The sequence below is a fragment of the Frigoribacterium sp. CFBP 8759 genome (assembly GCF_014841655.1).
Classification (GTDB): Bacteria; Actinomycetota; Actinomycetes; order Actinomycetales; family Microbacteriaceae; genus Frigoribacterium.
This window is the reverse complement of sequence record NZ_JACYUH010000001.1, coordinates 1-113,040: the sequence shown is the minus strand read 5'-3', so window position 1 is coordinate 113,040 and position 113,040 is coordinate 1. Positions and strand designations below refer to the sequence as shown.

The following is a 113,040-nucleotide window of genomic DNA, read 5'->3' as shown; positions in this document are numbered from 1 at the left end:
CGGAACGCGTGGTCGGCGACGGCGAGCAGCGTGTTGGCGTCGGGGGCCAGGTAGATGCGCACGAGGTGCGCCTGCTTGTTGACGACGACGTCGAGGAACCCGGGATCCTGGTGCGAGAAGCCGTTGTGGTCCTGCCGCCAGACGTGCGACGACAACAGGTAGGTGAACGACGAGATCGGCGCGCGCCAGTCGATCTCGTCGGCACTCTCGAGCCACTTCGCATGCTGGTTGAACATCGAGTCCACGATGTGCACGAAGGCCTCGTAGGTGTTGAGCAGCCCGTGGCGCCCGGTCAGCAGGTAGCCCTCCATGAGTCCCTGCAGCAGGTGCTCGCTCAGCACCTCCATCACGCGGCCGCTTCGGGCCACGTGCTCGTCGTCGGGCCAGATGTCGGCCGCCCACACCCGCTCGGTCACGTCGAACACCGGGTCGAGTCGGTTGGACACCGTCTCGTCGGGCCCGAAGAGACGGAAGGTCGACGGGTTGTCGCGCACGATCTCGGCGAGCCACCGGCCGAGGACGCGTGTGGCCTCGGCCTGGGTGCGGCGATCGTCGGAGGTCTCGACCGCGTGCGCACGGTAGTCCGTGAGGTGCAGGTCACGACGCACGAGACCACCGTTGGACGCCGGGATCGCGCTCATGCGCTTCGCTCCCCGCGGGCGGAGTCCGTCGAGCCAGGCCACCGGCCGACCCGTCTCGTCGAAGAGCTCGTCGGCGCCGTACGACCGCATCCAGTCGTCGAGCTGCGCCCGGTTACCGTCGTCCTCGCGCACGCCGCTGAGCGGCACCTGGTGTGCGCGCCAGGTGCCCTCGACGCGCTCGCCGTCGACGACCTTCGGGCCCGTCCACCCCTTGGGGGTCCGCAGCACGATCATGGGCCACCGCGGGCGTGCGGTGCCGTCGCCGTCGCGGGCCTCCCGCTGCAGCTCGTCGATGCGGAGGAAGGCGTGGTCGAGGGCGGCGGCCATGCGCTCGTGCACCCGCATCGGGTCCTCGCCGTCGAAACCGCCCGCGACGACGAGCGGCTCGTATCCGTAGCCCCGCATCAGCTCGAGCAGTTCGCCCTCGGGGATGCGCGAGAGCACCGTCGGGTTGGCGATCTTGTAGCCGTTGAGGTTCAGGATGGGCAGCACGGCCCCGTCGTGACGGGCGTCGAGCAGCTTGTTCGCGTGCCAACTCGCCGCCAGCGGCCCGGTCTCGGCTTCTCCGTCGCCGATCACGCAGACGGCGACGAGGTCGGGATCGTCGAGCACCGCCCCGTAGGCGTGGCTCAACGAGTACCCGAGTTCACCGCCCTCGTTGATCGACCCCGGGGTCTCGGGTGCCGCGTGCGACGGGATGCCGCCCGGGAACGAGAACTGCGTGAAGAGCTTCTGCAGTCCCGCCGCGCCTTGCGTCACCTCGGGGAACAGCTCGCTGTAGGTGCCCTCGAGGTACGTGTTGGCGACCATGGCCGGCCCGCCGTGCCCCGGGCCGCAGACGTACAAGAGGTCGCGGTCGTCGCGCCGGATCACGCGGTTGAGGTGCGCGTAGACGAAGCTCAGCGCGGGCGACGTGCCCCAGTGGCCGAGGAGGCGCGGTTTGATGTCGTCGCGCGCGATCGGCCGCGTGAGCAGCGCGTTGTCCATCAGGTAGATCTGCCCGACGGTCAGGTAGTTGGCGGCCCGCCACCACGCGTCGACGAGAGCGAGGTCGTCGGGGGTCGCCGGTGGCATCGGCGTCGAGTGGTCGTTCGTCACTGGCCCTCCATGTCGTCGGTGGTGCCCTCACGGCTCATCTCGTCGATGGTGATCGCCGCGTTGACGAGGGCGAGGTGGCTGAGGCCCTGCGGCACGTTGCCGAGGAACTGCCCGTCGTCGGCGCTGATCATCTCGGTCAGCAGGCCCACGTCGTTCGGCTGCTGCACGAGCTGGTCCATCAGCTCGACCGCTTCCTCCTGACGGCCCACGCACGCCAGGGCGCTGGCGAGCCAGAAGGCACAGGCCACGAACGTGCCTTCCTCCTGATCGACCTCGCTGTAGCGGAACAGCAGGGGGCCGGCCGAGAGCCCGCGCTGCATCGCGTCGATGGTGCGGGACATGCGCTCGCCGCGGTCGAAACCGCTGGGGGCGTGCAGCAGCACCGACGCGTCGAGCTTCTCGCTGCCCGGGTACATGACGTACGAGCCGATCTTCTCGTTCCAGCCGTGCTCGGCGACCCAGTCCTCGATCAGGTCGCGGTTCTTCCGCCAGAAGACGACGTCCTCGGGGTCGGGGTGCATCTGGCCGACCTCGGTGAGGTGCAGGGCGGCGTCGATGGCCTGCCAGCAGCCCATCTTGCTGCTCACGTAGTGCTGCTCGTCCGGCAGCTCCCACATGCCCGAGTCCTTCTCCTGCCAGCGGCGGCAGGCGTCGTCGGCGAAACCGGCGAGCAGGTCGCCGGTGGACTCGTCGAGGATGTTGCCGTCGGCCGCGTACTGGCTCATGATCGCCAGGATGTCGGCGTAGGTGCCGAGCTGCAGCTGCTCGCCCGCCGGATTGCCCTTGTAGACCGGGCCGATGCCGCGCCAGCCCTCGGACCCCGTCTCGTGGGTGCCGTCCGGCACCGAGCCGTCGAGGTTGAGGAAGATGTGCATCGTGCGGCCGTTGGCCTTGAGCGCCGAGAGCAACCACGAGACGGCTGCCTGGGTCTCTTCTCGCAGGCCGAAGCGGACGAGCGCGTTCACCGTGTAGGCCAGGTCGCGTACCCAGGCGAAGCGGTAGTCCCAGTTCTTGTCCCCGGTGAAGTTCTCGGGCAGGGCCGCCGTGGCGGCTGCCGCGATCGCGCCGGTGGGGCTGAAGATCAGCAGCTTGAGCGCGAGGGCGCTGCGCTGCACGGCGTCGGACCACGGGCCGTCCCAGTTGAACTCGTCCGACCAGGTCTGCCAGTTGCGGACCGTGCGGTCGATGCCCTGGTCGACCACGTGCGGGTCGGGCAGGTGCAGGGGTTCGTCCTCGACGCCGCAGAGACAGATCAACGAGCGCGACCCCTCGTGGGTGGTGAACTCGCCCCAGAACCGGTGCGGCCCGCCGTGGGCCTCGCCGTCGCCGGGTTCGACCGAGTCGAGGCGGCCGTGCTCGAAGCCGACGAGCGCCAGGTTGATGTCGGCGGCGCGCAGGACCGGCCCGTGCAACGTGTCGACCCGGCGGATCGGGTGCGTGCCGAACGTGTTGCCCGGGATCACCGCCCAGCGCATGGCGACCGACCCCGTCACGCCCTCGATGCGGCGGGCGAGCTCGGCCCAGGGCAGGCGCCCCGCGATGCCGGTGACCAGCGCGTCGGTGATCTGGACGACACCCGTGGAGGTGCGGAAGCGGGTCACGAGGACGTTCGTGTTCTCGACGTACTCGCGCTGCACCTCGAAGTCGTCGTCGACGGGACGCAGCTCGATGCGTCCGCCCTTGCCGGCGTCGACGATGCCGGAGAACACCGGGTCGCTGTCCATGTCGGGCATCGGCAGCCAGTCGATCTGGCCGTCGCGGGCGATGAGGGCGACGGTCCGGCCGTCGCCGATGGCGCCGTAGGAGCGCAGCGGCACGTAGCCGTCGTCCCGGGGGTCGGGGCGGTGCCATTCGCCGGCGGCGGCCGTCGTCGCGCCGAAGTGGTCGGCCTGGATGTCGTCGGTGGTCTCGAGGGTGTCCGTCACGCCTCCTACGGTGGCCCAGCGCGCCTCCTCGTGCCCGTCCCTCGCAGTGTTCTGTGTGCCAACAACGGCCTCCGTACCCCTGGGGGCGAGAAAAGGAGCCGGTGGACATGTCGGGCGGGTAGACCGGTCGGATGCCTCTTCCGACCGGAACCACGTCCGAGCCCCGCCTCTTCTTCGACGCGAAGGCCACGCTCGGCGAGAGTCCCGTCTGGGACGTCGACGCCCACGAGCTGGTCTGGACCGACATCACGAACGGCCTCCTGCACCGCACGTCGGCCGACGGCACGAGGGACACGACCGTCGTCGTCGACCCGCCCCTGCCGAGCTTCCAGCGTCGGCGCGGCGGTGGCCTGATCGCGGCCCTCGACGACACCGTCGTCGTCATGCGGGACGACGGGACCGAGCAGCGGACGATCGCGACCGTCGACCACGCCGACGAGCGCCTGCGCCTCAACGAGGGCAAGTGCGACCCGTTCGGCGCCTTCGTCGTCGGTGCGACCGACCCCGAGGGCAGCCCCGTGGCCGGTCTCTACCGCGTGGCCCCGGACGGCACGCTCACGCAGCTCCGCGACGACTTCGCCACGACCAACGGGTTCGAGTGGAACGACGACGGCAGCGAGATCTACCTCACCGACACCGGCGACGACACGATCTACCGAGCCTCGTGGGATGCCGACGGCACCCTGGGCGAGCTCGTCCCGTTCTCGTCCCAGGGCGCCCACGACGGCCTGGCCCGCGACGAGCGGGGAGAGTTCTGGGGTGCCATCTACGGCGAGGGCAAGGTGGTGCACCTGGACGTCGACGGTGGTCTCGTCGACGAGATCACCCTCCCGGTGCCGAACGTCACCGGCATCGGCTTCGGTGGTGACGACCTGCGGACGTTGTTCGTGCTGTCGGCCCGCGAGGGGCTGAGCGACGAACAGCTCGAGGAGTTCCCGCTGAGCGGCGGCATCTTCGCGCTGGACCTCGACCGGGCGGCTCGCCCGCCGTTCCTGTTCGGCTGAGACCGCCGCCCGTGCGGGCGGGCCCCCCGGGGACGCCCGGCCCGTCGCCCCTGCGACGACCCTCCGACGCGACGACGCCCGCCCGGTCAGCCGATCGGGCGGGCGTCGTCGTGCCGACGGCGCGTCCTCAGATGCGCCCCACGAGCTCGTCGCGCGGCACGACGCCCGCCGCGATGACGGCCCGGGCCGCGTCACGCGCCTCCTCGACGTTCCAGAGCAGCACGCCCTCGACCGCGCCGTCGTCGCCCAGGTAGTACGCCACGGCCTCGCCCTCGCCCTTGTCGTCGACGATCGTCTCGAGCGACGCGTCGAGCGTGCCGACGGCCTCGTACGAGAGGTCGAAGACCTTCGAGTAGTAGTACGGCGTGTGGTCGTAGACCTCGTCGGCGCCGGTCATGTTGCGACCGACGACGGGGCCCTGCGACTTCGCGTTGTCGACGTGCTCGACGCGGCGGCGCCCGAGGATCGCGTCCGGGTACGAGGCCACGTCGCCGGCGGCGAACACGTTCGGGTCGCTCGTCCGCAGGTGCTCGTCGACCACGATGCCGTCGTCCACGGCCAGACCCGCGTCGGCCGCGAGCTGGTCGTCGACCGAGATGCCGAGCCCCACGACGACCGCGTCGGCGTCGAGGGTCGAGCCGTCGTCGAGCCGGAGGTGGACGCCGGCGTCGTCGGCCGTGCCGCTGTCGACGCGACGTCCGCGCGCCAGCTCGACCCGCGCCTCCTCGAATCTCTTCTCGAACGACGAGGCGAGGGACGCGGGGAACACCGATCCACCGAGCACGTCGTCGGGGAAGACCAGCGTCACGCGGGTGTCGTTCTGCACGAGGGCCGCGGCGAGCTCGGTGCCGATGTAGCTGCCGCCCACGACGACGACGTGCCGGCCGCCGCCCGAGAGCGAGCGGAGTCGGCGGTAGTCCTCGGCGGTCCGGAAGTACACGACGCGGTCGTCGTCCGGCAGGTCGAGGGCGACGGGGCTGCCTCCGGTGGCGAGCAACAGGGCCCCGTAGCCGATCACGTCGCCGCGGTCGGTGGTCACGGTGCGGGCCTCGCGGTCGATCGACTCGACGAGCGTGCGCAGCCGGATCTCGGCACCCGAGTCGGCGACGGTGCCGAGAGCGTTGTCGGCCTCGGTGTAGTCGGGGTCGGTCCAGAGCTTCTTCGACAGCGCCGGGCGCGTGTACGGCGCGTCGACGTCGGCGCTGACGATCAGCACCGACGCGTCCGGGGTGGTGTCGTGGATGGCCTTCGCGGCGGCGTCGGCGGTCATGCCGCCGCCCACGATGACGTGGTCGAACGATTCGGTCATGGGGTCGTCCTCTCGACGAGAGAGGGCACCGCCCGGGAGGCGCGGGTGGCGCGCTCCCGGACGGTGCCCTCGTGAGGTGGTCGGGTCAGTTGGCGACGGCGCCGACGCGGTCGAGGCCCTCGGCCGCGGCGTCCTCGTCACGCTGACGCGTGTCGTCCTGGCGGGCGTCCTTCTCGGGGTGGCGGTTCTCGGCGCCGGTCATCCAGGCGAGCTGCTCGAGGCGCTCGAGGATGCTGTGCAGCACGTCGGCCGTCGTGGGGTCCTCGTCGTCGACGTCGTCGTGGACCGTGCGCATCGTGCCGGTGACGGCGTACATGCGGTCGACGATGAGGTCGACCACCGCGGTGGTCTCGACGGGGCCCGCGGGGAACTCGGGCAGGCTCGTGCCCCGGGTGACGGTCGAGGTGCGGCCGTCGGGGATCAGGTAGACGGCGCGCATGCGCTCGGCCACCTCGTCGCTGAACTCGCGGGCCGCGTCGACGATCTCGTCGAGCTGCAGGTGGAGGTCGCGGAAGTTCGAGCCGAGCAGGTTCCAGTGCGCCTGCTTGCCCTGGACGTGCAGCTCGATGAGGTCGACGAGGACCTTCTGCATGTTGTCGCGGAGTTGGTCGGATCCCTGGAACATGATGTCTCCCGTTCGTCGTGGGTTCGTGCGGAGTCGTCGCACCGGTGGGTGCGACGTGGACGGTAGACCGTGGGCCCGGGCGATGGCTCAGCCTTCGGGGGACAGCTCGACCGGCGGCGGGTGGGGACGCCGGGGCGCGTCGGCCCGAGGGGTCGCCGGTGCATGCCGTCCCGAGCCGGTCCAAGGGGTCGCTCGCCGCCGTGATCGACTCGTGATCGAGGGTGCTGGAGCCCGGACCGTACTGGATGGTATGTTCGCCTGCATCGGCACCGAAGCCGACGCCCGGCCGTGGGTACCCGATCCGTGGCCATGCTCTGAGGGGGGCTGACATGGCACGAGCGGTACCCGGACGCGCCGACCGTCACGGTTTCGACGCGGTCGAGATCACGAGGCTGCGACGAGAGATCGAGAGCGCCTGGGGGGCGTTCGACGACATCGAGCAGATGGACTTCGCCCACCGGGTGAGGGTCGTCCACGGGCTGACCGACTCCCTGCCGGACGCGGCGAGCGCGGCGGCCCGCGCAGGGCTCGGGCGACTCGCCCTGGCGCTGCTCGACGACGCGTCGGAGTTCCCGCCGCCGTGGGCGTCGATCTGCGGCCGCTGGGACGTCACGCTCGAGATGGCCCGGGCCGCGGTCGAGTCGATCGCCTGGCCGGAGGGCGAGCCCTGGGGCGAGCTGCCCCTGGTGGGCACCGCCGCCTGACGACGCCTACCGTGGCGGCATGAGCTCCACACCGTCGCGTGGCCACGGACGTCGCCGGGTCGGCCTCTGGCGCTTCGTCCGCACGGTCGTGCTCGACTACCGGTACGTCTGGTGGGTGCACCTCGTCCCGCGGTCGGGCCGGGTGGTGCCGCGTCGCTACCGGGACGGCGACCGTGAGCCCGTCCTGCTGCTGCCCGGCGTCTACGAGACCTGGCGCTTCCTCCGACCCGTGGCCGACCGGCTGAACGATCGGGGTCACCCGATCGTCGTGGTGCCCGGCATGGGCCACAACCGTCGTCCGATCGCGGCCACCGCCGAGGTGGCCCAACGCATCCTCGACGCCCACGACCTGCGGGACGTCGTCGTGCTGGCCCACAGCAAGGGCGGGCTCGTCGGCAAGACCATGATGGTCTCGACCGACGCCGAGCGACGCATCACCCGCATGGTGACGGTCAACAGTCCCTTCTCGGGGTCGCGCTGGGCGAGGGTGCTGCCGGTCAGGGCGCTGAGGCCCTTCTCGCCCCGGGACGCCGACCTGTTGCGGCTCGCGGGACAGCGTGAGGCGAACGGGACCATCACGTCGATGGCGTCGCGGTTCGACGCCCACGTCACCGAGGGCAGCGTCCTGCCGGGGGCCGTCAACCTCGAGTTCCCGGTCGACGGCCACTTCCGGCCGCTGGGCCACGCGCGGTGCGTCGCGATGATCGTGCGCGAGGTCGAGGCCGGGGCGGGCTCGGCGGCGTCGGCCGAGGCGTCCTAGCCCTCGACCCAGCCGAGGGCCCGCAAGGTCTCGTGGGGCCGTTCGACGTGGGCGAAGTGCCCGCAGTCGGCGAGGAGGGTCGTCCGGGCGTGCCGCACGACGTCGGCCAGGCGGTCGAGGTCGGACGACCGGGCGAAGACGTCGTCGGCTCCGCTGACGGCGGCGACGTCGCACTCGATGCCTCGCCACCGGGTCGCGTCGTACCCCTGCCCCGACCTCGAGGCCGCCAGGAAGCCCCGGGGCCTGAGCTCGGCCACGAACGCCTCGAGCACCGAGCGTGGGACGCGGTCGACGTGGCGGAAGACGGGTGACGACAGTGTTCGCAGCAGTCCGATGCGGGCCGCGCCGCGCAGCAGGGACGCGGAGGCGCGGGGCAGCACCCCGAACGCCGCGCGCAGCAGCGTGAAGGCCGGCAGCCGCACGAGGCCCCGCACCGGGTGCGTCACGGCGTCGATCGCCGAGAAGGACGTGGCCGACACGACCGAGACGCTGAGCACCAGGTCGGGTCGGACGGCCGCCAGGTGCAGGGCGACGAACGCGCCCATCGAGTGACCGACGAGGTCGAACTCGGTGACGCCCAGCGCCTCGGCGACCTCGACCACCACGGCGGCGGCCGACTCGACGTCGAGGCCCGGGTCCGGCTCGGGCGAGGCGCCCCACCCCGGCAGGTCGATGAGCACCGGGCGGGAGACGACCGCGTCCACCTCGCGGGCGGCCTGCAGCAGGGGGGTCCACGTCGTCCACGAACCGGCCGCCCCGTGCAGCAGGACGGTCGCCCGGCGGCGCGAGGACCGGTCGGCCGACGCCGTCGCGTGGTGCACGACCGTCCGGCCGTGTGCCGTCTCGATCGTCGAGCGGGTGAGCCCGAGGGCACCGGGCTCGGTCACCAGCGCGAACGGGGCGTAGCGGTCGAGGGTCGGGTCGGCCACCCCTGTCGCCCGGCCCCGTCGCATCGTCGGATGCTACCCGATGATCTCCTCGCGCACGCGGCGCAGGTCCTCGAGCAGCGACCCGACCAGCACCCAGTTGTCCGGGTCGGGGCGCAGCACGCTCACCGGCGACGTGAGCGCCGGGCCGTCGTCGTGCCCGGTGCCCGTCGCGGGACCGCCGGTGGCGTCGGGGAGGCGGGAGGCGCGCCCGGCCGGCAGCGCCTCCTCGGTGGTCCGCGCCAGCAGGCGCACGTCGTGGGCGGCTCGTCGGAGGTCTTCGGCGATGCTCTGCACCACGGGGTCGTCGGACAGCCCGGGGTCGTAGTTGTCGTGGACCGACCGCACCATGCCGACCACCCGGTTGACGAGCACGGTGAGGCGCCGCAGCAGCGCCGCGTCGGCCTCGAGGACGCTGCGGTTGCGGCTCGCACGGGGGTTGAGCTGGAGGCTCTCCTCGCCCGTGGTGACCGCGTCGACCGCCCGGGCCTGGGCCACCCTGAGCTCGCGGGCCCTGGTCAGGCCCGTGGCGAGCCGCGACCCGTCGACCGGTTCGTCGAGCACGGCGGCGGTCTCGTCGAGCACGGACGCGATGTCGCGCGCGAGCCGTCCGACGGCGAGGTGCGCGGGGGCGAGGGCGACGGGAGGCACGATCAACGCGTTGATCGCGAGCGCGATGGCCGCACCGATGATCGTCTCGAGCACCCGGTCGAGCGCGTAGTCGGGGGTCTGGGCGCCGATCGCCAACACGAGCATCGCCGAGATCGGCACCTGGTTCGCCGAGCTCGGCGTGAGCCGGAAGGCCCAGGCCACGAGCAGGCTCACCACGACGATCGCCAGCACGATCCAGGTCGCGTCGCCGAACAGCTGGCCGGCCGCGAAGGCGATGAGCACGCCGGCGATGACGCCGACGCTGCGCTCGAGGCCGCGCACGAACGACTGGTTGACGCTCGGCAGCACCACGAGCAGGGCCGCGATCGCGGCGAAGATCGGCAGGGGCTGCTGCAACAGGGCCACCGAGGCGAACCAGGCCGCCATCACCGCGACGCTCGTCTTCACCACCTGGAGCAGGGGCGTGCGCTTCGTCTGCCGGATGCGCGAGACGACCTTCACGCCCTCCAGGGTAGACGGGGAGGCGCCGCCCTCGTCGCGACGTCGCGACAGGTCACGAAACGGTCACCCCGCCCGCGCCTCCCCACCGATCGGTCCGGCTGCTGGTTGACTGCCTCCTCGTGTGGCCCAACTCCGCCGAGGTGCTCCCCGCCGCGTTCGCGAACTCGGGGCTGACCGTCGTCGCCTTCCGACCCCACTCGGTCGAGCCCTCGGGCGCCGGGTTCCTCTACGGCTACGAGGTCGACACGGTCGACCCGGTCGGCGCGACCTCGACCGTGCTGACGTTCATCGACACCGACACCCGGGCCGCCGACGAGTCCTCGGTGCTCACCCGCGACCCGACCACCGGTCAGCCGCTCGCCGTCTGGGCCTACCCGGCCGACCCGATGCTGCCGGCGCTCGCCGGGGCCACGTATCCCGACCGGGTGGCCGACGCGCTCGCGGCGCTCGGCGTCGTCGTCACCGAACCGCGGCTGAGCGTCGCGGCGTACCGACCCGGCAAGCGCGCCGTCATCCGACTCGACGCCGCCGAGACCACCGTCTTCCTCAAGGTGGTCCGCCCCGACCGGGTGGCACCGATCGTCGCCCTGCACGAGGCGTTCCGGGCGCAGGGGCTGCCGGTGCCCGCCGTGCTCGCCTCGCGGGCGGACGGCCTGCTCGTCCTCGAACGCGTCCCGGGGGTGCCGGCCGGGCAGCGCGTCGTCGAGCTCGTCGACGACCCGCGGTTCGTCGAGCAGATGGTCGACCTCGGCACGCGCATCGCCCGCGTCGACGTGGTGGCGCGGGCGCAGTCCGACGCCCTCGACCACGGAGCCTGGCACCGCTCGACGCTGCGCGCCGCGCTGCCCGACCGGGCGACCGAGATCGACGGCCTCTACGACGAGATCGACCGGCGCCGCGCCTCATCCGCCTCGGACGCCCTCGCCGTGATCCACGGCGACCTGCACCTCGAGCAGCTCTTCGTGCACCCGTCCGAGCCGTGGCGGGTCACCGGTCTGCTCGACGTCGACACCGCGGGGCTCGGGCACCCGGCGCGCGACGCGGCGGCCCTCGTCGCCCATCTGGTCGTGACGGGACAGTGGCACCGGGGCAACGGCGACGAGGCCGAGGCCCGGGCCTGCGAACGCCTCGCCGACGACGTGACGCGCGCCTGGGTCGAACGCCTGCCCGGCCTGGCCGACCGGCTCGCGCCGGGCGTCGCGTCGCAGCTGCTCGCCCACGCCGGCGGACAGGCCACGCTCGGCACCGACACGGGCCGCCGCAAGGCCGTCCAGCTGATCGGTGCCGCCGCGGGCACCCTCGCCCGCCCCGCCTGACCGCCGGTCCCTCCGCCGCCCACCCACGGACGGGCGGACGGGCCTACCGTGGCGCGCAGCACCCACCCGCGCACCCGGAGGCCCCCATGCCGTCACCCTGGCTCGACGCCGCTCCCGACGTCACCACCGACAGGATCGACCCCGAGACCGTCTACGACGACGTGATCGTCGGCGGGGGCCTGACCGGACTCGTCACCGCCTTGCTGTTCGCGCGTCGCGGTCACCGGGTCGCCGTCCTGGAGGCGCGCACGGTCGGCAGCGTCGCGAGCGGCAGCGGGTCCGCGTCGATGTCGCTGCTGCAGGGCAGGCAGCTCCAGCGCATCCGCACGAACACCTACCAGAGCGTCGTCGACGCCTACGTCGCGGCCAACCGCGCGGGCTTCGACTGGATGGTCGACTACCTCGACGAGGCCGGCGTCGAGGTCGAGCGCCGGGACGCCTTCAGCTACGCGACGACCCGGGCCGGGATCGCCACGGTCGACGACGAGTACCTCGTCGCGAGGAAGGCCGGCCTCCCCGTCGTCAAGGAGTTCGGCCTCGACCTCCCGTTCGGCACGACCGGCGGACTCCGGTTGCCCGACCAGGCGCAGTTCGACCCCGTGCAGGCGATCGTCGCGCTCGTGGCGGACGTCCGGGCGCTCGGTGGCGTCGTCGTCGAGGGGGTGCGCGTCACCGGCGTCGACGCGACGAACCCGACGGTGACCCACAGCGACGGTCCCGACGTCCGCGGCCGCCGCGTGCACGTCACGACGGGCAGCCCCGTGCTCGACCGCGGCCTCTACTTCGCCAAGCTCCGCAGCGAGCGCTCCTACGGCCTGGCCTTCGAGGGCGTCGACGACCTGCCGGACGGCATGTACCAGGCGGTCGACGGTCCCACCCGGTCGTTCTCCGCGGTGGGCGACCGCCTCGTGACCGGCGGCAACCGGCACCCGGTGGGTCGCGCCTCCTCGACGATCGCGATGGTCGACGACCTCGCCGAGTGGACGACGCGCCACTGGCCGGGTGCGCGGCCGACCCACTCGTGGAGCGGTCAGGACTACGGCACGCCGCACCACGTGCCGTTCGTCGGCTGGCTGCCGCGGGGTCGAGGCCGCATCTACCTGGCGACCGGCTACGAGCACTGGGGGCTGACGAACGCGGTCCAGGCCGCGATGACCCTCGTGTCGGACGTGCTCGGCGACCCGCAGCCCTGGATGACCACGCTGCACGGGCGGGTCACGACGCCGATCGCCATCGCGTCGGGGATCGGCATCAACGCGGCCGACGCGTGGTGGGCGGCCAAGGGCTGGGCCGGGGCGATGACCCGCCGTCTGGTCGCCGTCGCACCCGCCGAGGGCCAGGGGGAGGTGGGCCGGTCGGGCGGCTTCGCCCCCGTCGCGCGCTCGACCGTCGACGGCGAGGTCTGCACCGTCTCGGCGATCTGCCCGCACCTCGTCGGGATCGTCACCTGGAACGACTCCGAACGGTCGTGGGACTGCCCGCTGCACGGGTCGCGGTTCGCCGCCGACGGCAGCGTGCTCGAGGGGCCGGCGACCCGCGGCCTGCGTCGTCGCGGCTGATGCGTCGCCGGCCCGTTGCCACCTGGGCCCGGGACACGAGGAGGCGCTGGTGGCGTACCGGCGCGTCGTACGCGTAAACTGTCCCCAGCTTCACCGCCCGGGTGTTCTCCGGTCCGCGCCTCCTCCGGTGCGAGTCGACACCTCGGCGTGACGGGGCTTCGGGGCACGTGCCGTCGTCGGACTGCCCGCCACGAAGGTCGCCCGTCGCGAAGCCGGTACAGCTGTCCATCGCGCGGCACCCCGCCCCGCACGCATCCGGCGCGACCCTCTCGGTCGTCGTCCGTCCGGGTCGCCGAGCCTCTCGGCGTCCCGCGCAGCACCCTCCGCCGACACGGCGGCACAGCACCGTCGACGTCCCGCGTCGACCACGAGGAGGAGCCTTGGCTCGACCAGGCCAGCGTCAATCGGGTGGTACCCGCACCGCCCAGCGTCCGAACCGTCGCCGCGAGGTCGACAACGACGGGCTGATCCCCGTCCTCGCCCGTGCGGTGCGCGAGGTCGAGGCCGCCGCGCAACGCGGTCAGGTGAAGCCCTCGAGCCGCACCAAGTTCCAGGTCATCGCCCTGCTCATGCGCGAGGAACGCGCCCGGGTCAAGGTCGACAAGGCCATCAGCGAGTCCGAGCGCGCCGAGCAGATGAAGCGCCTCGACGGCGTCGCCCAGATCCTGGCCAAGACCGCCGCCCGCGACACGTCGCTGATCACCCTGTTGGGCGACGCGGCCACGGTCAGCGAGGCCGCCAAGACGCTCAAGCGCGACATGCAGATGTCGGCCGGGCTCGAGCTCGAGCCCGAGCAGCAGATCATCGTCACCGAGGCGGCGCCGGTCGCGCCGACCTCCGAGCGACAGGTCGTCCCGCAGTCGGTCATCTCGCGGCAGCTGGCGAACCCGTTCCTGCCGCCCGACTTCGCGCTCGCCGAGGTCGCCCGCGAGGCGCACCCGCGCCGGCTCGCGAACTGGGAGCTCTTCGGCCCCCTGTTCAAGTCCTTCGAGTACGGCGCCGGGGGAGGCTCGGCCTGCATGCCGCTGCCCGAGCCCACCACGGTCGACGCCCCCGCGGGCGCCACCCTGATGCACCACCAGGCACAGCTCGTCGAGTCCGCCCGCCAGGGCCACCGCACCTACCTGCTCGCCGACGAGCCCGGCCTCGGCAAGACCGCCCAGGCCCTGCTCGCCGCCCAGGCGGCCGCGGCGTACCCGCTGCTCGTGGTCGTGCCCAACGTCGTCAAGACGAACTGGGCCCGCGAGGTCCAGCTGTGGACGCCGACGCGCACGGCGACCGTCATCCACGGCGACGGCGAGAAGCTCGACGCCTTCGCCGACGTGGTCATCGTCAACTACGAGGTGCTCGACCGTCACGTCGGCTGGCTCGGCGAGCTCGGCTTCAAGGGCATGATCGTCGACGAGGCCCACTTCATCAAGAACAAAGAATCGCAGCGGTCGCGGCACGTGCTGCAGCTCGCCCAGCGCATCCGGTCGCGCACCGCCCACCCGCTGCTCATGGCGCTGACCGGCACCCCGTTGATCAACGACATCGAGGACTTCCGCGCCATCTGGGAGTTCCTCGGCTGGATCGGCGACAAGAAGCCCGCCGCCGAGTTGATGGAGCGCCTCGAAGAGGTCGGCCTGACCCCCGCCGATCCCGGGTTCTTCTCGTCGGCGCGCGAGATCGTGATCGACCTCGGCATCGTCCGTCGCAAGAAGGTCGACGTCGCCTCCGACATCCCCGCCCGCCGCATCGCCGACCTTCCGGTCGAGCTCGACGACGAGGTGGGCCGGTCCATCCGCGACGCCGAACGCGAGCTGGCCCGCCGCATGGTGCAGAAGTACCGCACCGCGCTCACCACCCGCACGTCCGGCGTCCGCGTCGAGGGCATCGACCACGACCTCGTCCGCCAGGTCGCCAAGTGGGAGCTCGAGGACGCCAGCGCGTCGAGCACGGGTGAGAACGTCTTCAGCATGGTGCGCCGCATCGGTCAGGCCAAGGCCGGCCTGGCCGCGGACTACACCGCCCAGCTCGCCCGCAACGTCGGCAAGGTGGTGTTCTTCGCCAAGCACATCGACGTCATGGACGTCGCCGAGGCCACCTTCGCCAAGCGGGGCATCAAGTACTCTTCGATCCGCGGCGACCAGACCCCGGCCGTCCGTCAGCGCCAGATCGACGCCTTCGTGAACGACCCCGAGGTCGAGGTCGTCGTCTGTTCGCTGACCGCGGCCGGCGTGGGGCTCAACCTGCAGGTCGCCTCGAACGTCGTGCTGGCCGAGTTGTCGTGGACGGACGCCGAGCAGACGCAGGCCATCGACCGCGTGCACCGCATCGGCCAGGCCGAGCCGGTCACGGCGTGGCGCGTCATCGCGGCGCAGACGATCGACACGAAGATCGCCGAGCTGATCGACAGCAAGGCCGGCCTCGCCGCCCGGGCACTCGACGGCGACGACTCCGAGGTCGTCGACTCCGTCGACGTGCAGCTCTCGGCCCTCGTCGCCTTGCTCACCGAGGCCCTCGAAGCCTGACCCGCCCTCACCCCGCCGCACCGCGCCGCGCCGCGCCGCACCTCGACGCACCGCGTTTCGTGCACGGCACCGCGACACACCGCCGCACCTCGACGCACCGCGTTTCGTGCACGGCACCCCGACTAGTCACGGTGCCGTCCACGATTCGCGGTGTGGACGCGCGGGAGGCCGGCTCGCTCGAGCCGTGTGACGATCCGCTGCGGACGCGCGAGATCGCGCCAGACGGTTCGTGTCACCCGGTTCACGTAGGGCAGCCCCCTCAGCCGGTCTTCACGGACCTTTTCGAGGACCACGATCTCCTCCGCCGTCAGCCCGTGCCGCATCTCGCGGTCGAGGTACTTCACGAAGCCGTCGAACTCGTCGTACACGCCGTAGGCCTCCCACCCGAAATCGGTGAACCCGATGAGCCCTTCGTCGTCGACGTGGCGTTCCTGGAGACGGGGTGCCGGGAATCCGAGACCGTCCAGGGCGACCCGGTAGACCGATTCACCGGCGGAACCGGCCAGGGGGCTGGCGAACTCGGCGACCCAGGAGGCGCGGGTCGAGCCCCGGACACGGTCTCGTCCCAGCAGGCACGCCTGGTACTCGGCCCGCGTGCACAACCGACGCCGCAGGCAGTGGTCGAGGACGGCCACGGCCTGGCTGCGTGTCCCGCTCAGAGCGACGTCCACGGCCGTCCGGGCCGGCGTGGTCACGAGGAGACCCCGATGGGGGGTGATCTCGTCCGAGAGCAGCGGTGCCGCATGCCTCGTCACGTGCGCACCCGTGTGGGTCCGGGCGCGCGCCGGGTCGGTCGTCGAGACGCGGGCGAGCGGCGGGCCGAGCACAGGCATGCCCCACACCGCGGCCGCCGAGGTGTGGGAGACGACGACCGCGTCACGCATCCGGCCGACCGCGGCCGCCGTTCGGACGGCGTGGCGTTCCTCGCGGCGCAGGCCCCGCCAGGCCGCCGACTCGACGTAGCGTCCGGGCGCGACGCGCACGAGTTCGCCACGCGCGTGGGCTCGGCGTTCCGACGGATCGTCGAACCGCGAGCGGATGAGGAGGGAACGAAGGTCTCGTTCGTGGGTGGTCACGCGTCGATCGTCTCGGGCTCGAGCGGACTCCGGGATCGGATCTCGCCACCCTGTGGAGGGATGCGGGGGACGGCGGAGCGCGGGACGAGAGGCCGTTCTCAGTCGAGGCGAGTTCGGTGGGTCGGAGAACACCCGACCACCGAAGGAGCACCCCATGCCCGAACTCTCCGGCTACGCCCACGTCGCCATCACCGTCTCCGACCTCGACACGAGCCTCGCCTTCTACGAGAAGCTGCTCGGCGCCGGCCCCGTCGGCCGCATCGAACTCGACGGCCTCGATCGCCGCATCTTCTCCGTCGGCAACGGGCAGATCCTCGGGGTGACGGCCTACACCGGGGGATCGAGCGCGGCCTTCGACCCGACCGTCCCCGGGCTCGACCACATCGGCCTGGCCGTGACCGATCGTGACGGCGTCGTCGCCTGGCAGGAGCACGCCACGTCGGTCGGCATCGAGTCCGACCTGCAGGACGCGGACTTCGGCCACGCCCTCATGATCAAGGACCCCGATGGCAACCAGATCGAGTTCTTCGCCCCGCCCGCACAGAGCTGACACGGGCCGCCTGCCGCGACGGCACCGCGTTTCGTGCACTGCACCGCGACTAGACGGTGTGTGGCGCACGAAACGGGGTGCGGAGGCGCGGGGGCCTTTTACCCAGGACGCGCCGGACCGGGCCGCCTGCCGGCATCGCACCGCGATTCGTTCACCGCACCGCGACTAGAGCGAGCGTGCTGCACGAATCGCGGTGCACTGCATGGCGGGTGCGGCGGGCGGTGCGCGAGGCGCGGGGCGCGGCTTGCAGAGACCGGCAAAGAGTGGCGGAGCGCGGGTCGGTCTCAGCGGTCGCGGGCGGCGGTGAGCAGCTCGCGTTCGTCGGCGGGCTCGAGCCCCGCGCCGTGGGGGCCCGCCGGGCCGGGACGCGAGAGTTCCCACGCGAGGACGTCGCGCAGCGTCTCGTCCACGGGGCGCGGCACGAGCCCGGCGGCCCGGCCCGCGCCTCCTGACCGGGCGCCGAAGCTCGCGTGCGTGGCGAGGGGCACCCAGAGGGGCATCGACCGGGGCCCGGCCCACGGCCCGACCCCGTGTGCGTCGAGCCAGGGCTCGTCGACCGGTACGACCTCGCCCGTGTGGCCGGCGACCCGGCGCGCCACCGCGAGGTGGTCGGCCAGCGACTGCCGATCACCCACCGCGTCGAACGTCCCCGAGAGACCTCGCTCGACGGACGCGACGATCCAGCTCGCCAGGTCCCGGACGTCGACCGGCTGCACGTCGAGACCGGGCACGTCGGGCACGAGCACGGGATCGGGCTCCGTGGACGCGGCGGCCAGGGCGAAGCGCAGCGGCCACCAGCCCGTGCGGCCCGTGTGGTCGCCCGGTCCGCCGATGAGGCCCGCCCGGACGAGCAGCGACCGGTCGGCGCCGAACGCCTCGACGACGGCGCGCTCGCCCGCGACCTTCGACCCGCCGTAGTCCGACTCGTCGGCGTCGACGAGGGCCGCCGTCTCGTCCGCCCCGGTGGTCGCGGTGTCGGCGTAGACGCTGACGCTCGAGACGAAGACGAAGGAGGCGCTGGCGGGTTCGAGCACCGACACGGCGTCACGCACGTGCGACGCGTCGCGGCTCAGGTCGACGATCGCGTCCCAGCGTCGTCCGCCCTCGAGCACGGCGTCGTACGCCCCGGGCGTGCGACGGTCGGCCCGGACGAACGCCGCGCCCTCGGGGACGTCGCCGGACGACCCGCGGGCGAGACACGTGACGTCGTGGCCGCCGGCGAGGGCGGCCTCGACGATCGTCCGACCGAGCCAGGCGGTGCCGCCGAGGATCAGCAGCCGCAGGGGGCGAGGTGCCGAGCAAGTCGTGCCGGTCGGACCCACGACGGCGTCAGAGACCGAGCTTGGCCTGGACGTCGGCGAGCGAGGGGTTCGTGGCCGTCGAGCCGTCGGGGTAGACGATCGTCGGCACGGTCTGGTTGCCGCCGTTGGCCTTCTCGACGATCTCGGCCGTGCCGGGGATCTCTTCGATGTTGACCTCGGTGAAGGCGATGCCCTGCTTGCCGAGTTGCTGCTTGAGGCGGGCGCAGTAGCCGCACCACGAGGTGCTGAACATGGTGATGCTGCCGGACTCGGGGACGTACGTGCTCGCGATGTCGCTCATGACCCCAGGTTAAGCCCGGTCGGCGGTGAGCGCCGGGGGAGTTGTCTGGGAGGCGTACCGGCACGCACCACGAAGGGAACACCATGGCAGACACGGTCGCCGACCAGATCATCGCCCAGCTCGTCACCGCCGGCGTCCGCCGGATCTACGGCATCGTCGGCGACAGCCTGAACCCGATCGTCGACGCCGTGCGTCGCACGGGCGGCTCGGCGAAGGGCGGGATCGACTGGATCCACGTCCGCAACGAGGAGGCCGCGGCGTTCATGGCCTCGGGCGACGCCCAGATGAGCGGCGAGCTCGCCGTCTGCGCCGGGTCGTGCGGCCCGGGCAACCTGCACCTCATCAACGGGCTCTACGACGCCAACCGCAGCCGCGCCAGGGTCCTGGCCATCGCCAGTCACATCCCGAGCACGATGATCGGCTCGGACTACTTCCAGGAGACCCACCCCGACCGCCTCTTCGTCGAGTGCTCGGGCTACAGCGAGATGATCTCGACGGCCGAGCAGTCGCCGATGGTCGTCGCCAGCGCGATCCGGCACACCCTGGCGGGCGAGGGCGTCAGCGTGATCACGCTGCCGGGCGACATCGCCGAACTCGACGCGGGTGGCAAGGTGCCCGCCTACGTCAGCGTCCGCCCGCCCGAGCTCGTGCCCGACCGGCACGACGTGCAGGCCCTGGCCGATGCCGTGAACCAGGCCGACACCGTCGCGTTCTTCGTCGGCGAGGGCGGTCGTGGGTCGCACGACGAGATCATCGCCCTGGCCGACCTCGTCGGTGCCCCGATCGGGCACAGCCTGCGGGGCAAGGACGTCATCCAGTACGACAACCCGTTCGACGTCGGCATGACCGGCCTGCTCGGCTACGGTGCCGCCCACGCCGGCATCCACGACGCCGACCTGCTCGTGCTGCTCGGCACCGACTTCCCGTACCCGCAGTTCCTGCCGGACGCCTCGACGGTCACCATCGCCCAGGTCGACGTCGACGCCGCCGTGATCGGTCGTCGCGCCGACGTGCAGGTGCCCGTCCACGGGGCGATCGCCCCGACCCTCCGGGCGCTCATGCCGCTCGTGACACGCAAGAAGAACCGCAGGTTCCTCGAGAAGACCCTCAAGAAGCACGAGAAGCTGATGACCGGTGCGGTCGGGGCCTACACGAAGAACGTCGAGAAGATGCGGCCGATCCACCCCGAGTACGCGGCCTCGCTGCTCGACGAGGTCGCGGCCGACAACGCCATCTTCACGGCCGACACGGGCATGGGAAACGTCTGGGCCGCTCGCTACGTCACCCCGACCCCGCGGCGGCGCATCTTCGGCTCGTACCTGCACGGCTCGATGGCCAACGCCCTGCCGCACGCCCTCGGCGCGCAGATGGCCTACCCCGATCGCCAGGTCGTCTCGATCTCGGGCGACGGCGGGCTGTCCATGTTGATGGGCGAACTCGTCACGGCGCAGATGTACCAGCTGCCGGTGAAGATCGTCGTGTTCAACAACTCGACGCTCGGCCTCGTCAAGCTCGAGATGCTCGTCGACGGGTTCCCCGACTTCGGCGTCGACGTGCCCTACACGGACTACGCCGCGGTGGCGCGCGCCATCGGCATCCACGCCGTCCACGTCGACGACCCCCGCGACCTCCGGGCGGCCTACGAGGCAGCCTTCGAACACGATGGTCCGGCGCTCGTCGACATCGCGACCGACCCGAAGGCGCTCTCGCTGCCCCCGACGATCACGGGCGCCCAGGTGAAGGGCTTCTCGCTCGCCATGTCGAAGATCGTCATGAACGGCGGCGCAGGCGAGGCCGTGGCCATGGCGCGGTCGAACCTGCGCAACGTGCCGCGTCCCTGAGGTCGGCGCCGCGCCTCCTGCCCCCTCACCGTCGAGGGGTCAGGAGGCGCGGCCCGTCACGCGGAGGGCGCCTCGCGACCCTGCCCGTCACGCGGAGGGCGCCTCGCGACCCTGCCCGTCACGCGGAGGACGCCTCGCGACCCTGCCCGCCCGGCTCAGTCGGCGGCGGGGGCGCTGCGTGCGGCGAGCCGGGCGACGGCCGCGAGCGGGATGTCGATCCAATCCGGCCGGTTGCGGCTCTCGTAGATCGCCTCGTACACGGCCTTGTCGATCTCGAACGCGTCGAGCAGGGCCCGGGCGGCCCGGACGTCGACGCCGGACGAGGCGACGTACCCGTCGACGAACGCGCGGCGGGCATCGTGCGCCCAGGCCGCGGCGTCCACCGGGACGGCCTCCTGCGCCAGCGAACCGGCCACGTAGTCGAACGACCGCAGCATGCCCGCGATGTCGCGGATCGGCAGGTCGGGGCGCGAGCGCTCGGGCATCGGCCGCAGGGGCTCGCCCTCGAAGTCGATGAGCATCCAGCCGCGCTCGGGCGAGAGCAGGGCCTGACCGAGGTGGAGGTCGCCGTGGATGCGCTGCAGGTCGGGCCAGTGCAGGTGCTCGGCCGCGTCGTAGACGGCTCCGATCGCGGCGGCGTGCTCGGCGATCTGCGGCACCTCGCGCGACGCGGTCGTGATGCGTCGACGCATGCTCGTCAGGGCCCCGGCGATCTCGTCGTCGCCCGCGGGGACCGTGCCCAGGTCGGCGGCGAGGGTCGCGTGCACCTCGGCGACGGCCACGCCGAGCGCGTGGGCCTCGGACGTGAAGTCGGTGCCGTCGGCCGCCGCCGTCAGGGCCACGCGCCAGGCGTCCTCGAGGCCGGGGAGGAACTCCTGCGAGAAGGCGAGGTGGCCGGTGGCCGTCCCGCCCTCGCGCCCGACGTCGGGCCAGGTCGCGCGCAACGAGCCGAACGACGAGGGGACGTGCGTCGACCCGCCACGGGTCAGGGCGGCCTGGGTGGTGACGTCCGGGTTGTCGCCGTGGTGCAGCACCCGGAAGACCTTCGCGATGACCTGGTCGACGGGGCCGCCCTCGACGTCGTAGACGATCGAGGTGTTCGACTGTTCGCCCGAGAGCACGCGCGAGCGACGCACCTGCCCGGGGTCGACGATGCGCGTGCCGTCGACCGTGACGTCGGCACCCACCACGTGCGCCTCGGCGGACATGGTGCGCAGCAACTCCCGGGCGTAGGCCGGGTCGTGGGGACCGTCGTAGAGGTAGCGTCCGTCGGCCGAGCCGATGAAGGCCGCGTCGCCGCCGGGCAGGGGGGTCGCGCGGCTGACGAGGGGCACCTGGTAGAGGACGGGGACGTCCGCCGCCTCGTCGATGATCAGCAGCGTCATGGTGAGGGCGTCGTCCACCTCGGCCTCGAACGATCCGATCACCCGCAGGGCGGGCGTTCGTCCCTTGGTCGCGTACCAGCGCTGACGCGCCATCCATCCGGCAAGAATCGGTGCCACATCGCTCATGCGACGACCCTACGCCGGGCCGCCCCGCGGGGTCCGGGAGGCCGGTCACCAGGCCTCCCGACTAGAACGGAGGCATGAGCACCGCATCACCGCGCCGCACCGAACAGACCGAGATCGAACGCAAGTACGACGTCCACGAGGGCGCCGGGGTGCCCGACCTGGTCGGGGTGGGGGGAGGCGCCGCCGAGGCGCTCGTCGTCGACGGCGTGGGGCACGACGACCCCGTCGAGCTCGCCGCGACCTACTGGGACACCGTCGACCACACGCTGCTCGGGGCCCGGACCACCCTGAGGAGGCGCGAGGGCGGTGGCGACGCCGGATGGCACCTCAAGCTGCCGCCGTCGGCCGGCACGACCGGGCGCCGCGAGGTCCACTGGCCGCTCGGCGACCCCGGCGAGCCCGTGCCGGACGCGCTGCGCCGGCTGGTCGAGGCGCGGCTGCGGGGCCGGCCGGTGCACCCCGTGCTCCGACTCGAGACGACGCGCACCGTGACCCGCCTGCTCGACGGCTCGGACCGCGAGCTGGCCGAACTCGCCGACGACGTGGTGCGGGCGTCGAACCCCGACACGGGCGTGCTGCGCACCTGGCGCGAGTGGGAGGTCGAGCTCGCGCCGGGCGTCGACGGCGACGAGGGCGAGCGGCTGCTCGACGCGGTCGCGGAGCGGCTGGAGGCGGCCGGTGCGTCGCTCTCGTCGTCGAAGTCGAAGCTGGCCAGAGGGCTGGGTTCGGAACTCGCGGTGCCGGCGGCGTCGGGCGACGGCGCCGGCGGGGCCGCCTCGACGGTCGTGCCTGCCCCGGCCACCCCGGCCCCGAAGAAGAAGTCGGCGGCGGCCTTCGTCGCGACCGCCGCCACGGGTCTCCGTGACGACCTGCTCGCGGTGGACGCCGCCGTGCGCGACGGCCGGCCCGATGCGGTCCATCGGCTGCGGACCACGACCCGGCGGCTGCGCGCCCTGCTGACCGTGTGGGACGGCGTCCTCGACCCCGGGCTCGCCGCCGCCGTCGTGGCGGGTGCCCGCCACGTCGGCCACGTCTCGGGTGCCGCTCGGGACGTCGAGGTGGCGCGAGGCCGGGTGGCGACCCGCGCCTCCTCGGCTCCGGAGGGCTTCGTGGCCGCCCAGGTCACGGGGCGGATCGACGCCCGGCTCGGCGAACGACTCGACGAGGCCGTCGGTGACGTGCGTCGCCTGCTCGACTCGGGCGCCTGGTTCGACCTGCTGGACGCGGTCGACGCGCTCGTGGCGGCCCCGGCGACGGGGGACCACGCCACCGACCCGGCCGCCGACCTCTCGGCCGCGCGGCTGCGGGCTGAGCGGAAGCGGACGAGGCGGGCGGTCCGGGCAGGGCTGGCGGCCGTGGACGCGACGGACCGCGCAGGCGCCGTGGACGCGCTCCCGGTCCTGCACGACGCGCGGAAGGCCGCCCGACGACTGCGGTACGCCCTCGAGGCCGACCGGGCCCGCAGCGGATCGGGCCGCGGCCGGGCCCGCCGGGCCGAGGCCGTCCAGGACGCCCTCGGCGAGCACCGCGACGCCCTCGCGGCGGTGCGGACGATGCGCGAGGTCGCGACGCTCGCGAACCGGTCGGGCGAGGACGCCTTCGGCTACGGCGTGCTGGCCACCCTCGAGTCCGCCCGTGCCGACGACGCCCTCCGCCGCTTCCGCCGCGCCGCCGCCGACCTCTGACGTCGGGTCGCCGACCTCTGACGTGGGACCTCGGGCGCGGAAGGGGTCAGGCGGAGCGGCGGGCGAGCAGCGCCTCGAGCTTGCGCACGGTCGCGTCGTTCCGGGCCGTGACCGGAGTCGGCAGCCCCCGCCACCAGGCGTCCGGCACCCGCGAGGCGAGCACGCCTGCCGGCAGCCACTGGTGGACGGCGTCGGGCGAGACCACGATCTCTTCGTCGCCCAGGTCGACGTCGGGAGGCGCCACCCCGTCGAGTGCGCCCGGCACCTCGGCGAACGCGACCGACAGCAGCTTCGGCTCGCGCTCCTCGCGTCGGAGGGGGTTCGCCACGGCCAGCCGCGTGAAGCGCTCGGCGTCGAGCAGCACCAGGTCGGCGTCGACGCCGGTGGCCCGGGCGATCGCCGCCCGGAGCCCGGCGGCGTCGTCGGCACCGAGCCGCGACGACGCCCCGAACACCAGGTTGCCGCTGTTGAGCAGCGTCTCGGGGCGCTCGAAGCCGAGGTCGGCGGCCACGCGCCGCAGGTCGGTCATGGTCACCCGTTTGGCCGTGCCGACGTTGACGCCCCGCAGCAGCGCGACGTGGTCCACGCTCGTCAGGCCCGCCCGAGGACGTCGAGGATCCACGCGATCTCGAACGCCCGCTCGCGCCAGGACTCGTACCGTCCGCTGACGCCGCCGTGCCCGGCCGACATCTCGGTCTTGAGCAGCACCGGGGCGTCGACCTCGCGCAGCCGCGCCACCCACTTGGCGGGTTCGACGTAGAGCACCCGGGTGTCGTTGATCGAGGTCACGGCGAGGATGCGCGGGTAGGTCACGTCGTCGCGCACGTTCTCGTACGGGCTGTAACCGCGCATGTACTCGTAGACCTCGGCGTCGTGCAGGGGGTCGCCCCACTCGTCCCACTCGATCACGGTGAGCGGCAGGTCGGGGTCGAGGATGCTCGTCAGGGCGTCGACGAACGGGACGGCCGCGACGATGCCGGCGAACCGGTCGGGGGCGATGTTCGCCACCGCGCCCATCAGCAGGCCGCCCGCGCTGCCGCCCTCGGCGACCATCAGCTCGGGGGTCGTGCGGCCCTCGGCGATCAGGTGGTCGGCGACGGCGACGAAGTCGGTGAAGGTGTTCTTCTTGGTGAGCGTCTTGCCGTCCTCGTACCAGGAGCGTCCCAGCTCGCCGCCGCCGCGGACGTGGGCGACCGCGAACACGACGCCGCGGTCGAGCAGCGACAGGCGGGCGACGCTGAAGCCCGGGTCGATGCTGTGCTCGTACGAGCCGTAGCCGTAGAGGTGCACGGGCGAGGGCCCTTCGGCGGGGAGGGCGTCACGGCGCCAGACGAGCGAGACGGGCACGCGGGTGCCGTCGGCCGCCGTGGCCCACTCGCGGGCCTGGTCGTAGTCGGCCGGGTCGTAGCCGCCGAGCACGTTCTGACGCTTGAGCAGGTGACGCTCGCCCGTGCGGACGTCGAGGTCGTAGACCGTCGACGGCGTGACGAACGAGGTGTACCCGAAGCGGACGGTCGGCTGCTGGAACTCCGGGTTGCCGCCCGCGCCGGCGGCGAACAGCGGCTCGTCGAAGCCGACCTCGGAGACCTCGCCGTACCCGTCGGGACCGAGCGGCACGACCGCGAAGCGCGGCAGCGCGTCGCGACGGTACTCGACCACGAGGTGGCCGGAGAACGCGTCGACGGACTCGAGCCGGACGGAGGCGCGGTGCTCGACGATGACGCGGCGGTCGGTCGTCGACGTGGGGTCGTCGGCCGGCACGTCGACGAGCTCGAAGTTCTCGGCGCCGTCGTTGTGGACGATGAGCAGGCGGTCGCTGCCCGCGACGATCGCGTGCTCGACGTCGTACTCGACGCCCTCGCGCCGCGGCCAGACGACCCGGAACTCGCCGGTCGGGTCGGCCGCGTCGAGCAGCCAGGTCTCGCTCGTGATCTTCGACCCGACGTCGACGACGAGGTACTGGCGGCTGCGCGTGAGGCCCACCCCGATCCAGTAGCGGTCGTCGGTCTCGGTGAACACCGTGACGTCGTCGCCGGGCTGCCCGACCTCGTGACGCCAGATGGTGTCGGGCCGCCAGGACTCGTCGACGGTGGGGTAGAAGACGTACCGGCCGGTGGCGTCGAACAGGGCGCCGGCGGCCGTGCCGGTGACCACGTCGTCGAGGTCGCGGCCGGTCGCCAGGTCGCGGATGCGCAGCGTGTAGCGCTCGTCGCCCTCGACGTCGACCGCGTAGGCGAGCAGGGAGCCGTCGGGCGAGACGTCGAAGCTGCCGATCGAGAAGAAGTCGTGCCCCTCGGCCTCGGCGTTGCCGTCGAGCAGCACCTGCTCGCCCTCGGCGGCCTCGCCCGCCTCGATCGACGGGGGAGTCCAGTCGTCGGGCCCGGTGATCGGTGCGCGGCAGTGGATGCCGTACTGCTGCCCCTCGGCCGTGCGCGAGTAGTACCACCACGAGCCCTCACGGACCGGGACGCCCAGGTCGGTCTCTTGCACCCGGCCCTTGATCTCGTCGAAGACCGTCTGCCGCAGACCGGCGAGGTGGGCCGTCTCGGCCTCGGTGTGCGCGTTCTCGGCCTCGAGGTGCGCGACGACCTCGGGGTCGTCCTTGGCACGGAGCCACTCGTAGTCGTCGACGAAGTCGTGGCCGTGGTGCGACCGGGTGACGGGCTTGTGGGGGGCACGGGGAGCGGGAACGGAGGCCATCACCCGAGCCTAACGGCGGCTCAGACGGAGCGGTCGCTGGCCGTGATGCCGTTGAAGGCCGGCACCTCGGGGTACTCGTCCGAGGCGACGTGGACGTCGGCCGGGTCGGGCGCCTCGCCCTCGCGGGCCTCGTCGATCGCCTGCTCGGGGGTGCCGGCCTTCTCGGCGGCCGACTCGGAGTGCGTCCCGGGGACGGTGTACGTCGCGTCGACGTCGTGCCCGGTCGGGTCGACCGTCTCGCTCGCGCCGGACGCGTCGTCGCGGGGGGTGGTGTCGGGGGCCGGGGTCTGGTCGCGGTCGCTCATGCCGGGGACGGTACCCGCGCCTCCTCGGTGACGTCCGGCCAGGCCGTCGGTCGTCGGCCGGCCCTGACGCGGGTCGGCGCCCGACCCGGCGGCGGTCAGTCGTCGACGGGCAGGGCCGTGGTCGGCGCGGCCAACCCCTGGACGGTGGCGCCGAGGTGCGCCTCGCCGGGTTCGAGGTCGGAGATGGACCGGCGGTCGGACCTCAGTCGTCGGACCGAGGCGTTGAGCCGGGCGTGCAGCTGCATGAGGTGCAGGCGGTAGCGCTCGGGGGCGTCGTCGCTGTCGTCGAGGAAGGTGTTGCACGCCAGCGTCATCTCGTTGAGCACGGGCAGGGCCGACGAACGGGGACGGAGCGCCCGTCGCGCCCGCCGGATCTCGCCACGCAGGGCCGAGATCGAATGGCGCGCCTGCTCGTAGACGGGGTCGAGGGCGCGGGGGTTGGGGCTGAGCCTCGGTGCCACCCGGCGCAGCACGCGCCGGAAGTGGATCTCGGTGATCAGCTCGTTGAGGGCCGACGCCTCGCGCCGGCGCGACTCGATCAGCCGCACGAGCAGGTTCGACGCGAACGCCGCCCCGGCACCCACGAAGGCACCCACGGTCACGGTCACGACGTCCCACCAGCTCATGGGGCCACGCTACGGCGGACCACCGACAGCCGGGTCGGGGGAGTCGCGGTCAGCGAGAGGCGTCGTCGAGTCGCCCCATGAGCGACCAGACGGCCCGTGACAGCTCGGGGTGCCACAACGCGATGGTGCGCAGGTAGCCGAGCTCGTCGGCGAGACCGAGCCCCGTCGCGGTCGGCACGCCGTCGGTGCCCAGGGCGTCGGCCCGCAGCGAGATGACGACCTGTTCGTCGACGGTGGGGAGCCCGGGGATGACGTCCCAGGGGTCCTCGCCGTTGCGGCAACGCAGTTCGATCAGGGCGGAGAGCTCGTCGTGGGCCTCGGCGCGCAGCACCTCGAGGCTCCGGCCGGCGCCGCGGAACTCGGGCCCGGGGCGTCGCCTCCCGCTCGATCGTGCTTCGGACATGCCGACGAGCCTACGCGCGAGGCGTCGTGCGGTTCCCGGGGACGCGGCCCGCGCCTCCTGCCGTCCGCCCTCCTGCCGTCCGCCCTGTGGGCGGGACGACAGCCGGTAGCCTTCCGGCATGCCGGTCTACCGCGTCTGCGTCGCCTACCTGTTGCGGGAGCACGAGGGGCGTCGGCAGGTCCTGCTGGGACGCAAGAAGCGCGGACTCGGCACGGGGCACTGGGTGGGCCTCGGGGGCAAGCTCGAGCCGGGAGAGGGCGTGCAGGAGGCGGTGGTCCGCGAGATCGCGGAAGAGAGCGGCGTCGAGGTGCTCGCGTCGGACCTCGACCGGAGGGGCGACCTGCTCTACCTCTTCCCGCACCGTGAGAGCTGGAGCCAGCGGTCGACGGTCTTCGTCGTCACCGCGTGGTGCGGCGACCCCGCCGAGAGCGACGAGCTGGTGCCCCGGTGGTTCGACCTCGACGAGCTGCCCCTGGACGAGATGTGGGACGACGCGTCGCACTGGCTGCCCGGTGTGCTCGCCGGGGGACGGGTCACCCGGACGTTCGTCTTCGCGGCCGACCTCGCGACGGTGGCCTCGGACGCTCCGCTGCCGGCGGAACACGCCGGCCCCTGAGGCGTTCCGGCCCGGACGCCTGGCCCTCGCAGAGGGGGGCGCGGTGGCGCCGTGCTCCGCTTAGGGTCGGTTCCGAGACGGATCACGGGGAGATCCCCGCCGTCGGACGGATCTCACGGGGAGCGACATGACCAGCTACGACGGCCTGACCACGACCACGCTCCGGAGCCCGGCCCGCACCGCCGTGGCGCCCCGCCAGCTGTCGTTGCCGCTCTGGCTGCCCGCGGTGGCCTGGGCCCTCGGCCTCGTCGTCGTCGTGGTGGGGGCCGCCTTCGGCGGCGTCCTGCTGGCGCTCTCGAGCCTCGGCGTGGTCGCCCTCGTCGCGGGCATGGCAGCCACGGCCGCGCGGTGGCAGCGCATCGAACGCCTCGCGGCGATCGAGCTGGCCGAGCGACGTGCCTCGACCGCCGAGGCACGACTCGTCTGAGCCCGACACCCCGTCCGGGCGGGGTCAGCGTCCGCGTCGGGTCCCGGTGCGCGACAGACCCGCGCGTACGAAGAAGTCGACGACGCCGGTGAGCACGGCACCGACGACCGCGAACCAGGCGTAGCCGACGAAGCGCGCCGCCACGTCGGGACCGCCCTGTGGTGCCAGCGTCACCGAGAGGACGTAGAGGGCCCCGGCCGCGACGAGCAGCAGGACGGCGAGGGCGACGAGCAGGCGGTGCAGGGTGGTCGTGGTCACGAGCGTCGAGGGTACCGCCTCAGCGCGCGACGCCGTCCTCGCGCCCGGGGTGCCCCGACCCGATCCGGTCGCTCGGGACGACGCGCACGGGTCGCGTCGCGAGCTCGTCGTTCTCGAGCCCGCCGGGTGCACCGAGGAACATGTCGCCCCGCTCGCCGGGGTCACCGAGGTCGTCGCGTTCGTCCGCCGGGATCGTGTTGATCGTGCCCGTGTCCGTCGCCACGAGGCCGTGTCGGGCGAGCACCTCGTCGCGCTCGGCGACGAGGAACTCGCGGTTCGCGTTCTGGGCGTCGGCGAACATCGTCGTGCGGCCGGACACGATGCGGGCGATGCGGCGGCTCTCCCACCAGCGCTTGCCGACGAGCATCAGCACGATGCCGAGAGCGGCGTAGCAGAGCATCATCGTCACGCCGCGGCCGTAGCCGGGGCCCACGCCGTAGAGCACGCGCTTGAGCATCTCGGTGATGCCGCTCCCGACGACGACGGCGTTGAGCCACGCGAACGGTTGGGGCATGAACCATGCGGGGTAGGCGGCACCCGAGGACGGCATGGACAGGAAGACGAACACGATCATCGCGGGCAGGGCGACGAACCGTCCGACGAAGTAGCTGATGCCGTTGACCGCGAGGCCGATCGCGATGATCCAGGCCCAGGCGATGAAGAAGAGCGGCACGAAGTGCCCGTCGACGGCCCCGATCACCGGCCCGGCGAGGACGTTCGTCACGAGCGAGATCACGCCGCCGCCGACGCCGATCACCGTCATCCGGGTGCGGTGGCGGAGCGGGGCGCCCATCAGCCCGATGAACATCGCCACCATGTAGCCGCCGATGCACCACGAGAGCATGAGGTACATCGACACGGTGCCGTACTCGTCGTTCGCGGGCAGCGGTGCCAGGTCCGTGACGGTGGGCGTGACCCCCTGGGCCTCGAGCACGGGGGTGATCGTCGCCGGGATGAGGGCGGCGACCTGGTACTGGTGGGCGCTCGCGGTGTAGATCGTGGTCTCGGCCGGGTCGTAGGCGACGGCGACGCGTCCGGCGAGCACCGCCTCCTCGGCCTCGTCGGCGGAGCCGTAGGCGCGCACGTCGATCACGCCGGGGCGGGCGTCGTCGAGGCCCGTCTGCAGGTCGGCGGCGGCCGACGAGGACCCGACGACCGCGACGGGCACGTCGTGCGGGTGGGGGGCGTGGAAGGCCGCGATGTAGCAGAGGCAGAAGCCGACGATGAAGAACAGCGGCAGCCAGAGCTGCAGGCCGATCAGCTGCAGCGACGGGTGGAGGGTCGAGTACCAGCGACGGTACCGTCCGAGTTCGGGCTTGGGCGGCCCGCCCGCGTCGTCCGTGGTCGTCTGGTTCGTCGTGGTCGCCACGGTGCCGCGCCCTCCTGCCCTCGGTCGTGTTCCCGTCTCGTCGCCGGTGCCGCTCACGATACGCCGCGGCGGCGTCACGACCTCGTGCTCGTGAAGGCCGAGGTGTCCATGGCGAGCTCCTCGGCGTCGAGCCCGAGCAGCACGCGCCTCATGACCTCCTCGTCGAGGGCCCCGGCGTCGCGCTCGCGCAGCACCACCTCGCGGCGTTTGGCGAGCAGCTCGCGTCGGATCGAGCCGAGCGCCTGGGGCGCCGCTCGACGGCGGGCGCGCTGGGCGGCCGTCGCCCCCGAGACGTCCCGTTCGTCGGCGTCGTCGACGGCCGTGCGCTGCAGCGCCTCGTTCTGCCGCAGCAGCCGAGTCGTCGCGAGCAGGACAGCGCGTTCGGTGAGCTCGGGCCCCCAGCGCTTCTCCCAGTCGGCACGCCGTTCCGCGACGTAGGCCATGGTCTCGTCCGTGCTCGTCGCGAAGACCGCCAGCTCGGCGGCGAGGTCACGGTCGCGCTGCGTGTCGTCCCGGACGCCGAGCACCCTGATGACGACCGGCAGCGTGAGCCCCTGCAGCAGCAGGGTGCCGACCGTGACGATGAACGCGATGAGGAACATGGTGTCGCGCGCCGGCACGGGGATGCTCGACTCGGTGACGGCCGGGATCGACACGGCGGCGGCGAGGGTCACCACGCCCCGCATGCCGGTCCACGAGATGACGCTCAGCTGTCGCCAGTCCATGCGGGGTTGCGGGTGGTAGCGCAGCGTCCGCAGAGCCGGCGCCCGCCGCAGCCGGCGGAGCGCGGGCACCCGGCGGAGCTTCCGCAGCACCGTCGAGAGGAAGAGGTACCGGCCGGCACGGGCCGCGTGGTAGGTGCCGAACACGAAGACCGGGCGCACGAGGACGACCACGGCGAGGACGGCGAGGGCGACGCCGACGCTCTGTCCGAGGCCGCGCTCGCTCTCGCTGACGTCGAGCACGACGGCACGCAGCTGGAGGCCGATCAGGGCGAACACGAACCCCTCGAGCAGGACGTCGGCGGCGGACCAGAACGGGCGCTCCTGCAGCCGGGTCGCGTAGCCCGTGCGGGGTGAGTTGAATCCGACGTAGAGGCCCGCGGCCACGACCGCCAGCACGCCGGAGCCGCTCAGCTCCTCGGCGGCGATGTACGCGATGAACGGCAGCAGCAGGCCGATGACGTTCTCGACCACGGGGTCGTCGATCCGCATGCGCACGCGGTGGGCGACGAAGCCGAGGACCAGACCGACCGCGACGCCGACGCCGATCGCGAGGCCGAAGATGCCGAGGTCGTCCCAGAGCGTGAGGCTGGCACCGCCCACGATCGCCAGGAACACCTTGACCAGGGTGAGCGACGCGGCGTCGTTGATCAGGCTCTCGCCCGACAGCACGGTCATCACCTTGCGCGGCAGGCCGAGCTTCCGGCCGATGGCGGCCGCCGACACGGCGTCGGGAGGCGCGACCACCGCCCCGACGAGGAGGGCGGCCGGAAGGGTCATGTCGGGGATCATCACGTAGGCGACGCCCCCGACGGCGAAGGCCGTCACGATCACGGCACCGACCCCCAGCCGGGCGATCTGCACGCGGCTCTCCCGGAAGTTCAGCAGCGAGACGTCGAGGGCGGCCGAGTAGAGCAGCGGCGGCAGGACCACGGTCAGGATGACCTCGGAGTCGATCTCGATGTCGGGCACGCCGGGGATCAACGACACGAGCAGGGCGACGCCCACCGTCAGCAGGGGGGCGGGCAGGCCGCGCCAGCGGGCGAAGGCGGTCACGACGAGCGACCCGGTCAAGATGATCAGCAGCTCGCCGAGTTCCATGTGAGCCGGGCTCCGTCCAGTCGTCGGGGCAGCCGTGCGATGTGCATCGACTGCAAAGTCCCGACCATCCTCCCAGGCACCCCCTAGGAGAACGTCGGGTGAACGGCCCCGGTCGACCGTCCGACCACCCGTAGCATCGCTCCGTGACCGCACAGCCCCGGGCGACCGTCCCGGCCCCCGACCTCGTCCGCACCACCCGCTCGGGCGAGGTCCGCGGCGTGCGGGAGCGCGGCGTGCTCGCCTGGCGCGGCATCCCCTTCGCCGCACCACCCGTGGGGCGCCTCCGTTTCCGGGCCCCCGAGGCGCCGGCGGCGTGGACGGGCGTCCGCGACGCCGGCCGGTTCGGACCCGCAGCCCCGCAGGACCGCGTGCAGTTCGTGGGCGTCGACGCCACCACCCCGCTCAGCGAGGACTGCCTGACGGTCAACGTGGTCGCACCGGAGGGCACGGCACCGGGCGACGGGCTGCCCGTCCTCGTGTTCGTCCACGGAGGCGCGTACAGCGTGGGGTCGTCGCGAGAGTTCCCGAGACAGGGCGAGACGCTCGTCCGTGAGGGCGGCATCGTCTACGTGAGCCTGAACTACCGGCTGGGCGCCTTCGGCTACCTGGACTTCAGCCACTGGGCGACCGAGGACCGCCCGTTCGACTCGAACCTCGGGCTGCGCGACCAGGTCGCCGCCCTCGAGTGGGTCCGCGACAACGTCGCCGCGTTCGGCGGCGACCCCGGCCGGGTCACCGTGTCGGGCGAGAGCTCCGGCGGCAACGCCGTGACGACCCTCATGACGGTGCCGCGCGCTCGCGGCCTCTTCCGGGGGGTCGTCGCCCAGAGCGCACCGCCGAACGCCATCTACCCCCCGGACGTGACGCGGCGCTGGGCGGGCGAGTTCCTCGAGCTGCTCGCCCACGACCTGCGCGACGACGACCTCGAGGCCACGAGCGTCGACGACGCGGCGACGATGCTCGCCGAGGCACCGACGACGGCGATCGTCCGGGCCGCCAGCCGGTTGCAGTTGCGCACCCCGGACGAGGATCCGGGGACGATCTGCTTCAGCCCCGTCATCGACGGCGACTTCCTGCCCGAACGCCCGCTCGACGCCTTCAAGGCGGGCCGGGCCCACCCGGTGCCTCTGATCATCGGCACGAACGACCGCGAGGGGTCGGTGTTCACCGGCCGCCGCGACATCCTCGCCACGACGAAGCCCCGCATCCGGGCCATCTTCGCCGCGACCGAGAAGAAGGCCCGGAAGGCGATCAAGAAGCACTACCCGGGGCTGCCCGCCCGCCCGGCCGCCCTCGACTTCGGCGGTGACTACGCGTTCTGGTTCCCGAGCGTCAAGGTGGCCGAGCGGCACGCGGTCCACCAGCCGGTCCGGTTCTACCGTTTCGACGCCACGACGCGCATCCTCCGCACGGTCGGGGTGGACGCGTTCCACGGTCTCGAGCTCTGGGCGATCTACGACCGGATGGGCTCCGCGTTCGGGTGGGCGATGAGCCTCCTGGGCGGCCGTCGGGCGTTCCTGCGCACGGCGGCGCGGACGCGTTCCCGCTGGCTCGAGTTCGTCCGAACCGGGGCGGTCGCCGACTGGCCGACCTACGACCCGCACCGCCGACGCACCCTCATCATCGACGCCCGCGACCGCGTAGAGCACGATCCGCGGGGCGAACGGCGACGGGCCTGGCAGGACTTCGTCCCGCACGTGTGAGGCGCGCCCCGGCCGCGCGACGGTCCGCGTCACCCGCCGTTCACCGGGATGTACCCCGCAGGTCACCACCGAGTTGACCCGCGTCCACCCACCTGTGACACTCAGGCCGGTGGACATCACACTCATCGTCGTCCTGGTCATCGCGCTGGCTCTCTTCTTCGACTTCACGAACGGGTTCCACGACACGGCCAACGCCATGGCGACCCCGATCGCGACCGGCGCGATGAAGCCCAAGGTCGCCGTCACGGTGGCCGCGATCCTCAACCTCGTCGGCGCCTTCCTCAGCACCGAGGTCGCGAAGACCGTCTCCGGCGGCATCATCCGCGAGGGGGACGGCGGGGTGCAGATCACCCCCGAGATGATCTTCGCGGGCCTCATCGGCGCCGTCGTCTGGAACATGTTCACGTGGCTGCGAGGGTTGCCCTCGAGTTCCTCGCACGCCTTGTTCGGCGGGTTGATCGGTGCGGCGATCGTCGGTGCCGGCATGGGGTCGGTGGACTTCGGCGTCGTGCTGTCGAAGGTCGTCCTGCCCGCCCTGCTCGCGCCGTTGATCGCCGGCGTCGTGGGGTACACCGCCACGCGGCTCGCCTACACGATCACCCGACGCCGCGACGACAAGAGCGAGCGCGGCGGGTTCCGCTACGGCCAGATCTTCACGTCGTCGCTGGTCGCCCTCGCGCACGGCACGAACGACGCGCAGAAGACCATGGGCGTCATCACGCTCACGCTGATCGCGGGCGGGTTGCTCACGCCCGACTCCGGCCCGCCGTTCTGGGTGGTCGTCGTCTGCGCGTTCGCCATCGCCCTGGGCACCTACACCGGCGGCTGGCGCATCATCCAGACCATGGGCGGCGGTCTGACCGAGGTCAAGCCCACCCAGGGCTTCTCCGCCGAGGCGTCGACGACCGCGACCGTGCTGGCCTCCAGCCACCTGGGCTTCGCGCTGTCGACGACGCAGGTCGCGAGCGGCTCGATCATCGGTGCCGGCCTCGGACGCCGCGGCTCGAAGATCCAATGGGGCACCGCCGGCAAGATCGTCGTCGCCTGGTTCATCACGTTGCCCGCCTCGGCGGCGGTCGGCGCCGTCGCGGCCCTGATCGCCACGCTCGGCGTCGCGGGGCTCGTGATCGACGCCGCCGTCGGTGCCGTCGTCATCGCGGGGATCTTCGTCATCTCCCGCCGCCGGCCGCACGACCAGGGCTCGGCCATCGAGGTCGACGTCGCCGCCACCTCGGTGCTCTCGCGCCGCCGTGCCCGACGCGCCGTCCGCAAGGGCCGCGTCGACACGCCCGCGTCCGGGGTCGAGGCCCCGTTCGTCCGCATGGACGACCCACCCGAGCCCGTCCCCGCCCCCCGGGGTCCGGTCCCGACCGACGACGAGGTGCGCTGATGATCGACTGGTCCGCCTTCCTCGTGGTCGCGCTCGTGGCGCTCTTCTCCGCGGCCGCCCTCGTCTCGCTCTACTCGCTGGGCCTGCGCCTCCTGACCGTCGAGGGCCGCACGCCCGTCCGCACCGCCGCGGGGTACGCCTGCTTCGTCGTCTGCGCCCTCGGCGTGCTGTACGGCATCTACCTCATCGTCCCGGGTTTCCACCGCTGACCCTCGGCCACCCCGGCTCGTCTCGTCCCCAGGGCGGGACCCCTCTCGGACGGCCGCCCCGCGCCTCCGCGGGAACGGCCCGTCGGCGGTCCCGCCGGTAGGCTCGACGGAAGCGTCCGGTCGACGACGACCGGGCCCCGACTGACGACGGAGGCTCACCACACGTGACGACCGAGACAGCAGCACCGACCCGCACCGAGACCGATTCGTTGGGCAGCCGCGAGGTGCCCGCCGACGTCTACTGGGGCATCCACACCGCCCGGGCGCTCGAGAACTTCCCGATCTCGCAGCGGCCGATCTCGGTCTATCCCGACCTCGTCACGGCCCTCGCCCTCGTGAAGCAGGCGGCGGCCCGCGCCAACGTCGAGATCGGCGTGCTCGACCCGGTCAAGGCCGAGGCCATCGAACGCGCCTGCGAAGAGATCCGCGGGGGCGCGCTGCACGATCAGTTCGCCGTCGGGGTCATCCAGGGCGGCGCCGGCACGTCGACCAACATGAACAGCAACGAGGTCATCGCCAACCGCGCCCTCGAGCTGCTCGGCCACGCCAAGGGCGAGTACCGCCACCTGCACCCGATCGACGACGTCAACCGCAGCCAGAGCACCAACGACACCTACCCCACCTCGATCAAGATCGCGATGGTGCTCACCCTGCGGCGCCTCCTGGTCGAGCTCGACCTGCTCGCCGACTCGTTCGCCGCCAAGGGCGCCGAGTTCCACGACGTGCTCAAGGTCGGCCGCACCCAGTTGCAGGACGCCGTGCCCATGACCCTCGGGCAGGAGTTCACGGGCTTCGCGCACACCCTGGCCGAGGACGTCCAGCGTCTGCGCGACGTCGTGCCGCTGCTCGGTGAGATCAACCTCGGCGCCACGGCCATCGGCACGGGCATCACGGCGGACCCGCTCTACGCCGACGCCGTCCGGCGACACCTCAGCACGCTCTCGGGCATGGACCTCGTCACGGCCCCCGACCTCATCGAGGCGACGAGCGACACCGGCGTCTTCATGACGCTGAGCGGCGCCCTCAAGCGCAGCGCGATCAAGCTGTCGAAGATCTGCAACGACCTGCGGCTGCTCTCGTCCGGTCCGCAGGCCGGCATCAGCGAGATCACGTTGCCGCCGCGCCAGGCGGGGTCCTCGATCATGCCGGGCAAGGTGAACCCGGTGATCCCCGAGGTGGTCAACCAGGTCGCGTTCTCGGTGGCCGGGGCCGACGTGACGGTCACGATGGCCGCCGAGGCCGGGCAGCTCCAGCTCAACGCGTTCGAGCCCGTGATCACCCACTCGGTCATGCAGAGCCTGCAGTGGATGACCTACGCCTGCCAGACCCTGCGGATCAACTGCGTCGACGGGATCGAGGCGAACCGCGCCCGCCTGACCCAGCAGGTCGAGACGAACGTCGGCAGCGTCACGGCGCTCACGCCCTACATCGGCTACACGGCGGCGGCGGCCATCGCCCACACGGCGCTGACGACCAACGCGGCGATCGCGCCGCTCGTCGTCGCAGCGGGCCTCATGACTGACGAGCAGGTGCGCAAGGTGCTGTCGCCCGCCCGACTCTCGGGGCTCGCGCCGATCACGAGCGCCATCACCGTCATCGACGTCGAGGACCCCGCCGCGGCGGTGGCCCGGGCGGCCAACACGACGGGCGCCCGCAACCCGGGCGACGAGACCGCCGGCTGACGCGACCACGTCGAGGAGGCGCGGTGTCGGACGACCGGCACCGCGCCTCCTCGAGTCGCGGCCTCTACGACGTCGAGGGGGCGTGGGTGGTCGGGTCGACCTGGTCGGCGCGCTGGGCGGCCTGCGGCCGTTCGTCGGCCGGCCGGTCTCGATCACCGCGGAGGTGGACGCGCCGGAGTTCGTCGGGTTCGAGCACGCCGCCGTTCTCGCGCAGGGCACGCTCGCGGATCGCCCGGCCCACCCGGACGTCCCAGGCGAGGTTGCGAGCCAGGATGTGGTTGCGCGCCGTGTCGCGGAGCGGCAGGGGGATGACCTCTTCGGCCTGCACCCCGCGACGGAGCTGGCGCATCCGCAGGATCTCGCTGTCGAGCTCACCGCCGATGACGAGCACGAAGTTGCTGATGTACGCGTAGAGCAACACGACCACGACGCCGCCCACCCAGCCGTAGAAGCGGTCGTAGTTCGACACCGTCGCGACGTAGACCGCGAAGCCGACCGTGGCGAGCGCCCAGCCGCCGAGGGCGACCATGGCCCCGTACGACACCCAGCGCAGGCGCGGAGGCCGGACGTTGGGCGTGAAGAAGTAGAGCATCGCGACCGACAGCACGGCCAGGGCGACGAGCACCGGCCACTTGACGACGTCGTAGAGGTCGGTCCAGGGGCGGCCGATGCCGAACCGTGCGGCCACCGCGTCGCTCAACGTGGGCGTCACCAGCAGGATGACGGCGATGACGGCGAACGACACCATCAGGACGAGCGTGACGATCATCATGTGGCCGCGGAACTTCCAGATGCGGCGCCCCTCCTCGACCTCGTAAGCCGTGTTCATGGCCCGGCCGAACGCCGTCGTGTAGGCCGACAGCGACCACAGCGTGAGCCAGAGGCCGATGCCGAACGCGACGCCGGGGTTCGACAGGCTGAGCATCTGTTCGAGCGGCCAGCGCAGGGTGTCGATCGCGTCGGGGGTGAGGACGTACCGGGCCACCGAGAGGATCTCGTCCACGGCGTCACCGTCGTCGACGAACAGGGCGACCCCCGAGACGAGGGCGAGCGCGCCGGGCACCAGGGCGAGCATCGAGAAGAAGGTGAGCGACCCGGCCGCGTCGATGGTGCGATGGCGCAGGAAATCGTGCCAGACCCGCATCACCACGTACCGGACCAGCGACGGGTCCTCGGGCAGGGAACGCGTCGAGGCCATCCTGCGAGATTACCGGGCCGTCCGGCTCGTCGCGGCCCGCCCGCAGGCTGCGCCGACCCCGGCGTCAGGCTGCGCCCGCAGGCTGCGCCGATCCCGGCGTCAGGCTGCGCCCGCAGGCTGCGCCGACCCCGGCGTCAGCCCGTAGGGTCGGGGGATGACCTGGTCCGATCCCCGCGGCGTCGGACACGACGCGTACGGCCGCCCGCTGACGCCGTACGCCGACCCCTCCTCCGTCACCCCGGCGGGCGCTCCCGGATGGTCGGCGCATGCTCCCGCGGCCAACCCCGAGCCGGTCTGGTACCCCGTGCAGCCGGTCTTCGCCCAGCCGACGCCTCGCCGCCGGGTGGCCAGTGCCGTGGCGCTCGCCGTCGGGTTCACCGTGATCGGCACCTTCGCCCTGGCCGTCGGCCTGTACTTCCTGATCTTCGTCCAGCCCGCCGTCCTGCTGGCCGGGAGCCTGCTCGCCTTCGTCCCGTTGGCCATCGTCCTGGTCGGCATCTGGTTGGTCGACCGCTGGGAGCCCGAGCCGCGCGTGGCGCTGCTCTTCGCCTTCCTCTGGGGTGCGGCGGTCGCGGTCGGCACCGCACTGATCGTCGACATCGCCCTCACGACGGCGCGGTCGGTGCTCGGGGTCCGCTCGAGCGGGCTCGAGGACGTGCTCGGGGCGGTGGTCCAGGCGCCCCTCGTCGAAGAGGGGGCCAAGGGGCTCGGCGTGCTGCTGGTCCTGTGGATCTTCCGACGCCACTTCGACGGCCCGGTCGACGGCATCGTCTACGCGGCGACGGTCGCGGCGGGCTTCGCCTTCGTCGAGAACATCCAGTACTTCGCCCTGCAGGTCGGGGAGGACCTGGCCACGGGAAGCCAGGGCCTCGCCTACGTCTTCTTCGTGCGGGCCCTGATGTCGCCGTTCGCCCACGTGATGTACACGGCCTGCACGGGCTTCGCCCTCGGTCTCGCGGCACGGCGGACGGGCCCGTACGGCGCGATCGGCTGGTTCTTCGTCGGCCTCGTACCCGCGGCGGGACTGCACGCGCTCTGGAACGGTGCCCTCTTCGTGGTCGGCGACGGCTTCTTCATCTACTACCTGCTCGTGCAGGTGCCGATCTTCGTGGCCATGGTGTTGCTCGTGGTGTTCCTGCGACGCAACGAGCGGAGGGTCACCCACGACCGGCTCGCGGAGTACGCCGCGGTCGGCTGGTTCAGCGCCGACGAGGTCGGCATGCTCTCGTCGAGCGCCGGTCGCCGCCGCGCGCGGTCGTGGGCCGCGTCACGGGGCATCCGACCCGCCATGAAGGTCTTCATCTCGAATGCGACGCGCCTCGCCTTCACCCGCCAGCGGCTGGTGAAGGGCCGCCGCGCGCTCGACGAGGCCGTCCAACGCGACGAGGCCGAGCTGCTGCAGGCGCTGACCGCGAGTCGCGTCGCCCTGCAGGCTCCACCGACGGCCTTCGTCGGGTACCCGCAGCACCCGGGGTGGCCGTCGCAGGTGGCCGGGCCGCCCGTGCCGCCGCAGTCGGGCCCCGGGTGGTGATGCGCGCCACGACGGCGACGGCGACGGCGGTGACGGCGGCAGCGGCGACCGTGGCCGCCGCCGCGGGTCAGGGCGTCGGCGCCTCCGCGTCGTAGCGCCCGAACGCGGGCGTCAGCCGGGCCACGAGCGCGACGAGGGCGACGACCACCAGACCGCCGAGCAGCGGCGGCCAGAAGACGGCGATGCCCGCGACGAGTCCGACGAACAGGTCGCCGACTCGCGGCCCGCCCGTGACCACCACGATGAAGATCCCCTGCAGGCGGCCCCGCATCGCGTCCGGCGCGGCCGACTGGAGGATGGTCGAGCGGAAGATCGAGCTGACGTTGTCGCTCGCACCCGCTCCGGCCAGCGCGAGGGCGGCCCCGCCGAGGGCGGCCAGGTTCGCCTGGTCGAGTCCGGCCGTGACGCCGCCGCCGTGGGCCGGCGTCACGAGCAGCACGACGCCGAAGGCGGCGATGCAGAGACCGTAGGCGGTGATGGCCCACCGCACGGCGACACCCTGTCGGCGCACGTGGCCGAGGCGTCCCGAGAACACGCTGCTCAGCAGGGCGCCCACCGCGAACGAGGCGGAGAGGACGCCGACCGTCACCGCGCCTCCTCCGATCACGAGCGTGCCGACCACCGGGTAGAGGACGCGGGGCATCCCGAACGTCATCGCGACTATGTCCATGACGAAGGTCGTCCGGATGTTCGGCGACCGCTTCAGGAACGCCAGGCCGAAGCGCAGCGACTCGAGCCCCGGACGTTGGGTCTCGCCCTCGGGACGGATCGGGGGCAGCGTGACGATCCCGAGGAACGCCGTCGAGAACAACACGACGTCGACCGTGTACGTCAGCGGGAACCCCACGCCCGCCACGAGCACGCCGGCCAGGGCGGGTCCGACGGTGAGCATCAGACCCATGCTGATGCCGCTCAGTGCGGAGGCGGCGGGCAGCAGCTCGCGGGGCAGGAGGCGCGGCACGATCGAGGCGCGGGAGGTCGCGATCATCGTGCCCGCCACGGCGTTGACCGTGGTCAACAGGTAGAGCAGCCACACCTCGTGCAGCCCGAGGTACGCGTGCAGCGCGATGGCCGCAGTCGAGAGCCAGGCGAAGACGGCGGCGACGAGCGCGACCTTCCGACGGTCGAAGGCGTCGGCGAGCATGCCGCCGTAGAGGCCGGCCAGGATCATCGGGACGAGCGAGACGACGCCGACGAGCGCGACGGCGAAGGTCGACCGGGTGATCTCGAAGATCTCGAGCCCGACGGCGACGAGCGTGAGCTGCGTCCCGATGCCACTGATCGCGCTGCCCGCGAAGAGGCGGGCGAAGGCCGGGCTCGTCCGCAGCGGGGTGACGTCGACGAACAGCGGGCGACGGGCGGGCGCGGCGGGGCCGGACGGCGGAGGCGGGGTGGCGGACAAGCTGCCATTCTTGCCGATCGTGCAGGTTTCCGCAGGCCGGCGGCGGCGGCAGCCGGTGCGGCTCCCGGCGCCGCCCGGGCCCCCGCCCCCGGCCGCGGCGCAGCCCGATCGATTTGGCGTCCCGTCACCGTCGGAGTAGCGTCCATGTGTTCGCATCGATGACGTCATCTCGGTGCGGATGTCGGGTCGGCTCCTCGAGCCTCGCAGGGAGGACGCGAGTGGCCGACCCGCCCCCTCGGCCCGTCGGTGGTTGGATGGTCGGCATGACTCACGATCCCCAGACCAAGCCCGAGATCGACGCCCCGACCGGCCCCGCCCCCACCGAGCTGACGATCACCGACATCACCGTCGGCGACGGAGCCGAGGCGCAGTCCGGCTCGACCGTCAACGTCCACTACCTCGGCGTCGAGCACGACTCCGGCGAGGAGTTCGACTCGTCCTGGAGCCGTGGCGAGGCCATCAACTTCCCGCTGCAGGCCCTGGTCCGCGGGTGGCAGGAGGGCATCCCCGGCATGAAGGTCGGCGGACGCCGCGAGCTCGTCGTGCCGCCCCACCTGGCCTACGGCCCCGCCGGCGGCGGGCACCCGCTCTCGGGCAAGACGCTCATCTTCGTCATCGACCTGCTCGGCGTCAGCTGATGACGGTCGCCCCCTCGGTCGGCCTCAACGACGGGCGCACCCTGCCGCAGCTCGGCCTCGGCACCTACGGGCTGAACGGCGACGAGGGTACGGCGCAGGTCGTCCAGGCGATCTCGTCGGGCTACCGTCTGCTCGACACGGCGCTGAACTACGGCAACGAGGCGGCCGTCGGGGCGGCCATCCGCGAGACCGACGTGGCCCGTGACGACCTGGTCGTCACGACGAAGCTGCCCGGCCGACACCACGGGTTCGACGAGACCCTGGCGAGCTTCGACGAGAGCCGGGCAAACCTCGGCCTCGACTTCGTCGACCTCTACCTGATCCACTGGCCCCTCCCGCGGATCGACAAGTACGTCGAGGCCTTCAAGGCCTTCGTCCGGTTGCAAGAAGACGGCCTCGTCGGCTCGGTCGGCGTCTCGAACTTCACGGCCGAGCACCTGCAGCGCGTCGCCGACGAGACGGGTGTGGTGCCCGCGGTCAACCAGATCGAGCTGCACCCGTACTTCCCCCAGGCCGAGCTGCGTGCCGTGCACGAGAGCATGGGCATCGTCACCGAGAGCTGGAGCCCGCTCGCGAAGCAGAGCGAACTCCTCACGGAGGCGCGGGTCACCGACATCGCGCGGGCCCACGGCAAGACGCCCACGCAGGTCGTCCTGCGCTGGCACGTCCAGCTCGGCGCGGTCCCCGTCCCGAAGTCGGCCGACGCCGGTCGTCAGCGCGAGAACCTCGACGTCTTCGACTTCGAGCTCACGCCCGACGAGGTCGAGTCGATCAGCGGCCTCGAGCGGGGCCGGCTGTGGGACGGCGACCCGCTGACCCACGAGGAGTTCTAGGCCCGGCTCCACCGCGGCCACCCCAGGAGGCGCGCTCGTCCCCCGAGGACGAGCGCCCCTCCTGCGTCCCGGGTCGGATTCCCGGGCCTCGCCGTCGGTGGTCGGAAGCTAGACTGGCGTGCCGACTTTTCCCGAAGGGTACGAACACCTGTTGTCATCCGAGATCGACCGCGAACGCGCCTATGTGGGCACCCTCTACGAACGCCTCGACGAGCTGAAGGCCGACGCCCGCGTCCGTCTCGAACGGACCCGCCGCGAGACCGTCGGCGGCAACCACCAGAGCCGCAGCGAGCGCGACGCCTACGCGCGCCTGTACGAAGACACCATCGTCCAGCTCGGCTCGGTCGACGAACGGCTCGCGTTCGGTCGCCTCGAGCTCGAGACGCCCGACCTGCTCGGCCAGACCGGCGACGTCGACCGCCCGGCCGAACCGGGCGAGGGCGGGCGGTACCGCTACATCGGCCGCATCGGCCTGCGCGACGAGGCCCACCACCCGATCCTGCTCGACTGGCGCGTCCCCGGGGCCAGCGCGTTCTACCAGGCGACGGCCGCAACGCCCATGGGCGCCCGGGCCCGTCGTCACCTGACCCTCGACGGCCGCACGGTCACCCGCCTCGAGGACGAGGTCTTCGACCCCGACCTGCTCGATCGCGACGACGTGCAGCTGCAGGGCGAGGGGGCGCTCATGGCCGCCCTGACCGCCCAGCGCACCGGCCGCATGACCGACATCGTCGCCACCATCCAGGGCGAGCAGGACCGGATCATCCGCTCTCAGCTCGACGGCGTGCTCGTCGTCCAGGGCGGCCCCGGCACGGGCAAGACGGCCGTCGCGCTGCACCGGGCCGCGTACCTGCTCTACTCGCACCGCGACCGGCTCAAGGGTTCGGGCGTGCTCGTCGTCGGGCCGTCGCGGTCGTTCCTGCGCTACATCGAACAGGTGCTCCCGTCCCTCGGCGAGAGCGGCGTCGTCCTGTCGAGCCTCGGCGGCCTGTACCCGGGCGTCGAGGCCCAGACCGACGACGCGCCCGACGTCGCCGCCCTCAAGGGGTCGGCCGAGATGGCCGAGCTCATGCGTCGCGCCGTCCGGTCGCGGCAGGTCCGCCCGGCCGAGCCGACGACCATCGACATCAACGGCGAACGACTCGTGGTGCGACCGGAGCTCGTCGGCGAGGCCATGCGCAAGGCCCAGGAGCGCGGCAAGCCCCACAACGTGGCCCGGGTCACCTTCAACAAGGCGGCCCTCTCGGCCCTGACGCGCCAGCTGGTCGACCAGATGCGCGAGCACGGCACGACCGTCGACGAGTCCGACGAGGCCGTCCTCCGGGAAGACATCCGGCAGTCGTACGACGTGCGCGTGCTGCTCAACACGGCCTGGCTGCCGCTCAGTGCCGAGAAGCTCGTCGAGGACCTCTTCGCCCGGCCGAACTGGCTCGCGTCGATCACCCCGCGCTGGACGCCCGAGCAGCGCGCCCTGTTGCGCCGCGAACGCGGGGCGGGCTTCACGGTGTCCGACGTGCCGCTGCTCGACGAGGCCGCCGAGCTGCTCGGCGAGTTCCAGACCGGTGTCGACCCCGAGCGCCTGGCCCGCAAGGCCCAGCGCAAGCGCGACATCGAGAACGCCGAGCGGGCGATCGAGAACATGGGCGTCGAGGGCATGGTCAGCGCCGAACAGATCGCCGGCGGCTTCGCCGAGCGGGCGGCGTCGATGACCACGGCCGAGCGGGCCGCGGGCGACCGTACCTGGGCGTTCGGCCACGTGGTGGTCGACGAGGCGCAAGAACTCTCGCCCATGCAGTGGCGACTGCTCTCCCGGCGCTGCCCGCTGCGGTCGTTCACCGTCGTCGGCGACATCGCCCAGGCGTCGAGCCCGGCGTCGGCGACCTCGTGGGACCGCGCCCTCCAGGCCCTGCTCGGCCGTCGTCGCGGCGGGGGCGCCCAGGGCACGTCGGCTCCGTGGCGGCTCGAAGAACTGACCGTCAACTACCGCACGCCGGCGCAGATCGTGACCTACGCCGAGGGCGTCGCGACGGCGAGCGGTCTGCAGATCACCCCGAGCCGATCGGTGCGCTCGAGCGAATGGCCGGTGCGCGAGGTGACCGGCGCCTCCTCGAAGGACGACTTCGTCCGTGCCACCGTCGACGCCGTCCGGGCCGACCGGGCGATCGACTCCGAGGGCACGCTCGCGGTGATCGCCCCCGAGCAGGCCGTCTCGACGCTCGTCGAGGCCCTGTCGGCCGAGTTCGACGGTCTCGTGGCCGCCGGCACGGCGTCGTTGACCAAGCCGATCTCGGTGCTGAGCCCGGCGACGTCGAAGGGTCTCGAGTTCGACTCGGTCGTCGTGGTCGACCCCGAGCGCGTCCGACTGGCGAGCCGACGCGGCAACGCCAGTCTCTACGTGGCGATGACCCGGCCCACGCAACGCCTCACGGTCGTCTCGTAGGCCGGGTCGTCTCGCAGGCCGGGTCGGGGCGCCGGGGCCGGCCGGCTCGGCCTGTGCCGGCTCGGCCTGTGCCGGCTCGGCCCCCGCGCCGGCTCGGCCCCTGACCCGGTCAGGCCCCGGCCACCCCGAACTCGTCGTCGAGGGCCGCCAACTCCCGGTCGACGCGTGCCCTCAGGGCGTCTTTCTCGAGGGCGGGCAGCCAGCTGGCGTCGACGCCAGCGGAGGCCATAGAGCGCACCTGGTCGGCGGTGGCCCCGATCTGTTCGTGCACGATGCGGTACTCGGCGGCGAGGGTCGTCGGGAACATGCCCGGGTCGTCGGAGGCCGGCACGACGTTCAGGCCCGCCTCGAGCATGGCCTCGATGGAGGCGCGGCGCCAGGGACGCCACGACCGTCGCGAGGTCGTCGACACGACGGTGAACGTCACCTGCTCGTCGCGCACGCGCGCGACGACCTCGTCGTCCTCGAGCACGTAGTACCCGTGGTCGATGCGGTCGCAGCCGAGCTGGTCGAGGCACGTGATCGTGTTGACCGCCGTGGGGGAGTGCTCGGACGAGTGCGCCGTCCGGCCCAGCCCGGCCTCGCCCGCGAGTCGGTAGGCATCCACGAACCGCTCGGGTGGCCCGCTCGTCTCGAGGTTGTCGAGGCCGATCCCGGCCACGTACTCGTGCGGGTGGTCCACCACCTGACGGACGAGCTCGAGGGCGTGCTCGCCGCTCCTGCTGCGGTCGATGCCCTGGATCATGCGCCCGGTCATGCCGAAGTCGCGCTCGGCGAGCCGGATGCCCTCGGCGTAGGCCTCCACCGAGCCGGTGTAGCCGAGCGACGCGAGGTGCGGCGGGACGGCGTCGAAGAACAGCTCGAGATGCCGCGTCGCACTCGCGTGGTGCGCGTCCTCGAAGGCCTCGTAGACGATCCGGGTGAGGTCGTCCGCGTCGCGGAGCACCTCGACGACCCAGTTCGAGGCCTGGAACAGCGAGTACGACACCTCGGGCTCGTCGACGCTGCGCCCCTGCGGCACGGGGATGCGCGTGTCGCGGTAGAGAGCCGGGTCGGGCGGGAGCGAGTTGATGTCGGCGAAGATCCGCTCGGGCTCGTCGGGCAGGTCGAGACCCTCGCGGCGGGCCAACTCGGCGAAGGTGCTCGCGCGGACCGTCCCGATCAGGTGGCAGTGCAGGTCGACCTTGGGCATGCGGTCCAGGTAGGCCGGGGGCAGGGTGGTGTCCGTCACCGCGAGGTCACCTCGCGGGCGAAGCGGTCGACCCAGTCCGAGCGGGTGGGGACGAGTTCGGTCGGGTCGAGGGTCGAGTAGCCCGCCGCGACCGGGTCGGCGGCGATGTCGCCCACGACGGCCTCGATCGTGTCGGGCACGGTGGCGCCCGGGGCGACCGGCAGGTCGCCGACGATCTCGGCGGACGAGGTCTGCGCCTCGACCGAGAGCAGGTAGTCGATGAACTGGTTCGCACCGTCGACGTTCTCGGCGCCGGTCGGGATCATCGCGCGGTTGGTGGCCATGTAGCGGCCCGTCGCGGGGGCCGTCCAGGCGATCGGTTCGCCGGACTCGACGAGGTCGGTCGCGAAGCCGCTCAGGGAGTCCGCGGCGACGATCTCGCCCTGCGTCAGCAGGTTGGTCACCTCGGTGGAGGAGCTGTAGAACTGCAGCACGCCGGGGGCCCACTCGCCGAGCCGGTCGAGGGCCGCGTCGATGTCGTAGGGTCCGTCGCCGTACTCCTCCGCGACGCCCGAGACCATCAGCTGGCCGGCCGTCACCGAGATGTCCGGCAGAGCGACCTTGCCCGAGAGCTCCTCTTCGCCGTACAGGCTCCACTGCGCGGCCTCGTCGGCGGTCAGCTCGTCGGTCGAGTACATCGTCCCGTTGAGCTGGTAGCTGTAGGCCGGGCCGAGGTACGAGTCCTCCTTCGCGAAGTCGGCGATCTCGTCGAGCGACGGCACGGCCGAGGAGTCCACCTGCTGGAAGAGGTCGTCCTCCTGGCCGAGTGCCGCGTAGTAGTCCGAGATCAGCATGACGTCCACGTCGGGCTGACCGCCCGCGACCTGCAGCTGGGACAGGCGGTCGGAGTTCGATCCGGTGTCGACGACCACCTCGATGCCGGTCTTCTCGGTGAACGGGTCGATGACGGCTTCCTGGAACTCCTCGACGCCGAACGGGAAGGTGCTCACGGTGATCGTGTCGGCGTCGGACTCGCCGCCGCCGTCGGCGGAGCAGCCGGCGAGCACGAGGGTCGTCGCGGCGACGCCGGCGACGATCGCCAGGCGGGTGCGGAGGGTGGAGGTCATGGTCGTGTCCTTTCGGGGCGGTCTCGGCGAGACCGGGCGGTGTGGAACGCGGGCGGGTGGGACGGTGGAGGGGAGACCCGAGGAGGCGCGCGCGGCTCCGCGCACCGGGCGGGTCAGTCGGCGAGGGCCACGAGCCGCGACGCCGGCGCCGAGACGGTCACCCGGTCGCCGATCGCGACCGTCTCGGAGCCGGTGCTGCGGACGTCCGACAGCAGGCGCACCTCGGCACCGGCGGCGTCGACGGCCTGCACGGTGACGAGCAGGTCGACCCCGCGGTACGCGACGTCGGTGACGACCGCGGCGAGCTGCAGGCCGTCGGGCACCGCGCCTCCTGCGGGGGTCCCGGGGACGACCCCGAGGTGCTCGGGGCGGATCGCGAGCAGCGTGCCGTCGGTCGCCGTGACGAAGTTCTCGTAGCCGAGGAAGTCGGCGACGAAGCGGTTCGCCGGGTTCGGGAACACGTGCTGGGGCGAGCCCTGCTGCATGATCCGGCCGGCCCGCATGAGCACCATGTCGTCGCTCATCTCGAGCGCTTCGTCCTGGTCGTGCGTGACCAACACGACGGTGAGGCCCGTCTCGCCCTGGATGCGGCGGATCTCGGCGCGCATCTGGACGCGCAGGCGCGCGTCGAGGTTCGACAGGGGTTCGTCGAGCAGCAACAGCTTCGGCCGGATGGCGATGGCGCGGGCCAGCGCGACGCGCTGTTGCTGGCCGCCCGAGAGCTTCTTCGGCTTGCTGCCGGCGAGGTGGGCCAAGCCGACCAGGTCGAGGGTCTCCATGACGCGACGGCGGCGCTCGGCGGTGTCGACGCCCCGCAGCTTCAGGCCGTAGCCGACGTTGTCGGCGACGCTCAGGTGCGGGAACAGTGCGTAGGACTGGAACACCATGCCCAGGTCGCGCCTCTCGGGTGGGGTGCGCGTGCTGTCGACGCCGGCGATGCGGATCGTCCCCGACGACGGGGCGGCGTAGCCGGCGAGCATGCGCAGGCTCGTCGTCTTGCCACAGCCGCTCGGGCCGAGCAGCGTCGTGAGCTTGCCCTCGGCGATCGACAGGTCGATCGAGTCGACGGCGGTGAAGTCGCCGAAGACCTGGCTGACGGCGACGAATTCTGCTGCGGTGCTCATCTGTTGATGCCTCCGAAGATCTTGGCGAAGCCGACGGTGCGTTCGGCGATGACGGCGATGACGACGGTGCCCGCGAGGATCAGCGTGGCCATCGCCGCGACCATGGGGTCGTAGCTCTGCTGCACGTAGTCGAGCATCGTGACGGGCAGGGTGCGGAAGTCGCGGCTCTGCAGCAGCAGCGACAGGGGCACGTTGTTGAACGAGGTGACGAAGCTGAGCAGCGCCGCCGAGAAGATGCCGGGCCGCAGCAGGGGCAGGGTCACCGTGACGAAGGCCCGCAGGGGAGACGCGCCGAGACCGCGGGCGGCCTCCTCGAGGGCGGGGTCGGCCAGTGCCAGGGAGGCGCCGGTCACGCGGACCGCGTAGGGCAGCATCAACACGGTGTGCCCGATCAACAGCACGGGGAAGGCGTCGAGCCGGAACCCGATGACGAGCTGCTGGTAGAGCGCGAGCCCCACCACGAGCTCCGGGACGATCAGGGGCGACAGGAACAGCGCCTCGACGAGGCCCTTGCCCGGCAGCCTGCCGCGATGGATCGCCAGGGTCGCGGGGATGCCGACGAGCAGGGCGAGCACGGTGGCGATCAGGGCCAGCTGGAGGCTCGAGACCAGGGCCTGGGTGAACGGGTCGTAGCCGAAGGCGGCCTCGAACCAGCGCAGCGAGAACCCCTGGGGCGGGAAGCGCAGGGTGCGTTCACTCGTGAACGCGGTGGCGACGACGAAGAGGATCGGGACGATCATCACGACGTAGCCGGCGACGGCGAGCGTGCCGGCGACCGGGCGGCGGGTGGTCACGAGGTGGCTCCTTTCCGGGCGACGAGCGACGACAAGCCGGAGACGACGAAGACCAACACGGTCATGATCAGGGCGGTGGCCGAGGCCCCGGCCCAGTCGATCGTCACGCTCGAGTACGAGAAGAGCTGGGTGGCGAGCATGCGTTGGCCCGAGCCGCCGAGCAGGTACGGGGTCGTGTAGGCGGTGACCGAGCCCGCGAAGACGAGGGTGGCCGCGACGACGACGCCGGGCAGAGAGAGGGGCACGACGATGCTCCAGAAGGTTCGCGTGCGGCTCGCGCCGAGTCCGCTGGCGGCGTCGTCGAGGCCCGGGTCGACCTGGGCCACGGCCGAGTAGCACGAGATGATCGCGAGCGGCAGGAACAACTGGGTCAGGCCCAGCACGATCGCCAGCTCGGTGTAGAGCAGCTGCGGGGCCTCGTCGACCAGGCCGAGCGTCGTGAGCAGTTGACCGATGGCGCCGTTCTTGCCGAGCACCACGAGCCACCCGAAGGTGCGGACGACGTTGCTGAGCAGCAGCGGGAAGATCGCCAGGGCGAGCAGGACGCCCGACCAGCGCGAGGTCGAACGGGCCAGCAGGTAGGCGATGGGGAAGCCGAGGGCCACGCAGATGACCGTGACGACCAGGCCGAGCCCCACGGTCCGACCGATGATGCGCAGGTCGAACGGGTCGGTGAGCATCTGGCCGAGGCGGCCGACGATCTCGCCGGCGGTCACGCCGGGTGGGGCGAAGAGCATCGCGAGCGACGGCACAGCGAAACCGATCAGCAGGAACGCGAGGCCCGGCAGCAGCAGGAGCAGCGCGGGTTTGCGGGACGTCACGGGTTGTCCTCCGATCGGTGTGGCCTCTGGGGGGATGCCGACCCCACCTCGGGTGAAACCGGTTACATCGACCCTAAGGGCGCTGGTCGCCTGCGTCGGCCCCGCTGTGTAAACACCTTGTTACAAGCGTCGGACCGCCGCGCGGGACCGGTTTCACGGAGGCCCTAGGGTGGTGGGCATGACTGGGGCAGGGCGGCTCGCGACGCTGGCGGACGTGGCGACGCTGGCGGGCGTGTCGAAGGCCACCGCCTCTCGCGTCCTCAGCCGCCCCGAGCTGGTGTCGCCCGACACGGCCGGACGCGTGCTCGCCGCCGCCGAGAAGCTCGGCTTCGTGCCCAACCGGGCGGCCCGCCAGCTGGCGAGGGGGCGCACGGGCGTGGTCGCGCTCGTCGTGCCGACCCTCGACAACGCGTTCTTCACGCCGATCATCGCCGGGGCCCAGGCCGCGGCGGGCGAGGCCGACCTCCAGCTGACGGTCGCCGTCCACCCGCTGGCCGAGGCGGGCGAGCTGTCGGCGTTCGAGCGGCTGTCGCACCAGGTCGACGGGTTCATCGTCGTCGCCCCGCGCGGGGCCGACGACGTCGTGCGGGCCGCGACCGGCCACAAGCCGACCGTGCTCGTCGACCGCGAGGTGACCGGGGTGTCGTCGGTCGTCGCCGACACGGCGGCCGCCTTCGGCTCGCTCGTGTCGCGCTTCGTCGCCGAGGGGCACGAGCGCGTCGTCTACCTCGGCGGGCCCGACGGCTCGTGGCAGAACACCCAACGCACGGCCGCGGTGGTCGACGCGGCGGCCGGCCGGGCCGAGCTCACGGTGCTGGGTCCCTACCCGTCGACCTTCGAAGCCGGCGTCCGGGCGAGCGACCACGTCCTCGCCTCCGGGGCGACGGCCGTCGTGCCCTACGCGACGGCCATCGGGCTCGGCCTGATGTTCGTCCTCCGGGCCGACGAGCACCGCGACCGCTCCGTCACGGTCAGCTCGGAGCGCATGGTCGTCGACGCCCTCGGTCTGGTCGGCGTCCCGGCGATCGACGTCGACGGCGAGCACCTGGGGCGGGTCGCGGCCGGCCGCCTGCTCGAGCTGCTGGCACCGGGTGGGCCGTCCGAGCCGACCTCCACGCGCCTCCCGGTGCCGGTCCGCTGGCCCTGACCTCGCCGACGGGCTGCGGAGCCCGACGCGGCTCGGCTGGAGGCGGCCGGGCCGGAGGAGGCTCTGCGGTGGGCACCGGGCGTCGGGCGTCAGGCGTCGGGCGTCGGGTGTCGGGCGCCTCAGCGGGAGGCGCCTCAGCGGTAGTCGGCGGGCCAGGCGAATGCCGGAGGCGCGGTGACGGTCTCGCCGATCGGCGCGAGCACGAGGTCGATGCGTTCGAAGTCCCGCAGCGGGATGCCGGCCGGGTCGGACGTGTAGGGGCTGCCGCCGACGAAGGTGTGCAGTTCGAGCCCGTCGTCGTGCCCGAGCGACCCGACCCCGCGTCCGTCGAGGGCGACGTCCCACTCGCTGAACAGTTGGCCCAGCACGAACGTCTCGCGGGTGGGGGACTCGACGTGCACGATGCCGCTCGTGTCGTGCGTGTGGATCTCGGCGGCGAACTTCGCGTCCGAGTCGTGCCCGATGTCGCCGGGCACGGTCACCGCCTGCCCGTCGACGGTGATCGAGAGGTGCGTGTGCACGTGCATGGCGAGGTCCTGGCCCCAGACGTTCTCGAGACCGGCGGCGGCGGCCCGGGTCTCGAGCCGGTCGGTGGCGGGTCGACCCCACGGAGGCGCGGTGACGGCCCCTCGGACGTTCAGCGGGTTGCCGCTCTGCACCACGGCCACCCCGACCCCGCCCGCCACGAGGACGACGAGGGCGAGCAGCCCCGCGAGCACCTCGCCCGAGAGACGCCGACGAGGTCGGCGCGTACGGTCGCTCATCGGGTCGGACCGGCCTCGGCCTCGGAGGTGCTGCGGACGCGGTCCACGAGCTCGCGCCACGGCCCCGTGACCTGCTGCTCGGGCAGTTTGGCCTTGCGGGTGGGCCGGGTCTCGGCCGTGATGACCCAGACGAAGCGATCGGGCTGCACGGCCTGCGCGGCGGCCGGGGCCTGCGACCAGGGCACCTGGTCGATGAGGACGAGCCACGACTCGGTGTCGGGCTCGGAGTCGACGTCGACCGTCCAACTGCGGGTGAGACCGGCGAAGCCACCGGAGCGCGACACGGTGACCTTCATGGGCGCGATGCTACCCCGGCCGTGTCCGGGGCAGCAGGGTCTCGTGCCGGTCGGCGTCAGCTGGCCGGGGTGACCCCGACGCCCTTCCACCCGGCCGACGTCGCGCGGGTCTCGTCGGAGTCCGCTCCGTACCGTGTGGTCGCAGCGTCCACGGTGGCCGCCGCGAACTGCGCGAAGGTCGCCTCGGTCGACAGCGTGCCGCCGATGAGCGTGTCGTACCAGATCTGCCCGGCCCGCAACCAGGCCTCGCCACCGAGCGCCTTGGCGACGAGGTAGAAGGCCCGGTTGGGGATGCCCGAGTTGAGGTGCACCCCGCCGTTGTCGTCGGTGGTCTCGACGTAGTCGTCCAGGTGGGCGGGTTGGGGGTCCTTCCCGAGGACGTCGTCGTCGTACGCGGTGCCCGGGGCCTTCATCGACCGCAGCGCCCGCCCCTGCACCTCGGCGGTGAAGAGCCCTTCGCCGATGAGCCAGGTCGCGTCGTCGGCGGTCTGCCCGAACAGGTGCTGCTCGACGAGCGCCCCGAACACGTCGCTGACCGACTCGTTGAGCGCACCCGACTGCCCCTGGTAGGTGAGGTTCGCGGTGTACTGCGTGACGCCGTGGGTGAGCTCGTGCCCGATGACGCTGACCGAGGCCGTGAAGCGCCCGAAGACTTCGCCGTCGCCGTCGCCGAACACCATCCGCTCGCCGTTCCAGAAGGCGTTGTCGTAGTCCTGGCCGTAGTGGACGGTCGCGTCGAGCGGCAGCCCGGCGCCGTCGATCGACGAGCGCCCGTAGACCTCGTGGAACAGCGCGTAGGTCGCGCCGAGGGCGTCGTACGCCTCGGTGGCGGCGACGTCGTCGGTGGCGGGTTCGCCCTCGCCGCGGACGCGGACGCCCGGCAGCTCTTCGGTGCCCTGCGCGTCGGACACCGTGCGCTCGAGCACGGACTCCACGCCGAGCGCCCCCCGGACGACCGGGGGAGTCGCGTTGCGGTCGACGGCCTCCATCGCGAGCAGGCCGTTGCGCGCGGCCTGCGGTGCCCGGTGCAGGCGGGGCGAATCGGCTTCGGCGAGGTGGGCGAGCAGGTACGGGGGGACGATGAACCGCGACATGCGTGCACTCTCGCACGCGCCTCCGACATCGGGCCCGACTGTTCACACGATCGTGACGTACCGGTCGGTCGCGCGTCGCGGGGACGGACTCAGCAGGCCTCGAGGGGCGGGGGGCGCCGTCCGCCCGACTACCGTTGGGGGCATGACCGTCACCGATGCCTCCTCGTTCGTCGACAGCAAGATCGCCGTCGTCCCCGACTTCCCGAAGCCCGGCATCCTCTTCCGCGACGTCACCCCGCTCTTCTCCGACGCCGACGCGTTCGCCACCGTGACCACGGCGCTCTCCGAGCCGTTCGACGGCGGGTTCGTCGCCGTCGCCGGCATCGAGGCGCGCGGCTTCGCGCTCGCCGGGGCCATCGCGATCGAGCAGGGCGTCGGCGTCCTCACGGTGCGCAAGGCGGGCAAGCTGCCCGGCGAGGTCCTCAGCGAGAGCTACGCCCTGGAGTACGGCGAGGCCACGCTCGAACTGCGTCCGAACCAGATCCCGGCGGGTCGAGCGTCCTGATCGTCGACGACGTGCTGGCGACCGGCGGCACGGTCGAGGCGACCGTCACCCTGCTCGAACGAGCGGGCTACGTCGTGGCCGGCGTCGCCGTGCTGCTCGAGCTCGACGGCCTCGGTGGCCGGGCCCGCCTCGAGGGCCACGTCCCCGTGCACGCCCTGTCGTCCGCCCCCGCCTGACGTCTCGCGTCGGTCGGGTGCCGGTGGCCGTCGGACCTCAGGCGAACGACCGAGCGGCTTCGAGCGCACCGGGGAAGAGCAACCCCGCCCCGCCCAGCAGGCAGCCCAGGGCGACGAGCACGAAGACCCCGACCCAGACGACGCCCGGCACCCGGGTCAGCCCGGCGAGCTGGTCGGCGTCCGACGCGGTCGAGCGTGAGCGCCGCCGGCTCCGTTGCAGTTCGAGCGACGCCCGCAGCGCGCCGAAGCCGAGGACCGACGTCACGACGAGTCCGAACACCGCCTGCCAGGTCGGCGACGCGAAGAACGTCACGGCGACGACGAGGGCGGCGCCGAGCAGCACCACCCAGAGCCCGAACCAGTTGCGGATCTGCACGAGCATCAGCGCGAGCAGCAGCAGCAGGGCCCAGAGCAGCCCGGCCGCGTAGCCGGCCGACAGCAGCCACGCGGCGCCCAGGGCGGCGATCGCGGGTGCGGTGTAGCCGGCGAGCAACGTGATGACCATGCCCGCCCCGGTCCGCGGCCCCTTCGACACGGTCAGGCCCGAGGTGTCCGAGTGCAGTCGGATGCCCGTCAGCCGACGACCGGTCAGCACCGCGGCGAGGCCGTGCCCGCCCTCGTGCACGACGGTGACGGCGTGCCGCACCGTGTGCCAGATGCCCGGCAGCAGCACGAGCAGGAGGCCGGCGGCGACGCTGCCGAGCAGCCACGAGCCGGGCAGGGGGGCGGCGAGCTGGCTGATCCGGGCCCAGAGGTCGGTGAGTGCGTCCACCCGACGAGCCTAGGAGGCGCGGTGCGCGGGGTCGCGCACCGCGCCTCCTCGGCCCTGCCGCGGTCGCCCCCGGGGCGGGTCGTCCTCCAGGCTGATCTTGGGCCGTTCCGGGCGTCCTCCCACCGACCGGTGCCGCACCATGGACGGATGCGTCGCGCCGTCCTCCTCCTGCTCACCCTCGTCTACCTCGCCGGGGTCGCCTGGATGACCCTGCGACCGAGCGTCTACGACGCGGACACCGGAGCGTTGCTCTGGCGGGCGCTCGACGTCTTCGCCCGGCACGACGAGACCTCGTGGATCACCTTCGCCCGGGTCGAGGCCGCGGCGAACGTGGCGATGTTCGTCCCGATGGGCATGTTCCCGGCGCTCCTGCTGCCGAAGCGCTTCTGGTGGGTCGGCATCGTGGTCGGGTTCGCCGCGACGGTGGGCATCGAGACCTTCCAGGCGACGTACCTGTCGGCCACGCGCTTCTCCGACCCGCAGGACCTCGTCATGAACACCCTCGGGGCCGCGATCGGCGCGGCGTTCGTCGGACTCGTCCTGCCCCGGCGGCGTCGGGGTCGGGGACGGGGCCGATCGCGACAGGGGTCGGCGGCGCCCGTCTGGTAGGCTCCTCAGGTTGCCGTCTGAACGGCCGCGGAGAAAGAGAGCTCGCACATCCGGTGACGAGCACCGCGCAACGAACTGAAAGGGGATCCCTCCATGGCACTCGCACCTGACGTCAAGACCCGGATCATCGAAGAATACGCGACCCACCCCGGCGACACCGGATCCCCCGAGGTCCAGGTCGCCGTGATGACGCAGCGCATCCTCGACCTGACCGAGCACCTCAAAGAGCACAAGCACGACCACCACTCGCGTCGTGGCCTGTTGCTGCTCGTCGGCCAGCGCCGTCGCCTCCTGGGCTACCTGTCCAAGGTCGACATCGAGCGCTACCGCACGCTCATCGGTCGTCTCGGCCTGCGCCGCTAGTCCTCGCGCTCCGGACGTCTCGACGACGGCCCCCTCGGCACCCAGCTCCGGCTGCACGCCGAGGGGGCCGTTCTCTCGTTCCGGGGGAGGGGCGGTGCCCGTGCCCGAGGGCAGGTGCGGCGCTCAGTACCAGTTGTTCGCGACCGAGTGCGCCCACGCGGCGCACATCGTGCCGTAGCGGCCCTGGATGTACCCGATGCCCCAATCCACCTGGGTGCGGTAGTTCGTCTGCCAGTCCAGTCCACTCGAGGCCATCTTGTTGCCGGGCAGGGCCTGGGGGATGCCGTAGGCACCGCCCGACGGGTTGGTCGCGTTGGTGCGCCAGCCCGATTCTTTGTTCCAGAGCTGGACGAGGCAGGTGTACTCGGCCCCGGACCCGACCTTCGTGGCCGCGTAGGCCTTGGCGCCCGCCGGGTCGTTCACCGCTCCGGTCGGGGGAGGCGTCGCTCCGCCGGGACGTCCCGTGCCGGGGACGGTCGCCCCGCCCCCGGACGATCCACCACCCCCGGACGATCCGCCACCTCCGGACGATCCGCCACGTGACGGCGCCCTCGCGGCGGCGGCGGCCTGGGCCTTCGCCGCGGCCTCCTGCGCCGCGTACGCCTGCTGCGCGGCGACCCCGGCCCGGTACTGCTGTTCGAGCTCCGCCGTCGAGTCCTTCAGGGCGGCGAGCTGGGCGTAGAGGTCGGACGACCTCTGGGTGGCGCTGGCCACCTCGGCGTCCGCGGTCGCCTGCGCCGCGGCGGCCTGGTCGGCCGTGGCCCGGGCATCACGCGCGAGCGAGTCGCGCCGGTCGGCCGCGGTCGTCGCCTGCTCGCTGAGGGACGACACCGTGTTGCTCGCGGTCGTGGCGTCGGCGAGCACCGTCTGCCACCGGTCGCCGAGCTGCGTGAGCGAGCCCAACTGGTACAGCGCGGCCCCGGGGTCGGGCGACGTGAAGAGGTCGGTGCCCAGGGTCTGCGTGCCGCCGGTGCGGAACAGGCTGCCGGCGAGCTGGCCGGCCTCCCGCTCCGCCGTGTCGGCGGTGGCCCGCGCACGCTCGGCGTCGGCCGAGAGCTCGTCCGCTCGCTGCGACGCCGCCGCGAGGTCGGACTGCGCCGCCGCGTCGGCCTGGTCGGCGAGGACCGCCTCGTCGCTGCGGTCGGACGCGGCCTTCTCGAGGCTGTCGAGCGACGCGTCGATCAGGCCGACCTGCGCCTGGGTCGCCGCAGCGTTCCCCTTCGCGGCCTCGACCTGGGCCCAGGTCGGGTACCCCGCGGCGGACGCGGCGGACGGCGCCACGAGCGTCGTCAACACGAGAGCCAAGGAGGCGCCGGTCGCCACCGCGAGGCGGCTCGCGCGACGATCCCGGCCGGACCTGTCGTGAGCACGCATGGAACCGACCCTAACGCCGTCCCCCCGGCACCGCGCCTCCCCGTCCGGGCGACACCCGCGTCGCGGACCCCGGCCGGACGGGTCCGAGTGCTAAGATCGCGCTCGGAGCAGGCCGGTACGGCTGCTGGTCACCGGTGGTGACAGGCGGAATGCCCCGACCGACGCCGAGCGTCCGGGTCGGGTGCGGGGTCCGACCGTTTCTACTGTTGGCCAGACGTGCCACCGCCTCCGTCGCGTTGTTGCACGTGCATGTCGCCATGCCGTCCACGCCGCCCGCTCCGGTACACATCGATGCCCACACGGGGCCTCGATGCAAAACAAAGAGGAGTAGCCCCCACATGGAGGGTCCAGAGATCAAGTTCGGCGAAGCCGTCCTCGACAACGGCAAGTTCGGCAAGCGCACCATCCGATTCGAGACCGGTCGTCTCGCCCAGCAGGCTCAGGGAGCCGTCGCTGCCTACCTCGACGAAGACACCATGCTCCTGTCGGCCACGAGCGCCAGCAAGAAGCCGAAGGACAACTTCGACTTCTTCCCGCTCACCATCGACGTCGAAGAGCGTTCGTACGCCGCGGGCAAGATCCCCGGCTCGTTCTTCCGCCGCGAGGGTCGCCCCTCGACCGAGGCCATCCTGGTCTGCCGCCTCATCGACCGGCCGCTGCGTCCCTCGTTCGTCGAGGGTCTGCGCAACGAGGTCCAGGTCGTCATCACGGTGCTGAGCATCGCTCCCGACGAGTTCTACGACGCCCTCGCGATCAACGCGGCCAGCGCCTCCACCCAGATCTCGGGTCTGCCGTTCTCCGGCCCCATCGCCGGTGTGCGTCTCGCCCTGATCGGTGACCAGTGGGTCGCCTTCCCCAAGGCCAGCCAGCTCGCGGACGCCGTCTTCGACCTGACCGTCGCGGGCCGTGTCGTCACCGACGCCGCCGGCAACGAGGACGTCGCGATCATGATGGTCGAGGCCGAGGCCACCGAGCACGCCTGGGGTCTCATCCAGGGCGGCGCCACGAAGCCCGACGAGGCGATCGTGGCCCAGGGCCTCGAGGCCGCCAAGCCCTTCCTCAAGCAGCTCGTCGACGCCCAGGCGACGATGGCCGCCCAGGCCGCGAAGGAGATCGCCGACTACCCGGTGTTCCTCCCCTACACCGACGAGGTGCTCGAGGCCGTCACGGCCGCCGCCGGCACCGAGCTCGCCGAGGTCTACAAGATCGCCGGCAAGATCGAGCGCCAGGACGCCGACGACGCCCTCAAGTCGCGTGTCAAGGACGCGATCGCCGCGAAGGTCGACGCGGGCGAGCTGCCCGACACGGCCCTCGGCCAGGTCGGTGCCGCCTACAAGTCGGCCACGAAGAAGGTCGTCCGCGACCGCATCCTCACCGAGCAGATCCGCATGGACGGCCGCGGCCTCGCCGACATCCGTCCGCTCGACGCCGAGGTGCAGGTCATCCCGCGCGTCCACGGCTCCGCCATCTTCCAGCGCGGCGAGACCCAGATCATGGGCGTCACCACGCTGAACATGCTCAAGATGGAGCAGCAGATCGACTCGCTGAGCCCGGTCACCAAGAAGCGCTACCTGCACCACTACAACTTCCCGCCCTACTCGACCGGTGAGACCGGCCGCGTCGGGTCGCCGAAGCGTCGCGAGATCGGGCACGGCTTCCTCGCCGAGCGCGCCCTCGTGCCGGTGCTGCCCAGCCGCGAAGAGTTCCCCTACGCGATCCGTCAGGTGTCCGAGGCCCTCGGCTCCAACGGTTCGACGTCGATGGGTTCGGTCTGCGCGTCGACCCTGTCGCTGCTCAACGCCGGTGTGCCCCTCAAGGCCCCGGTCGCCGGCATCGCCATGGGACTCGTCTCCGACACCGTCGACGGTCAGACCCGCTACGCGGCCCTGACCGACATCCTCGGTGCCGAAGACGCTCTGGGCGACATGGACTTCAAGGTCGCCGGCACGAGCGAGTTCGTCACGGCGATCCAGCTCGACACCAAGCTCGACGGTCTGCCGACCGCCGTGCTCGACGCCGCCCTCAAGCAGGCCAAGGAGGCGCGCACCGCCATCCTCGGCGTGCTCAACTCGGCGATCGACGCCCCCGACGAGATGGCCCCGACCGCGCCCCGCGTGATCTCGGTCCAGATCCCGCAGGACAAGATCGGCGAGCTGATCGGCCCCAAGGGCAAGACGATCAACGCCATCCAGGACGAGACCGGCGCCGACATCAGCATCGAAGAAGACGGAACCGTCTACATCGGTGCCGTCGACGGCCCCTCGGCCGAGGCCGCCCGCGCCCAGGTCAACGCGATCGCCAACCCGACCAACCCCGAGATCGGCGAGCAGTTCCTCGGCACGGTCGTCAAGATCGCGTCCTTCGGTGCGTTCGTCTCGCTCCTCCCCGGCAAGGACGGCCTGCTGCACATCAGCGAGGTCCGCAAGCTCGCCGGCGGCAAGCGCGTCGAGAACGTCGAGGACGTCCTCGGCGTCGGCCAGAAGATCCTCGTCGAGATCACGAAGATCGACGACCGCGGCAAGCTCTCGCTCGCCCCGGTCGTGGCGGAAGAAGCCGACACCGACTCGAGCGGAGCGACCGAGCAGTCGACCGACGAGTCCGTCGACGCGTAGTCACCGCACCACGAAGGGCCCGCCCCGACCTCGGTCGGGGCGGGCCCTTCGCCGTCCCGGCGGGGCTCCCTGGTCGCTGCCGGAGCAGGAGGCGCGTCCCCCGGATCGGGGCGGCGACACGGCGTAACGATTGGGTGCGGCGGCGGCGGAAACCGGGCGCGTGGCCGTATTCTTGATCGTGGAGGGCGAACCATACCCCATGCGATTGCACAGAGTCGCATCGGGAGTTCGCGACGAGGAAGGAACGGCGTGACCGAGACGACGGCCGAGCTCGCCCGTTCTGCCACGTCCGACTTCGCCGCCGCGGCCGCCATCGCGGCCGCCGCCGCCCGGGCCTCCGCCGCCCAGCCCACCGTTCCCGTCGATCTCGGCATCATCCAGCCGCGCCGCCGTCTGGGCCTCTCCGACCTCAAGGTCTTCCCCCTGGCCCTCGGCGGCAACGTGTTCGGGTGGACGGCCGACCAGGCCGAGACGACCTCCGTGCTCGACGCCTACTTCGATCTCGGCGGCAACTTCGTCGACACGGCCGACTCCTACGCCGGGGGTCGCAGCGAGATCATGATCGGATCGTGGATGCGCTCCCGTCGATCACGCGACGACATGGTCGTGTCCACCAAGGTGGGCAAGAGCGCCGACAACCCCGGTCTGACCCCCCGCGCGATCGAGCGGGCCGTCGACGCGTCCCTCGAGCGGCTCGGAACCGACCGCATCGACCTGCTCTACTTGCACGTGGACGACACCGAGGTGGCGTTCGAGCGCACCCTGCTGGCCGTCGACCACCTCATCCGGGTGGGCAAGGTCCGATGGTTCGGCGGTTCCCACCACTCGGGCAACCGCCTCTACGAGGCCCGCATCGCGGCGGGGATGCTCGGAATCGCCCCGATGGTGGCCCTGCAGAACCAGTACAACCTTCTCGACCGGTCCGAGTACGAGAAGGGCCTGGCGCACGTCGCCGCGCAGCAGCGACTCGCCGTCATGCCGCGCTTCGCCCTCGCCAGTGGGTTCCTCACGGGCAAGTACCGTTCGCGCTCCGACTTCGCCCACAGCCCCCGTCGCCGGGCGCTCGCGAAGTACTTGTCCAAGAGGGGCCTCAAGGTCGTGCACGAGCTGGACCGCATCGCGTCCGTCCACGAGGTCTCGAGTGCTGCGATCGCGCTGGCCTGGTTGCTCGCCAAGCCGAACGTCGTGGCACCGGTGGCCAGCGCGACGAACGCCAAGCAGGTCTACGAACTCGCCCAGGCCGCGCGGGTGCAGCTCACACGCAACCAGGTCCTCGACCTCGACCGCGCCTCGGCCTGACCGCCAGGCGACGTGGTCGGCCCGTACCTGGGGGTACCCGACGACGACGTCCGCGGGGACGGCGCCACGGTGACGCGCTGCCGGGACAGCGCCCATGGTGACGTCGATGTGCTGCGTCGTCCGCCGATGACCTAGGCGGCGACGAGGAGCCGCTCCGCCGTGCGGCGCAGGGAAGCCGCCGCGGCGATGGCGTCGCCGGCGTAGGCGCCCACCTGGGCGCCGTCGAGGGCGAGGACGAGATCGTCCGCTGCGTCGCCCGGCAGGGGGTGGCCCGCGACCTTGAAGAGGGAGACCATCTCGGCCGTCAGCCACTCGCGGTGCTCGGCGATGGCGAGACGGACGGGGTGGGTCGGATCGCTGAACTCGGACGCCGCGTTGGCGAAGGCCGAGCCTCGGAACGACACGGTCTGGAGTCGGGCGCCGACCGCCTCGAGGTACGCCTCGAGGGTCGCGCGGCCCCCGTCGTGGGCCTCGACCAGGGCGGACAGCTCGGCCGCCTCGAGGTCGTGACGACCGGCGAGGTACTCGAGCACGAGGGTGTCCTTCGCGCCGAAGTGCTTGTAGAACGTCGCCTTGGTCACCGACGACTCGGCGATGAGGCGGTCGACGCCGACGACGCGGACGCCCTCGTCGTAGAACAGGCGATCGGCGGTCGTCAGGACGCGGGATCGGGCACCGGGGACGGGGGAGTCGGCGCGAGGGCGACCAGGGAGACGCTGGACGGCCGGTTGGGGGGAATCGACCGTCACAGCGTGGCTCCTTGGGACGTCTCGGCTAGAAGCCGCGTGGGGGACGCGCGCTCCGGACCTTCTGACGACGTCCGACCAGCCGCCGACGACGACCATCAGGGGGGATGGGGTCGTCGTCGGTGGTCTGACTCTAACACCGATGAGGACAAACAGAGTTGTCTGTTTGTCCTCAGAATCGTCCCCCAGTTCGGGTGCCAGCCGTCCCGTGGGGCTCACGGACTACCGCAGGGGAGGTCGCCTAGGCTCGACATGATGAACGGCCCTGTCTCCTTCCCGCTCGACGAGGTCGAGATCTCCTTCCGCGCCACGGGCGACGCGCTGGTGAGGCGCACCGTGCTGCCCTCGGGCGTCCGGGTGCTCAGCGAGCGCATGCCCGGGGCGCGCAGCACGACCATCGGCCTCTGGGTCGCGGTCGGGTCCCGTGACGAGTCGGACGCCGAACGGGGGTCGACCCACTTCCTCGAGCACCTCCTCTTCAAGGGCACCCCGACCCGTTCCGCCCTCGACATCGCGGTGTCGTTCGAGTCGGTGGGTGGCGAGCACAACGCCGCGACGGCCAAGGAGTACACCTGCTACTACGCCCGGGTGCGCGACGTCGACCTCGACGACGCGATCGACGTGCTCACCGACATGGTGACCTCGTCGACCCTCGACCCGGCCGAATTCGAGACCGAACGTGGGGTGATCCTCGAAGAACTCGCCATGGCGGAGGACGATCCCGCCGACATGGCCGGTGAGCGGCTCTTCGAGTCGGTCTTCGGCGACCACCCGCTCGGTCGTCCCATCGGGGGTTCGCCCGAGAGCATCCGTGCTGCGGCCCGCGACGACGTGGATCGGCACTACCGCGCGAACTACCGTCCGCAGGATCTCGTCGTGTCCATCGCCGGGGCGGTCGACCACGACCGAGCACTCGAACGGTTGACGGCGGCGCTCGACCGGGCCGGGTGGCCCACCGAGGCGGCGTCGCCCGTGCCCCGTCGCGACGACGCGCCCGTCGGGCTCGTCGCGGGCGAACCGCTCCAGGTGATCCGGCGTCCCCTCGAGCAGGCCACCGTCCTGCTGGGGCTGCCGGGCATCTCCGTCGGGGACGACCGTCGACCCGCCCTGGCCGTGCTGAACTCGGTGCTCGGCGGGGGCATGTCGTCTCGACTGTTCCAAGAGATCCGTGAGCGCCGTGGACTCGCCTACTCGGTCTACTCGTTCGCCCCGAGCTACTCCGACGCCGGTCTCTTCGGGCTCTATGCCGGGTGCACGCCCGCCAACGCCGGTGAGGTCGCCCGGCTCATGCTCGGCGAGCTCGAAGGCCTCGCCACCGACGGCATCACCGACGACGAGCGCCGACGAGCCCTCGGCCAACTCGGAGGGGCGGCGGCCCTCGCCCTCGAGGACAGCGACACCCGGATGAACCGCCTTGGTCGAGCCGAGATCTCGACCGGTGAGTTCGTCGACCTCGACACGTCCCTCGCCCGGGTCGAGGCCGTGACGTCCGACGACGTCCGGACGTTGGCGGACCGCCTCCTCTCCGGCCCCTTGTCGACCGTGCTGGTGGGCGAGGTCGACGAGACGTCCTTCCCGATCCCGACGACGACGTCGGGAGCGACCCCTCGATGAACCAGGAGACGACGGTGTCCCATTACCTCTACCTCGTCCGGCACGGCGAACAGCAGGACGCCGAGCACGGACTGCCCGACGGTCCACTGAGCGAACGGGGCAAACGCCAGGTGCGCCTCCTCGCCGAGCGCCTCGGGGGAGTCCCCTTCGACGCAGCGTGGCACTCCCCGCTCGAGCGTGCCGAAGAGACGGCCGCGATCATGACCGAGCGCATGCCGGCACTCGAGTCACAGCCGTCGACCCTCCTCTTCGACTGCGTGCCGTCCGGTCCGACGGCCGACATGCCGTCGTCCTACAAGCCGTTCTTCGGCGGGGTCACGGACGAGCAGATCGAGGCCGGGCAGGCCCAGATGTCCGACGCGGTCGCCGAGTGGCTCACCCCGGCCCGAGAGGACCGCCACGATCTCCTCATCACGCACAACTTCGTGATCGGGTGGTTCGTCCGCGAGGTGTTCGGAGCACCCGACTGGCGGTGGATGGGCGTCAACCAGGCCAACGCCGGGTTGACGATCATCCGGGTGCGATCGGCGAAGCCGCCGGAGCTCGTGACGCACAACGACCTCGGGCACCTGCCCGTCGAGCTGCGCACCGGCCTTCCGGTCGAACAGCCCTTCTGACCTCTTCGTCCGCCGGTGCCACCCCCCTCAGGCGGTCCCGCGCGGGTCCTCTGCCCGGACGGCCTTGCCGTACCACGTCGTGGCGTTCGGGTTCGCGTTGTAGGGCTCGATCGTCGCGTATCCCGCGCTGCGGTAGAGCCCTCCGGCAGCCGCCAGGCTGTCGTTCGTGTCGAGCACGATCTCGTCGGCCCCGAATGCGGACGCCCGACGTTCGAGTTCGTCCAGCAAGGCCCGACCGAGACCCAGTCCCCGGCCCGCGGGACGCACGTAGAGGTGCTTGACCTCGTACCGCACGGCCCCCGAGGCCGAGGGGGCGATGAGTCGGATGCCGCCGCACGCGATCGGCTCGGAGGCCCGACCCGCGTCCGGGTCGGCCGCTTCTCCCTCGACGACGACGAACACGCCGCCCGGCGGCACGAAGGCCGTGGCGTCGGGCAGGGTCGTCGTGTACGTGCCCTGTGCCGAGGGGAAGGTGCTCTCGCGCTCGGTGAAGTACTCGGTCAGGAGGGCGGCGGCATCGGGGGAGGAGACGCTCTTCTCGCGGAACCTGGGCATGCCGTCCATGCTAGGTCGCGGCGCGGCCCGGTCCGTCGTGGTGCCCCCGGTAAGTTGGACGGCATGACTTCGCGCATCGCCGTGGTGGGAGCCACCGGCACCCTCGGTTCGTTCATCGTCGACCTCGTCGAGCGCACCCCGGGGCTCGAGCTCCACGCCGGTCTCTCGTCCCGCGACGATCTCGACGACGTCCTCGGGGCCGACCTCGTCGTCGACGTCACGCACCCTGCCGTCAGTCCGGGGATCGTCGAGCACGTCGTCCGCGCGGGCATCCCGGTGCTCGTCGGAACCTCGGGCTACAACGCCGAACGCCTGGCCCGTCTCTCGACGGTCGTCTCCGACGCGGACGGCCCCGGCGTCCTGGTGGTGCCGAACTTCTCGATCGGTTCGGTGCTCGCGACGCGGTTCGCCACCCTCGCGGCGCGCTTCTACGAATCCGTCGAGATCGTCGAGGCGCACCATCAGGGCAAGGTCGACTCGCCGTCGGGCACGGCCGTGCGCACGGCGGAACTCATCGCCGAGGCTCGTCGGGACCTCGGCCCGGTGTCGGCGCCGCACGCGGACCAACGGGCCAGGGGTCAGCAGGTGGCGAGTGTGCCGGTGCACAGCATGCGCCTGCGCGGCGTCGTCGCGAGGCAGGAGGTCGTCTTCGGCGGTGACGGCGAGACCCTCACTCTCACGCACGACACGCTCTCGCAGCGCGCGTACGAGAAGGGGCTCCTCGTCGCCATCGAGGCCACCCCGGGCGTGACCGGGGTCGTCGTGGGGCTCGACGCCGTCCTGCCCCTCGAATCGTGAAGGGGCGTGCGGCCGCGCTCCTGATGGCGCTGCTCCTGCTCCTCTACGTCGTGCTGGTCGGTCAGCGGGCCGTCCTCTTCCTGTCGACGGGCGAACCGGTCGCCATCGCGCTCGGCGTCGCCCTGCTCGTCCTCCCCCTCCTGGGATTGTTCGCCTTGGTGGTCGAACTGCGCTTCGGTCTGCGCACACAGCAGATCGTCGGGCAACTCGCGGCCGAGGGCGGATTGCCGGTCGACGACGTGCCACGGCGTACCTCCGGTCGGTACGAGCGCGAGGCGGCCGACGCGGCGTTCCCCGCCTACAAGACGGCCGTCGAGGCGGCACCCGACGACTGGCGCGCGTGGTTCCGCCTGGGCCTGGCCTACGACGCCTGCGGTGACCGCCGACGAGCTCGTCAGGCCCTGCGCTGGGCCATCAAGCTCCGGCGCGAGACGGCCGGCTGAACCCGCCCGCCCGAGTCGTGCCCGTGCTCAGAGCGCGTCGACGAACGCGGTCAGCGCGTCCTCGACCGTGCGGTGCCTGAAGGTGAAGCCGTCGCGCTCGAGCACCTCGGGCACGACCTGCTGGCTCGGCAGCAGCATCTCCCGCCCGGCCTCCTGCATGGCGGTCGAGATGACGGCCTCGGGAACGCCCAGCAGGTAGGGACGGTGCAGGTCGGCCGCCAGGGTGCGCGTCACGAGATCGCTCGTCGCCGGCGTGGGGCCGACCAGGTTCACGGGTCCCGAGACGGACGACGTGAGGAGGTGCACGATCGCGGCGGCCTCGTCGTGCAGGCTGATCCAGGGCCAGAACTGGTCGCCGGTGCCGAGTCGCGAGCCGAGCCCCAGCTTGGTGAGCGGCAGCAGGGGCTTGAGCGCGCCTCCTCCGGGGCCGATGACGATGCCGGTCCGCAGCATCACGACGCGCGTGGCCTCGGGGGCCTTCCGGGCGGCGGCCTCCCAGGCGACGACGACGTCGCTCAGGAACCCCTCACCCCGGCCGCTCGACTCGATGAGTCGTTCGCCGGGCCGATCGCCGTAGACGCCGACGGCCGAGCCGCTGAGGAACGTCGAGGGCGCCGTGGACGCCGCCGCCATGCCGTCGACGAGCGTCGACGTCGCGGCCAGACGTGACTCGAGGATCTCGCGCTTGTACCCGGCCGTCCAGGGCAGACGACCCAAGGAGGCGCCGGCCAGGTTCACGACGGCGTCCGCGCGGGCGATCAGGTCGTGGTCGACGATGCCGGCGCTGGGCACCCAGGTGTACTCGTCGTCGGCCCGGGGTTCGCGACGCACCAGCGAGAGCGGACGGTGGCCTGCCTCGCGCAGCTGGCGGGTGAGTTCGGTGCCGATCATGCCGCTGGCGCCGGAGATCAGGACGGTGAGTGCGTCGGTCATGGGGACACCGTATTCCGGCCCGCTGGGGGAGCGTCCGCCGGTGGCGCGGGCGCTTCCCGTCGGGAGCGCCCTGCGAGGTAGAGTCGACGCCGTGCCCGAGACCGAAGCCACCCCCGCCGTGCCCTCCGACAAGACCCCCGAGTTCCGTTCCGACGTCACCGTCGAGCTGGTCCGCTCGAGTGCCCACGACTCCGACGTGCTGTTCGCGGCCCGGGTCTCCACCATGGGCGAGCTCACACTCGACGGCGCGCAGGCGTCGGCCGACGGGGCCCAGGCGACCAAGGGTGCCGGCCTGATCAACTACCTGATGCGCGACCGTCACGGCTCGCCGTTCGAGCACAACTCGATGACCTTCTACGTGCAGGCGCCGATCTTCGTCTTCCGCGAGTTCATGCGTCACCGCATGGCCAGCTACAACGAAGAGAGCGGTCGTTACCGCGAGCTGAACCCGGTCTTCTACGTCCCCGCTCCCACGCGCAACCTGCAGCAGGTCGGCAAGCCCGGCGCCTACGACTTCCTGCCCGGCACACCCGAGCAGTCCGCGCTGGTCGACGAGGCCACCCGCGCCGCGTCGGTGCAGGCGTTCGAGGCCTACCAGCGCATGCTGGACGCCGGCATCGCCCGCGAGGTCGCGCGGATCGTGTTGCCGTTGAACATCTACTCGTCGATGTACGTGACCGTGAACGCACGGTCCCTGATGAACTTCCTGAGCCTCCGGACGAAGCGCGAGGGCACCCACTTCCCGTCGTTCCCGCAGCGCGAGATCGAGATGTGCGCCGAGAAGATGGAAGACCTCTGGGCCGAGCTCATGCCGCTCACCTACGCGGCGTTCGGGGCGAACGGGCGCGTCGCCCCCTGACGGCCGTCGTCGCCGACGCGACCGGCGCCTCCTGACCGGGGCGTCGGACGCCTCACGAGGAGGTCGGGCCCGACGCGAGCCAGTACGCTGGAGGGCGTGTCGAACATCAGCAACCCCTTCGGTCAGGTCCTCGTCGCCCTCGTGACGCCGTTCACCGCTGACGGCGAGGTCGATTGGCCTGCTGTCGAGAAGCACATCGACGACTGCATCAGCGCCGGGGCCGACGGCATCGTCGTCACGGGCACGACGGGCGAGACCAGCACGCTGACCGACCCCGAGAAGCTCCGACTCGTCGAGGTGGGCAAGTCGGTCGCCGCAGGCCGGGCCAAGATCATCACGGGTGGCGGGTCGAACGAGACGGCGCACGCCATCCAGCTCTACAAGGCCAGCGAGAAGGCCGGCGCCGACGGCGTCATGATCGTCACGCCTTACTACAACAAACCCACGCAGGCCGGTGTGCTCACGCACTTCCGCATGATCGCCGACGCGACCGACCTGCCGGTCATCCTGTACGACATCCCGGGCCGAACCGGCATCCCGATCAAGTACGAGACCCTGCTCCGGGCCGCCAAGCACCCGAACATCGTCGCCGTGAAGGACGCCAAGGGCGACTTCGCCGAAGTCAGTCGGGTCCTGAACCAGACCGACCTCCTCTACTTCTCGGGCGACGACGCCAACGTGCTGCCCCACCTCGCCATCGGCGCCTCGGGCCTCATCGGCGTCACCGCGAACATCGCCGCGGCGCCGTACCGCACCATCGTCGACGCCGTGAACGCCGGCGACCTGCACACCGCGACCGAGGCGCACCAGATGCTCGAGCCGCTCGTGCGCGCCGTCATGACGCACGTGCCGGGCACCGTCGCGGCGAAGTACATCCTGCACGGCCTCGGTCGCATCTCGAGCCCCCGCGTGCGCCTCCCCCTGGTCGGCCCGGAAGACAGCGAGGCCGCCCTGATCGAGGACGAGCTGTCGCACGTGGGCTCGATCCCCGGCCTCGACCTCAGCCGCTTCCGGCCCGACCGCAACGCGGCGGCCGGCGGTGCGCTGCCCAAGGTGCACGGCACCACGCGCTGACCTCCTGATCCCCGCCGACGACGTCGTCGGCCGCAGACCTCCCGCACAGAGGGGCACGAGCCCCACGCCAACCGAAGGAACAGATGCCCACGACAATCCACGCCCCCCGAGAACTCGCCAAGGGCACGCTCCGCGTGATCCCGGTCGGCGGGCTCGGCGAGATCGGCCGCAACATGACGGTCTACGAGATCGACGGCAAGCTGCTCATCGTCGACTGCGGAGTGCTCTTCCCCGAAGAGCACCAGCCCGGCGTCGACCTGATCCTGCCCGACTTCTCGCCCATCCGTGATCGCCTCGACGACATCCTCGCCGTCGTGCTGACGCACGGCCACGAGGACCACATCGGCGCTGTGCCCTACCTCCTGCGTCTCCGCAAGGACATCCCGCTGATCGGTTCGCAGCTGACGCTCGCGCTGATCGAGGCGAAGCTCAAAGAGCACCGCATCACGCCTTACACCCTGGCCGTCAAAGAGGGTGGGCGCGAGTCGCTCGGGCCGTACGACCTCGAGTTCATCGCGGTCAACCACTCGATCCCGGACGCTCTCGCCGTCGCCATCCGCACGTCGGCCGGCACCGTGCTGCACACCGGCGACTTCAAGATGGACCAACTGCCGCTCGACGACCGCATCACCGACCTCCGGGCGTTCGCCCGCCTCGGTGAAGAGGGCGTGGACCTCTTCCTGCCCGACTCGACGAACGCCGACGTGCCCGGGTTCACCGCGCTCGAGCGGGACATCGGGCCCGTGCTCGACGACGTGATCCGCCGGGCTCCGCGTCGCGTGGTCGTCGCGAGCTTCTCCAGCCACGTGCACCGCGTCCAGCAGGTGCTCGACGCGGCTCACGCCAACGGTCGCCGCGTGGCCTTCATGGGCCGCTCGATGGTCCGCAACATGGGCATCGCGGCCGACCTGGGGTACCTCAAGGTGCCGGACGGCGTCCTGATCGACGCCAAGAAGGCCAAAGACCTTCCCGACGACCGCATCGTCTACATGAGCACCGGGTCACAGGGCGAGCCGATGGCCGTCCTCGCCCGCATGGCGAACCTCGAGCACCAGATCGAGATCGGCGCGGACGACACGATCATCCTCGCGTCGAGCCTGATCCCCGGCAACGAGAACGCGGTCTACCGCGTCATCGACGGCCTCACCAAACTCGGGGCCAAGGTCGTCCACAAGGGCAACGCCAAGGTCCACGTCTCGGGGCACGCCTCCGCCGGCGAGCTGTTGTACTGCTACAACATCCTGCGGCCGAAGAACGTCATGCCCGTCCACGGCGAGCACCGGCACCTGTACGCGAACGCGGCGTTGGCGGTCCGGACCGGCGTGCCGCAGAAGAACACCATCCTCGGCGAGGACGGCATCGTCGTCGACCTGCGCGACGGAGTCGCCGAGGTCGTCGGCCAGCTCGACATCGGTTACGTCTACGTCGACGGCTCGACCGTCGGCGAGATCACCGACGCCGATCTGAAGGACCGCCGCATCCTGAGCGAAGAGGGCTTCATCTCGGTCTTCATCGCGATGGACGCGTCCACGGGCCGTGTCGTGGTCGGACCCGAGATCCAGTCGCGTGGCTTCGCAGAAGACGAGCGGGTCTTCGACGACGTCAAGCCCAAGATCATCGCGGCCCTCACCGAGGCGGCGGAGAACGGCACGCGCGACACGCATGCCTTCAGCCAGGTCGTGCGGCGCACGGTCGGTCGCTGGGTGAACACGCAGCACCGTCGTCGTCCGATGATCGTGCCGGTGGTCATCAGCGCCTGACGCGCAGGCACACGACGACGGCCCACGGAAGACCCCGTGGGCCGTCGTCGTACCCCGGGCGCGAGGCCGGCACCCTGATGGTCCTCGAGGAGGGCATCGCGGGCCCGCAGTCATCCTCGGGGGTGAGGCGGCGACACCCGGTGCGTCGATACGGTGACGTCTGACACGTCAGTACATCGACCGGGGGTAGCCGTGCGCATCGCCAAAGTCTGGGTCTTCCCGATCCTGCGCATCCTGATCTTCGTCGCCATCGCGGCGGCACTCGTCAAGCTCGCGTTCTTCGCGGCGCCGGCCGTCGGCGACGACACCGTCGCCGTGCCGACCGGCGAGCTGGTCGAACCACAGGTCGCCGTGGCCGTCGGCACCATCACGAACGACGTGGTGGTGGACGCGAGCGTCGTCGCCGACCCCGCGGCTCCCGTGCCCGCGACGCTGGCGGGCACGGTCACCGGCGTCGACGTCGTCAAGGGACAGGCGGTCGCGGCGGGGGACCGACTCGCGACGCTCCGGTCCGAGACGCCGCAGGAGCCCCTGGTGGCCGCCGACGGCACCGTGACCGAGCGCAAGCCGATCGTCAAGACCGCCGTCATCACGGCACCCGTGGCCGGGACGATCTCGGCCGTCGCGGTGATCAAGGACCAGACGGTCGTCGTGGGTGACGCGGTCGCGCAGGTCGCGCCTCCCACCTTCCACGTGACGGGGTCGCTCGCTGCCGACCAGCTGTACCGGCTCGTCAGCCGCCCGACCGAGGGTTCCGTCGCGATCACCGGGGGACCGGCGCCGTTCCCGTGCACGGCGCTCACCGTCGGGGGGAGCACCCCCTCGTCCGCCGGGGTGGACGACGGCGGGGACGCCGGGGCGCCGACGGGGGACTCGTCGGGCCAGAGCGTCTCCTGCGTCGTGCCGGGCGACGTCACCGTGTTCAGCGGACTCGCCGCCAGGCTGACCATCCCTGCCGGTGTCGCCACCGACGTCCTGACCGTGCCCCTCACGGCCGTGGAGGGCGCGGCGGGCAAGGGCGTCGTCTCGGTCGTCGGAGCGGACGGTTCCACCGAGGAGCGCGACATCACGCTCGGCATCAACGACGGCACGATCGTCGAGGTCACGGGTGGCCTCGCCGAGGGCGACCAGGTGCTCGAATTCGTCCCGGGTGCCGCCGCCGCACCACAGGGCGACTGCGTCGACCCGGCCACGGGCGCGGACCTCTGCGGCTGATGGCGCTGATCAGGCTGGAGGCGGTCACCAAGACGGTGCCCCTCTCCGACGACCGGACGCTGGACATCCTCACGGGCGTCGACCTCGAGGTCGACGCCGGCGAGCACGTGAGCATCGTGGGTCGTTCGGGGTCGGGCAAGTCCACGCTGCTCAACATCCTCGGGCTCATCGACGAGCCCACCACGGGGACGCACTGGTTCGACGACGTCGACGTACGCTCGATCCGGCGCGGTCGGCGCGACCGGCTGAGGGGTGCCCAGGTCGGGTTCATCTTCCAGCAGTTCAACCTGCTCCAGGGGCGCTCGGCCCTCGAGAACGTCATGACCCCCCTGCTCTACTCGTCGGGTTCCGAGTTCTGGCGTCGCCGGTCCATCGCGGGCGAGATGCTCGAGCGCGTGGGTCTCGGTCACCGGGCCGACTCCATGCCCCATCGCCTGTCGGGTGGCGAACAACAGCGCGTCGCGATCGCCCGGTCGCTCGTGCGGCGGCCGCGCGTCATCCTCGCCGACGAACCCACCGGTGCCCTCGACGTCGAGACGGGCGCCGGGGTGATGACGCTGCTCGACGGCATCGCAACCGAGAACGAGGCCGCCCTGGTCACCATCACCCACGACCTGGCCGTCGCCGCCCGGGCCTCGAGGCACTACCAGCTCGACACCGGTGTCCTCTCGGCGTCGGTCGACGGAGCTCTCGGAACACCGACGCCTACGTCGTCGTCTGCCGCGTCGACGTCGTCCTTGCGTGACGAGGTCGACGCGTGAAGCGTGTGGTGGCCGACGTGGTGGGGGCTTTCGCCGAGGCCTGGGCCGAACTGCGCGTCAACAAGCTCCGCGTGCTGCTCAGCCTGATCGGCGTCGCAGTCGCCGTCGCGGCCCTGACCGGCGTGGTCGCCCTCGGCGGGCTCGCCGAGCAGTCCTCCCGCGAGAACGCGGAGCGGTTCGGTGGCCGTCCCGCGAACTACTACGTCAACGCCTACTCCAACGGTGCCACGTCGCCGAGCACCAAGGCGATCGCGGACGCCTTCGCCACGACGACGGCACGCTACGGGATCGAGCAGACCAGCCGCGTCGTGTACGGCAATCGAGCCGTCCAGCTGCCGGACGGGGTGACCGAGGTCGGGGCCGTCACGGTCGACGTCCCCTACGGCGAGATGCACCGGGTCGTCATGACGGAGGGGTCGTGGTTCACCGACGGGGACGCGTCACGTCTCGCGCCGCCCGTCATCGTCAACGAGGTGCTCTGGCGGCAGCTCGGCTCCCCACCGTTGTCGTCGCATCCGACCCTGCTGGTCCGAGGGGCGGACTCGGCGACGCTCGTCGTCACCGGAGTCTCGGCCGCGACCGAGTACGACGGTCCGCAGATGTACCTTCTGCCGATCACCGACCACGACCTCGCGCTGGCGAGCTACGGCGCCGAGACCCCGCAGTACGAGATGTGGCTGCCGCCCGAGACCAGCGATGCCCTGAGCGCTCAGGTGGCGTCCGACATGGGGGCCAGCCTCGGCGACGACGTGCAGGTCGACGTGTCGCGACAGGACTACGCCGCAGGCGGCGACGCCGACCCCTTCGGTCCCATCAAGCTGATCATCACCGGGGTCGGTGTGCTGGTGTTGTTGCTGGGCGGTCTCGGCCTCGTCAACATCGCGCTCGTGACCGTCCGTCAGCGCATCCGCGAGATCGGCGTGCGCCGGTCCTTCGGGGCCACGGCTCCTCGGGTCTTCTTCTCGGTCATGCTCGAGAGCGTCGTCGGCACGGTCGTCGCGGGAGCCGTCGGCGTGATGGTGGCCGTCCTGGTCGTCGAGAACCCGACGGTCCAGGGCTTCATCGCGCAGGGCGCCGTCAGCGATCTCCCGCCGTTCCCGGTCGAGGCGGCCCTGATCGGTCTGGCGTCGGCCACGGCGATCGGAGCGGTGGCCGGTCTCCTGCCTGCTCTCGTGGCGATCCGCGTCAAGGTGATCGACGCCATCCGCTACTGACACACACCGGAGCACCTCCGGCCGCTGTCGGTGCCGAGAGGTACCTTGGAGCCCATGGCCACGCCCACCAAGTCGACCGCGCGCGCTCGCTCGTCGTCGCGAGCGTCGCAGACCTCCGGCGTCACAAAGGCGACCAAGAAGCTGCCCGCGTCCCGTCAGCCCGACCCGGTCCCGGACGGCCCAGGGCCGTTCGTGACGGCGTGGATGGGGCTCGCGCACCTGACCGGGGGCGCGTTCCGGCTCCTGGGCAAGGAGTCCCTGGCGAAAGACGAGCGGCGAGACGGCGTGCCGTTCCTACTCGTGCTGCTCGCGATCGCCGGGGCCGTCGTCGAGTGGCTCAACCCGACCAGCCCCCTCGCGGTCGGCTTCGACGCCTACACCTTCGGCGGGCTCGTGGGGCGGGTGGCCTACGCCCTGCCGGTCATCATGATCCTCTTCGCGGGCTGGCTCTTCCGGCACCCGGCGTCCGTCCACGACAACACCCGCATCGGCATCGGACTGGGCCTGTCCATCGTCTCGATCAGCGCTCTGTGCCACATCTTCGGAGGTCAACCCGAGGCCGCCGCCGGGCTCCGGGCCCTCGCCACCGGTGGCGGCGTGCTGGGTTGGGTCGTGGCGTCCTGGCTCGTCGCTCTCGCCACCGAGTGGGTCGCGGTCCCTCTCGTCGTGATCCTCCTGGCGTTCTCGCTGCTCATCATCACCAAGACGCCGCCGAACCGCATCCACCGCCGTCTGGGCGAGCTCTACTCCTACCTCTTCGGCGAGACGACCTCGGCTGCGGACGGGGCCGACGCCGATCCCGACCTCGTCGACCTGGCCGAGTCCGAGTCGTTGCCCTGGTGGCGGCGGAACAAGGACCAGCGCGAGGACGACCCCGCATACGACACCCCACTCGTGAAGGCGGACGAGTCGTCCGCCACCGAGACGTCCGGACGACGTCGACGGAAGAAGCCCGTCTTCGAGCCGAGCGTGGACGACGCGGGCAACGCCGCCGCGGCGGGTGCGGCAGGCTCCGCCGCGCCGACGACGGCTCCGACCGACGTCTTCTCCGCCGACCTCCTCGGCGACCTCGATCGGGCAGAGGACGCCGTCCGTGCCCAGGGGTTCGACGTCCCGTCCGCTCAGCCCACCGCGTCGACCACGGTGCTCCCGGTCGTCCCGGCCGAGCCCGTCGGCGAGAGCGACGCAGCGGCCGACTTCCTGGCGGTCGACCCCGACGAAGCGGCACCGCCCTCTCTCGACGAGATCGACGACGGTGCCGAGAGCGCCCCGTATCGCCTCCCCGCCGCCTCGAGCCTGTCGGTCGGCGAGCCCGCGAAGGCCCGCAGCGAGGCGAACGACGCGATCGTGGCCGCCATCAGCCAGGTGCTCGACCAGTTCAACGTCGACGCCAAGGTGACCGGCCTCAAGCGCGGTCCGACCGTCACGCGGTACGAGATCGAACTCGGTCCCGGCGTCAAGGTCGAGCGGGTCACCGCCCTGACCAAGAACCTCGCCTACGCGGTGGCCTCCAACGAGGTCCGCATCCTGTCGCCGATCCCCGGCAAGAGTGCGATCGGCGTCGAGATCCCCAACACCGACAAAGAGATCGTCGCCCTCGGCGACGTCCTGCGGTCCTCAGCGGCGAGCAAGAGCGTCCACCCGCTCACGATCGGCGTCGGCAAGGACGTCGAGGGCGGCTACGTCGTGGCCAACCTGGCCAAGATGCCGCACCTGCTCGTGGCCGGCGCCACCGGGTCGGGTAAGTCCAGCTTCATCAACTCGATGATCACCTCGTTGCTGATGCGCGCCAAGCCGACCGACGTCCGCATGGTGCTGATCGACCCCAAGCGGGTCGAGCTCTCGATCTACGCCGGCGTGCCGCACCTGATCACGCCCATCATCACGAACCCCAAGAAGGCCGCCGAGGCCTTGCAATGGGTCGTCAAAGAGATGGACATGAGGTACGACGACCTCGCCAGCTTCGGCTTCCGGCACATCGACGACTTCAACCGCGCCGTCGTCGGTGGCGAGATCGTCCTCCCCGTCGGCAGTCAGCGCAAGCTCAAGCCGTACCCCTACCTCCTCGTGGTCGTCGACGAGTTGGCCGACCTCATGATGGTGGCTCCGCGCGACGTCGAGGACAGCATCGTCCGCATCACCCAGCTGGCCCGTGCGTCCGGAATCCACCTCGTTCTCGCGACGCAACGCCCCTCGGTCGACGTCGTGACCGGACTCATCAAGGCGAACGTCCCCTCGCGCTTCGCGTTCGCCGTCTCGAGCGTCACCGACTCGCGGGTGATCCTCGACCAGCCCGGGGCCGACAAGCTCATCGGTCAGGGCGACGGGCTGTTCCTCCCCATGGGTGCTTCCAAGGCCATGCGCGTACAGGGCGCCTGGGTTCAAGAGAACGAGATCGCCCAGGTCGTGGCCCACGTCACCCGCCAGGCGCGACCCGACTACCGCCCCGACGTCGCCGCGGTGGTCGAGAAGCGCGAGATCGACGGTGACATCGGCGACGACCTCGAGTTGCTCCTCGCGGCTGCCGAGCTCGTGGTCAGCACGCAGTTCGGTTCGACGTCGATGCTCCAGCGCAAGCTGCGCGTCGGGTTCGCCAAGGCCGGCCGCCTGATGGACCTCATGGAGTCGCGAGACATCGTCGGTCCGTCCGAAGGGTCGAAGGCTCGCGACGTGCTCGTCACCACCGAGCAGCTCCCCGGTGTGCTCGCGAAGCTGCGCGGGGGCGACGCGGCCTCCGACGCCGGCGCCGGCCGTGCCTCCTCGGGGTCCTCTTCCGCCGCGCGCGCCGACGCCGGTGACTACGACGGCGATCCGGTCGAGGCCATGACCCGTGGGTACGCCGAGGACGACGACGCCGGCAGCGAAGACGCCTGGCACCTGACCGGCAGGGAGTAGACCATGAGCCACGACGACGCCTCCCGCCCGACGGCACCACGCTCGGCCTTCTCGTTCCGAGGGCGGGTGGCCTCGAGAGGGCCCGGGCCCGCCAGCACCGGCAACATCGCGAACGTGATCACCGTCGTGCGCATACTCATGGCGCCGCTGTTCATCTCCTGGTTGCTGATCGACGACGGGGCCGACGGCTCACTCCGCGTCTGGGCCGCTGCCCTGTTCGTCGTCGCGATCCTCACCGACAGCCTCGACGGCATGCTGGCCCGTGGCCTCGACCTCGTGACCGACTTCGGCAAGATCGTCGATCCGATCGCCGACAAGGTGTTGATCGGTGGCGCACTCGTCTCGCTCACCATCCTCGGTGAGCTGCCGTGGTGGGTCACCGCCCTCATCCTCCTCCGCGAGGTCGGCATCACCGTCTACCGCTTCGCCGTCCTGCGGGACCGGGTGATCCCGGCCTCCCGCGGCGGCAAGGTCAAGACCGTGCTGCAAGCCGTCGCGGTGACGCTGGCGCTCTTCCCCCTCTGGAACGTCGTCGGAGAAGGCATGCACTGGGTCAACGGCGTGCTCATGACGGCGGCCACGGTCGCCACCCTCGTCTCCGGGGCGGACTACCTGCGCGTGGCGATGAAGCACGGACGGACCGCCGCATGACCGTGGCTGCCGACCTCGTGGCCGAGTTGACGAGCAGGGGGCTGACGGTCGCCGTCGCCGAGTCCCTCACCGGCGGTGCCCTGGTCGCCGAACTCGTGTCCGTGCCCGGAGCCTCGGCCGTCGTCCTGGGCGGGGTGGTCGCTTACCAGACAGAGCTCAAGCACACGCTCCTCGGGGTCGATCCAGGACTGCTCGCGCGACACGGACCCGTGCATCCCGACGTCGCCGCGTCCATGGCCGTCGGGGTTCGGGATCGGTTGGCCGCAGGCGGTCACCCGGCCGACATCGGTCTCGCGACCACCGGCGTCGCCGGTCCCGACCCCCAGGGCGGTCACGCACCCGGAACGGTCTTCGTCGGTATGGCGGTGCCCGGTGACGTCCGCGTCGCCGAGCTCTCGCTCGCGGGCGACCGGCAGGCCATCCGAAACGCCACCGTCTCCGAATCCCTCGCAGCACTCGATCGATGGCTGGTCGAGACGAGGGAATAGCCGGCGTTTCGGTCTCGTTACATCTCTCGAGTTCACAACAGGTGCACAGTCCCCGATGGCTACAGTCGTGGTCAGTCGGTCCGAGCACCACCCGCCGTCCCCCATCTGCAACCATCCCGGCAGATGGGTCGTCCCCGAAGGAGGGTCCCATGGTCCTGGTACGTCAAGAAATCGGCGACGTCCTTCGCGACTTCCGTCTGCAGAAGGGTCGCACGCTCCGTCAGGTCGCGAGCAAGGCCAGCGTCGCCCTCGGCTACCTCAGCGAGGTCGAGCGGGGTCAGAAAGAAGCGAGTTCCGAGATCCTCGCGTCCGTCGCGGACGCCCTCGAGACGCCCATCTCGGTCATCATGCGCGAGGTCGGTGACCGCATGGCCGTCATCGAGGGGCTGAACCCGATCCCCGACACGCTTCCGGACGACCTCGTCGCCGAGTTCGACTCCGACCTCGCGGTCCGCTGACCGTCCTTCGTCGCCACGAACGCCCCCGGCTCCCGCCGGGGGCGTTCGTCGTCCGGGGTACCCTCGTCTGATGCGCAAGAGCGAGTTCGCCCGGGCCGTCGAGGACGAGTTCGGAGAAGCCTACGGTCGGGTGGTCACCCGGCATCTCGTGATCCAGTCGCTCGGTGACAGGACCGCCGACCAGGCGATCGCGCAGGGCGAGTCACCCCGCGACGTGTGGCTCGCCCTCTGCGACGCCGAGGGCGTCCCCATGGGCCGTCGCCACGGTGTGGGGTTGCCCGAACCGACGGACTGAGGCGCAGTCCGGTCGGGCGTGTGTTCGACACGCCGAGGCCGATGGGTCGAACACCTGTTCGGACGGGTGGTAGCGTCCTCCACAAGGACGTGGACGAGCGAGTTCTGTACGTCGGGCCCCCACCGCCACTGCGATGTCGGAGGTGGCCCGTAGCGTTTCTCGCATCGACGTCCCGCGTCACCGGCACATGCCGGCGACACCAGCCTTGTCGTAGCGACGACGACCTTGCACCACCGGTCGGCGTCGACGCGACAGCCTACAGGCGCACGGACGACCACCACGAAGGAGAACGACATGCCCTCAGTTGAAAACCGCGAGAAAGCACTCGAGACGGCTCTCGCCCAGATCGACCGCCAGTTCGGCAAGGGCGCCGTCATGCGCCTCGGCAGCGACGAGCGTGCTCCCGTGGCGGTGATCCCCACCGGCTCGATCGCCCTCGACGTCGCTCTCGGCATCGGTGGCATCCCTCGTGGCCGCATCGTCGAGATCTACGGTCCCGAGTCGTCCGGCAAGACGACCCTGACCCTGCACGCCATCGCGAATGCCCAACGCAACGGCGGCATCGCTGCGTTCATCGACGCCGAGCACGCTCTCGACCCCGAGTACGCCAAGAAGCTCGGCGTCGACATCGACGCGCTGCTGGTCTCGCAGCCCGACACGGGTGAGCAGGCTCTCGAGATCGCCGACATGCTCGTCCGTTCGGGGTCGATCGACCTCGTCGTCATCGACTCGGTCGCCGCGCTCGTGCCGCGTGCCGAGATCGAGGGTGAGATGGGCGACTCGCACGTCGGTCTGCAGGCTCGACTCATGTCACAGGCATTGCGCAAGTTGACCGGTGGGCTCAGCCAGACCGGCACCACGATGATCTTCATCAACCAGCTGCGCGAGAAGATCGGTGTCTTCTTCGGCAGCCCCGAGACGACGGCCGGCGGAAAGGCGCTCAAGTTCTACGCGTCCGTACGTCTCGACATCCGCCGCATCGAGACGTTGAAGGACGGTACCGACGCGGTCGGCAACCGCACCCGCGTCAAGGTCGTCAAGAACAAGATGGCTCCGCCCTTCAAGCAGGCCGAGTTCGACATCCTCTACGGTGTGGGCATCTCGCGCGAGGGCAGCCTCATCGACTTCGGTGTCGAGCACGGCATCGTCCGCAAGTCGGGTGCCTGGTACACGTACGAAGGCGACCAGCTCGGTCAGGGCAAAGAGAACTCGCGCAACTTCCTCATCAAGAACGCCGCCATCGCTCAAGAGATCGAGCAGAAGATCCTCGCCAAGCTCGGAGTCGGCGGTGCCAAGCCCGTCGAAGCGCCCGTCGAGTCGATCGAGGCCAAGATCGCCGCTCGCAAGGGCGCATGACCACGCGCGACGACGACGCCACAGGGGCGGGTTCCGCTGTCGACGGCGTCGACAGCGGGCGGCTCGCGCCGGTCACGCCCCTCTTCGGTGTTGCGACCGGATCGTCGACGTCCGGCGAGAGGGTCGCTCCAGCGGCTTCGGACGCTCCGTCCCACGATTCCGAAGCCGTCCTGACGGCCATCAGCGCCCACTGGGTCGGCGACGCGTCCCCGCTGGCCTCGGAGGCCGACCACCCGTCCGCGCGAGGTTCTCGAGCGGGCGCGGCCGGTCGGCCCAAGGCCACCGGGTTCGACGATCAGCCCGACGACGGGCCGGAGGACCTCGAAGCGCAGAAGCGACGGGCGGAGAACGTCAGCCTGCACGCCCTCTCGCGCCGTGGTGTGTCTTCTCACGAGATGGAGAAGCTGCTTCTCTCGCGTGACCTCGACGAATCGGTCGTCGCCGACGAGATCGCTCGGCTCGAGCGGGTGGGCCTGCTCGACGACAGCGAACTGGCCGCGACCCTGGTCCGGTCGAAGCAAGAGCGCAAGGGGCTGGGCCGCGGGGCCGTCACGTCCGAACTACGCGCCCGTGGAATCGATCCGTCGATCATCGACGAGGCGCTGTCCGACACGGACGACGACGAAGAGCAAGAACGTGCCGACGAATGGGCTCGCAAACGGGCCGGTTCGTTGCGCGGGCTCGACCGCGAGACGGCGGAGCGTCGTCTCAACGGGTACCTGATGCGCCGCGGGTACCGCTCCGAGGTCGTGCGTCGTGCCATCGAGAAGGCCCTGCCTCGGGGTGGCAGCGGTCGGGGCGGCGTCCGCTTCGAGTGATCCGCTCGGGGGTGGCGGCGATCTACACTGAGTCACCATGACGACGGTCGCCACCACCAGCATCCCCTCGCCCGTCGACGGCCCGGCCCGCACGTACGAGGTCCGTACCTTCGGGTGCCAGATGAACGTGCACGATTCGGAGCGGTTGAGTGGTTCACTCGAGGCGGCCGGCTACGTGGCCGCCGACGGAGCCGAGGCCGACATCGTCGTCATCAACACCTGCGCAGTACGCGAGAACGCCGACAAGAAGCTCTACGGGACCCTGGGGACCCTCGCCGGCCTGAAGAAGAAGCACGAAGGCATGCAGATCGCCGTCGGCGGGTGCCTGGCCCAGAAAGACAAGGACGTCATCCTCGACAGGGCGCCGTGGGTCGACGTCGTCTTCGGTACGCACAACATGGGTGCCCTGCCCACGCTGCTCGAACGCGCGCGGCACAACGACGAGGCCCAGCTCGAGATCCTCGAAGCGCTCGACGTCTTCCCTTCGACCTTGCCGACCAAGCGCGAGTCCACGCACAGCGGCTGGGTCTCGATCTCGGTCGGCTGCAACAACACCTGCACCTTCTGCATCGTCCCCTCGCTCCGAGGCAAGGAGAAGGACCGCCGCCCCGGCGACATCCTCGCCGAGGTCGGGGCGCTCGTCGACGACGGGGCCGTCGAGGTGACGCTGCTCGGGCAGAACGTGAACTCGTACGGTGTCGAGTTCGGCGATCGACTCGCCTTCGGCAAGTTGCTGCGGGCCGTCGGCGCGATCCCCGGGCTCGAGCGGGTGCGCTTCACCAGCCCGCACCCGGCGTCCTTCACCGACGACGTCATCGCCGCCATGGCCGAGACGCCCGCTGTGATGCCCCAGTTGCACATGCCCCTGCAATCGGGGTCCGACCGGGTGTTGCGGGCCATGCGACGCAGCTACCGCAGCGAGAAGTTCCTCGGCATCATCGATCGTGTGCGCGCGGCCATGCCCGACGCCGCGATCAGCACCGACATCATCGTCGGGTTCCCCGGCGAGACCGAGGACGACTTCGCCGAGACCCTCAGGGTCGTCGAGCGATCCCGGTTCGCCTCGGCGTTCACGTTCCAGTACTCGGTGCGCCCCGGGACGCCCGCGGGCGAGATGGCCGACCAGATCCCGAAGGCCGTCGTCCAAGAACGGTTCGAGCGGTTGACGGCGGTTCAGGACCGCATCTCGGCCGAAGAGAACCGTCGCCAGGTCGGGCGTCCCGTCGAGGTCCTCGTGGCCACCGGCGAGGGGCGGAAGGACGCCTCCACCCACCGTCTCTCGGGTCGCGCCGAAGACAGCCGTCTCGTCCACTTCGAGGTGCCGACGGGTGCTGCCGTTCCGCGACCCGGCGACGTCGTCAGCGTGAGGATCACCGACGCCGCGCCGTTCTACCTGCTCGCCGATGCGGTCGAGGGTCCCGAATCCCTCTACGAGGTCCGTCGCACGCGGGCGGGCGATGCCTGGGACGCCGCGCAGGCCGCCTCGTGCGGGGTGCCGTCCGGGGGCGACGCGACCCGCGCCTTCTCGGCTCGGCCGGCGAGGGTGAGCCTCGGTCTGCCCACGCTGCGGGTGGCGACGACGCCGATCTACAGCACGACCGACGACCTCCGCTGACGTGCTGGTCGCGATCGTCGGAGCGACGGGCACGGGGAAGTCCGCCTTCTCGCTGGACCTCGCCGAGGCACTGTCGGCCCGGGGCGAGACGGTCGAGATCGTCAACGCGGACGCCATGCAGCTCTACCGGGGCATGGACGTCGGCACGGCCAAACTGCCGGTCGCCGAACGGCGAGGCTTCGCGCATCATCTCCTCGACGTCCTCGACGTCACCGACGAGGCGAGCGTCGAATGGTATCAACGCGAAGCCAGGGACCTCATCGACGGCATCGTCGCGCGCGGGGCGGTGCCGGTCCTCGTCGGTGGGTCCGGGCTCTACGTCTCGAGCGTGTTGTTCGACTTCCGGTTCCCCGGCACCGACCCTGCGATCCGGAGTCGCTACGAGGCGATCGCCCACGAGCAGGGGCCAGGGGCGCTGTACGACTTGTTGAGAGAGCGCGATCCGGCGTCCGCCACGTCGATCGGGCCCTCCAACGCCCGACGTCTCGTCCGGGCGCTCGAGGTCGGGGACCTCACCGGCCGTCCCCTCTCGGGAACGCTGCCCGAGAAGTCGTCACCGTGGCGGCCGTCGATCGTCTTCGGCGTGGCCGAGGAGCGCCCCGTGCTCGTCGAACGTCTCGACCGACGCGTCGACCAGATGTGGCGAGACGGCCTCGTCGACGAGGTGCGGGGTCTGCTTCCCCTCGGGCTCGAGCGAGGGGTCACGGCGAGCCGGGCGATCGGTTACGCGCAGGCCGTCGCCCAGATCCGGGGTGAGCTCGGCGAGGGGGACGCCATCGATGCCACGGCAGCCCTCACCCGTCGCTACGCCCGCCGCCAGGCGAGCTGGTTCCGCCGGTACGACGACGTCGAGTGGTCCCGCTCGGGCGACGCCCAGGCGGTCGACCGGGCCGTGGCTAGAATCCTGGGGTGACCACCACGCTGCAGTTCACCAAGGGGCACGGCACGGGCAACGACTTCGTCTTGTTCACCGATCCCGATGCGGGCACCGACCTGAGCCCTGCCATGATCCGGGCCCTGGCGGACCGGAGGTTCGGGGTGGGCGGGGACGGGGTCATCCGTGCGGTCCGCACGGCGGCGTTGTCCACCGAGGCGGGCCTGCTCGAGACCGAGCCCCGCGCCGAGTGGTTCATGGACTACCACAACGCCGACGGCAGCCCGGCCGAGATGTGCGGCAACGGCATCCGTGTCTTCGCGCGCTACCTCCTCGAGCGGGGGCTGGTGCAGCTGGGCGAGGACGACGTGCTCGTCGTCGGCACACGGGCCGGCGCGCGTGAGGTGCGTCGTGACGGCACGGGCTTCCGCGTCGACCTGGGGCCGTGGAGGCTCGGCGACGACGATCCGGTCGTGCGGGCGCGCGAGCTGCACGCGGCGCGTCCCGGCCTGCCGATCTCGGTGGGCAACCCCCACGTGGTGGTGGCACTCGCCGGCGACGACGAACTGGACGGTCTCGACCTGACCTACGTGCCGATCGTCGACCCGGCCCCGGCCGACGGGGCGAACGTCGAGTTCGTGGTCCCGGCGGACCCGCTCGTGGTCGACGGGCTGGGTCGCATCCGCATGCGTGTCCACGAGCGGGGCAGCGGCGAGACCCTGTCGTGCGGCACCGGTGCGGCAGCGGCCGCCCTGGCGACGCGGTACTGGGCAGGAGCCTCGGCACCCGAGGCCTGGTTGGTCGAGGTCCCCGGCGGCGTCGTGGGCGTGTCGGTGAGTCATCACGCCGATGGTGAGCACGTCTCGCTCAGTGGGCCGGCCGAACTGGTCTTCACCGGCGCGCTCGAGCTCTGAGCCGCGCCGGGGGCGGCGTCCAGACCTCGGCGAGAAGAGTCCGATCAGTCGGCGTCGGTGAGTCGCTCGGCGCGCAGTATCCGGTATCCCTTGCTGGTGGAGGCGCGGGTCACGTCCACGACGCCGGTCATGGTCTCGTTCATCCAGCGCTGCAGGGAGTCGGCCCCCAGGTTCTTCTGCACGACCAGCCACGCGTCCGACCCCGCGTCGAGGCGGGGGAGCCACCGTTCGAGCAGGGAGTGCAGCTCGGCCTTGCCGACCCGGATCGGCGGGTTCGACCAGATCGTCGCGAAGCGCAGATCGTCGGGAACACCGTCGGGGGTCACGGCGTTGACGTTCTCGAGGCCGACCGACCGCGCGTTCTCGCGCACGAGGTCGAGCACTCTCTCGTTCACGTCGACGGCCCAGACCGTCGCGTCGGGTGACGACAACGCGAGGCTCAGTGTGATGGGGCCCCACCCGCACCCGACGTCCAACAGATGGCCCGCCCTCGGCGGCGTCGGCGTGCCCCCCAGCAGGACCGAGGTGCCCGGGTCGACGCGGCCGGGGCTGAAGACGCCGGCAGCCGTGGTCAGGGTCAGCTCCCGGCCCGCGAGGACGACCTCGATCGTCCGGGGCTTGGCCGCGCTGCCGGGCTGGGGGGAGAAGTAGTGCTCGCTGGCCATGGTCGCCAACCTACCGAACATCGGGCAGGGCCTCGCTCCCTGCTCTCCGCACACCGAAAGGGTTAGTATCACCCCGATGACAGACCACACCACGACCCCGCTCGATCCGGAGCGGAACGACCAGCCCGACGACGTCGTCGCGCGCGTGCTCGATCGTGCGGCCCAGAGGGCATCCGGCTACACCGTCTTCTCGCCGGCTCAGGCCATCCAGACCCGCTCGTTGCACCACGACGGCGACTCCGACGGCGATCAGTCCGAGCGCGACGACCGCCAGGCCCTCCGCCGCGTGGCGGGCCTGTCGACCGAACTGCAGGACGTCACCGAGGTCGAGTACCGCCAGTTGCGCCTCGAGAACGTCGTCCTGATCGGCGTCTACTCGCAGGGGTCGATGGCGGATGCCGAGAACTCCCTCCGCGAGCTCGCTGCCCTGGCCGAGACGGCGGGGGCGGTCGTGCTCGACGGACTGCTGCAGCGACGGCCGAACCCGGACCCGAGCACCTACCTGGGCAAGGGCAAGGCCGAAGAACTGCGCGGAACGGTCGCGGCCCTCGGCGCCGACACCGTCATCGCCGACACCGAGCTGGCCCCCAGCCAGCGACGGGCCCTCGAGGACGTGGTCAAGGTCAAGGTGATCGACCGCACGGCCGTCATCCTCGACATCTTCAGCCAGCACGCCAAGAGCCGGGAGGGCAAGGCGCAGGTCGAACTGGCCCAACTCGAGTACCTCCTGCCCCGTCTCCGCGGTTGGGGCGAGTCGATGTCCCGCCAGGCCGGTGGACAAGTCGGAGGCGCGGGTGCCGGAATGGGCAGCCGCGGGCCCGGTGAGACCAAGATCGAGCTCGACCGGCGCCGCATCCACACCCGCATGGCCCGGCTCCGCAAGCAGATCAAAGAGATGAAGCCTGCCCGCGACGCCAAGCGGGCCAACCGTGACCGCAACGAGGTGCCCACCGTCGCCATCGCCGGATACACGAACGCCGGGAAGTCCAGCCTCCTGAACCGGTTGACGAGCGCGGGCGTCCTCGTCGAGAACGCGCTGTTCGCGACCCTGGACGCGACGGTCCGCAAGAGCGTGACGGCCGACGGTCGTCCCTTCACGTACGCGGACACCGTCGGATTCGTGCGGAACCTCCCTCACCAGCTGGTCGAGGCATTCCGATCGACGCTCGAGGAGGTCGAGGCGTCCGACGTCATCGTGCACGTCGTCGACGGGTCGCACCCCGACCCCGCCGCCCAGCTCGCCACCGTCCGTGACGTCATCGCCGAGGTCGACGGTCGTGACATCGCCGAGATCGTCGTCTACAACAAGAGCGACCTCGTCGACGACGACCAGCGTCTCGTCCTGCTCGGGCTCGAGCCGACGGCGGTCTTCGTCTCGGCACGGACGGGTGAGGGCATCGACGAGCTGCTCGCCCGCATCGCAGCCGTCCTGCCCGAACCCGAGATCGAGCTCGACCTGTTGGTGCCGTACGACCGCGGCGACGTCGTCTCCCACCTCCACGACTCGGGCCGCATCGTCAGCACGGACTACGAAGAAGAGGGCACCCGCGTCCACGCGCGTGTCTACCCGAGTGACGTCGCCGGGCTCACGCCCTACGTGGCTCCCGTGGGCGTGGGGCGCTGACGCCGNGGGGCGGGTCGCCACCGTCGAGAAGAGATCAGACGGAGCGCAACACGGCGACGACCTTGCCGACGATCTGCGCATGGTCGCCGACGATGGGTTCGAACGCGCTGTTCCGGGGAAGCAGCCAGGTGTGGCCGTCTCGCTGGCGGAACACCTTGACGGTCGCTTCGTCGTCGAGCATGGCCGCGACGATGTCGCCGTTCTCGGCGTCCTGCTGCTGCCGCACGACGACCCAGTCCCCGTCGCAGATGGCCGCGTCGATCATCGAGTCGCCGACCACCCGCAACATGAACAGTTCGCCCTTGCCGACGAGTTGACGCGGCAGGGGCATCACGTCCTCGATCTGCTGCTCGGCCGTGATGGGGATGCCGGCGGCGATCCGTCCGACCATGGGGACGTGAGCAGTGTCGCCGTCGTCACTCGTCGTGAAGACGGTGGCCGGGGCGACCGCCGGCGCCGTCGCGTCCACGAGGACCTCGAGGGCTCGGGGTCGGTTCGGGTCACGGCGGATCTTGCCGGCGAGTTCGAGCTGGTTCAGCTGGTGCGTGACGCTCGACAGAGACTTGAGGCCGACGGCGTCGCCGATCTCGCGCATGCTCGGGGGATACCCGCGGTGTCCGATGCTCTCGGTGATCGCGGCGAGGATCGACGCCTGCTTCGCCGTCAACTCCTTGCGGGGGAGGACGCCCGGATCGAGCTGACGGGGGGCGTCGGTGGCCGCCTGCGGGGTGCGCTTCGGGTCGCTCATGGGTCTCCTGCCGTCGATGTCGGTGGTCCCTGTTTGACTCCTACCACCGATCGAAACCGTATCCGATCGGGCGGTGTCGACAAAACACATGTTCGAGTGTGTCGCGTTATCGCTTCCCGATCCACAGCGATTCCCTCCTGTGATACCCGTCGCTGGGGTTGAAAGCCTCGGCAATCGAATGTATGTTCGGAACACGTCTTCGTGCCCGGCATTCCCGGCCGAGTGCCGGGCACGAACTCGTCCCCTGTCTTCCACGGTGAAAGGACCACCTCATGAGCGTCACCTCAGCATCAGCAGTTGTGTCCCCCGTCGACTCGACCCGAGTCGTGCGCACGCGTCTGCGCATCACCCGGCGGGGCCGCGCGGTCGTCGCCGCGCTCGTCGCGGTCCCGCTCGTCGTCGTGGCGGGTGCGCTCGTCCTCAACGGTGGCGGCGCCGTCGCGTCCGACACGACGGGTCGCGCGGACTTCCAGCACGTGACCGTCGACGGTGGCGAGACGCTATGGCAGGTCGCCTCGGAGATCGACCCCGACGCCGATCCTCGCGACGTCATCGCCGACCTCGTCTCGCTCAACAACCTGCCGAGCGCCGAGGTCTCCGCCGGGCAGAGCCTCGCCGTCCCCGCTCAGTACACTCGCTGAACTGCCGCCGCCGACGAGGTGGGTAGTCCGGCCCACGGCCATCGTGTTCGTTCGGTGGCGACCGACCCGACACACTGTCGGCCCGCCCGTACGATGGTGGGGTGTCCTTCAGTCTCGACGACCTGCCCATCCGTGACGACCTCCGGGGGCTGACGCCCTACGGCGCTCCCCAGAAGAAGGTCCCGGTCGCTCTCAACGTCAACGAGAACACGCATCCCATCCCCGAGGACGTCGCTCGCGACATCGTCGAGTCGGTGGCCCGGGCGGTCCTCGACGTCAACAGGTACCCCGATCGTGAGTTCACGACGCTGCGCGACTCGCTGGCGGCTTACCTCGGTCACGATCTGACCCGCGACAACATCTGGGCGGCGAACGGCTCCAACGAGGTCATCCAGCAGCTCCTCCAGGCCTTCGGAGGCCCGGGCCGATCCGTCCTGGGGTTCCCCCCCACGTATTCGATGCACTCGATCATCGCCACGGGCACCGGCAGCCGGTGGATCGAGGGTCGTCGTGACGAGGGGTTCCGCATCTCGCCCGAGACCGCGGTCTCCGAGATCGAGCGCACCCGTCCCGACATCGTCTTCTTCTGCGGACCGAACAACCCCACGGGCACCCCTCTCGATCTCGCCACGATCGAGGCTGCCTACGACGCGACGGACGGCATCGTCTTCGTCGACGAGGCCTATGCCGAGTTCATGCCGGCCGACCAGCCGACGGCACTGACCCTCCTGGCCGGCCGCGAACGACTGGTCGTGTCCCGCACGATGAGCAAGGCGTTCGCGTTCGCCGGTGCCCGGGTCGGCTACCTGGCCGCGCACCCGGCCGTGGCCGACGCGCTGCGTCTGGTGCGCCTCCCGTACCACCTCTCGTCCCTGACGCAGGCGGCGGCCGTCGCAGCGCTCTCGCACGCGAGCGAGATGCTCGCCATGGTCGACGACATCAAGGCCCAGCGTGATCGCATCGTGCACGAGTTGACCGAGCTCGGGTACGAGCCGTGGCCCACCTGGTCGAACTTCGTCCTCTTCGGCGGGGTCGACGATCCGACCGACGTCTTCGAGCGCCTGCTCGAGCGGGGCGTCATCGTCCGCAACCTGGGCATCCCGAACCACCTGAGGGTCAGTGCGGGCACCGAGGCCGAGACCACCGCGTTCCTCGAGGCGCTCCGCGACATTAGGCTCTCTTCGTGACCGAGACGACCCGCGCCGCCCGTACCGCTTCCCTCTCGCGCGAGACGAGCGAGTCCAGCATCGCCCTCGCCCTCGACCTCGACGGTTCGGGCCGATCGACGATCGACTCGTCGGTGCCGTTCTTCGACCACCTCCTGACGGCGTTGTCGAAGCACTCCCTGATCGACCTCGAGGTCACCGCGAAGGGCGACACGCACATCGACGTCCACCACACCGTCGAAGACATCGGCATCACGTTCGGCACCGCGCTGAAGCAGGCGCTCGGCGACAAGTCGGGCATCTCGCGCTACGGTGACGCGCTGGTCCCGCTTGACGAGGCCCTCGTGCAGGCGGTCGTCGACGTGTCGGGGCGCCCGTACCTCGTGCACACGGGCGAGCCGGAGGGGTTCGAGTACCACCTCATCGGCGGGCACTTCACCGGCTCGATGGTGCGCCACGTCTTCGAGGCGATCACCTTCCACGCCGGCATCACCGTGCACGTCCGCGTGCTGGGCGGGCGTGATCCGCACCACATCGCCGAGGCCGAGTTCAAGGCGTTCGCCCGGGCGCTCCGCCAGGCGGTCCAGCCCGACCCGCGCGTCAGTGGCATCCCGTCGACGAAGGGTGCCCTGTGACCGGCGCGCGTCCCTCCGTCGTCGTCCTCGACTACGGCAGCGGCAACGTCCACTCGGCCGTCAAGGCCCTCGAGTTGGCGGGTGCCGACGTCGAGCTGACGTCCGATCGCGCCCGGGTGCAGGCGGCCGACGGCCTCTTCGTCCCCGGCGTCGGTGCGTTCGCAGCCGTCATGAGCCAGCTCGAGTCCGTCCGCGGTGGTGAGCTGATCGACCGACGGTTGGCCGGCGGGCGTCCGGTCATGGGCATCTGCGTCGGCATGCAGGTCTTCTTCGAGGGCGGCGTCGAACGCGGCAACAGCACCGGTGGCCTCGGGGCGTGGCCCGGCGTGGTCGACGAACTGAAGGCCGACGTCCTGCCGCACATGGGCTGGAACACCGTCGACGTTCCCGAGGGCAGCGTGCTCTTCGACGGGGTGGCCGACGAGCGGTTCTACTTCGTCCACTCGTTCGCCGCACAAGAGTGGTCCCTCGACGTGATCCGACCCTTCGCCGAACCGCACGTCACGTGGGCCGACCACGGCGGCCGTTTCGTCGCCGCCGTCGAGAACGGCCCGCTCTGGGCGACGCAGTTCCACCCCGAGAAGTCGGGCCGGCCGGGCATCCGGCTGCTCTCGAACTGGCTCGGCACCCTCTGACCCCGGCGCGACCGACCCGATCGCGCCTCCTGACCCTGCGGTGCCCGGCGCCGTGAGAGAGACGACATGAGCGAGTTCTGCACCACCCCCGCCCTGACCCTGTTCCCCGCCGTCGACGTGGCGGGCGGTCAGGCCGTGCGCCTGACCCAGGGTGAGGCCGGCAGCGAGACGAACTACGGCGACCCGGTCTCGGCAGCTGACGACTGGGCGAGCCAGGGCGCCGAATGGCTGCACCTGGTCGACCTCGACGCCGCCTTCGGGCGCGGAGACAACCGCGCCGTCATCAAGAGGGTCATCAAGCAGGTCAAGGGCGTCAACGTCGAGCTCAGCGGTGGCATCCGCGACGACAAGTCCCTCGAGGACGCGTTGAGCACCGGCGTGAAGCGCATCAACCTCGGCACCGCGGCCCTCGAGAACCCCGAGTGGGCCGCCCACGTCATCGCCGAGTACGGCGAGGCGGTGGCCGTCGGGCTCGACGTCCGGGGCACCACGCTGGCGGCGCGGGGTTGGACCGAAGAGGGCGGCGATCTCTGGACCGTCCTCGCCCGGCTCGAAGAGGCCGGCTGTGCGCGCTACGTCGTGACCGACGTGACGAAGGACGGCACGCTCCAGGGTCCCAACGTCGACCTGTTGCGTCAGGTGATGGAGCACACCGATCGTCCGGTGATCGCCTCGGGGGGGATCTCGAGCCTCGACGACCTCGTGGCTCTGCGTGAGCTCGTGCCGCAGGGGCTCGAGGGCGCCATCGTCGGCAAGGCGCTCTACTCGGGAGCCTTCACCCTCGGCGCAGCCCTCGACGTCGCGTCGAACTGATGGCGACCGCGCCGGGTGGACCGGGGCACGCACACGATGTTCCCGGTCCCGGCGGAGACAGTGCCGGGCGGCCGTGGGCCGGGCGCACCTTCGACCATCACGACACGGCGCACGCCGGAGACGACGGGTCCGCCGACCCGGTCCTGCTCGACGCCCTCCTCGGGTTCCGCGAGGGGCGGCTCGGAGAGAGCGACGTCGTCGACGCCCTCCGTCCGGCGCGCCTGCTCGTGCCGTTGGTCGCCGTGGCGGGGGACGAAGGTCTCGACGACCACGGTCGCCGCGTCGACAAGACGCAGGAGCTCTCCATCGTCACGGTCTCGGGTCCGGACGGCCGGGACGTGTTGCCGGCCTTCACCTCGGTCGAGACCTTGACGCGTTGGCGCCCCGCTGCCCGACCGGTGCCGGTGGAGGCGCGGCGCGTGGCCCTCGCGGCCGCCTCGGAGTCGACCGACCGCATCGTGGTCGACCCCGGATCCATCACCGAGTTCGGTCTGCGTCGTCCGGCCGTCTGGGCCGTCGCGCAAGACCTCCCGTGGGTGCCGAGCCACCACGACGAAGACGTCCTGCGCGCGTTCCTCGACGCGTCACGTGACGAGGAGGCGCTGGTCAGCCTGGTCGTCGCGCCCGGCTATCGAGACGCCCGGCTCGGTGCCCCCGAGATCGTCGTCCAGCTGGGCGTGGCGCCGGGTCTGGACCGGGACGCCCTGCACGCGCTGCTGCAGCGACTGCAGGCGGCCTGGGCCGCCGATCCGGTGATCGCCGACCGGGTCGACAGCATGTCGGTGAAGGTCGTCCCGGGCTGAGGACGAGCCGTCCGTCAGGGTGCGGGAGCCGGATGGCCCCTGGGCGCGCGGGTCCCGGGACGCGTGGACCTGGGGGCGCACCGAGCAGGGGACGCGCGGGCCTGGGGACGCGCGGTACGGGGGACGCGCGGTTCAGTTGACGGGGCCGGTGTACTTCTCGCCGGGGCCCTGGCCGATCGCGTCGGGGATGGCCGACGCTTCCCGGAAGGCGAGTTGCAGCGATCGCAGGCCGTCGCGGAGCGCCCGGGCGTGCTGGTCGCCGATCTCGGGTGCGCTGGCGGTCACGAGTCCGGCGAGGGAGGTGATGAGCTTGCGGGCCTCGTCGAGGTCGGTCTGTCGCTGCGGGTCGTCGGCCAGGCCGACCTTCACCGCGGCGGCGCTCATCAGGTGGACGCAGACGGTGTTGATGACCTCGACCGCGTTGACGTCGGCGATGTCACGGGCGGCGTCGTCACCGAAGTGCAGATCGTCCTCGAACCGCGCCGTCGCGGGGGAGGTGTCGGGCGACGTGGCCGGTGCCGGATCGCCGAAGCGGGCGTCGGGAATGGGTGCGTCGTCGGGGGAGTGGCTCACGAACTGATCCTCTGCTAAACTCGTCCAGGCTCGGAGCGTCTGCTCCGTGCGAAAGTGGAGATTCTCCCACCCGCGCTTGACCGTTAGACAAGGTTACCGGGTTGTTGGCACCCCGTTCGATCAGCACCACCGTTCCACCTCGTTCCTCGTCAGAGGCATCGGGCAGACGGTGATCGAGCAGCCAGGGTGCGGTGTGATGCGTCGTCAGACGGTGCCCGCACGAAACTCCTCTTTCTCTGGCGAGGCCGTCCGGCCCCGCCAGATGCAGAAATGACGACAGAGGAGTTCCGCATCAGCGATCCCCGTACGAACGACCGTATCCGCGTCCCCGAGGTCCGCCTCGTCGGGCCCGCAGGTGAGCAGATCGGCGTCGTTCCCATCGCCATGGCCCTGCGTCTCGCCGCAGAGGCCGAGCTCGACCTGGTCGAGGTGGCCCCCAACTCGAAGCCTCCCGTGGCCAAGATCATGGATCACGGAAAGTTCAAGTACGAGGCTGCGCAGAAGGCGAAAGAAGCCCGTCGCAACCAGGCGAACACGATCCTCAAAGAGGTCCGCTTCCGCCTGAAGATCGACAAGCACGACTACGAGACGAAGCGCAAGCGCGCCGAGGGCTTCCTCCAGGGCGGCGACAAGGTCAAGGCCATGATCCTGTTCCGTGGTCGCGAGCAGTCGCGTCCCGACCAGGGTGTCCGCCTGCTCCAGCGCTTCGCCGAAGACGTCTCCGAGTGGGGCAGCGTCGAGTCGACGCCCACCATCGACGGCCGCAACATGGTGATGGTCATCGGCCCGCACAAGAACAAGTCCGAGGCCAAGGCCGAGGCAGAAGCTCGCAAGGCGGCCAACAAGCCGCCGAAGCACCCGACGTCCGACGAGGTCCCGGCCGATGCACCGGCCGAGCGACCGACAGAAGAAAGTAAGTAAGACATGCCCAAGCAGAAGACCCACTCCGGCGCCAAGAAGCGCTTCAAGGTCACCGGTTCCGGCAAGATCATGAAGCAGCAGGCTGGCATGCGCCACAACCTCGAGGTGAAGAGCGCCAAGCGCAAGGCTCGCCTGAACCAGGACCAGGTGCTCGCTCCCGCCGACGCCAAGGTCGCCAAGAAGCTTCTCGGTCACTGACCGCTGACACGAACGTAGAGGAACAAGAAAATGGCAAGAGTCAAGAGAGCGGTCAACGCCGCCAAGAAGCGTCGCGTCATCCTCGAGCGTGCCGAGGGTTACCGCGGTCAGCGTTCGCGCCTGTACCGCAAGGCCAAAGAGCAGGTCACGCACTCGCTCGTCTACTCGTACCGTGACCGTCGTGCGCGCAAGGGCGAGTTCCGTCGTCTGTGGATCCAGCGCATCAACGCCGCGTCGCGTGCGAACGGCCTGACCTACAACCGCCTCATCCAGGGTCTGTCCCTGGCCGGCGTCGAGGTCGACCGTCGCATCCTGGCCGAGCTGGCCGTCAACGAGCCCGCCACGTTCGCGTCGCTCGTCGCCACCGCCAAGGCCGCGCTGCCCGCCGACACCTCGGCCCCCAAGGTCGCCGCGTAGTCGCACCCGCACCACCCTCGAGGCCCGACGGCCCGACACCCACCCCGGTGTCGCCGTCGGGTCTCGTGCGTCCGCGGCAGGCGGTGGTCCTCGTGCGGCATCATGGACGGGTGCCCCACGACTCCCTGCTCGACAATCCCCGTTCACCCCGAGTCCGGGCGGTGGCCAAGCTCTCGAAGCGCGACGCTCGCACCGAGACCCGCACGTTCCTGCTCGAAGGGCCGCAGTCGGTCGGTGAGGCCCTGGCCTTCCGGCCCGAGCTGATCGTCGAACTCTTCGGCACCCCGACGGCTCTCGAGCGTTACCCCGAGGTGGCGGTCGCCGCCGGGGCGGAGGGCATCGACGTCCAGTTCGTCACCGAGCCGGTGCTCGAGGCCATGGCCGACACGGTCACGCCACAGGGCATCGTCGCCGTCTGTCGGCAGTTCCCCACGTCGGTCAAGGACGTCTTCGCCGCCGAGCCGAAGCTCGTCGTGATCCTCGAGGAAGTCCGCGACCCCGGCAACGCGGGCACCATCATCCGGGCCGCGGACGCCGCGGGTGCCGACGCCGTCATCATGACCGGTCGCAGCGTCGACCTCTACAACCCCAAGGTCGTCCGGTCCACGACGGGTTCGCTGTTCCACGTGCCGGTCGCCGTGGGCGTCGAGTTGCCGGCGATCGTCGACCGGTGTCGTGAGATCGGCCTCCAGGTGCTCGCCGCCGACGTCAAGGGAGACGACCTGCTCGCCGCCCGCACCGAGGGCGTGCTCGCCGAGCCGACCGCCTGGCTCTTCGGCAACGAGGCCCGGGGTCTCACCGACGCCGACCTCGCGCGTGCCGACCGCACCTTGGTCGTGCCCATCTACGGTCACGCCGAATCGATGAACCTCGCGACGGCGGCCTCGGTGTGCCTCTACGAGAGCGCCTTCGCCCACCGCGGCTAGCGCCTCCTCGTCTCGCAGGAGGCGCGGGTCGGGTCGGGCACTCTGGTCGCGGTGGGACGCGTCGTTTCGTTTTCATTAAGAATCCACTGTGAATTTGACCCCGACCTGGGGGTCTGTTTGTGTGGGCGCATGGAACCCCTCGTCGTGGTCGACCACGTCAACAAGCACTTCGGTGACCTCCACGTCCTGAAGGACATCACCACGACGGTGGGCAAGGGTGAGGTGGTCGTCGTGATCGGCCCGAGCGGTTCGGGCAAGTCGACCCTCTGCCGGGCGATCAACCGCCTCGAGACCATCGACGACGGCGTCATCACGATCGACGGCACGCGTCTGCCCGAAGAAGGTGCGGCTCTCGCCCGCCTGCGCGCCGACGTCGGCATGGTGTTCCAGAGCTTCAACCTCTTCTCGCACAAGACCATCCTCGAGAACGTCATGCTGGGCCAGCTCAAGGTGCGGAAGCGCACCAAGGCCGAGGCGCGCGAGCGGGCGATGCAGTTGCTCGAGCGGGTCGGCGTCGCGAACCAGGCCGACAAGATGCCGTCCCAGCTCTCGGGCGGGCAGCAGCAGCGTGTCGCGATCGCCCGGGCACTGGCGATGGACCCCAAGGTGATGCTCCTGGACGAGCCCACCAGCGCACTCGACCCCGAGATGATCACCGAGGTGCTCGACGTCATGGTGCAGCTCGCGAAGGACGGCATGACGATGATCGTCGTCACCCACGAGATGGGGTTCGCGCGCAAGGCCGCCGATCGCGTCGTCTTCATGGCCGACGGTCAGATCGTCGAAGAGGCGACGCCCGAGAAGTTCTTCACCGACCCCCAGTCGACCCGCGCCCAGGACTTCCTCGCGAAGATCCTCACGCACTGAGCGGGCGCGGCCGAGTCCGCGACCCGTTCCCCGGCACCCGAACAGCCGGCCCACGACACCCGATCGCCGCCCGGCGTCCGGGTCACCCAGCAAGGAGATCAGAATGCGACTCAGCAAGGGATTCGTCGCCGTAGCCGCAGCAGCCGCCGTGGTCCTCGGCCTCTCGGCCTGCACCGACTCGTCGGCCCCGGCCGTCGACGTCGAGACGCCGGCCGACTTCGCCGAAGGCAGCACCATGGCCCGCCTCGCCGACGCCGGTGAGATCACCATCGGCACCAAGTTCGACCAGCCGCTGTTCGGCCTGGCCAACCCCGACGGCGTGCCCGAGGGCTTCGACGCCGAGATCGGCAAGCTCGTCGCCGCGAAGCTCGGCATCGAAGCCGACAAGATCACGTGGGTCGAGACCGTCTCGGCCAACCGCGAGCCGTTCATCCAGAACGGCCAGGTCGACCTCGTCATCGCGACCTACACGATCAACGACGATCGCAAGAAGGTCGTCTCGTTCGCCGGCCCGTACTACACGGCCGGTCAAGACCTGCTGGTGCTCGACGGCAACCCCGAGGGGATCGAGTCCGCCGACGACCTGGCCGGCAAGAAGGTCTGCACCGTCAGCGGCTCGACCAGCGAGAAGAACGTGGCCGAGTACACCACCGACATCCTCGCCACCGACACGTACTCGAACTGCCTCGAGCCCCTCCGCACCGGTGCGGTGTCGGCCGTGACGACCGACAACGTCATCCTGGCCGGCCTCGCCGACCAGAACGAGGGCGAGTTCGAGGTCGTGGGGGAGACCTTCACCGAGGAGCCCTACGGCATCGGTCTGGCCCTCGACGACACCGACTTCCGCATGTTCGTCAACGACACGCTCCAGGACGCCGAGGACGACGGCACCTGGGACGAGCTGTGGGAGAAGACCGCGGGCAAGGTGCTCGACACCCCGACGCCCCCCACGATCGACCGCTACTGACACCGCGCGGGCACCCGGGGCGACCAGCCCCGGGTGCCCGCGTCCTGCCCCGACCGAAGGACCCTGTTGAACCCCTTGGACGTCATCCCCGGCTTCGACGCCGTGACCGACAACTGGCCCCGCTTCTGGGACGGCTTCGTCACGACGCTCCAGCTGCTTGTTCTGTCGGGCCTCGGGGCCCTCGTGATCGGTTTCTTCGTCGCGGCTCTGCGCATCTCGCCCGTGGCGTCCTTCCGCACGTTCGCGACGGTCTACACCGAGGCGCTGCGCAACATCCCGCTCACGCTCGTGCTCTTCTTCTGCGCCTTCGTCCTGCCGTACCTCGGAGTCGACTTCGGCACGTACTTCCCGTTGGCCGTCATCGGCTTGACGGCGTACACCTCGCCGTTCGTCGCGGAGGCCATCCGGTCGGGCATCAACGGCGTCCCCGTCGGGCAGGCCGAGGCGGCCCGCAGCATCGGCCTCGGCTTCGGCCAGACGCTCGGCCACGTGATCCTCCCGCAGGCCATGCGCATGGTCGTGCCCCCACTGATCAACGTCTTCATCGCCCTCACCAAGAACACCTCGGTGGCCGGTGGTTTCTTCGTGGCCGAACTCTTCGCCGCGGGGCGCTACATCGCGAACGATCGTGGTGACGCCGTCATCACGACGCTGCTCGCCGTGGCGTTCTTCTACCTGCTCGTCACCATCACGCTCGGCCGTCTCGCCGCCGTGGTCGAGAAGAAGGTCGCAGTCCTCCGATGAGCACCTCCGTCCTCTACGACGCCCCGGGGCCGAGGGCCCGCCGCACCTCGCGGATCATCTCGGTGGTCGGCGTCGTGCTCGTCCTGGCCCTGGTCGCCTACCTCGTCTACCTCCTCGGCCGCCCCCGCATCAGCGCGAACGGTGCCGAGAGTCCCGGCGTGCTCGACGCGTCGCGGTGGGACATCCTCGGGGACCTCGCGCTCTGGCGGGCGATCGGTCGGGGCTGGTTAGCGACCATCCAGGCCGCGGCCGTCGCGTCGGTCCTCGCGGTGGTCATCGGCGTCCTCTTCTCGTTCCTCCGGACGGCGCGGTCCGCCTGGGTGCGCGTTCCGACAACGGTGCTGCTCGAGTTCTTCCGCGGCATGCCCGTCCTGCTGATGATGCTGTTCATCCTGTTGGTCTTCTCGACCGGGGCCTTCTGGGCGGTGGTCGCGGCGCTGGCGGTCTACAACGGGGCGCTCATCGGCGAGGCGCTGCGCGCGGGCATCGCCTCGCTGCCGCGGGGGCAACGCGAGGCGGGCCTCGCGATCGGGCTCACCCCGATCCGCACGCGCTTCTCCATCGAGTTCCCGCAGGCCTTCCGTCAGATGCTGCCGATCATCCTGGCCCAGCTCGTCGTCCTGTTGAAGGACACCTCGCTCGGCTACATCGTCGGCTACGTCGAACTGACCCGGAGCGGTCTCACGCGTCTGGGCACCTACTACGGCAGCACGTACACGTTCACCCTCTTCGCGGTCGTCCTCGTGGTCTACCTCGCCACGAACCTCCTGCTCTCGTGGGTCGTCCGCGTCGTCGACCGACGGACGGGGCGGCGTGCGGTCGTCGCCAAGCGCCCGGGCACGCCGAAGGACCCGGGCATGTTCGGACGCGGCGGCCGCTACGAGTCCGACCACGTGTCGGGCCGCGCGACCTGACCCGGTCCGTCCACCCGATCCCAGCCCGCGCCTCCTCGTCCGTCACGACCAGGAGGCGCGGGTCGCCTCCCAACGATCGCTAAGCTTGGTTCTCGTGTCAGACTCCGTCCCCCTCTCCGAAGACGCCGTCGCGTCGGCGGTCGACGCCGCCCTCGCGGCGATCGCCACGGCGGCCACCGTCGCCGAGCTCAAGACCGCCCGTGCCCAGCACGTCGGCGAGGCCTCGGTGCTGGCCCGCCTGAACGCCGGTCTGCGCGACCTGCCGAACGACCAGAAGGCCGCGGCGGGCAAGCTCGTCGGTCAGGCCCGGGGCCGGGTCGGTCAGGCCGTCGCCACGCGCGAGGCCGAGCTGGCCGTGATCGAGGAGTCCGCGCGGCTCGAGGCCGAGGCCGTCGACGTCACGGCTCTGCCGTCGCGCCGTCGCGCCGGGGCCCGCCATCCCCTGACCTTGCTGCAAGAGCGCATGGCCGACCTGTTCGTCGGCATGGGGTGGGAGGTCAACGAGGGCCCCGAACTCGAGCACGAGTGGTTCAACTTCGACGCCCTGAACTTCGACGCCGACCACCCGGCCCGGGCCATGCAGGACACGTTCTTCGTCGACCCCGTCGACCGTCATCTGGTGTTGCGCACGCACACGTCGCCGGTGCAGATCCGCACGCTCCTCTCGAAAGAGCTGCCGGTCTACAACGTCGCGCTGGGCCGGGTGTTCCGCACCGACGAGCTCGATGCGACGCACACGCCCGTCTTCACCCAGCTCGAGGGCATCGCCGTCGACGAGGGCCTCACCATGGCGCACCTGCGCGGAACCCTCGAGCACCTCGCCCGCTCGATGTTCGGCGCCGAGGCGCAGATCCGGCTGCGCCCCAACTACTTCCCCTTCACCGAGCCCAGCGCCGAGATGGACGTCTGGCAGCCGAACGCCAAGGGCGGCGCACGGTGGGTCGAGTGGGGCGGTTGCGGGATGGTAAACCCGAACGTTCTGCGGGCGGCCGGCATCGACCCCGAGCGCTACCAGGGTTTCGCCTTCGGCATGGGCATCGAGCGCACCCTCCAGTTCCGCAACGACCTCAACGACATGCGCGACATGGTCGAGGGTGACGTCAGGTTCAGCGAGCAGTTCGGGATGGTGGTCTGATGCGGGTTCCGCTGAGTTGGCTCGGTGAGTTCGTCGAGTTGCCGGGCGACGTGTCGCTCGAGAGCGTCCACGCCGCCCTCGTGTCGGTCGGGTTCGAAGAAGAGGACGTCCACGTCGGCGACGTGACCGGGCCCCTCGTGGTCGGTCAGGTGCTCGAGTTCACGCCCGAGCCGCAGAAGAACGGCAAGACGATCAACTGGTGCCAGGTCGCCGTGGGGCCGAACGCCTCGACCGACCCCGATGACGTCCGCGGCATCGTCTGCGGTGCCCACAACTTCGTCGTCGGCGACAAGGTCGTCGTGTCGTTGCCCGGTGCGGTGCTGCCCGGGCCGTTCCCGATCGCCGCCCGCAAGACCTACGGGCACGTCTCCGACGGCATGATCGCCTCGTCCCGCGAGCTCGGCCTCGGCGACGAGCACGACGGCATCCTCGTCCTCTCGTCGCTCGGCCTCGATCCCGAGGTCGGCACGGACGCGATCGCGCTGCTCGGCCTCGACGAGGCCGCGGTCGAGATCAACGTGACGCCCGACCGGGGCTACGCCTTCAGCATCCGGGGGGTGGCCCGCGAGTACTCGCACGCCACCGGGGCGACCTTCCGCGACCCCGCGTCGCTCGTCTCTCCGACCCCGTCGTCCGGCTTCCCGGTCGTCGTGGACGACCAGGCCCCCGTGCGCGACCGGGTCGGCGTGCAGACCTTCACCACCAAGGTGGTCCGCGGCATCGACGCGACCGGTCCGACCCCTCCGTGGCTCGCGTCGCGCTTGCGGTTGGCGGGGGTCCGCAGCATCTCGCTGCCGGTCGACGTCACGAACTACGTCATGTTCGAGCTCGGCCAGCCGATCCACGGCTACGACCTCGACAAGGTCAGCGGTGGCCTCTCGGTCCGCCGGGCCGCACCGGGCGAGCGCCTCGAGACCCTCGACGGCCAGGTACGCGACCTGCACGCCGAGGACCTCGTGATCGCCGACGAGTCGGGTGCCGTCGGCCTGGCCGGCGTCATGGGCGGCGCCTCGACCGAGATCGGCGCGACCACGACCGACGTCCTCGTCGAGGCCGCGACCTTCGACCCCACGTCGATCGCCCGCACCGCCCGCCGCCACAAGCTGCCGAGCGAGGCGTCCAAGCGCTTCGAGCGCGGTGTCGACCCGCAGGTGGCCGAGGCAGCCGCCCAGCGCGTGGTCGACCTCCTCGTCGAGCTCGCCGGCGGCACGTCCGACGCGCTCGGGTCACGGTGGGACGCCTCCACCCCTCCCGACACGATCACCCTGCCGGTCGATCGAGCCGCCCGCCTCATGGGCGTCGACTACACGGACGACGAGGTCTCCGGTGCCCTCACGGCCATCGGGGCGAGCGTCGAGCGAGCTGGTGACGACTGGCTCGTGACCCCGCCGACCTGGCGCAGCGACCTGGTCGACTCCGCGTCGCTCGTCGAAGAAGTCGCTCGCATCACGGGTTACGACCGCATCCCCTCCGTCCTGCCCGTCGCCCCGGCCGGTCGTGGGTTGTCGCGCGAGCAGCAGCTGCGTCGGCAGGTGTCGAACGGGCTCGCCGCGGCCGGCTCGACCGAGGTCGCCGCGTACCCGTTCGTCTCCTCGGCCCAGAACCTCGCCTTCGGCTCGGCCGACGGCACCGGGCTGCCCGCCGTCCGACTCGCCAACCCCCTCGACTCGGCAGCGCCCGAACTCCGTCGGTCACTGGTGCCGGGGCTGCTCGAGGTCGCCCGTCGCAACCTCGGTCGCGGTCTCGTCGACCTCTCGGTGTTCGAGGTGGGCACGGTCTTCCTGCCTGACGAGGGCGTCGTCTACGGCAGCGACGAGGTCCCCTTCGGGGCCGCCCGCCCCGACGACGCCACGCTGGGCGCCCTCGCCGACGCCCTGCCGCTCCAGCCGCGACACCTCGGCCTCCTGACGGTCGGCACGGTCGTCGATCGCGCCCCCGGGCAATCCGCCGTCGCGGCGTCCCTCGCCGACGTGCTCGACGCCGTGCGCGTCGCGGCGTCGGCCGTGGCCGCCGAGGTCACCTTCCGACAGGCCCGGCACGTCTCGCTGCACCCGGGCCGCACGGCCGAGGTGCTGGTCGGAGACGAGGTCGTGGGCATCGCGGGCGAGCTGCTGCCCAGCGTGGCAGCCGAGCTCGACCTGCCCCGGGTGGTCGCCGTGGCCGAGCTCGACCTCGACCGCCTCATCGACCTCGCCGTCGCCGAGCCGGTCACCTCGGCCCTCTCGTCCTACCCCGCGGCGACCCAAGACCTGTCCCTCGTGGTGGGCGTCGACGTCCCCGCGGGCGACGTGCTCGCGACCGTGCGCGAGGGGGCGGGCCACCTGCTCGAGACGGTCCGGCTGGTCGACGACTACCGAGGTGCCGGGTTGCCCGACGCGACGAAGTCGCTCACCTTCGCCCTGCGCTTCCGGGCCGGAGACCGCACCCTCACCGCCGCCGAGGCCTCCGAGGCCAAGTCCGGCTCCGTCCGCCTGGCCGGCGAGCGATTCGGGGCGGCGCTCCGCGACTGACACTCGCCCGGCGCCGCCGCCCCTGATCCCAGGCCGAATTCGAACATTAGGGTGGACGCATGCCTTTCTCCGTTGCCGTGGCCGGCGCGAGTGGTTACGCCGGTGGTGAGCTCCTGCGCTTGCTGGCCGAGCATCCCGACTTCGAGGTGCAGACCGTCACCGCGTTCCAGAACGCCGGTCAGCCACTCCTCGCGGTCCAGCCGCACCTGCGCTCGTTGGCGCACCTGACCCTGGTCGACACGACGCCCGAAGCCCTCTCGGGGCACGACGTCGTGTTCCTCGCCCTGCCCCACGGCAAGTCGGGGGCGATCACCGCCCAGTTGCCCGACGACACGCTCGTCGTCGACTGTGGTGCCGACCACCGGCTGACCGACGAGTCCGCCTGGCAGGCGTTCTACGGTGGCGAGTTCTACGGAGCCTGGTCGTACGGCCTGCCCGAACTCGTCCTCGGTGACACCCCGGGTCGCCAGCGCACCGTCCTGGTCGGGGCCAAGCGCATCGCGGTGCCCGGCTGCAACGTCACCGCGGTGACCCTGGGGCTGGCCCCCGGCGTCCAGGCGGGCGTCGTCGAGACCGCCGACATCGTGACCGTGCTGGCCGTCGGTCCGTCCGGGGCGGGCAAGGCGCTCAAGACCCACCTGTTGGCCAGCGAGTTGATGGGGTCGGCGTCGGCCTACGGGGTGGGCGGCAGCCACCGGCACATCCCCGAGATCCAGCAGAACCTCCGGGTGGCCGGCGCGACGGAGGTGAACGTCTCGTTCACCCCGGTGCTCGTGCCGATGGCGCGGGGCATCCTCGCCACGACGACGGCGCGTCTCGCCCCGGGCGTCACCGCCCACGACGTGCGATCCGCCTGGCAGCAGGCCTACGCGAACGAGCCCTTCGTGCACCTGCTGCCGGACGGCGAGTTCCCGCGGACGGCCGACACGATCGGCGCCAACACCGCCCTGATCGGACTCGCCGTCGACGAGGCCGCCGACCGCGTCGTCGTGGTCACCGCCCTCGACAACCTCGTGAAGGGCACGGCCGGTGCCGCCGTCCAGTCCGCCAACATCGCGCTCGGCCTGCCCGAGACCACCGGCCTCGGCCAGAACGGAGTCGCCCCGTGAGCGTCACCGCAGCAGCCGGTTTCGAGGCCTCCGGCGTCGTCGCCGGCCTCAAGAGCTCGGGCGCGCCGGACGTCGCCCTGGTCGTCAACCGAGGTCGCAGCACGGCTGCAGCGGCCGTCTTCACCAGCAACAGGGCCAAGGCGAACCCCGTCCTGTGGTCCCAGCAGGTCATAGCCGACGGTCGCGTCGACGCCGTCGTCCTCAATTCCGGAGGCGCGAACTGCTTCACGGGAGCCTTCGGCTTCCAGACGACGCACTCCACGGCCGAGACCGTGGCCGCCGCCCTCGGCCTGTCGGCGACGGACGTCCTCGTCTGCTCGACGGGCCTCATCGGCGTCGGCGACCAGACCTTCCGCGACAAGGTGCTGAGCGGCTCCACGGCCGCGGCCGACGCCCTGTCGGTCGACGGCGGCCTCGATGCCGCCACGGCGATCATGACGACCGACACCAAGCCCAAGCAGGCCGTCGTCTCGGGTGACGGCTGGGTCGTCGGCGGAATGGCCAAGGGTGCGGGCATGCTCGCCCCCGGACTCGCCACGATGCTCGTCGTGCTCACGACGGACGCCGACGTCGACGCGTCCGGTCTCGATTCCGCACTCCGCGAGGCGACCCGGGTCACCTTCGACCGTCTCGACTCGGACGGCTGCATGTCGACGAACGACACCGTCGTGTTGTTGGCCAGCGCCGAGTCCGGTGTCGCGCCTCCTGCCGGCGACTTCGCGGCGGCGGTCACGGCGCTCTGTGCCGACCTCGCCGAGCAGTTGCAGGCCGACGCCGAGGGTGCCTCGCACGACATCCGCATCGAGATCGTGGGGGCGGCATCCGACGACGACGCCGTCGAGGTGGGCCGTTCGATCGCTCGCAACAACCTCTTCAAGGCAGCCGTCTTCGGCAACGACCCCAACTGGGGCCGCGTGCTCGCCGCCATCGGCACCACGTCGGCCGAGTTCGACCCGTACGACGTCGACGTGACCATCAACGGCGTCCGCGTCTGCCACGCCGGGGCACCCGATCGGCCGAGCGACGACGTCGACCTGACGCCCCGGGCGGTCCACGTGCTCGTCGACCTGAAGACGGGGCCGGTCGAGGCGACCATCCTGACGAACGATCTCACGCACGACTACGTGCACGAGAACAGCGCGTACTCCAGCTGATGGGCGTCCACACGAGCACCGGTGCGACGGCGGCCGACGAGCAGGAGCTCGCGGCGGTCAAGGCCTCGACCCTGATCGAGTCCCTGCCCTGGCTGAAGCGCTTCTCGGGCAAGGTCGTCGTCGTGAAGTTCGGCGGCAACGCCATGGTCGACGACGCCCTCAAGCAGGCGTTCGCCGAGGACATGGTCTACCTGCGGTACGCCGGGTTGCACCCGGTGGTCGTCCACGGCGGGGGGCCACAGATCTCGGCCGCCCTCGACGCCGCCGGCATCGAGAGCGAGTTCCGGGGCGGTTACCGCTACACGTCGACCGAAGCGATCTCGGTCGTGCGCGACGTCCTGGCCGGCGAGGTCAACCGCGAGATCGTCGACCTGATCAACGAGCACGGCGACCTGGCCCGCGGTGTCTCCGGCGAGGGCTCGACCTTGTTCGAGGGTCGCAAGCGCGGTGTCGTGGTCGACGGCGAGACCTTCGACCTGGGACACGTGGGCGACGTGACACACGTCGACCCGTCGTCGGTGCTGGTCGAGATCGAGGCGGGGCGCATCCCCGTGGTGTCGTCGATCGCGACGAACACGATCGATCCCGAGCACGCCCTCAACGTCAACGCCGACGCGGCGGCGGGGGCCCTGGCCATCGCCCTCGGTGCGGCCAAGCTCGTCGTCCTGACCGACGTCGCCGGGCTCTACGCCGACTGGCCGAACCGCGACTCGCTCGTCGAGGCCATCACGGTGTCGGCCCTCACCGACATGCTCCCGACCCTCGAGTCGGGCATGATCCCCAAGATGCGCGCCTGCCTCGACTCGGTCGTCGGTGGCGTCGGAGGAGCGACCATCATCGACGGTCGCATCCCGCACTCGATCCTCCTCGAGGTGTTCACCCAACGCGGGTCGGGCACCGAGGTGGTTCCCGACGACCGGGCGGCGTCGACCGGCGCCCCCGTCGTCACCTCGTTCGGCACCCCCGCCGGCGAGATCGTCACCACCAGGGGCACCGCCCCGGGTGGCCCTGCCGCCAGCGGCACCGACACGAAAGGACAGTCGTGACCATGATCCAGACCCAAGGCGGTACCTGGCAGCGCCGATTCGGCGACTCGATGATGCGTTCGCTGTCCACTCCGAAGGTGATGCTCGACCGCGGCGAGGGCTGCCAGGTCTGGGACGTCGACGGCAAGCGTTACCTCGACTTCCTGGCGGGCATCGCCGTGAACGCCCTCGGACACGCCCACCCGGTGCTCGTCGAGGCGCTCACCGAGCAGGCGAGCAAGCTGATCCACGTCTCCAACTACTTCGCGACGGCCCCGCAGGTCGAGCTCGCCGAACGGCTGACCCGCATCAGCGGCGCCGGCGAGCGTGGGCGCGTCTACTTCGGCAACAGCGGAGCCGAAGCCAACGAGGCCGCGGTCAAACTGGCCCGCCTCAACCGCGGTGACGGCTCGCGCACCCGCATCCTCGCCCTGCAGAACTCGTTCCACGGGCGCACCATGGGCTCGCTCGCGCTGACCGGCAAGCCGGCGCTGCGCGAACCGTTCGAGCCGATGATGCCCGGGGTCGAGCACATCGACACGACCGTCGAGGCACTCGAGGCGGCCCTCGACGGTACGGTGGCCGCCCTGTTCGTCGAGCCGATCAAGGGCGAGGCCGGCGTCGTCGACCTGCCCGAGGGCTACCTCGAGCGTGCCCGCGAACTCACCACGAAGCACGGGGCCCTGCTGATCCTCGACGAGATCCAGACCGGCATCGGCCGGACCGGCTCGTGGTTCGCCTTCCAGCAGCACGACATCGTCCCCGACGCCATCACCGTCGCCAAGGGCATCGCCGGGGGAGTCCCCATCGGTGCGCTCATCACCTTCGGCGACACGTCCGACCTGTTCGAGGCCGGTCAGCACGGCAGCACCTTCGGCGGCAACCCGCTCGCGACCGCCGCGGCCAACGCCGTGCTCGGCGAGATCGAGTCGAGCCAGCTCGTGCTCAACGCGATCGTCCGGGGCGACCAGCTCCGCGCGGCCGTCGAGTCGATCGGTTCGCCGCTCGTCCGCGAGATCCGCGGCAACGGCCTCCTCATCGGCCTGGGGCTGGCGCAGCCCGTCGCGGCCCAGGTCGCCGCCGACGCCCTCGAGGCCGGCCTCATCGTCAACGCCCCCAACGACTCGAGCATCCGTCTCGCGCCTCCCCTGATCGTCGGTGACGACGAGATCGCCGAGTTCACCCAGATCATGACCACCGTCCTGAAAGGCCTCGAATGACCCGCCACTTCCTCCGGGACGACGACCTGACCACCGCCGAGCAGCTCGAGGTGCTCGATCTCGCCGACGAACTCAAGCGCGACCGTTGGTCCCAGCGCCCGCTGGCCGGTCCGCAGACCGTCGCCGTCATCTTCGACAAGTCGTCGACCCGTACCCGGGTCTCCTTCGCAGTCGGCATCGCCGACCTCGGCGGCAGCCCGCTGATCATCGCCACCGCGAACAGCCAGCTCGGCGGCAAGGAGACCCCGTCCGACACGGCGCGCGTGCTCGAGCGCATGGTGTCCGCCATCGTCTGGCGCACCTACGCGCAGTCCGGCCTCGAAGAGATGGCGGCGGGGACGACCGTGCCCGTCGTCAACGCGTTGAGCGACGACTTCCACCCGTGTCAGCTGCTCGCCGACCTGCAGACCATCCGCGAGAAGAAGGGCACGCTCGCCGGCCTCTCGGTGGCCTTCGTCGGTGACGGGCGCTGCAACATGGGCCAGTCGTACCTGCTGGCCTGCGCGACCGCGGGCATGCACGTCCGCATCGGTGCCCCCGAGGGCTTCCTGCCCGACCCGACCGTCGTGGCCGACGCCGAGGCGATCGCCGCGCGGACGGGTGGCTCCGTGCTCGTCACGACCGACGCGGTCGAGGCCGTCGCCGGGGTCGACGTCGTCGTGACCGACACCTGGGTCTCGATGGGCAAGGAGGACGAGAAAGTCGAACGGGTCGCCGTCTTCGGATCGTTCAAGGTCGACCAGGCGTTGATGGCCCAGGCCGACGCCGACGCGATCTTCCTGCACTGTCTCCCCGCCGACCGCGGGTACGAGGTCACGGCCGACGTCATCGACGGCCCGACCAGCGTCATCTGGGACGAGGCCGAGAACCGGCTGCACGCCCAGAAGGCGCTGCTCACCTGGCTGCTGGCCCGCTGAGCACCCCCACCACCTCACACACACGTAGCCACACCCACACCACTCAAGGAGAACCATGGCGGAACGCGTCGTCCTCGCATACTCAGGAGGCCTCGACACCTCGGTCGGCATCGGCTGGTTGGCCGACGCCACCGGAAAAGAGGTGGTCGCCCTCGCCGTCGACGTCGGACAGGGCGGAGAGGACATGGAAGACATCCGACAGCGTGCCCTCGACTGCGGTGCGGTCGAATCGGTCGTCGTCGACGCCAAAGAAGAGTTCGGCACCGATTACCTGATGCCGGCCCTCAAGGCCAACGCGCTGTACCAGAAGACCTACCCGCTGGTGTCCGCCCTCAGCCGTCCGCTGATCGCCCGCCACCTGGCGTCTGTCGCGAAGGAACTAGGTGCGAACAGCGTGGCCCACGGGTGCACCGGCAAGGGCAACGACCAGGTCCGTTTCGAGGCGGCCGTCGCGGCCCTCGCCCCCGACCTGACGAGCATCGCCCCGGTCCGTGACCTGGCCCTCACCCGCGACAAGGCGATCGTCTACGCGGAAGAGCACGCCCTTCCCATCCGCCAGAGCGCCAAGAACCCCTATTCGATCGACAAGAACGTCTGGGGCCGCGCGGTCGAGACCGGGTTCCTCGAGGACCCCTGGAACGCTCCCATCGAGGACCTGTACGAGTACACGCAAGACCCGGCCGTCGTCAAGGACGCCGACGAGGTCGTCATCACCTTCGAGGCCGGAGTCCCGACGGCGATCGACGGGGTGGCGTTCACCCCGCTGGGCATCGTCGAGCGCATGAACGAGCTCGCCGGCAAGCACGGCGTCGGCCGCATCGACGTCGTCGAGGACCGGCTCGTCGGCATCAAGAGCCGCGAGGTCTACGAGGCCCCGGGCGCGATGGCGCTGATCGCCGCGCACGAGGCGTTGGAGGCCCTGACCATAGAGCGCGACCTCGGCCGGTACAAGCGTGGCGTCGAGGCCGAGTGGTCCAACCTCGTCTACGACGGCCTGTGGTTCTCGGGTCTCAAGCGGTCGCTCGACGTCTTCATCGACGACACGCAGAAGTACGTGTCGGGTGAGATCCGTCTCAAGCTGCAGGGCGGGCGCGCGGTCGTCACCGGTCAGAAGAGCGACGCGAGCCTCTACGACTTCGACCTCGCGACCTACGACACGGGCGACACCTTCGACCAGTCCCTGTCGAAGGGCTTCATCGAGATCTGGTCGCTGCCCAGCAAGATCTCGGCTCGTCGCGACCTGGCCCACGGGGCGTGACCGACGCGAGCGGGCTCGGCGAAGGGTCGGGCAAGAACGAGCGAGCAGGCGAGGCGGGCGCCCTCTGGGGCGGCCGCTTCGCCTCCGGGCCGTCCGCCGAGCTCGCCGCGCTCAGCAAGTCCACGCAGTTCGACTGGCAGCTGGCCTCGTACGACATCGCCGGGTCGCGCGCACACGCCAGGGCTCTGGCGGCGGCGGGATACCTCGACGCGTCCGAGCTCGAGGCCATGCTGTCGGCGCTCGACCGGCTCGAGTCGGACGTGCTCGACGGCACGTTCACCGCGGCCGAGACCGACGAGGACGTGCACTCCGCCCTCGAGCGGGGGCTCATCGGCATCGCCGGCGCCGAGCTCGGCGGCAAGCTCCGGGCGGGGCGTAGCCGCAACGACCAGATCGCGACGCTGGTGCGCTTGTACCTGCGCGACCACGCCCGCGTCATCGGTCGGCACGTCGTCGACCTGGTCGACGCGATCGCCGGTCAGGCGACGGCCCACCCGTCGGCCGTGATGCCCGGCCGGACGCACCTCCAGCACGCGCAGCCGGTGCTGTTGGCGCACCACCTCCTCGCCCACGCCTGGCCTCTGGTCCGCGACCTCGAGCGCCTGCGCGACTGGTCGCGTCGGGCCGGTGCCTCGCCGTACGGAGCGGGTGCCCTCGCGGGTAGCTCGCTGGGGCTCGACCCGCTCCTCGTGGCGACCGATCTGGGCTTCGACCGCACGACCGAGAACTCGATCGACGCGACGGCCAGTCGTGACGTCGTGTCGGAGTTCGCGTTCGTCACGGCGTCCATCGGCATCGACCTCTCGCGGCTGGCCGAAGAGATCATCCTCTGGAACACCCGCGAATTCGGCTTCGTCCGTCTGCACGACGCGTTCTCGACCGGGTCGAGCATCATGCCGCAGAAGAAGAACCCCGACATCGCCGAACTCGCGCGCGGCAAGTCGGGGCGGCTCATCGGCAACCTGACGGGTCTGCTCGCGACCCTCAAAGGGCTGCCGCTGGCCTACAACCGAGATCTCCAGGAAGACAAAGAGCCGGTGTTCGACTCGGTCAGCCAGCTCGAGGTGCTGCTCCCGGCGTTCACGGGCATGGTGGCGACCCTCGATTTCGACGAGGTCCGAATGGCCGAGCTCGCGCCGCAGGGATTCTCACTCGCGACCGACGTCGCCGAGTGGCTCGTCCGTCAGGGGGTCACGTTCCGCGACGCACACGAGATCAGCGGCGAGCTGGTGCGGTTCTGTGAACAGCACGACCTCGAGCTGCACGAGCCCACCGACGAGCAGTACCGGTCCGTCTCGGCGCATCTCACACCCGAGATCCGCCCCGTCCTGACGGTCGAGGGCTCGATCGCCAGCCGTCGAGGGGCCGGCGGCACGGCTCCCGAGCGGGTCGCCGAGCAGCTCGCGCAGCTGACCGAGCAGATGCGCCACCTGGTCCGGTCCCTCGCCCCGGCGGCACCGTGACCCGTCGACGACCGGGCGCTCGCGACGACCGGCCGGTCCGTGCCTGGGTGGTCCCCGTCGTCGTCGCGATCGCCGTGGCGGTGCTCGTCGCCGTCGCGGTGATCGCAGTCGCCAGTGGTCAGCGCTTCTTCTGAACGAGACGATCGCGGTGAGCACGGGGGAGCGGTGACGGCGACACCCGACGACGACGTGCTCGCGGCACTGCTGGCCGAACCGGCGCTGGCCGTCGCGCCGCGCCTCCTGGGCTCGGTCTTCTGGTCGGGCGGCGTCGGCATCCGCCTGACCGAGGTCGAGGCGTACCACGGCCAGGGGCAGGACCCCGGCTCGCATGCGCACCGGGGCCGGTCGGCGCGCAACGACAGCATGTTCGAACGCGGCGGAACGCTCTACGTGTACCTGTCCTACGGCATCCACCGCTGCGTCAACATCGTGTGCGGGCCCGAGGGCTTCGCGTCCGGTGTCCTCTTGCGTTCGGGCGAAGTGGTGGCCGGCGTCGACGAGGTCCGGGCGCGTCGGACGACGTCGCGGACGTCGGCCGACCTCGCCCGAGGTCCCGGCCGTCTCGGCTCCGCACTCGGCATGGAGCTCGGCGACGACGGCTCACGCCTCGTCGCCGACACCCCCGGTCAGGAGGCGCGGTTCCGTCTTCGCCTCCCGTCCGCACCGGTCGGCCCGATCGCCGCCGGCCCGCGTGTCGGTGTGTCGGGTCACGCCGGTGGCGACGCGTTCCCGTGGCGCTTCTCGCTCGAGGGTGATCCCTCGGTCTCCCCGTACCGCGCCGCCGTCTCGCGACGACGCGGTGGGGCGTGAAGACGGTGACGGAGGCCGCTGGTACCGTTTCCGACGTGACCAGTGAAACGACTGCAGACGTCCTGGCCGCCCAGAGCAACGACCCCTCGTTCGACGACGTGTGGGACGAGATGCAGTGGCGCGGCCTGGTGCACGTGTCGACCGATGCCGACGCCCTCAAGACCCTTCTCGCCGGTGCGCCGATCACGTACTACTGCGGTTTCGACCCGACGGCCCCCAGCCTCCACCTCGGCAACCTCGTGCAGTTGCTCACCATGCGCCGCCTGCAGCTCGCCGGTCACCGGCCCCTGGGACTCGTGGGCGGGTCCACCGGCCTCATCGGCGATCCACGCCCCACCGCCGAGCGGGTGCTCAAGACGCCCGAGCAGACGGCCGAGTGGGTCGACCGCATCCGCGTCCACGTCGAGAAGTTCCTCTCGCCCGACGGTGACAACGGTCTCCGAGTGGTGAACAACCTCGACTGGACGTCTCCGCTCAGCGCCATCGAGTTCCTGCGCGACATCGGCAAGAACTTCCGCGTCAACACCATGCTCAAGAAAGACGCCGTGGCCGCGCGTCTCAACTCCGACGCCGGCATCAGCTACACCGAGTTCAGCTACCAGATCCTCCAGGGCCTCGACTTCCGCGAGCTCTACCGCAGCTACGACTGCGTCCTGCAGACCGGCGGCAGCGACCAGTGGGGCAACCTCACCAGCGGAACCGAACTCATCCGCCGCACCGAGGGCGTCTCGGTCCACGCGATCGGCACGCCGCTGATCACCAACACCGACGGCACCAAGTTCGGCAAGAGCGAGGGCAACGCGGTCTGGCTCGACGCCGAGTTGACCAGCCCGTACGCGATGTACCAGTTCTGGCTCAACACCGACGACGCCGACGTCGTCCCTCGGCTCAAGGTCTTCACGTTCCTCTCGCGTTCCGAGATCGAGCGGCTCGAGACCGCCGTCGCCGACGAGCCCTTCCGTCGGGAGGCGCAGCGAGCGTTGGCCTGGAACGTCACGTCCCTGGTCCACGGCACCTCGGCCACGCAGTCGGCCATCGACGCAGCCGCCGCCCTCTTCGGGCAAGGCGACCTCACGGTCCTCGACCCGCGGACTCTCGCCAGTGCCATCGCCGAGTTGCCGGCGGCCGAGGCCGATGCGTCGACCACGATCGCTCAGGCGTTGGTCGACACCGGACTCGTCGCGTCGTTGGGTGCAGCCCGCCGGGCCACGGCGGAGGGTGGTGTCTACGTGAACAACACCCGGGTCGAGAACGGCGATGCTCTGGTCGCCGACTCGAGACTCGACGGGGGAGTCGTCGTGCTCCGACGCGGTAAGAAGACGCTCGCCGGCGTCACCGTCAAGGTCTGACCTCGAATCGACCTCCGGACGACGGAAGCCCGTTCCCTCGTCGAGGGGGCGGGCTTGACGTCATCCCACGGCAAGGAATGCACGCGGCTGGCCATGCTTTCAGGGCTTCAGTCACGCGACACGCCCGGGATGCCCAGACATTTGGAGGTGCGACCGGTGAGCTGTGTAAAGTAATCCGAGTCAGCCCAAAGGTGCGGCGGAACGGCTAGGACAGCGACCAGCAATGGTTCTGCTCCGGAGTTCCCCGGCCTCAAGTGGTGACATCCTCCCCGAACCCACGTCGTTTACGGCTTGCGATTCGTGTGGTAGGGTTTCAAATCCATCCTCTGGTCATTACCAGGTGCTGGTCCTCAACTTTGGGGGCCGGAAATCAAGTCGTTCCGACTTGGTCCATCAGGATGGTACGGTTCCACAGCAGCTTCGAGCGAGGGTCTTTCCGACCGGGCCTTGAGTGCGTTTGGTCCTTGAGAACTCAACAGCGTGCACATTGTCAAATGCCAAATTATACCCTGGCATTGCTT

107 protein-coding genes and 1 pseudogene (1 of these 108 only partly in view) are annotated in these 113,040 nt (G+C 71.2%); 72 read left to right on the top strand and 36 right to left on the bottom strand.

Annotated features, from left to right (window positions below; all coding sequences use genetic code 11):
* On the bottom strand, nt 1–1,715 hold the 5' portion of the coding sequence (locus tag IFT79_RS00540) for a phosphoketolase family protein (protein WP_192123098.1). 661 nt of this gene lie to the left of the window's left edge; the window shows 1,715 of its 2,376 coding nt (coding positions 1–1,715); it begins with the start codon at nt 1,713–1,715; its stop codon lies off the left edge, out of view.
* Between the two features lie 20 nt (nt 1,716–1,735).
* Nucleotides 1,736–3,556 carry a glycoside hydrolase family 15 protein gene (locus tag IFT79_RS00535; RefSeq protein WP_277960220.1) on the bottom strand — a complete coding sequence of 607 codons (1,821 nt, stop codon included), beginning with the start codon at nt 3,554–3,556 and terminating at the stop codon, nt 1,736–1,738.
* Nucleotides 3,557–3,795: 239 nt separating this feature from the next.
* On the opposite strand from IFT79_RS00535, the gene IFT79_RS00530 reads away from it, so the two are divergent.
* Nucleotides 3,796–4,668 (top strand): SMP-30/gluconolactonase/LRE family protein, encoded by an 873-nt coding sequence (locus IFT79_RS00530; RefSeq protein ID WP_159826868.1) that lies wholly within the window; start codon nt 3,796–3,798, stop codon nt 4,666–4,668.
* Nucleotides 4,669–4,795: 127 nt separating this feature from the next.
* On the opposite strand, the gene IFT79_RS00525 is transcribed toward IFT79_RS00530, so the two are convergent.
* Both IFT79_RS00525 and IFT79_RS00520 read right to left on the bottom strand, forming a co-directional pair.
* A complete protein-coding gene (locus tag IFT79_RS00525; protein WP_192122651.1) occupies nt 4,796–5,977 on the bottom strand; it encodes an NAD(P)/FAD-dependent oxidoreductase in 1,182 nt (393 codons plus the stop codon).
* 85 nt (nt 5,978–6,062) lie between these two features.
* On the bottom strand, nt 6,063–6,602 hold the full coding sequence (locus tag IFT79_RS00520; RefSeq protein WP_082460542.1) for a Dps family protein: 540 nt from the start codon (nt 6,600–6,602) through the stop codon (nt 6,063–6,065).
* 329 nt (nt 6,603–6,931) lie between these two features.
* On the opposite strand from IFT79_RS00520, the gene IFT79_RS00515 reads away from it, so the two are divergent.
* On the top strand, nt 6,932–7,306 hold the full coding sequence (locus IFT79_RS00515) for a hypothetical protein (RefSeq protein ID WP_056048233.1): 375 nt from the start codon (nt 6,932–6,934) through the stop codon (nt 7,304–7,306).
* Nucleotides 7,307–7,325: 19 nt separating this feature from the next.
* Nucleotides 7,326–8,066, top strand: coding sequence for an esterase/lipase family protein (locus tag IFT79_RS00510; protein WP_159826866.1), 741 nt, complete (start codon nt 7,326–7,328; stop codon nt 8,064–8,066).
* Here IFT79_RS00510 and IFT79_RS00505 read toward each other — a convergent pair.
* Complete coding sequence (locus tag IFT79_RS00505; RefSeq protein ID WP_123571816.1) at nt 8,063–9,019, bottom strand: alpha/beta fold hydrolase; 957 nt, start codon at nt 9,017–9,019, stop codon at nt 8,063–8,065. The genes IFT79_RS00510 and IFT79_RS00505 overlap by 4 nt on opposite strands.
* Before the next feature lie 9 nt (nt 9,020–9,028).
* Nucleotides 9,029–10,105, bottom strand: a complete 1,077-nt coding sequence (locus IFT79_RS00500; protein WP_192122650.1) for an FUSC family protein — start codon at nt 10,103–10,105, stop codon at nt 9,029–9,031.
* Nucleotides 10,106–10,224: 119 nt separating this feature from the next.
* Here IFT79_RS00500 and IFT79_RS00495 point away from each other — a divergent pair, with 119 nt between their 5' ends.
* The 3 genes from IFT79_RS00495 to IFT79_RS00485 all read left to right on the top strand — a co-directional run bounded on the left by IFT79_RS00495 (nt 10,225) and on the right by IFT79_RS00485 (nt 15,493).
* Nucleotides 10,225–11,421 carry a phosphotransferase family protein gene (locus tag IFT79_RS00495; protein ID WP_123571814.1) on the top strand — a complete coding sequence of 399 codons (1,197 nt, stop codon included), beginning with the start codon at nt 10,225–10,227 and terminating at the stop codon, nt 11,419–11,421.
* An 86-nt stretch (nt 11,422–11,507) separates the two neighbouring features.
* Nucleotides 11,508–12,980, top strand: coding sequence for an FAD-dependent oxidoreductase (locus IFT79_RS00490; protein WP_056048212.1), 1,473 nt, complete (start codon nt 11,508–11,510; stop codon nt 12,978–12,980).
* Between the two features lie 380 nt (nt 12,981–13,360).
* Nucleotides 13,361–15,493, top strand: a complete 2,133-nt coding sequence (locus IFT79_RS00485; protein WP_056048208.1) for a DEAD/DEAH box helicase — start codon at nt 13,361–13,363, stop codon at nt 15,491–15,493.
* 122 nt (nt 15,494–15,615) lie between these two features.
* Here IFT79_RS00485 and IFT79_RS00480 read toward each other — a convergent pair whose 3' ends face one another.
* Nucleotides 15,616–16,569, bottom strand: a complete 954-nt coding sequence (locus IFT79_RS00480; protein ID WP_192122649.1) for a hypothetical protein — start codon at nt 16,567–16,569, stop codon at nt 15,616–15,618.
* Between the two features lie 154 nt (nt 16,570–16,723).
* On the opposite strand from IFT79_RS00480, the gene IFT79_RS00475 reads away from it, so the two are divergent.
* Nucleotides 16,724–17,119 (top strand): VOC family protein, encoded by a 396-nt coding sequence (locus tag IFT79_RS00475; RefSeq protein WP_056048202.1) that lies wholly within the window; start codon nt 16,724–16,726, stop codon nt 17,117–17,119.
* 284 nt (nt 17,120–17,403) lie between these two features.
* Here IFT79_RS00475 and IFT79_RS00470 read toward each other — a convergent pair whose 3' ends face one another.
* Nucleotides 17,404–18,441, bottom strand: a complete 1,038-nt coding sequence (locus IFT79_RS00470; RefSeq protein ID WP_342211734.1) for an NAD-dependent epimerase/dehydratase family protein — start codon at nt 18,439–18,441, stop codon at nt 17,404–17,406.
* A 7-nt stretch (nt 18,442–18,448) separates the two neighbouring features.
* The gene (locus IFT79_RS00465) at nt 18,449–18,721 is read right to left on the bottom strand and encodes a mycoredoxin (RefSeq protein WP_192122648.1); all 273 of its coding nucleotides are present in this window, start codon (nt 18,719–18,721) and stop codon (nt 18,449–18,451) included.
* Nucleotides 18,722–18,804: 83 nt separating this feature from the next.
* Between IFT79_RS00465 and IFT79_RS00460 the strand changes: the two genes are divergently transcribed.
* Nucleotides 18,805–20,562 (top strand): pyruvate dehydrogenase, encoded by a 1,758-nt coding sequence (locus IFT79_RS00460; RefSeq protein ID WP_192122647.1) that lies wholly within the window; start codon nt 18,805–18,807, stop codon nt 20,560–20,562.
* A gap of 155 nt (nt 20,563–20,717) precedes the next feature.
* Here the strand turns inward: IFT79_RS00460 and IFT79_RS00455 are convergent, their stop codons facing one another.
* Nucleotides 20,718–22,073 carry a maltokinase N-terminal cap-like domain-containing protein gene (locus IFT79_RS00455; RefSeq protein WP_192122646.1) on the bottom strand — a complete coding sequence of 452 codons (1,356 nt, stop codon included), beginning with the start codon at nt 22,071–22,073 and terminating at the stop codon, nt 20,718–20,720.
* A 74-nt stretch (nt 22,074–22,147) separates the two neighbouring features.
* Between IFT79_RS00455 and IFT79_RS00450 the strand changes: the two genes are divergently transcribed.
* Nucleotides 22,148–23,758: a CYTH and CHAD domain-containing protein gene (locus IFT79_RS00450; protein ID WP_192122645.1), complete on the top strand. Its 1,611-nt coding sequence runs from the start codon at nt 22,148–22,150 to the stop codon at nt 23,756–23,758.
* Between the two features lie 46 nt (nt 23,759–23,804).
* Here IFT79_RS00450 and IFT79_RS00445 read toward each other — a convergent pair whose 3' ends face one another.
* The 5 genes from IFT79_RS00445 to IFT79_RS00425 all read right to left on the bottom strand — a co-directional run bounded on the left by IFT79_RS00445 (nt 23,805) and on the right by IFT79_RS00425 (nt 27,792).
* On the bottom strand, nt 23,805–24,344 hold the full coding sequence (locus IFT79_RS00445) for a DUF1697 domain-containing protein (RefSeq protein WP_192122644.1): 540 nt from the start codon (nt 24,342–24,344) through the stop codon (nt 23,805–23,807).
* Nucleotides 24,345–24,349: 5 nt separating this feature from the next.
* Nucleotides 24,350–26,458, bottom strand: coding sequence for a S9 family peptidase (locus IFT79_RS00440; protein ID WP_192122643.1), 2,109 nt, complete (start codon nt 26,456–26,458; stop codon nt 24,350–24,352).
* A 20-nt stretch (nt 26,459–26,478) separates the two neighbouring features.
* Nucleotides 26,479–26,763 carry a hypothetical protein gene (locus tag IFT79_RS00435; RefSeq protein WP_192122642.1) on the bottom strand — a complete coding sequence of 95 codons (285 nt, stop codon included), beginning with the start codon at nt 26,761–26,763 and terminating at the stop codon, nt 26,479–26,481.
* A 95-nt stretch (nt 26,764–26,858) separates the two neighbouring features.
* Nucleotides 26,859–27,389 carry a hypothetical protein gene (locus IFT79_RS00430; RefSeq protein ID WP_192122641.1) on the bottom strand — a complete coding sequence of 177 codons (531 nt, stop codon included), beginning with the start codon at nt 27,387–27,389 and terminating at the stop codon, nt 26,859–26,861.
* Nucleotides 27,390–27,438: 49 nt separating this feature from the next.
* Nucleotides 27,439–27,792, bottom strand: a complete 354-nt coding sequence (locus IFT79_RS00425; RefSeq protein ID WP_043596433.1) for a hypothetical protein — start codon at nt 27,790–27,792, stop codon at nt 27,439–27,441.
* A gap of 118 nt (nt 27,793–27,910) precedes the next feature.
* Here IFT79_RS00425 and IFT79_RS00420 point away from each other — a divergent pair, with 118 nt between their 5' ends.
* Nucleotides 27,911–28,408, top strand: coding sequence for an 8-oxo-dGTP diphosphatase (locus tag IFT79_RS00420; RefSeq protein WP_192122640.1), 498 nt, complete (start codon nt 27,911–27,913; stop codon nt 28,406–28,408).
* A gap of 127 nt (nt 28,409–28,535) precedes the next feature.
* Nucleotides 28,536–28,835 (top strand): hypothetical protein, encoded by a 300-nt coding sequence (locus tag IFT79_RS00415; RefSeq protein ID WP_056048172.1) that lies wholly within the window; start codon nt 28,536–28,538, stop codon nt 28,833–28,835.
* 24 nt (nt 28,836–28,859) lie between these two features.
* Here IFT79_RS00415 and IFT79_RS00410 read toward each other — a convergent pair whose 3' ends face one another.
* The 3 genes from IFT79_RS00410 to IFT79_RS00400 all read right to left on the bottom strand — a co-directional run bounded on the left by IFT79_RS00410 (nt 28,860) and on the right by IFT79_RS00400 (nt 32,285).
* A complete protein-coding gene (locus IFT79_RS00410; protein WP_056048171.1) occupies nt 28,860–29,093 on the bottom strand; it encodes a hypothetical protein in 234 nt (77 codons plus the stop codon).
* Between the two features lie 19 nt (nt 29,094–29,112).
* Nucleotides 29,113–30,462 carry an ABC transporter permease gene (locus tag IFT79_RS00405; RefSeq protein ID WP_056048169.1) on the bottom strand — a complete coding sequence of 450 codons (1,350 nt, stop codon included), beginning with the start codon at nt 30,460–30,462 and terminating at the stop codon, nt 29,113–29,115.
* Nucleotides 30,463–30,536: 74 nt separating this feature from the next.
* Nucleotides 30,537–32,285: a cation:proton antiporter gene (locus IFT79_RS00400; protein WP_056048167.1), complete on the bottom strand. Its 1,749-nt coding sequence runs from the start codon at nt 32,283–32,285 to the stop codon at nt 30,537–30,539.
* 143 nt (nt 32,286–32,428) lie between these two features.
* Here IFT79_RS00400 and IFT79_RS00395 point away from each other — a divergent pair, with 143 nt between their 5' ends.
* The 4 genes from IFT79_RS00395 to IFT79_RS00380 all read left to right on the top strand — a co-directional run bounded on the left by IFT79_RS00395 (nt 32,429) and on the right by IFT79_RS00380 (nt 37,269).
* Entirely contained in the window at nt 32,429–33,988 is a 1,560-nt protein-coding gene (locus IFT79_RS00395) for a carboxylesterase/lipase family protein (protein ID WP_159826849.1), read from the top strand.
* A 109-nt stretch (nt 33,989–34,097) separates the two neighbouring features.
* On the top strand, nt 34,098–35,378 hold the full coding sequence (locus IFT79_RS00390) for an inorganic phosphate transporter (RefSeq protein WP_123571804.1): 1,281 nt from the start codon (nt 34,098–34,100) through the stop codon (nt 35,376–35,378).
* The gene (locus IFT79_RS00385; RefSeq protein ID WP_056048161.1) at nt 35,378–35,587 is read left to right on the top strand and encodes a hypothetical protein; all 210 of its coding nucleotides are present in this window, start codon (nt 35,378–35,380) and stop codon (nt 35,585–35,587) included. The genes IFT79_RS00390 and IFT79_RS00385 overlap by 1 nt, the downstream gene beginning before the upstream one ends.
* 164 nt (nt 35,588–35,751) lie before the next feature.
* On the top strand, nt 35,752–37,269 hold the full coding sequence (locus IFT79_RS00380) for an aspartate ammonia-lyase (RefSeq protein WP_056048158.1): 1,518 nt from the start codon (nt 35,752–35,754) through the stop codon (nt 37,267–37,269).
* Nucleotides 37,270–37,333: 64 nt separating this feature from the next.
* On the opposite strand, the gene IFT79_RS00375 is transcribed toward IFT79_RS00380, so the two are convergent.
* Nucleotides 37,334–38,467 (bottom strand): YihY/virulence factor BrkB family protein, encoded by a 1,134-nt coding sequence (locus IFT79_RS00375; RefSeq protein WP_123571803.1) that lies wholly within the window; start codon nt 38,465–38,467, stop codon nt 37,334–37,336.
* A 154-nt stretch (nt 38,468–38,621) separates the two neighbouring features.
* Here IFT79_RS00375 and IFT79_RS00370 point away from each other — a divergent pair, with 154 nt between their 5' ends.
* Nucleotides 38,622–39,998, top strand: coding sequence for a PrsW family intramembrane metalloprotease (locus IFT79_RS00370; RefSeq protein ID WP_192122639.1), 1,377 nt, complete (start codon nt 38,622–38,624; stop codon nt 39,996–39,998).
* 67 nt (nt 39,999–40,065) lie between these two features.
* On the opposite strand, the gene IFT79_RS00365 is transcribed toward IFT79_RS00370, so the two are convergent.
* On the bottom strand, nt 40,066–41,400 hold the full coding sequence (locus tag IFT79_RS00365; RefSeq protein ID WP_249407718.1) for an MFS transporter: 1,335 nt from the start codon (nt 41,398–41,400) through the stop codon (nt 40,066–40,068).
* Between the two features lie 263 nt (nt 41,401–41,663).
* Between IFT79_RS00365 and IFT79_RS00360 the strand changes: the two genes are divergently transcribed.
* The 3 genes from IFT79_RS00360 to IFT79_RS00350 all read left to right on the top strand — a co-directional run bounded on the left by IFT79_RS00360 (nt 41,664) and on the right by IFT79_RS00350 (nt 45,311).
* Complete coding sequence (locus tag IFT79_RS00360) at nt 41,664–42,038, top strand: FKBP-type peptidyl-prolyl cis-trans isomerase (protein WP_043596717.1); 375 nt, start codon at nt 41,664–41,666, stop codon at nt 42,036–42,038.
* Nucleotides 42,038–42,871 (top strand): aldo/keto reductase, encoded by an 834-nt coding sequence (locus IFT79_RS00355; RefSeq protein ID WP_192122637.1) that lies wholly within the window; start codon nt 42,038–42,040, stop codon nt 42,869–42,871. The genes IFT79_RS00360 and IFT79_RS00355 overlap by 1 nt, the downstream gene beginning before the upstream one ends.
* 148 nt (nt 42,872–43,019) lie before the next feature.
* Nucleotides 43,020–45,311: a HelD family protein gene (locus IFT79_RS00350; protein WP_159828635.1), complete on the top strand. Its 2,292-nt coding sequence runs from the start codon at nt 43,020–43,022 to the stop codon at nt 45,309–45,311.
* A gap of 109 nt (nt 45,312–45,420) precedes the next feature.
* On the opposite strand, the gene IFT79_RS00345 is transcribed toward IFT79_RS00350, so the two are convergent.
* The 5 genes from IFT79_RS00345 to IFT79_RS00325 all read right to left on the bottom strand — a co-directional run bounded on the left by IFT79_RS00345 (nt 45,421) and on the right by IFT79_RS00325 (nt 50,348).
* Nucleotides 45,421–46,542 (bottom strand): adenosine deaminase family protein, encoded by a 1,122-nt coding sequence (locus tag IFT79_RS00345; RefSeq protein ID WP_342211732.1) that lies wholly within the window; start codon nt 46,540–46,542, stop codon nt 45,421–45,423.
* Nucleotides 46,539–47,609, bottom strand: coding sequence for an extracellular solute-binding protein (locus IFT79_RS00340; protein ID WP_192122636.1), 1,071 nt, complete (start codon nt 47,607–47,609; stop codon nt 46,539–46,541). The genes IFT79_RS00345 and IFT79_RS00340 overlap by 4 nt, the downstream gene beginning before the upstream one ends.
* Before the next feature lie 113 nt (nt 47,610–47,722).
* A complete protein-coding gene (locus IFT79_RS00335; protein WP_192122635.1) occupies nt 47,723–48,733 on the bottom strand; it encodes an ABC transporter ATP-binding protein in 1,011 nt (336 codons plus the stop codon).
* Nucleotides 48,730–49,527: an ABC transporter permease gene (locus IFT79_RS00330; RefSeq protein WP_233568518.1), complete on the bottom strand. Its 798-nt coding sequence runs from the start codon at nt 49,525–49,527 to the stop codon at nt 48,730–48,732. The genes IFT79_RS00335 and IFT79_RS00330 overlap by 4 nt, the downstream gene beginning before the upstream one ends.
* Nucleotides 49,524–50,348, bottom strand: coding sequence for an ABC transporter permease (locus tag IFT79_RS00325; RefSeq protein WP_342211731.1), 825 nt, complete (start codon nt 50,346–50,348; stop codon nt 49,524–49,526). Before IFT79_RS00325 ends, IFT79_RS00330 begins: the two co-directional genes overlap by 4 nt.
* Nucleotides 50,349–50,526: 178 nt before the next feature.
* On the opposite strand from IFT79_RS00325, the gene IFT79_RS00320 reads away from it, so the two are divergent.
* On the top strand, nt 50,527–51,495 hold the full coding sequence (locus IFT79_RS00320) for a LacI family DNA-binding transcriptional regulator (RefSeq protein ID WP_192122634.1): 969 nt from the start codon (nt 50,527–50,529) through the stop codon (nt 51,493–51,495).
* A gap of 134 nt (nt 51,496–51,629) precedes the next feature.
* Here IFT79_RS00320 and IFT79_RS00315 read toward each other — a convergent pair whose 3' ends face one another.
* The 3 genes from IFT79_RS00315 to IFT79_RS00305 are packed head-to-tail and all read right to left on the bottom strand — an operon-like array spanning nt 51,630 to nt 53,649.
* Nucleotides 51,630–52,259 carry a hypothetical protein gene (locus tag IFT79_RS00315; RefSeq protein ID WP_159826836.1) on the bottom strand — a complete coding sequence of 210 codons (630 nt, stop codon included), beginning with the start codon at nt 52,257–52,259 and terminating at the stop codon, nt 51,630–51,632.
* Nucleotides 52,256–52,555, bottom strand: coding sequence for a protealysin inhibitor emfourin (locus IFT79_RS00310; protein ID WP_056048144.1), 300 nt, complete (start codon nt 52,553–52,555; stop codon nt 52,256–52,258). The genes IFT79_RS00315 and IFT79_RS00310 overlap by 4 nt, the downstream gene beginning before the upstream one ends.
* 56 nt (nt 52,556–52,611) lie before the next feature.
* On the bottom strand, nt 52,612–53,649 hold the full coding sequence (locus tag IFT79_RS00305; protein ID WP_192122633.1) for a M4 family metallopeptidase: 1,038 nt from the start codon (nt 53,647–53,649) through the stop codon (nt 52,612–52,614).
* A 142-nt stretch (nt 53,650–53,791) separates the two neighbouring features.
* On the opposite strand from IFT79_RS00305, the pseudogene IFT79_RS00300 reads away from it, so the two are divergent.
* A pseudogene (locus IFT79_RS00300) lies at nt 53,792–54,330 on the top strand (adenine phosphoribosyltransferase).
* A gap of 37 nt (nt 54,331–54,367) precedes the next feature.
* Here the strand turns inward: IFT79_RS00300 and IFT79_RS00295 are convergent.
* On the bottom strand, nt 54,368–55,102 hold the full coding sequence (locus tag IFT79_RS00295; protein ID WP_056048138.1) for a M50 family metallopeptidase: 735 nt from the start codon (nt 55,100–55,102) through the stop codon (nt 54,368–54,370).
* A 147-nt stretch (nt 55,103–55,249) separates the two neighbouring features.
* Between IFT79_RS00295 and IFT79_RS00290 the strand changes: the two genes are divergently transcribed.
* Together IFT79_RS00290 and rpsO are read left to right on the top strand one after the other, a co-directional pair.
* Nucleotides 55,250–55,711, top strand: coding sequence for a VanZ family protein (locus IFT79_RS00290; RefSeq protein ID WP_192122632.1), 462 nt, complete (start codon nt 55,250–55,252; stop codon nt 55,709–55,711).
* A gap of 93 nt (nt 55,712–55,804) precedes the next feature.
* Complete coding sequence (gene rpsO / locus IFT79_RS00285; RefSeq protein ID WP_043596660.1) at nt 55,805–56,074, top strand: 30S ribosomal protein S15; 270 nt, start codon at nt 55,805–55,807, stop codon at nt 56,072–56,074.
* A 123-nt stretch (nt 56,075–56,197) separates the two neighbouring features.
* Here rpsO and IFT79_RS00280 read toward each other — a convergent pair whose 3' ends face one another.
* Nucleotides 56,198–57,448: a coiled-coil domain-containing protein gene (locus IFT79_RS00280; RefSeq protein ID WP_192122631.1), complete on the bottom strand. Its 1,251-nt coding sequence runs from the start codon at nt 57,446–57,448 to the stop codon at nt 56,198–56,200.
* A gap of 338 nt (nt 57,449–57,786) precedes the next feature.
* On the opposite strand from IFT79_RS00280, the gene IFT79_RS00275 reads away from it, so the two are divergent.
* Complete coding sequence (locus IFT79_RS00275) at nt 57,787–60,060, top strand: polyribonucleotide nucleotidyltransferase (RefSeq protein WP_056048130.1); 2,274 nt, start codon at nt 57,787–57,789, stop codon at nt 60,058–60,060.
* Nucleotides 60,061–60,309: 249 nt separating this feature from the next.
* On the top strand, nt 60,310–61,359 hold the full coding sequence (locus tag IFT79_RS00270) for an aldo/keto reductase (RefSeq protein WP_173152353.1): 1,050 nt from the start codon (nt 60,310–60,312) through the stop codon (nt 61,357–61,359).
* A gap of 131 nt (nt 61,360–61,490) precedes the next feature.
* On the opposite strand, the gene IFT79_RS00265 is transcribed toward IFT79_RS00270, so the two are convergent.
* Nucleotides 61,491–62,108, bottom strand: a complete 618-nt coding sequence (locus IFT79_RS00265) for a TetR/AcrR family transcriptional regulator (protein ID WP_056048127.1) — start codon at nt 62,106–62,108, stop codon at nt 61,491–61,493.
* Nucleotides 62,109–62,360: 252 nt separating this feature from the next.
* Between IFT79_RS00265 and IFT79_RS00260 the strand changes: the two genes are divergently transcribed.
* Together IFT79_RS00260 and IFT79_RS00255 are read left to right on the top strand one after the other, a co-directional pair.
* Nucleotides 62,361–63,719, top strand: a complete 1,359-nt coding sequence (locus IFT79_RS00260; RefSeq protein WP_173154709.1) for a M16 family metallopeptidase — start codon at nt 62,361–62,363, stop codon at nt 63,717–63,719.
* A 14-nt stretch (nt 63,720–63,733) separates the two neighbouring features.
* The gene (locus tag IFT79_RS00255; RefSeq protein WP_056049062.1) at nt 63,734–64,336 is read left to right on the top strand and encodes a histidine phosphatase family protein; all 603 of its coding nucleotides are present in this window, start codon (nt 63,734–63,736) and stop codon (nt 64,334–64,336) included.
* Nucleotides 64,337–64,363: 27 nt separating this feature from the next.
* Here the strand turns inward: IFT79_RS00255 and IFT79_RS00250 are convergent, their stop codons facing one another.
* Entirely contained in the window at nt 64,364–64,891 is a 528-nt protein-coding gene (locus tag IFT79_RS00250; protein WP_192122630.1) for a GNAT family N-acetyltransferase, read from the bottom strand.
* A gap of 63 nt (nt 64,892–64,954) precedes the next feature.
* Here IFT79_RS00250 and dapB point away from each other — a divergent pair, with 63 nt between their 5' ends.
* Both dapB and IFT79_RS00240 read left to right on the top strand, forming a co-directional pair.
* Entirely contained in the window at nt 64,955–65,689 is a 735-nt protein-coding gene (gene dapB / locus IFT79_RS00245; RefSeq protein ID WP_056048121.1) for a 4-hydroxy-tetrahydrodipicolinate reductase, read from the top strand.
* A gap of 23 nt (nt 65,690–65,712) precedes the next feature.
* Nucleotides 65,713–66,132, top strand: a complete 420-nt coding sequence (locus IFT79_RS00240; protein ID WP_192123093.1) for a tetratricopeptide repeat protein — start codon at nt 65,713–65,715, stop codon at nt 66,130–66,132.
* 27 nt (nt 66,133–66,159) lie between these two features.
* On the opposite strand, the gene IFT79_RS00235 is transcribed toward IFT79_RS00240, so the two are convergent.
* Entirely contained in the window at nt 66,160–67,065 is a 906-nt protein-coding gene (locus IFT79_RS00235; protein ID WP_192122629.1) for a TIGR01777 family oxidoreductase, read from the bottom strand.
* 91 nt (nt 67,066–67,156) lie between these two features.
* Between IFT79_RS00235 and thyX the strand changes: the two genes are divergently transcribed.
* The 16 genes from thyX to dapF all read left to right on the top strand — a co-directional run bounded on the left by thyX (nt 67,157) and on the right by dapF (nt 84,312).
* Nucleotides 67,157–67,924 (top strand): FAD-dependent thymidylate synthase, encoded by a 768-nt coding sequence (thyX, locus tag IFT79_RS00230; protein WP_277960301.1) that lies wholly within the window; start codon nt 67,157–67,159, stop codon nt 67,922–67,924.
* A 96-nt stretch (nt 67,925–68,020) separates the two neighbouring features.
* On the top strand, nt 68,021–68,998 hold the full coding sequence (dapA, locus tag IFT79_RS00225; RefSeq protein ID WP_173152341.1) for a 4-hydroxy-tetrahydrodipicolinate synthase: 978 nt from the start codon (nt 68,021–68,023) through the stop codon (nt 68,996–68,998).
* Between the two features lie 83 nt (nt 68,999–69,081).
* Nucleotides 69,082–70,758: a ribonuclease J gene (locus IFT79_RS00220; protein ID WP_043596674.1), complete on the top strand. Its 1,677-nt coding sequence runs from the start codon at nt 69,082–69,084 to the stop codon at nt 70,756–70,758.
* 192 nt (nt 70,759–70,950) lie between these two features.
* On the top strand, nt 70,951–71,973 hold the full coding sequence (locus IFT79_RS00215) for a hypothetical protein (protein WP_192122628.1): 1,023 nt from the start codon (nt 70,951–70,953) through the stop codon (nt 71,971–71,973).
* On the top strand, nt 71,973–72,734 hold the full coding sequence (locus tag IFT79_RS00210; protein ID WP_159826822.1) for an ABC transporter ATP-binding protein: 762 nt from the start codon (nt 71,973–71,975) through the stop codon (nt 72,732–72,734). The genes IFT79_RS00215 and IFT79_RS00210 overlap by 1 nt, the downstream gene beginning before the upstream one ends.
* Nucleotides 72,731–73,948 carry an ABC transporter permease gene (locus IFT79_RS00205; RefSeq protein ID WP_342211728.1) on the top strand — a complete coding sequence of 406 codons (1,218 nt, stop codon included), beginning with the start codon at nt 72,731–72,733 and terminating at the stop codon, nt 73,946–73,948. The genes IFT79_RS00210 and IFT79_RS00205 overlap by 4 nt, the downstream gene beginning before the upstream one ends.
* A gap of 54 nt (nt 73,949–74,002) precedes the next feature.
* Nucleotides 74,003–76,843, top strand: coding sequence for an FtsK/SpoIIIE family DNA translocase (locus tag IFT79_RS00200; protein WP_192122627.1), 2,841 nt, complete (start codon nt 74,003–74,005; stop codon nt 76,841–76,843).
* A gap of 3 nt (nt 76,844–76,846) precedes the next feature.
* Nucleotides 76,847–77,494, top strand: a complete 648-nt coding sequence (gene pgsA / locus IFT79_RS00195; protein ID WP_192122626.1) for a CDP-diacylglycerol--glycerol-3-phosphate 3-phosphatidyltransferase — start codon at nt 76,847–76,849, stop codon at nt 77,492–77,494.
* Complete coding sequence (locus IFT79_RS00190; RefSeq protein ID WP_192122625.1) at nt 77,491–77,982, top strand: CinA family protein; 492 nt, start codon at nt 77,491–77,493, stop codon at nt 77,980–77,982. Before pgsA ends, IFT79_RS00190 begins: the two co-directional genes overlap by 4 nt.
* 149 nt (nt 77,983–78,131) lie before the next feature.
* Nucleotides 78,132–78,440, top strand: a complete 309-nt coding sequence (locus IFT79_RS00185; protein ID WP_043596680.1) for a helix-turn-helix domain-containing protein — start codon at nt 78,132–78,134, stop codon at nt 78,438–78,440.
* A gap of 70 nt (nt 78,441–78,510) precedes the next feature.
* On the top strand, nt 78,511–78,735 hold the full coding sequence (locus tag IFT79_RS00180) for a DUF3046 domain-containing protein (protein ID WP_192122624.1): 225 nt from the start codon (nt 78,511–78,513) through the stop codon (nt 78,733–78,735).
* A gap of 294 nt (nt 78,736–79,029) precedes the next feature.
* The gene (gene recA, locus IFT79_RS00175; RefSeq protein ID WP_056048091.1) at nt 79,030–80,091 is read left to right on the top strand and encodes a recombinase RecA; all 1,062 of its coding nucleotides are present in this window, start codon (nt 79,030–79,032) and stop codon (nt 80,089–80,091) included.
* Entirely contained in the window at nt 80,088–80,909 is an 822-nt protein-coding gene (locus tag IFT79_RS00170; protein WP_192122623.1) for a regulatory protein RecX, read from the top strand. The genes recA and IFT79_RS00170 overlap by 4 nt, the downstream gene beginning before the upstream one ends.
* 37 nt (nt 80,910–80,946) lie before the next feature.
* Nucleotides 80,947–82,524, top strand: a complete 1,578-nt coding sequence (miaB, locus tag IFT79_RS00165; protein WP_192122622.1) for a tRNA (N6-isopentenyl adenosine(37)-C2)-methylthiotransferase MiaB — start codon at nt 80,947–80,949, stop codon at nt 82,522–82,524.
* A gap of 1 nt (nt 82,525) precedes the next feature.
* The gene (miaA, locus tag IFT79_RS00160) at nt 82,526–83,437 is read left to right on the top strand and encodes a tRNA (adenosine(37)-N6)-dimethylallyltransferase MiaA (RefSeq protein ID WP_192122621.1); all 912 of its coding nucleotides are present in this window, start codon (nt 82,526–82,528) and stop codon (nt 83,435–83,437) included.
* A complete protein-coding gene (dapF, locus tag IFT79_RS00155) occupies nt 83,434–84,312 on the top strand; it encodes a diaminopimelate epimerase (RefSeq protein ID WP_056048080.1) in 879 nt (292 codons plus the stop codon). Before miaA ends, dapF begins: the two co-directional genes overlap by 4 nt.
* 44 nt (nt 84,313–84,356) lie before the next feature.
* Here the strand turns inward: dapF and IFT79_RS00150 are convergent, their stop codons facing one another.
* Nucleotides 84,357–84,977, bottom strand: coding sequence for a class I SAM-dependent methyltransferase (locus IFT79_RS00150; RefSeq protein ID WP_123571781.1), 621 nt, complete (start codon nt 84,975–84,977; stop codon nt 84,357–84,359).
* A 76-nt stretch (nt 84,978–85,053) separates the two neighbouring features.
* Between IFT79_RS00150 and hflX the strand changes: the two genes are divergently transcribed.
* Nucleotides 85,054–86,601: a GTPase HflX gene (gene hflX / locus IFT79_RS00145; RefSeq protein ID WP_123571780.1), complete on the top strand. Its 1,548-nt coding sequence runs from the start codon at nt 85,054–85,056 to the stop codon at nt 86,599–86,601.
* A 34-nt stretch (nt 86,602–86,635) separates the two neighbouring features.
* Here hflX and lexA read toward each other — a convergent pair whose 3' ends face one another.
* Nucleotides 86,636–87,349: a transcriptional repressor LexA gene (gene lexA / locus IFT79_RS00140; RefSeq protein WP_192122620.1), complete on the bottom strand. Its 714-nt coding sequence runs from the start codon at nt 87,347–87,349 to the stop codon at nt 86,636–86,638.
* Nucleotides 87,350–87,621: 272 nt separating this feature from the next.
* Here lexA and IFT79_RS00135 point away from each other — a divergent pair, with 272 nt between their 5' ends.
* The 6 genes from IFT79_RS00135 to IFT79_RS00110 all read left to right on the top strand — a co-directional run bounded on the left by IFT79_RS00135 (nt 87,622) and on the right by IFT79_RS00110 (nt 92,042).
* Entirely contained in the window at nt 87,622–87,990 is a 369-nt protein-coding gene (locus tag IFT79_RS00135; protein ID WP_159826802.1) for a hypothetical protein, read from the top strand.
* 101 nt (nt 87,991–88,091) lie between these two features.
* A complete protein-coding gene (locus IFT79_RS00130) occupies nt 88,092–89,177 on the top strand; it encodes a histidinol-phosphate transaminase (RefSeq protein WP_056048069.1) in 1,086 nt (361 codons plus the stop codon).
* Complete coding sequence (gene hisB / locus IFT79_RS00125) at nt 89,174–89,791, top strand: imidazoleglycerol-phosphate dehydratase HisB (protein WP_056048065.1); 618 nt, start codon at nt 89,174–89,176, stop codon at nt 89,789–89,791. Before IFT79_RS00130 ends, hisB begins: the two co-directional genes overlap by 4 nt.
* A complete protein-coding gene (hisH, locus tag IFT79_RS00120; protein ID WP_192122619.1) occupies nt 89,788–90,426 on the top strand; it encodes an imidazole glycerol phosphate synthase subunit HisH in 639 nt (212 codons plus the stop codon). The genes hisB and hisH overlap by 4 nt, the downstream gene beginning before the upstream one ends.
* Nucleotides 90,427–90,492: 66 nt before the next feature.
* Nucleotides 90,493–91,239, top strand: a complete 747-nt coding sequence (gene priA, locus IFT79_RS00115) for a bifunctional 1-(5-phosphoribosyl)-5-((5-phosphoribosylamino)methylideneamino)imidazole-4-carboxamide isomerase/phosphoribosylanthranilate isomerase PriA (protein ID WP_043596701.1) — start codon at nt 90,493–90,495, stop codon at nt 91,237–91,239.
* Complete coding sequence (locus IFT79_RS00110; protein ID WP_192122618.1) at nt 91,239–92,042, top strand: SseB family protein; 804 nt, start codon at nt 91,239–91,241, stop codon at nt 92,040–92,042. Before priA ends, IFT79_RS00110 begins: the two co-directional genes overlap by 1 nt.
* Before the next feature lie 132 nt (nt 92,043–92,174).
* Here IFT79_RS00110 and IFT79_RS00105 read toward each other — a convergent pair whose 3' ends face one another.
* Nucleotides 92,175–92,507, bottom strand: coding sequence for a DUF1844 domain-containing protein (locus tag IFT79_RS00105; protein ID WP_043596743.1), 333 nt, complete (start codon nt 92,505–92,507; stop codon nt 92,175–92,177).
* A gap of 378 nt (nt 92,508–92,885) precedes the next feature.
* On the opposite strand from IFT79_RS00105, the gene infC reads away from it, so the two are divergent.
* From infC to tyrS, 20 genes are all read left to right on the top strand, one after another.
* The gene (gene infC, locus IFT79_RS00100) at nt 92,886–93,536 is read left to right on the top strand and encodes a translation initiation factor IF-3 (RefSeq protein ID WP_082060163.1); all 651 of its coding nucleotides are present in this window, start codon (nt 92,886–92,888) and stop codon (nt 93,534–93,536) included.
* A gap of 3 nt (nt 93,537–93,539) precedes the next feature.
* Nucleotides 93,540–93,734 (top strand): 50S ribosomal protein L35, encoded by a 195-nt coding sequence (gene rpmI, locus IFT79_RS00095; protein ID WP_043596704.1) that lies wholly within the window; start codon nt 93,540–93,542, stop codon nt 93,732–93,734.
* Nucleotides 93,735–93,764: 30 nt separating this feature from the next.
* Entirely contained in the window at nt 93,765–94,151 is a 387-nt protein-coding gene (gene rplT / locus IFT79_RS00090) for a 50S ribosomal protein L20 (protein WP_043596706.1), read from the top strand.
* 125 nt (nt 94,152–94,276) lie between these two features.
* Nucleotides 94,277–95,077 (top strand): TrmH family RNA methyltransferase, encoded by an 801-nt coding sequence (locus tag IFT79_RS00085; protein ID WP_159828623.1) that lies wholly within the window; start codon nt 94,277–94,279, stop codon nt 95,075–95,077.
* 129 nt (nt 95,078–95,206) lie between these two features.
* A complete protein-coding gene (locus IFT79_RS00080; RefSeq protein ID WP_043596708.1) occupies nt 95,207–95,944 on the top strand; it encodes an amino acid ABC transporter ATP-binding protein in 738 nt (245 codons plus the stop codon).
* 103 nt (nt 95,945–96,047) lie between these two features.
* On the top strand, nt 96,048–96,911 hold the full coding sequence (locus tag IFT79_RS00075) for a glutamate ABC transporter substrate-binding protein (protein ID WP_056048049.1): 864 nt from the start codon (nt 96,048–96,050) through the stop codon (nt 96,909–96,911).
* A 75-nt stretch (nt 96,912–96,986) separates the two neighbouring features.
* Nucleotides 96,987–97,655, top strand: a complete 669-nt coding sequence (locus IFT79_RS00070; protein WP_043596711.1) for an amino acid ABC transporter permease — start codon at nt 96,987–96,989, stop codon at nt 97,653–97,655.
* Nucleotides 97,652–98,569, top strand: coding sequence for an amino acid ABC transporter permease (locus IFT79_RS00065; RefSeq protein ID WP_082460495.1), 918 nt, complete (start codon nt 97,652–97,654; stop codon nt 98,567–98,569). Before IFT79_RS00070 ends, IFT79_RS00065 begins: the two co-directional genes overlap by 4 nt.
* 94 nt (nt 98,570–98,663) lie before the next feature.
* Nucleotides 98,664–99,704 (top strand): phenylalanine--tRNA ligase subunit alpha, encoded by a 1,041-nt coding sequence (pheS, locus tag IFT79_RS00060; protein WP_056048045.1) that lies wholly within the window; start codon nt 98,664–98,666, stop codon nt 99,702–99,704.
* A complete protein-coding gene (pheT, locus tag IFT79_RS00055) occupies nt 99,704–102,214 on the top strand; it encodes a phenylalanine--tRNA ligase subunit beta (RefSeq protein ID WP_192122617.1) in 2,511 nt (836 codons plus the stop codon). The genes pheS and pheT overlap by 1 nt, the downstream gene beginning before the upstream one ends.
* A gap of 59 nt (nt 102,215–102,273) precedes the next feature.
* The gene (argC, locus tag IFT79_RS00050) at nt 102,274–103,323 is read left to right on the top strand and encodes an N-acetyl-gamma-glutamyl-phosphate reductase (protein WP_192122616.1); all 1,050 of its coding nucleotides are present in this window, start codon (nt 102,274–102,276) and stop codon (nt 103,321–103,323) included.
* Nucleotides 103,320–104,477 (top strand): bifunctional glutamate N-acetyltransferase/amino-acid acetyltransferase ArgJ, encoded by a 1,158-nt coding sequence (argJ, locus tag IFT79_RS00045; RefSeq protein WP_123571772.1) that lies wholly within the window; start codon nt 103,320–103,322, stop codon nt 104,475–104,477. Before argC ends, argJ begins: the two co-directional genes overlap by 4 nt.
* Nucleotides 104,477–105,523 carry an acetylglutamate kinase gene (gene argB, locus IFT79_RS00040; RefSeq protein WP_123571771.1) on the top strand — a complete coding sequence of 349 codons (1,047 nt, stop codon included), beginning with the start codon at nt 104,477–104,479 and terminating at the stop codon, nt 105,521–105,523. Before argJ ends, argB begins: the two co-directional genes overlap by 1 nt.
* A 2-nt stretch (nt 105,524–105,525) precedes the next feature.
* Nucleotides 105,526–106,722, top strand: a complete 1,197-nt coding sequence (locus tag IFT79_RS00035; protein ID WP_123571770.1) for an acetylornithine transaminase — start codon at nt 105,526–105,528, stop codon at nt 106,720–106,722.
* Nucleotides 106,719–107,639, top strand: coding sequence for an ornithine carbamoyltransferase (argF, locus tag IFT79_RS00030; protein WP_192122615.1), 921 nt, complete (start codon nt 106,719–106,721; stop codon nt 107,637–107,639). Before IFT79_RS00035 ends, argF begins: the two co-directional genes overlap by 4 nt.
* A gap of 55 nt (nt 107,640–107,694) precedes the next feature.
* Nucleotides 107,695–108,897 carry an argininosuccinate synthase gene (locus IFT79_RS00025; RefSeq protein WP_056048027.1) on the top strand — a complete coding sequence of 401 codons (1,203 nt, stop codon included), beginning with the start codon at nt 107,695–107,697 and terminating at the stop codon, nt 108,895–108,897.
* Complete coding sequence (gene argH / locus IFT79_RS00020) at nt 108,894–110,360, top strand: argininosuccinate lyase (protein ID WP_159826792.1); 1,467 nt, start codon at nt 108,894–108,896, stop codon at nt 110,358–110,360. Before IFT79_RS00025 ends, argH begins: the two co-directional genes overlap by 4 nt.
* Complete coding sequence (locus IFT79_RS00015) at nt 110,357–110,494, top strand: hypothetical protein (protein ID WP_192122614.1); 138 nt, start codon at nt 110,357–110,359, stop codon at nt 110,492–110,494. Before argH ends, IFT79_RS00015 begins: the two co-directional genes overlap by 4 nt.
* A gap of 31 nt (nt 110,495–110,525) precedes the next feature.
* Nucleotides 110,526–111,170, top strand: coding sequence for a DNA-3-methyladenine glycosylase (locus IFT79_RS00010; protein WP_192122613.1), 645 nt, complete (start codon nt 110,526–110,528; stop codon nt 111,168–111,170).
* 110 nt (nt 111,171–111,280) lie between these two features.
* Complete coding sequence (tyrS, locus tag IFT79_RS00005; RefSeq protein WP_173154700.1) at nt 111,281–112,519, top strand: tyrosine--tRNA ligase; 1,239 nt, start codon at nt 111,281–111,283, stop codon at nt 112,517–112,519.
* The last annotated feature ends 521 nt before the right edge of the window (nt 112,520–113,040 follow it).

What these genes read in the sequence shown, in the direction of transcription:
- IFT79_RS00065 (WP_082460495.1), top strand. Translation starts at nt 97,652, where the DNA reads ATGAGCACCTCCGTCCTCTACGACGCCCCGGGGCCGAGGGCCCGCCGC.
- rplT (WP_043596706.1), top strand. Translation starts at nt 93,765, where the DNA reads ATGGCAAGAGTCAAGAGAGCGGTCAACGCCGCCAAGAAGCGTCGCGTC.
- IFT79_RS00200 (WP_192122627.1), top strand. Translation starts at nt 74,003, where the DNA reads ATGGCCACGCCCACCAAGTCGACCGCGCGCGCTCGCTCGTCGTCGCGA.
- IFT79_RS00185 (WP_043596680.1), top strand. Translation starts at nt 78,132, where the DNA reads ATGGTCCTGGTACGTCAAGAAATCGGCGACGTCCTTCGCGACTTCCGT.
- IFT79_RS00135 (WP_159826802.1), top strand. Translation starts at nt 87,622, where the DNA reads ATGAGCGTCACCTCAGCATCAGCAGTTGTGTCCCCCGTCGACTCGACC.
- IFT79_RS00420 (WP_192122640.1), top strand. Translation starts at nt 27,911, where the DNA reads ATGCCGGTCTACCGCGTCTGCGTCGCCTACCTGTTGCGGGAGCACGAG.
- IFT79_RS00275 (WP_056048130.1), top strand. Translation starts at nt 57,787, where the DNA reads ATGGAGGGTCCAGAGATCAAGTTCGGCGAAGCCGTCCTCGACAACGGC.
- IFT79_RS00510 (WP_159826866.1), top strand. Translation starts at nt 7,326, where the DNA reads ATGAGCTCCACACCGTCGCGTGGCCACGGACGTCGCCGGGTCGGCCTC.
- IFT79_RS00035 (WP_123571770.1), top strand. Translation starts at nt 105,526, where the DNA reads ATGATCCAGACCCAAGGCGGTACCTGGCAGCGCCGATTCGGCGACTCG.
- IFT79_RS00075 (WP_056048049.1), top strand. Translation starts at nt 96,048, where the DNA reads ATGCGACTCAGCAAGGGATTCGTCGCCGTAGCCGCAGCAGCCGCCGTG.
- IFT79_RS00280 (WP_192122631.1), bottom strand. Translation starts at nt 57,448, where the DNA reads ATGCGTGCTCACGACAGGTCCGGCCGGGATCGTCGCGCGAGCCGCCTC.
- pheT (WP_192122617.1), top strand. Translation starts at nt 99,704, where the DNA reads ATGCGGGTTCCGCTGAGTTGGCTCGGTGAGTTCGTCGAGTTGCCGGGC.
- priA (WP_043596701.1), top strand. Translation starts at nt 90,493, where the DNA reads ATGAGCGAGTTCTGCACCACCCCCGCCCTGACCCTGTTCCCCGCCGTC.
- IFT79_RS00400 (WP_056048167.1), bottom strand. Translation starts at nt 32,285, where the DNA reads ATGGAACTCGGCGAGCTGCTGATCATCTTGACCGGGTCGCTCGTCGTG.
- IFT79_RS00415 (WP_056048172.1), top strand. Translation starts at nt 28,536, where the DNA reads ATGACCAGCTACGACGGCCTGACCACGACCACGCTCCGGAGCCCGGCC.
- IFT79_RS00250 (WP_192122630.1), bottom strand. Translation starts at nt 64,891, where the DNA reads ATGCCCAGGTTCCGCGAGAAGAGCGTCTCCTCCCCCGATGCCGCCGCC.
- IFT79_RS00450 (WP_192122645.1), top strand. Translation starts at nt 22,148, where the DNA reads ATGAGCACCGCATCACCGCGCCGCACCGAACAGACCGAGATCGAACGC.
- IFT79_RS00520 (WP_082460542.1), bottom strand. Translation starts at nt 6,602, where the DNA reads ATGTTCCAGGGATCCGACCAACTCCGCGACAACATGCAGAAGGTCCTC.
- IFT79_RS00465 (WP_192122648.1), bottom strand. Translation starts at nt 18,721, where the DNA reads ATGAGCGACATCGCGAGCACGTACGTCCCCGAGTCCGGCAGCATCACC.
- IFT79_RS00455 (WP_192122646.1), bottom strand. Translation starts at nt 22,073, where the DNA reads ATGAGCGATGTGGCACCGATTCTTGCCGGATGGATGGCGCGTCAGCGC.
- IFT79_RS00385 (WP_056048161.1), top strand. Translation starts at nt 35,378, where the DNA reads ATGATCGACTGGTCCGCCTTCCTCGTGGTCGCGCTCGTGGCGCTCTTC.
- IFT79_RS00220 (WP_043596674.1), top strand. Translation starts at nt 69,082, where the DNA reads ATGCCCACGACAATCCACGCCCCCCGAGAACTCGCCAAGGGCACGCTC.
- argF (WP_192122615.1), top strand. Translation starts at nt 106,719, where the DNA reads ATGACCCGCCACTTCCTCCGGGACGACGACCTGACCACCGCCGAGCAG.
- IFT79_RS00375 (WP_123571803.1), bottom strand. Translation starts at nt 38,467, where the DNA reads ATGGCCTCGACGCGTTCCCTGCCCGAGGACCCGTCGCTGGTCCGGTAC.
- lexA (WP_192122620.1), bottom strand. Translation starts at nt 87,349, where the DNA reads ATGAGCGACCCGAAGCGCACCCCGCAGGCGGCCACCGACGCCCCCCGT.
- IFT79_RS00525 (WP_192122651.1), bottom strand. Translation starts at nt 5,977, where the DNA reads ATGACCGAATCGTTCGACCACGTCATCGTGGGCGGCGGCATGACCGCC.
- argB (WP_123571771.1), top strand. Translation starts at nt 104,477, where the DNA reads ATGGGCGTCCACACGAGCACCGGTGCGACGGCGGCCGACGAGCAGGAG.
- IFT79_RS00490 (WP_056048212.1), top strand. Translation starts at nt 11,508, where the DNA reads ATGCCGTCACCCTGGCTCGACGCCGCTCCCGACGTCACCACCGACAGG.
- IFT79_RS00360 (WP_043596717.1), top strand. Translation starts at nt 41,664, where the DNA reads ATGACTCACGATCCCCAGACCAAGCCCGAGATCGACGCCCCGACCGGC.
- IFT79_RS00170 (WP_192122623.1), top strand. Translation starts at nt 80,088, where the DNA reads ATGACCACGCGCGACGACGACGCCACAGGGGCGGGTTCCGCTGTCGAC.
- IFT79_RS00530 (WP_159826868.1), top strand. Translation starts at nt 3,796, where the DNA reads ATGCCTCTTCCGACCGGAACCACGTCCGAGCCCCGCCTCTTCTTCGAC.
- IFT79_RS00110 (WP_192122618.1), top strand. Translation starts at nt 91,239, where the DNA reads ATGGCGACCGCGCCGGGTGGACCGGGGCACGCACACGATGTTCCCGGT.
- IFT79_RS00460 (WP_192122647.1), top strand. Translation starts at nt 18,805, where the DNA reads ATGGCAGACACGGTCGCCGACCAGATCATCGCCCAGCTCGTCACCGCC.
- infC (WP_082060163.1), top strand. Translation starts at nt 92,886, where the DNA reads ATGACGACAGAGGAGTTCCGCATCAGCGATCCCCGTACGAACGACCGT.
- IFT79_RS00355 (WP_192122637.1), top strand. Translation starts at nt 42,038, where the DNA reads ATGACGGTCGCCCCCTCGGTCGGCCTCAACGACGGGCGCACCCTGCCG.
- IFT79_RS00425 (WP_043596433.1), bottom strand. Translation starts at nt 27,792, where the DNA reads ATGTCCGAAGCACGATCGAGCGGGAGGCGACGCCCCGGGCCCGAGTTC.
- tyrS (WP_173154700.1), top strand. Translation starts at nt 111,281, where the DNA reads ATGCAGTGGCGCGGCCTGGTGCACGTGTCGACCGATGCCGACGCCCTC.
- IFT79_RS00290 (WP_192122632.1), top strand. Translation starts at nt 55,250, where the DNA reads ATGCGTCGCGCCGTCCTCCTCCTGCTCACCCTCGTCTACCTCGCCGGG.
- miaB (WP_192122622.1), top strand. Translation starts at nt 80,947, where the DNA reads ATGACGACGGTCGCCACCACCAGCATCCCCTCGCCCGTCGACGGCCCG.
- IFT79_RS00340 (WP_192122636.1), bottom strand. Translation starts at nt 47,609, where the DNA reads ATGACCTCCACCCTCCGCACCCGCCTGGCGATCGTCGCCGGCGTCGCC.
- IFT79_RS00320 (WP_192122634.1), top strand. Translation starts at nt 50,527, where the DNA reads ATGACTGGGGCAGGGCGGCTCGCGACGCTGGCGGACGTGGCGACGCTG.
- IFT79_RS00305 (WP_192122633.1), bottom strand. Translation starts at nt 53,649, where the DNA reads ATGTCGCGGTTCATCGTCCCCCCGTACCTGCTCGCCCACCTCGCCGAA.
- IFT79_RS00260 (WP_173154709.1), top strand. Translation starts at nt 62,361, where the DNA reads ATGAACGGCCCTGTCTCCTTCCCGCTCGACGAGGTCGAGATCTCCTTC.
- pgsA (WP_192122626.1), top strand. Translation starts at nt 76,847, where the DNA reads ATGAGCCACGACGACGCCTCCCGCCCGACGGCACCACGCTCGGCCTTC.
- IFT79_RS00475 (WP_056048202.1), top strand. Translation starts at nt 16,724, where the DNA reads ATGCCCGAACTCTCCGGCTACGCCCACGTCGCCATCACCGTCTCCGAC.
- IFT79_RS00435 (WP_192122642.1), bottom strand. Translation starts at nt 26,763, where the DNA reads ATGAGCGACCGCGACCAGACCCCGGCCCCCGACACCACCCCCCGCGAC.
- argC (WP_192122616.1), top strand. Translation starts at nt 102,274, where the DNA reads ATGCCTTTCTCCGTTGCCGTGGCCGGCGCGAGTGGTTACGCCGGTGGT.
- IFT79_RS00080 (WP_043596708.1), top strand. Translation starts at nt 95,207, where the DNA reads ATGGAACCCCTCGTCGTGGTCGACCACGTCAACAAGCACTTCGGTGAC.
- IFT79_RS00430 (WP_192122641.1), bottom strand. Translation starts at nt 27,389, where the DNA reads ATGAGCTGGTGGGACGTCGTGACCGTGACCGTGGGTGCCTTCGTGGGT.
- IFT79_RS00440 (WP_192122643.1), bottom strand. Translation starts at nt 26,458, where the DNA reads ATGGCCTCCGTTCCCGCTCCCCGTGCCCCCCACAAGCCCGTCACCCGG.
- IFT79_RS00505 (WP_123571816.1), bottom strand. Translation starts at nt 9,019, where the DNA reads ATGCGACGGGGCCGGGCGACAGGGGTGGCCGACCCGACCCTCGACCGC.
- recA (WP_056048091.1), top strand. Translation starts at nt 79,030, where the DNA reads ATGCCCTCAGTTGAAAACCGCGAGAAAGCACTCGAGACGGCTCTCGCC.
- rpmI (WP_043596704.1), top strand. Translation starts at nt 93,540, where the DNA reads ATGCCCAAGCAGAAGACCCACTCCGGCGCCAAGAAGCGCTTCAAGGTC.
- IFT79_RS00190 (WP_192122625.1), top strand. Translation starts at nt 77,491, where the DNA reads ATGACCGTGGCTGCCGACCTCGTGGCCGAGTTGACGAGCAGGGGGCTG.
- IFT79_RS00025 (WP_056048027.1), top strand. Translation starts at nt 107,695, where the DNA reads ATGGCGGAACGCGTCGTCCTCGCATACTCAGGAGGCCTCGACACCTCG.
- IFT79_RS00310 (WP_056048144.1), bottom strand. Translation starts at nt 52,555, where the DNA reads ATGAAGGTCACCGTGTCGCGCTCCGGTGGCTTCGCCGGTCTCACCCGC.
- IFT79_RS00240 (WP_192123093.1), top strand. Translation starts at nt 65,713, where the DNA reads ATGGCGCTGCTCCTGCTCCTCTACGTCGTGCTGGTCGGTCAGCGGGCC.
- hflX (WP_123571780.1), top strand. Translation starts at nt 85,054, where the DNA reads ATGACAGACCACACCACGACCCCGCTCGATCCGGAGCGGAACGACCAG.
- IFT79_RS00235 (WP_192122629.1), bottom strand. Translation starts at nt 67,065, where the DNA reads ATGACCGACGCACTCACCGTCCTGATCTCCGGCGCCAGCGGCATGATC.
- IFT79_RS00180 (WP_192122624.1), top strand. Translation starts at nt 78,511, where the DNA reads ATGCGCAAGAGCGAGTTCGCCCGGGCCGTCGAGGACGAGTTCGGAGAA.
- IFT79_RS00210 (WP_159826822.1), top strand. Translation starts at nt 71,973, where the DNA reads ATGGCGCTGATCAGGCTGGAGGCGGTCACCAAGACGGTGCCCCTCTCC.
- IFT79_RS00315 (WP_159826836.1), bottom strand. Translation starts at nt 52,259, where the DNA reads ATGAGCGACCGTACGCGCCGACCTCGTCGGCGTCTCTCGGGCGAGGTG.
- IFT79_RS00335 (WP_192122635.1), bottom strand. Translation starts at nt 48,733, where the DNA reads ATGAGCACCGCAGCAGAATTCGTCGCCGTCAGCCAGGTCTTCGGCGAC.
- IFT79_RS00370 (WP_192122639.1), top strand. Translation starts at nt 38,622, where the DNA reads ATGACCTGGTCCGATCCCCGCGGCGTCGGACACGACGCGTACGGCCGC.
- rpsO (WP_043596660.1), top strand. Translation starts at nt 55,805, where the DNA reads ATGGCACTCGCACCTGACGTCAAGACCCGGATCATCGAAGAATACGCG.
- dapB (WP_056048121.1), top strand. Translation starts at nt 64,955, where the DNA reads ATGACTTCGCGCATCGCCGTGGTGGGAGCCACCGGCACCCTCGGTTCG.
- IFT79_RS00150 (WP_123571781.1), bottom strand. Translation starts at nt 84,977, where the DNA reads ATGGCCAGCGAGCACTACTTCTCCCCCCAGCCCGGCAGCGCGGCCAAG.
- IFT79_RS00515 (WP_056048233.1), top strand. Translation starts at nt 6,932, where the DNA reads ATGGCACGAGCGGTACCCGGACGCGCCGACCGTCACGGTTTCGACGCG.